Source organism: Telluribacter roseus, assembly GCF_017355915.2.
Taxonomy (GTDB): domain Bacteria; phylum Bacteroidota; class Bacteroidia; order Cytophagales; family Spirosomataceae; genus Telluribacter.
Genome location: NZ_JAFEUV020000011.1, coordinates 57672 through 173014, shown reverse-complemented (window position 1 = coordinate 173014; position 115343 = coordinate 57672). Strand labels below are relative to the sequence as shown.

The following is a 115343-nucleotide window of genomic DNA, read 5'->3' as shown; positions in this document are numbered from 1 at the left end:
CGCTGGCCTGGGTGACTGGCAGGAGAACGTACAGAAACTCCCGCATGGGATCGGTTACCTGGTCAAGGAAGCACAGAACAACCAGGTGAAGTTTGGAATATGGGTAGAGCCCGAGATGGTAAACCCAAAGAGCGAATTGTACGAAAAACATCCGGAGTGGGTTATACGCCAGCCCAACCGGCCCGAACATCTGTACCGCAACCAGCTGGTGCTGGATCTGAGCAATCCGCAGGTACAGGACTTTGTATTCGGAGTACTGGATAATATCATGACCAAAAATCCCAATGTGGCTTTCTTCAAGTGGGATTGTAACGCGGTGATCTATAATGCGCATTCGCAGTACCTCAAAGACAAGCAATCGCACCTGTACGTAGAGTACGTTCGAGGACTATACAAGGTACTTGAACGCTTCCGGGCCAAGTACCCCGACCTCCCCATGATGCTCTGCTCCGGTGGTGGTGGCCGGGTTGACTACGCGGCTCTGAAGTACTTTACCGAGTTCTGGCTGAGTGATAATACCGATCCCCTCGAGCGGATTTTTATACAGTGGGAGTACTCCTACTTCTTCCCCGCCATTACCCACGACAACCACGTTACGGACTGGGGCAAGCAGCCTATCAAGTTCCGGACGGATGTAGCTATGATGGGTAAACTAGGCTTTGATATTGTGGTAAGTGAGCTGAATCAAAAAGATCTGGAATTTTGTCAGAATGCGGTAAGTACCTACAAAACCATCAATGATGTTGTATGGCATGGCGACCTGTACCGATTGGCCAGTCCGCGTGATAATGATTATGCTTCACTCATGTACGTGAATGACAGCCGTGACAGAGCGGTTATGTTCAACTACCTGGTATCAAACCGGTACGGAGCTGGTACCCTTTCACCCATAAAATTGAATGGCCTTGATCCGGATAAGAAGTACCGGGTAAAGGAAATAAACCTGTATCCGGGTACTAAGTCATCCATTACCGGCGACACAAGCTACTCAGGCGACTACCTCATGACCATCGGATTTAATCCGGGGGTAAATGCACGTCGGGCCAGTGTAATTCTGGAAGTAACGGAGGCGAAGTAACCTTGTTGATATACTTACAAAACCCAAAGAGCTACTCCAACCGGAGTAGCTCTTTGGGCTATAGATATATTTGATATTATCTGTTATACTTCGGCATCCACCTTTTGTACCAGTTCTTGTTTTTGGGATAACTCCGGTGCGAGGTTGCATTATTAAAAATAAGAGCTACCATCAGCAGAATCAGAACTCCTGTAAGAACCGGACTAAGTACATACACATATCCCAGGCTTTTGATCTTCTCTGATCCAATGGTGGCGATCAAGGCTGTGGCTCCTCCGGGGGGATGCAGGGTTTTGGTAGCTTGCATGACTACAATGGACAGGGAAACAGCCAGAGCGGAACAGAGCCACGCTTCATGGGGGAATAATTTGTGAATAGTCACTCCTATGATGGCACTGAGTACATGGCCGCCTATCAGATTACGGGGCTGAGCCAGGGGGCTATTGATACTACCATAAATCAGTACCGATGATGCTCCAAATGAACCAATCAGGAAAAGGTTGTCATTAGAGGTAAAGTATAAACTGCTGAGGTAGCCAATAAGCCCTATTCCGGTAAAAGATCCTATAAAAGTCCAGAAATGCTCTCTCGAATCAATCAGTGTTTCTTTGTAAAATACATACCGGGCTACTCGCACTTGCCTCTTTATTTTGTTCCTCATGGTTGCTTTATAGAGTCTGCTAGGACCGCTAGAAAAATTAATCTTTAATAAAAATGGGTTACTTATTTTACCAGGTTCCTTTCAAAATGGTTCAGAAAATAACACGTCATTATTTTTTACTACCCAAAAAACGGAAACTAAATTGAATACCTGCTATTACTATTTATTATGCCCTATGATTATATGTAATGGTATACCTGGATTGGGAAAACGTATACGTAAAACGTGTGCTATAAAATTAACCTTAAGTTAATTAGCTAACTTTGATTAATACAATAAAAATACTATTGAACATAACCATTAAAGTATGTTGCAAAATTAGTAAAAGCCAATTTAACAACAGGCTTGGCTTGATAATTGATTTAAAATCGGTACAGGAAGTTGAATGGAGGGAAGTGCAGGTTTAGTCTGTTGAAAACGTATATACATACACAGTTACTACAGTTACAATCTGGGCTGAAACGTGCAAGCAAGGAAGTAAACTACCTCGTCACCGGAAGTAATGGTGTCATTAGTACAAAGTGTTAACCCGATTACTCACTAAATAATACCCTCCACATGAAAAAGCTTGTTACTTCAAATTGTCCCAAAGCTCCACCTGAACCCTTAATGGGTGTATTCTTCTCTGATAGTAGTGTCGGTAGGCTACGAACTATCTGAATTGCCTGTTTACTACCAAACCTAAATTCATTCAAGTAATTATTTTTTGGATGCAGAGCAGCATTCCATAGTGAATCTCTATGTGTCCGAAATTGAAAATATCCTCTATCTGTTCTTTATGATACATTTTTCAACAAAGAGTGAAAGCTTTCTGGTCATTTCTGTGCATTCAGATGAAATTGGTTTAGCGTATGTTAAAAAAGGGACTATTTACGAAAAAGTAAGTTTTAAGTATTCCCGCAGCTATAATGCAAACAGCTCCGAATATCCGCCCATCAGTCAGGTATGGCCCTCAATTAAAGCGTACTTTGATAAAGTAGATGATGTACTGGCCTTGAATCTTGGAGTGCATCGGACACACCTTCGCGAAATGCTGGAATGCTATGGAATCTCCCTGCCCGAGAAAAGGTATGTCTGCGTTTATTATTGGGCAAATGCCGTACTAGGTAGTACTTCTCTTACCTCATTTCATAATCATATCAATTCCCCGATCATGGCAGACACCTACGGGGATCTTGAGTTCAAAACTGATTTTGTACACCAGGTAGTTATGGTTGCCAAACTGGCACTGTACCTGCAGACGAAGGATGTACGTCCGGGGGCCCGTCTAGTCCGGACCTTCAATGCTATGATGGGAGCCGGTGTCAAGTAAGAAGGCACTGCCTGTCTGCCTAGCACTATGCACAATGCTCACGATAATTTAACATTAGTTACACCTTAGTAAATGAAAAAAGTGCCTCCAGTAGATAAGGATCTCCACATCTGGAAAATAATTGGCTTGTTATTCTTTGGATTAGTACTGTTAGCTGCCTTGTGGGAATGTCAATTACAGGGTGCCAATCCGTGTGATCGTTTGATTACCAAAAAGATTGATGTGAGGAGTGGGTCATTACCCGATAATGAGGTTAAGGTGAATGAAATTAGAAATACAGAAGATTCCTCATTGGAGACAACGCCTTCTTTTAACCAATAAGTAGGTAGTGATTCCCTTGCCCAATGATTTTAGAGCATAACGGCTAGAGAAAATAACAAGTATGAACAAACCCCCTCCCTGGTAGTACCAGGGAGGGGGTTTGTTCATAAAGATCTGACACCAAATGGTTAAACCCTTCGCTCTTTCAGGTATATGTATTGGTAAAGCAAGGCCTAGGGTTGTAACAAACCATCCGCCAGTTTCTGCCATTGATATTTTGAGAAACCAGTAACAGCTCCCAGGCCTACTAGTATATCTCTTGCTTTTTCCAGAATGCCTTCACTCTCGACATTAGGTTTTGTATTGCGGTCATAGATGCCGACTGTGATTAGCTGGCCTTCTCTGGTAACGGTAAAGTTACTGGTTGACTCTTCGGAATAGAAGTGGTGGATTTGATCGTCATCATTCTGCGGATTAGAAGTGGGTCTTACTCTAATCCCCACACTTTCCACCTCGCCCTCTGCGACTATCCTTACTTCTTCAACGCGTACCCAGTCGTAGCCCTCTCCGGATATGGAACCGGGACCAGGTATGTTGATTTTGAAAAAATCACCCTGCGTAACGTGCCGTGTTACTTCATTGCCCTCTTTATCGACTACCTGAAATTTAGCGGTGGCCGCCCCGGCGTAGTCGTTCCAGGCATTAACATTCAGTAGTCTTTGCTTCACTACATCAAAAAAGGCCCGGGCCTCTTCTATGCTCCTGCATTCTACCTTACTGGTTGTGTCGATAATTCTTCCTGTATAATTATCAGGGATAATACCTGATTGATTCTTTTCTTCCATAACCTCGATCAATTATATGTAATAGATATAATGGGGACATTGACTTACAGATTCACAACTTTAATTACCCGTAATAGTTCATTCCTTTTAATAACCGGCGTAAGAAGGTAATGTTGTCAGAAACAGCACTTACATTCGCTTAGTCTTTGGATCTGGATGAGTGTAACGGATGACAGAGGAAAAGTGATCCGGTACTACTGTGTCCTGATCCACTCAATCCTTATCGCTGGCCTGTGCTGATTGATTTTCCATGGTGTCCAGAACTTTCTCGGGATGTACATCTTTGGCTAGTTCTTCCAGTTCCTTGTCGTTGGTATCTTCAATATTCATGTTTTTGGCAATGGCGGTTACAAGCACAATCAGGCGGGTAATCTAGTGTTCCGCCAGCAAGCTCACCTGCAGATCGAGCTCGGCTCTTTTATCGGCTTGTTTGGCCATACGATTCTAGCTTATCAATACAAAGGTCGACAGAAAGATTGCCTCCACTGAGGCAAACATGGCTAGAACCACAAACGACTCTTCAAATGGCTTATGACCAAGCCAGCCTAGATTCCAGATGATCCACAGCCCAAATACCGCCAGATGTATATATACAAACAGCATGTTGCCGGTGAAGGCAGTAATGTTGTCCGCGGTTTCTCTTCAGATGTCTTTTGGGCTTCCTCCTCCTTACGGAGGTTAAGGAGGGCTTCGATATTGCGTTTGACGATGCCCGCCATATGAGGCATATCGTCGGAGTAGGTCGTTGTGGACATAGTGATGTAGTTAGTAAGTAGTTCGTGTACGACACTAGTCTGGTTGTATCAGTCAGATTATGAGGTAGAAGCTATAAACATCGTACCTTCTGCTGAAGAAGAAGCTGTAGAGTCTACTTCTGTTCAATTAACAGAAGTAGAAATTAAGACTGATGGCTACAACCAAGAAAAAAGGTAAATATTAGGTGAGAGCAGGTAATAAAACAATAAAAGTACTTCCTGTACCAGGTGTGCTGGTCACTGAGATAGTACCTCCATGCAGCTCGGCCACCTTTTTGCAGATAGACAGTCCCAGTCCAGTCCCCGGATACTGGCTCCGGCCGTGCAGGCGGGTAAACAGCTCAAAGATCTTTTTCTCATGAGCCTGCTCCATTCCAATACCATTATCCTTTACCCGAATGGCCAGATACTTATCCTCTATATCCAGTCCGGACTGCATGATTTCTTCCGGCGTTGCCTGCTCTGACTCGATCGTGATTTGTGGAGGTCTATCAGGATGGCAAAACTTTAAGGCATTGCTGATCAGGTTCTGGAACAGTTGCCGGAGTTGAATAGGGTTTCCTTGTATTTGGGGCAGTTCAGCTACATGTATATCCGCCTTTTTCTCGTCAATCCTGCTTTCAAGGTCTGACAGGATGTGCTGCACGAGCATAGGCAAGGAGACCGGCTGATGTGGCTCCTTCTGAGTAGAAAACTGGGAGTAGGTTAGCAGCCCATCTATCAGATCCTGCATCCGTATACTGGCCGACTGCATTCTTTGGAGTAAGTCGACTCCGGCCGGTGGTAGTACCTGTGCATACTGCTTCACCACCAGATTTGAGAAAGAACTGATCTTACGCGCTGGTTCCTGTAAATCGTGAGAAGCTACATAGGCAAATTGCTCCAGGTCTTTGTTGGACTGTCTTAGTTCCTCCAGAAGTAGTTCCTGTTTTTGCCGCATGAGTACCTGGTCAGTAGTTTCCATAAAGGTGAGAATGACCAGGCCCCTGCCTGTCTGTGTTAAAGACATGGTGAACCATCGAGTGGTGTTCAGTTTGGGAGAAGGAAAAGACGTTTCGACCCGAAACGGGATGCTCTCCTCTACGGCCTGTTTCATCCTATCGAAGAAGCCTACCTCCCGGGCAGTGGGAAACAGAGACAGGTACATTCTTCCGACCAGCTCCGCATTGGTAAGGAATGTATAGGCTTCGGCCGGCTTATTAGCCAATACAATTTTAAAGTCTTCAATGGTGCCATAGGCATTCCTGACCACTTCCATTGCCAGTATTCCGTTAATGGAGCTATCCAATACCCCCTCTATCAGCTCTTTCTGATGCTGGACATCAAGCAAGGCATTTTGAACGGCTGTTATATCTACATAGGTGACGACAACTCCGTTATTGAGCTTATGCATAGTGAACTTATACCACCGGTCCGTTAAGCGGTTATGCCATCTATCCTTGATGTAAGGCTGACCTGTTTCCAGTACTTGAATGGCCTGCCCAAATAGTTTGCCTTTTTCCCCCACCAGTTGCTTGATGGTACAGCCTATTGCGTTAAATCCAAACAGCTTTTGTAGGGTATCTATCGTGCCCTTATTCCCTTTGGTTATCCGAAAGTCAATCACAAGGCCGGAATCATCCCGAATGGCTTCGGTGACAAGTTTGTAGTTTTCGGTACTGTTGAGGATGCTTTCCAGCAGATGATTCTGCTCTTCCACCTCCAGAGAAGCCTGTTTGTGTTTGGTAATATCCCGGACGAACATCAGTAGCTTATCCTCTAATTTGTTAACGGAAAGATCCGTCCAGAGGTCTTTACCTCCCCTTCTGTTATGCCTTTCCACTCTTAGGGGGATACCGGTTTGAAGTACCTGGGCATACTGCGGAATAAACTCTTTGGCTCCGGCCGACATCTGAGTAAGAGTGCCATACAGATAATCATCTTCCGTAAAGAAGCCATCACAAAGTGCTGCTTTGTTGAATTGAGCAGCTTTCAAATCGATAGTATTCCCTTCATCATCAAACACCGGCTCCCATAGTACAATGATATCCTGGCTGCAATCTATCAGTTGTTGCAGTACCTGCGACTGGAGATTTGGCCTTCTTTCAGTCCGCTGTTTTGCCGTCTGATCGTAGTAGGTAACCAGCACCCCATCCCCAAACCTGGTGAGAGCCAGCTGGAAGGTCTGATCTATCCCAGGAGGCTGCTCTTCTAAAAATGAGGGCGTTCCTGTCTCAGTTACGTCTATCAGATGGCTGAACAGTTCCTCCCCCTTTATGCTAGGGTAGCATCGGGAAAGGTAATCCCCTACCTGAACCCGACCATCCAGAAATGGATGGTTGAAAGAGGTCTGCTTGAGGAAGAGTACTCTAAGATCCTCTACCTGCCCTTGTCGATTTCGTACCGCTTCCATAGCCACCACTCCCGTATGAGGAGTAGTGAGCAGCTGCTCGCCCAGGGCCTGATGAAATTTAGTTTGTGGTTCATCTTGCTTTAGTTGCACCAGCAGGGCCGTAGAAAGAGCAGTTACTTCAAAAGTAAGAACCTTTCCTGAAACAGAGTCAGGCATTCCTTTTAATACACCTGATTGTTTTTGGTTATTTATTACAGCCTGATGGAGGGCTTTCCGCAGCTCTGCTGAGGGGATAACCTGCTCCATTGGAGTGGGTACATAGCCTATCCAGCCAAGAACTGATTTAGCCTGAGTATTTAGCCAGATCACCTCAAAGGTGTTAACATCTTTTTGAATACGATGATGACAGAGCAAAAAGGCATCAGTGGATTGTTCTAAATACTCAAATTCTAGTGTATGCATGAGGTATGGTACCAGAGAACTACAAATTGTAAGGGATTTTCCCTTTCCAGGTCAGTAATTTATGCTTTGAGATGCTTATGATTTCAGCAGTTAATACGAGTTATTTAAGTCAAGGCACATTTTTTATTGACAGATCTATCATTTCACAAACTTATGTCAGTCCAAGTAGGACTGCTGCCGCTGCGGTTAAGAACCAGCACCTTGATTGCTCCGCTCAGACTGACAAAATGAGTCGCACATATTGCATAATTTATAACACTATTCACTTTTCAATATAATAGAATAAAAATAGCTGACAACAATCTCGCCTTAGGATAACTTTAGTACACATGAATCAACATCAGCTATTTATTTTAAAAATACAAATCACGCATGGCAGATAAAAAGAAGGAGGGAATTATTCTTTCCTTAGGCAGCGTAAACGCTGATTTCCAGGTACGGGTAGATCAGAAGCTGGGTGAAACTACTACCCTGCTGGCCCACGACTTCCGACGATTTAGTGGAGGTAAGGCTGCCAATGTAGCCTACCTGGCCCGAAAGCTGGGAGCTCCGGCCCTAGTACTGGCCCGGGTGGGTGACGATGATCTAAGTCTTCAGGCGCTGGGGGCTCTGGAAGATATGGAGATAGACCTGCGGTACGTTGAAAAGGTAAAAGGCGTTACTACCGGCTTCTCTATGATTATGGTTCCTGAGGATGGAAAGAAAAACATTGTACTTTCCACCAATGCCAACGATGCCTGGCAGGATCACGACCGGGAGAAAGTAAAGCAGGCCATTGCCGAAGCACCGGCCGGTTCGGTACTGGTGGTAGACTATGAGGTGCCCCCGTTTATTGTGGAGGAAGCCATACGGGCTGCTCATGACAGAGGATTTACTATCGTACTGGACCCATCTCCCACCGACCGCGTGGATAAAGCCTTGTTCCCGATGATTGATTACCTGGTACCGGATGCCTCCGAGACAGAGAGCCTCACGGGGGTATCGGCCACTTCGGCCGATGATGGAAAAAAGGCAGCCCGGAAACTCCTGAAGGAAGGGGTGCAGCATGCCGTCATCAAACTCGAAGACGGCGGTTGTGTAATAGCCAATACCGAAACTATGCTGTACGTGCCGCCCATTGAGGTAGAGGTAGTAGATACCACTGGCGCCGGCGATGCCTTTGCCGGGGCACTGGCTGTAGCAATTCTGGAAGGGAGTAGCCTTAAGGCTCTGGCCAGCTACGGGGTGGCGGCTTCGCATGCTGCTATCACAACCTATGGCTCCCAGCCTGCCTATCCTGATCGTGAGCGTCTGGAGGAGCTTTTTAATCAAATTTGTAACAACGTACAGGAGTTGCATGAGCAGTAGTAAGGGTACCTTCCGGGAGTGGAGCATCAGTTATGACCACTACGATTCAGTCGATGAGGACCGGCGCGAGGCGCTTTTTGCGCTGGGCAATGGATTTATTGTCAGCCGTGCGGCCGCTCCCGAATCAACAGAAGACCAGGTACATTATCCGGGTACCTATCGGGTCGGCTGTTACAATCGGCTAAGTACACTCATTGAGGGGAAGGAGGTAGAAAACGAGTCACTGGTCAATTTGCCCAACTGGCTGCCTGTGAGCTTCCGGATTGCGGGAGGAAACTGGTTTTCGCTGGAAGAGGCGGATATTCTCGCTTACCGGCAGGAGTTGCACATGGATAAAGCTCTTCTGGAGCGCAAGGTACGCTTTAAGTCCAGGGAGGGCATGATATTCAGTCTGCACGAAAAACGTTTCGTTAGCATGGCACAGGAGCACCTGATGGTACTTCAGCAGGAAATCAGCGCCGAGAATTGGTCCGGTACTATCGAAATCCGGAGTGGCCTGGATGGTGCGGTACAGAACAACAACGTAGCTCGTTACAGGCCTTTCAACAAACGCCACCTGCAGACGATTTCTACGTCCCGTATCGGCACGGAGTGCCTCGGGCTGATAGCACGAACGGTGCAGTCCGGTATCGACATCACGCTGCAGGCCCGGACGAGGTTGCTACGGCAGGGACAGCCTCTTTCCTGCCAGCGAACCGTCGAATCCGATACCGACAGTATCTACGAATCACTGCTTGCAGAGCTGAAGGAAGGAGAAAGTGTAGTAGTGGAGAAGGTGGCGGCACTTTACACCTCACACGACATGGCTATTACTGACTGTCGGGAGGCAGCTCAGAAAGCTCTTTCACAGGCTCAGGACTTTGAAGCACTTTTAGAGGCACACTGTATGGCCTGGAAAAAGCTGTGGCATCACTGTCGGCTTGATCTACAGCCAAAAGATCAGCTTCCTTATTTCCGTCTGCACATGTTTCAGATCCTGCAGAATATCTCGCCCCATACCGCTGACCTGGATGTGGGAGTACCCCCTAGCGGTTGGCAGGGCGAGGAATACCACGGTCAGATCTTCTGGGACGAAATGTTTATTTTCCCTTTTCTGGCTTACCGCTTCCCTACCATTGCCCGTTCGTTGCTGCTGTACCGCTATCGTCGGCTTGATGCCGCCCGCAAGCTAGCCAGCCAAGCGGGGTATAGAGGGGCCATGTATCCCTGGCGGAGTGCCAGTAGTGGCCGGGAGGAAACACCCCTGCTGCAGTACAACCTCTATTCGGGGCACTGGATGGAGGACTTCACCTACCGGCAGCATCATATAGGTGCCATCATTGCCTACAGCATTAGCAATTACGTGGAGGTAACCGGAGATAAGAGTTTCTTTGCCGAATACGGAGCCGAGATGCTCGTGGAAACTGCCCGGTTCTGGGCGAGCCTAGCGCAATACAATCCGAATACTGACCGCTATGAGATCAGGGGCGTAGTGGGACCCGACGAGCACCATACTCACTACCCCGATGCCTGCACCGAAGTAGAGGAAGAGATGGGTATTGACAATAACTCGTACACTAATGTAATGGCTGCCTGGACCCTGATGCGGGCGGGACAAATGTACCACCTGCTTACGGAACAGCAACAACTCGATCTGCGGGAAAAGATAAGACTTAGCACTGATGAACTGGAACAATGGAAAAAAATAAGTAGCAGGATTCGGTTAGTCTTTCTTCCTAATGGTACTCTTGACCAGTTTGAAGGGTTTAGTGATCTGCAGGATTTTGATATGGATGCATTCCGGCAAAAATGGGGGGCTCAACGGATAGACTGGCGACTTGAGGCTGAAGGAGATGATATCAATCGTTACAAGGCGTCCAAACAAGCTGATACATCGTTGCTTCTTTACCTATTTACACCGGTCGAGTTACAGAGAATTATGCAACTTATGGGCTATGACATCTCACTGAATCAATTGAAAGACACCATAGATAATCAAATCAAGCATACCGCTAATGAATCCAGCCTCTCACGTATCATCCATGCGGGAGCGCTGGCCCACTTTGACCCTGATGCTTCCTGGAAATTATTCGAAAAAGCGCAGCAAATTGATCTGTCCCCCCTGGAAGATGACGATAGCTCCGAAGGGATCCACTTGGGTTCAATGGGGGGTACATTGGGCGTACTGCAGCATCATTATGCAGGTATAGAAGTTCAGGAAGATACCCTGTGTTTTAATCCGAGTCTTCCCAGTGCTTTTAAGGAGGTTAGTCTTGACTTGCTGTTCCGGGGAGTAAAGCTGGAATGCAAGATCAACCACATGGAACTGTGCGTAAGGTCTATTGATAAGCAGGCAGAAGTGGTTCAAATCAGGTATGACAGTAGTATTCATAGCTTAAAAGGAGGTAACCTTTTTTGTTTTAGCTTAAAAAAGTCAGCTAAGTATATAAGCTGAAATGGAAGTTTACTGTATAGTTGTCTGGTAGAGATCCTTAGTAAGCAGAAGTAGTAAGGGAACCATTAAGTAGTTGGCCACTGCTACCAGCGCCGGGGATTCAGAATCAGTTATCACAAAAAAAGTTTGGATGTAAGGCTGACTACTGACAACCTCTCTCAGTTAGAATGTTTTTTTCATGAGGGAGTCTTGTACAGCCTAATAGTTGTATATAAACCTACTCGCTTGAAGAACGAAAAGGAGCGAAAGGAACTGGTAAAAATGGTAATCAGCGGATATGAGCGCGAGCTCCCAACTCATCAGTCTAAGCTACTGTGAAAGCATAAGCAAATTAGTATACAAAATATAAATCGGTGAAGTAATCCAGTGGCTACTATATAAGATCCAGAGGAGCATTTGTCTCAGGTCAGACTATAGCACTTTAAAATGTATGATCCACTTTAGTTGGTATACAGAATTCGTAGCTCCATCAAAGCACTTCGTACTCGTGACTTTACAGTACCCAAAGGTACACAGAGCTTTACGGCTACCTCTTCGTGGGTATACCCCTGAACATATACCATATATATTACTTTCTGCCTCTCTGGTCGTAGTTGATCTACCAGTTCCCACAGGTCCTTGTGCCCTGGACAGAGATCTGAGAAGGCTATTGTAGCAGCTTCCCTACCTATTTCTCCCCATAAATCGTGCCTTACATATTGTTTCCGAAGAATATCAATAGCAGTATTACGGGCAATGTTAAGCATCCAGGTGAAGAGGCTTCCCTTTAGGTCATTATAGGTACGGATATTCATCCAGATTTTCAGGAATGCTTCCTGCATGACATCTTCTGCCATCCTCTCATCTTTCAAAATTTGACAGACTATGTTATATAATGAAACTGAATACTGTTCATACAGGTCTTCAAAAGCGTGCTCCTCATTCCTGGCTAATGACACTATTAGCTCCCTCTCAATTGTAGTAGAAAGTTTAGTTCCCATATTTCCCGTATGTAGTGGTGAATAGGTGTCTTTGTCAGTACTTAGTCACCTCTTCCTATAAATAGCATACCTGAGATATATACGCTAACGGAGCTTTGATTATATAATTGATTGAGGTGCTATCTACCTGACCGGGAATATAAGTACTATAACTGAGGAAATCAGTTACCTTTTGGGCTTGTAAGACGCAACTGGCACCTGGCCTGAAACATCTCTGTTATAGCCTCAGTACTATGGCTATTGCGCTTTATGAGATTCTTCTCGTTAGTTTTACCGCCTTTGACTCCCACCGTAGCGCTGTGATATTTTCCTTATAAACAACTCTCGGCATCATAGAAGAATCCGGTACCAGCTTCTTCATAAGAATAAGTGTATTAAACACCAACAAGCAGATATCTATGACCTGCCATGCGGACAGCCTTTGTTCCGATACATGTTCTTCCAAAATTTGCAGGTGAAAATAAGGTGTGGTTTTAAATCTATTTTCCTAACGAAGCTTTGTATACGGAGGAGGGAAAGTTCGTGCAAATCAAAGCCCCTATATAGCTGATGGGAAACTAATCGCCAGTCTTAATGTTTAAAGCCTTCATCAGGCATTGGGATACCAGGTACATGACCAGCGGTCGCGGGAATTACGTGATAGAACTTAAAGGAGTAAAGTTCAGATATTTAGTAGCATTCCATTGATTAGAAATCGGTTAAGTTTTGAAGGCGAAAGGTTTGTGTCGGTTTTATAGGAAACCTCAACATACTATCTATGCTTCCCATGATATATACCCCAGGAATGGTAGCTCAGGGCTCCTCACCTAAGTCCACTCATGTAAATAAGTGGCTGTTACTACATAGTATAATACACACGTGTCGCATTATTTGGGCAAATACATAGAGAATGTGGCTCCTTTCCCTGGTGTACTACTAGCGGTAATACGGCCTCCATGGTTCTCTGCCACCCGCTGACATATGGCCAGTCCCACACCTGTTCCTGGAAACTCACTCTTGCCGTGTAGTCGTTGAAACACCTGAAAAATACGATCCAGATATTTGATATCAAATCCTATGCCCTGATCACTAATGTTAATGAGCCAGAAGTGGGTTGCCGTACTATTTTTAAGTATATCGTTAGGCAATTCGCTACGTTCAAGGAGGGTACAGGAAATTTCGATCTGAGGAGCTTCTCCTGAAGGAGTAAACTTGATGGCATTGGAAAGCAGGTTCTGGAAGAGTTGAACCAGCTGAGACTCATTACCCTGAATAGCAGGCAAATCCGCTACCTCAATAAGAGCCCCTCGCTGCTCAATCTGCCAATCTAAGATTTGTAACGCCTTAGCGATAACCTTATTTAGCGATACCGGACCTAAAGCCTGCTGGCGGGTTTCTATACGCGAATAAATTAGAAGATCCTAAATCAGGGTAGACATTCGCTCACCAGCCTTTACGATACGGCTTAGCAAATCAAAACCCTGAGGCCCTAATTCAGTACTGTATTTTTTTTGTAAGAGGGTACTAAATGATTGGATCTTACGTAGGGGTTCCTGCAAATCATGGCTGGCAACGTATGCGAACTGCTTCAGATTGGCGTTGGAGCGTGTTAGATCCAGGTTAGCGATTTGTAATTCCTGCGTACGGGCCTGCACTCTGTTTTCCAGCTCTTTGGACAACTGGCGATAGCGTTCCTCGCTTTGACGCAAAGCCTCTTCGGCTTGTCGTTGGCTGGTCACATCGCTGTTGATGGCTACTGCGGCCACTACCTTTCCCTCCACGACTACCGGTGATGCGGCGCACCGAACGACCCGCTCTTCCCCGCTGAGGCGGTGCCGTACCCGCACATCCTGCACAACGTGTTCACCGCCCATAGCACGAGCAAACGCCTGACGTTCAACCGGAATAAATTCGCCGGTCTGCCAGTCACGGGTCTGAATCTCTTCGGCCAGTGTACCAATGTGACGGTTGAGTTCCGCTGCAGTAGTGAAGCCAAGCTGGTCAAGGGCCGCCTGATTGACGAGTGTAATGCCCTCTAGTCCGCCAATATAAAGACCATCACTAATACTTTCCAGCACGGCCCGTAGCCTGCTCTCGCTCAAGCGAAGGGCCTCTTCTGCCTGCTTCCGGGCTGTAATGTCAATAAAGGCAGCAACCCCAAGTAGTAGTTGCCCCTGATCGTCATAAACCGGTACGGTATTGACACTAGCATAGCCCCAGGTACCATCTCCTCGTTTTAGTTTCATTTCTACGCCGACCACGGTCTCTCCATGAAGTAGCGTTCGTACCATGGGCATAGCATCCAATGGAAAAGGGTCACCGGTCAATGGGTCAAACAATGCCCAGTTCTTATAGGCTTCTATATCTTTACTGACCCGAAAGGGATGACGAAAGATTTGTTCCACTTGTGGATTGCCGTAAATAAGTTCACCATTTGGGTTGGCAATCAGAATACCAACTGGGACTTCTCGTAAAATTGTATTGAGTTGGATCTGCTCGGCGTGCAGGGCCTGGCGTGCCTTCACTTGCTGGGTCACATCAGTCGCCACAACAAAAACACCAACAATTGGCCCATTTTCCACTCTTCGGTGAGGCTGAAATGTTATATTCACGTAGATGGTCTGTAGCTGATTGTTACGAACTACCTGTGCCGCTACCTCGTTGGAAACAAAGGGAACACCCGTAGTAATTACCTTCTGGAGTTGTTCATTAAATCCCTGTCCAACCAGTTCAGGCAGTGCTTCCAGAAGTGGTTTCCCAATTAGCTGTTCTGGTGCCCGGTCCACCAGTTGGCCATAGAAGGGATTGGCCATACGAAAGATTAAATTTTCTCCTTCAAGAATGGCAATACCTACCTGTGACTGCTCAAAAAGGGACAGTAGCTGTTGCTGACGTTCTTCATTGCGCTGCATGGCCCTCACCTGCTCCGTCACTTCGTTGCAAAAAACAATTACATCCCGGATGGTGCCGTCTGATTCCCTATAAGGTTGGTAGACCAGATTTAAATAGCCTTCGATCGGTCCCTTGTGCCCCTGTACTGAATAGGGCGTTTCAAACAGGTAGAGCGGCTTACCTGTCCTTTTTACTAGATCTATATTAGGCCGGAAATAAGCCTCCACCTCTGGAATTACTTTGAATAATTCTTTTCCAATAAGCTCCTCCTGACTGCGGCCAATGAGTTGGGCATAGGTTTCGTTGACAATGTCCACCCGCATCTCTTCTCCGGTGAGCACGATAATACCAACCGCTGCCTCCTTAACCAGATCTTGAAAACGCTTTTCGCTTACTTCCAGGCTCTTATGGGTTAGTACATCATGAGTTGTTTCAAGACAGGTCACCAGTACTCCTCCGGGTGCCCCTTCATCATTTAGAACCTGACTGACCGAGAAAGTACAAAATACCTTTTCAGCTTGTCCATGTCGGTAAATGGTGAGTGGTATATCCTGAAAACTTACAGGCTCACCACTATGCAGCACTTTTTTCACCACGGGCTCCACAATAGCCCACTCTTGCTCCCAGACTTCCCGAACTGGTTGTCCAAGCACCGGATGCCTTTCCGGATCCAAACCGGGAATAACCGCATCGTTATAAAATAATACGTGATCTTCTCCCCATAGAACCAGCATGGGCAAGTTGGCGCGAAGCAGATTACTGACAGAGACCCGCAGGCTGTAAGGCCACTGGTTTGGCAAGCCCAATGAAGTGCTGACCCAGTCATGCTGACGGGTCAGAGTACCCATCTCCCCCCACCAGCTAAAAAAGGGTATAACTTGGGGCCTGATGCAGGTTCTGGGAATGTATGTGGCAGGGCTGCACCACCCTGAGAAGCGGACTGATTATCGTCCTGATGCTGGTTGGAATGATTATTCATTGGCCAGGGTAAGACACTTTACGTGGATAGTAATATGACGAAAACTAAAACTATGAGTCATTGAAAATACTATACCAACTACAACTTCGATCTAAGTGAGTGTGTACCTAGTCAAGTAAAAATGGACAGAAGGGAAGAAACAAGTTAGTAATCACACCGATTTCTATGATTTATGCAAGCTTTGAGATATAGTTTTCGTCATATTTTTCACATCGTTCGACAGCCGCGTATATTCGATGGATAATTTGGTTTTTTACTGCATAGATTACCAAGATATTTTTTATACCATCGGCAACTTTTTGCTGATAATAGTCGCGTCACTCACCTTTTTTTCTAATGGCCGACATAGCTCGGCTAAAGCCGCCCTGCTAGATGAAAGAGGGATTTGAGCCGTCTACGAGCTTGATGGCTAACCCGAGTTTTACCTCTGCCACGGTGGCCGCTACCACGGTGGCCGCTACCACGGTGGCCGCTGCCACGGTGGACCCGAATGCTGGTACCTGATCTATACCCAGGTAGACGCGGCAATAGACTCTAGCTGTTTTTGATTTATCCTTCTTGTTAAGGCGGAGATAAAATAAAACTGTAAGCAATCGTATTTTACGTATGTTTTGGAACGGATTGGTGAATACGTTCCGGTGCAAACTGCGGATTATAGGTGTTATCAGCGATCATCAAGGTGTATGCCAATAGGCCAAAGAAGGGCAAAAAATAACCAATCTGATGATTTGGATTGGCGTTTCACGCTTACATAAGTTTGAGTAGTGGTATTTATAGGAATTTGAACCCCAAATCTTCTGATCCGTAATTCAGATGCTAATTTGAATTATAAATGAAGAATTGCCTACTTCCGATAATCCTTACTTATCAGAAGTAATAAATTGAATACAGATTGTTGGCCTGGATGAAGAAGTTTATGTTCGAAAGAGCTTTGCGCGGGTACGGCCAGTCTCTTAAAGCTGGCTTTTGAACCGTAACATCTTCCTGATCGCCCCCGTACCAGGCTTACTTTGTACATACATCGATTTTATGTATGGTGTAGGGTTCTGGTACGAGGCTCTTTGAGCAGGTACATTTTGTAAACAAGTTATCGATTTTCAGAATGGGATATAGGTCCGTACAACTCATTTTTATTTCAACAGAAGCACACGTTGTCAGTGTGGAAGTCTGGGTAGCGCACAATCCTTTTTATATACAAAAGAAGATTTAATTATCGTACAGGATTAAGGCTCCAGTAGAAAACTTAGATTTATGAGTGTTTATGGCCGGGTAACGACCAGTACTCAAAACTCTTTCTCCCCAAACTCACTTTCGGTGAAACGGACCTTCTTGTTCAGGGGGTTCAGGTTGTAGCTCAGATTCAACATCAGCACATCCACCTCATAGATGTAGTTGGTGGTAGTGTAAAAGTCACGTCCCCGGGTGGTGATGCGTTGCTCGTTGGCATTCAGCAGCCCCAGATCCATGTGCTGCCACTGGAAGGTAGCCGCCAGCCTGCCATTCATGAACTGCTTCTTCAACGAGAGGTTAGGGCTGTAAAAGCGGGAGTCTTCTCCCTGCGCCGTTGCCCGGGCCGACAGGTAGTTCAGCCCGCTCTGCAGAGTAAGCGTCGGGCTCAGCTTAAAGGTCTGATTCAGGTTGAGGGAGTAGACCAGGCTGCCATTGTTCACCTGAACCTGGTTGTTGAACAGGCTGCCACGGATGGTATAGTCATACACATTGCTGCCTACGTACAGCTTCCACCAGGGAGTAGCCTGTACATCCAGTCCGGCTTCCATACCGATCCGCCGGGCCTGCCCGGCATTGGTGTAGATCCGGCTCAGGATGGTATCGGCGTACACCTGGTTTACCCGGTTGATCGGGTTTTTGATGCCCTGGTGGTAGTAAGTCAGAAAGAGAGACCCCTGCTTGAAGGGATGAATCACGCCCACCTCCTGCAGGTTGATAAATTCGGGCAGCAGGTTAGGGTCTCCCTGTTCCAGAGTCTCCGAGTGCTCCCGCTCCGGTAGCGGGTTAAGCTCAAAGTTGTTGGTGCGCTGGATCCTACGGCTGTACCCGGCTTTCAGCTGCCAGTGGTCATTAAGCTCGTAAAGTACCTGGGCCGAGGGGAACAGGTTACTCAGCCGCAGCAAGAGCGGCTCCTCCTGCCGGATAGTCAGGTGGCGGGTCGAGGACTCGTACCGCAGCCCGGCGGCATAGGTCAGCTTCTCCTTCTTTTTGCCGTACTGCGTGTAGATCGACTGGATCTGATTTTCCAGATCTACATTACCACTGAACTCCGGGTAGGGGGTGAAGCCGGTGTCATCCAGGTTTCTCTCCCGGTACTGGAAGTAGCCGTTGTCGGAATGGTAGCGGTACTGGTAGCCTGCCTCCAGCTTTCCTCCCCGCAGTTTGGTCGCATAGTCCAGCTTGAAGCGGTAGCCGCTCAGAGGCCGATCGGTGGTGGTTTCGGTGTACTGCAGCAGTACCTCCGAGCCCGGTGCTGGCAGGTTGCGGTTACGGGTAAAGCCCGACAGGTCGTCCCGTTCGTAGAGTGTCGAGGCGGTCAGGGTGGATTGGTTATGAAAGGTGTGGATATAGTCCAGGTTGGCAATCGTAAAGCTGCCGTGCCGTTTGACCAGGTTGGAGTTGAAGTAGTTGCTGCGGCTGATCAGTTGCCCCGTTGCCAGATCGGTGGTCCGATTGGTATAGAAGATATCGGCCAGCCGGTATTCAGTGCGGATACTGTGGTAGATACCAGCCTGGAAGGTATGGGTGGGGCTGAGCGTATAGGTAACGGCTGAGCGGAGGGCTCCGTTGTACTTGTCAAAGCTGCGCTCTCCGACCGAAGGGAAATGGGTATAACGGGTACCGATGGTGGTATTGACATCACCTACCCGGCGGCCGGCTACATCCCCCCGCAGGTAGCTACCGCCCAGGGACACATCCCACTTACGGCTCCGGAAAGACAGGGTGGCGTCGGCTCCGTAGCGCTGGGGCTTTTCGGCATTGTTATAATCCTGTACGCTGGGCAGGCCTACCTGCCCATTGACCAGCAGGGTAAGCCCATTGGCGGCTCCGGCTTTAGTGGTGATGTTGATGATGCCGGCTTTTCCGTCGGGATCGTATTTAGCCGAGGGTGAGGTAATGACTTCTATGTTTTCAATGGCATTGGCCGGAATCTGGCCAAGTACCTGGGCGGCATCAGACTGAATAGGTTTGCCGTTGAGGTAGACCACAAATCCGGTGGTACCGCGGAGGCTGATCTGCCCCTGTGCATCTACGGTCACGGAGGGCATATTTCGCAGCACATCAATGCCGGTGCCTCCCGCAGCCGTCTGAAACTGGGCCGCATTGTATACCTGCTTATCAACCTGATGGTAGACCGTGGCTTTCTGTCCACTGACTTTTAGTTCATTCAGCAAGACCTGGCTGGCACTCAGGAAGAGGGTACCTACATCCTGCTGCTGGTTCCGGGAGAGGTGAATGTTGTCTGCTTTGGTGGGCAGGAACCCCATGAACTGCACGACCAGGTAGTACGAGCCGGCCGGAAGTTTCTCCAGTTTGAACCGCCCTTCTCCACTGGTCACTGTACCACTGACCATGCTGCTGTCCTGCGAACGGAATAGGGCTACGGTGGCGTACTCAATTGGTTGCTTCTCCGTCTGATCCATTACCCGACCTACCAACTGGGAGGTTTGAGCCCAACTAGGAGCAACTAAGAAAAAGCAAAGGCATAGTAGTACTGATGTCCTTATGGAGGATTCCAAACCAATACTACGGAGCAGGAACAGTTGCATTAGAAATGTTTATCAGTTAAAGGGCGTAAGATACATTAATCTTTATCTCTCACACACCGAAAACCCAGGTTATTGCTTCCACTGCTTACTTCTCCCTTTCCCCGGCTCCCGGCTTTGTAACGGATGCAGTACTCGTCGCTGCACAGGAAGGACCCTCCCCGCTGCACGTACTTCACTACCCCCGGCTCCTCGGGATCATAGCTGTCAGCCGGTCCGGTAGGATTTTGTTTGACGGAGTTCATGTAGTAGTCGGGGCGGTACAGGTCGCTGCACCACTCCCATACATTCCCATCCATGTCATAGAGGCCATAGGGATTGGCAGGATACGATCCAACAGGTGCGGCACCGGCATGACCATCCTCAACTGTATTTCTGTCAGGAAAGCTCCCCTGATAGATGTTGGCTACCCACTGGCCCTTGGGCTTCAATTCTTCACCCCAGTAGTAGGTATGGTTGCCCCTGCCTCCCTGTGCGGCATACTCCCATTCCGCTTCGGTAGGTAGTCGCTTTCCCGCCCACTTCGCATAGGCCGCGGCATCTTCATGGCTTATGTGTACAACGGGTAGATTCTCCTTTCCCTCAATACTACTCTGCGGCCCTTCGGGATGGCGCCAGTTAGCACCCGGCACGTAGGTCCACCATTGCAACGGATTGGACAGGTTGACCTTTTGTGCCGTAGTGGTAAACACGGCTGAACCAGGTACCAGTTTATCAGCGGGTACACCCGGAAAATCAGCGGGATTAAGAGGACGCTCCGCTACGGTCAGGTAGCCCGTGGCTTCTACGAAGCGGGCAAACTCAGCATTGGTTACCTCATGAGCATCCATCCAGAAGCCATCTACCTGTACCTGGTGCAGGGGACGGGAGTCAGGAAACTCATCGTTCCCCATCGTGAAGCTACCTCCCCCTATCCAGACCATGCCGGTGGTATCACCCGTTACGGCCCTCACCAGCGTTGATGTAGTTTCCTTAGCTGTCTCCCGTGAAGCATTTCCTGTCGTACAGCTAATGCCTGTTCCCAAGATCACAAAAATCAAAAGCCATTGGCTACTCTTATAGTGGCAAAAGCGATACATATTTTTTGAATTATAATTAGAGAATGGATTAGAAATGAGAATCAGGCGTAATCCATTCTCAAAAAAACATTAGTATGGAGGCTAGCAAAGTAGCTTCTAAAAATGCCAGCCTTACTTCTTACCCACGGTCTTGGCACGTCTGTCCCTGATCTCCTGCACTTTCTCCTTGCTCACACCAAAGACTTTTCCGTTGTTGGCATCTTCCATCAGCCTGTCTACGTACCCCTGGCTGAGCTGGTCACTGTCTTTGTACTGCTTCCTGAGCTGCTCCAGCTTGACATGCAGCTCTTTTTTGACCTTGGCATAGGCCGGATCATCATATACATTCTTCATCTCCTTGGGGTCCTTCTTGCGGTCGATTAGCTCCCACTGATCATCCGCATAGTAGTAGTGGATCAGCTTGTAATCCTTGGTCACTACGGCGTAGTGGCGGTTGACCATGTGCTCGGCGGGGTACTCGTAGTAGTGGTAGTACACAGCATCCCTTTTCATCTTGTTGGTCTTGCCCGTCAGCAGCGGCACCATGCTCTCACCCTGCATATCCGCCGGTGCTTTCACCCCGGCCGCATCCAGGAACGTCTGGGCGAAGTCAAGGTTCTGCACCAGCTCATCCGAGCGGGTACCTGGCTTGGTCTTGCCCGGCCACGCCACCAGCAGCGGCGTCTTGAACGACTCGTCGTAGATAAAGCGCTTGTCAAACCAGCCATGCTCGCCCAGGTAGAAGCCCTGGTCGGAGGTGTAGACGATGATGGTGTTCTCCATCAGGTTGTTCGCCTCCAGGTAGTCCAGCAGACGTCCCACATTCTCATCCACCGCCTTGATCGTACCCAGGTAGTCCTGCATGTAGCGCTGGTACTTCCACCTCATCTTGTCCTTTTCGGACATGGTAGGGTACTTCTTCTTGAAGTCCTCGTTGATTTTAGAATAAGCTTTCTTAAAGTTTGCGGCCTGTGAAGGACTTAAACGACTCATCTCCGCTTTATAACGGCGTTTGTCAAATCCAATCTCTGCGATACCCAGTTCATCCATCACCTCAGGAAAAACCTTATTGTCTCCCGCCCAGGCCATATGGTGCAGAATGCTCATCTCGGCCTCCGCGGCGGCATGAGCCCGGCCGGAGTAGTCATCAAACAGCGTCTCCGGCTCGGAGAAGGTCTTATTGGTATACTCTTCCAGATGGCGCTCGGCCATCAGCCACGAGCGGTGGGGAGCCTTGTGCAGGTACATCAGCATAAAGGGTTGGTCCTTCTTGCGCTCTTTCTGCAGCCAGTCCAGCGTCATATCGGTGATAATGTCCGTCACGTAGCCATCGACCTTGATGTTGCCCTCCTTCTTGGTGATGAAGTCAGGGTTGTAGTACGCGCCCTGGCCGGGCAGGATCTTAAACTGGTCAAAGCCTTTGGGGTTGTTGCCAAAGTGCAGCTTGCCAAACATGGCCGTCTGGTAGCCGGCCTGCTGGAGAATCTGCGGGAAGGTGATGTTGGTTGTGTCGAAGGGGAAGTGGTTGTCGACCTTGCCGTTGATGTGCGAGTGCTTACCCGTCAGGATGGTAGCGCGGGAAGGAGCGCAGATCGAGTTGGTGACACTGGCCTGGGTAAAGAGCATCCCTTTCTTGGCAATGCGGTCGATGTTGGGCGTCTGGATCAGGCGGTTGTCATAGGCTGAAATGGCCTGATACGCATGATCATCCGACATGATAAATATAATATTAGGGCGCTTGGGCTGCTCTTTCTTTTTTGATTTAAAAGAGAAGAACAGCGCCGCCGCTACAAAAGGGGCAAGAATAAATATGAGAATCTTTTTCATGATTTATAAATATAAGAGCCCTACGAACTAACTAAAACGTGTGCGTAGAATAGCTTGATAAAATAGTATCATCAATAATTCAGGATGTAAATTAGGGAGTAGATTTACTAACTAACACTTGTCCATCCTTATATTCGAGCGTAGCAGCTTTATAACCAATCCGCATGGCATTTATTAGTAGCGTATCTCCTTTTACAAGGGGTATCACCTCACCATCATATACCTGCCAAACCGGCTCCGCTGGTACCTTCCCACCGGTTTTACCACCCCTCATGATAATAAAGTCCCAGGATTGTACTGTATGCATTTCGGGAGCCTGAGCTGTGCCTGCTTTCACAATCCGGTAACCGATCGAAGCGCCTTTCGTTGGGCAGGCCAGTTTAACTCCACCAGCAGTGGTAGCAACTTCCGGTGTAGCCGTTACTGGTGGTTCATCTTTACCGTTCCACATTTGACTGATCATTTCTCTCTCTGGAATAGCTGCCATATCGCCCACCTGTTTAGTCCAGGTTTGAAAAGCATTCCGCAGCTCTGTTAGCTTTTTAGTGAACTTTGGATCACCAGCCAGATTATTCAGCTCATACGGATCATTTTCTACATCGTATAGCTCCTCAACCGGTTTGGTTTTGAACCAGTTCATCGGAATGGAATCCAGTTTACCCTGATCCCTTAGGGTGATGATCTCCTGCATCATGGGGATGCTCATCCGATACCTGAGAGGCTGGTAGTACGGCTTCTCCGGCATATAGTTGTACAGGTACCGGTAACGCTTATCGCGTACCATACGCACCCGGTCATAATGCGAATCCATCCGGTCGCGGCCAGCAAACACATACTGACGGGCTTTGGCAGCTTTCTGCTTGCCCAGAAAAGCTTGCCCCTGCATATATTTGGGTATGGGTATACCTGCCAGTGACAGTACCGTAGGTGCAAAATCAACTGCACTGATCAGATCATTATTAACCGTACCGGCATTGGCTGCTCCCGGCATGCGGACGATGAGAGGAATATGTGTGCCCCTCTCCAGCACTTCACGTTTAGTCCACGGCAAGCTGCCTCCATGATCGCTGTAGAAAAAGATAATGGTGTTGTCGTACAATCCATCTTCTTTCAGCATCCTGATGAGCTCACCCACCTGACTGTCCATCCGTTCAATGTTGGTTAACATACGGGCGATACCCTGGCGTACGATTTTAGTGTCCTGATAAATTGGTGGCACATTGACTTCATTGACATCCACAAGTAAGCTATCCTTACGACCGAATAACTGGGACTCATGCGTGATCATGAAGTTAAAAACAGCGAAGAAAGGCTTTCCATCGGGGCGGTTTCGGAACGTAGCCGCCGGACTGCTTTCGTCCCATACGGTCACGGGTGCTTCGAACTGATAGTCCTGCTTTTCATTGTTTGTCGCGTAATAACCCGCTTTGCGCAGGTACTCGGGAAAGCATTTGACATACTCCGGAACAACAGCCGAATATATAGGTACCGTCTGAGAGTTAGCCACATTCGTACGCATATGTTGACTACCAATCGAGGTCTGATACATACCTGTAATGATGGCCGAGCGACTGGGTGCACACACACCGGCGGTGGTATAGGCACGGGTATAGCGTATGCCTTCCTTCGCCAGCTGGTCAATGTTTGGTGTTTTGACCAGCTTATCCCCATAAGCACCTATATACGGAGATATATCTTCACAGGTAATCCAGATAATATTAGGCTTCCCGGATGCTTTACCATCGGTAGATTTTTGCCCCATTACCGGCTTGATAACAGCCCATGTAAGAAGGGAAAGTACTATTACAAATATACGTTTCATATAGTAAGGGTTTAGAACCAGCTAATGAATGTTCGGAAGCCTCAAGCATGCTGAAGCCTCTATTGGGATGATTTGCAAACAAAGCAGAAGTACTCGAATTAACAGCAGCTAATGAAAGCTTTTGCCCCAATGCGTAGAACCAGAAGGTAGCATTGGGGCAAGACCAGCCTATTATGGATTTTGCTTCGCTTCTATCGTTTTGTCCACTTCGGAGGGAGCCGGCGTAATGCCATTTTTCTGCTTTTCAAACTCTCTGGTGAGCTCGGCCACCACCTCCGGATAATCTTTGGCTACATCATATTTTTCGCCCGGGTCATTATCGATATGGTACAGCAGTGGAGTAGTATACCTTTTGGGCTCTTCCCGCGAGTAGGATGGATGGGTGATAAAGTGCACTTTCCAGGGACCTTTCCGAAGCGCATATAGCGTTTCGCCGTAGTAATAAGGTAATATCTCCCGAACGTTCTCCTTCTTCCCAAATAGTACATCTGATTGGTCAGTACCATCTAATTCGCGGTCTTTGGGTATGTTCGCACCAGTTATTTTACCAATCGTGGGGAAAAGATCAATGGCACTGGTTAAAGCCTCACTGGTCACATTCGCTTTTACTTTACCGGGCCACCAGGCAATGGCGGGTACACGTAATCCCCCCTCATAAGTTGAAGCTTTCCCTTCGTACAGGAGGCCGGCTGATCCGGCATGATCCTTCATGATCAGCCAGGGGCCGTTGTCACTGGTGAAAACCACCAGCGTGTTCTTATCCAGTTTAAGCTCTTTCAGCGTTTTCAGGATTTGTCCAACGCTCCAGTCCAGCTCCTCTACCACATCGCCATACAGTCCCCGCTTGCTCTTGCCTTCGAACTCGGGAGAGGCATACAAAGGAGTATGAGGGAAATTATTGGCATAGTACATGAAGAACGGCTTGTCCTTATTTTTCTTGATAAAGCTAGTTACTTCTTCGGTGTAACGCTTGGTCAGGTATCGCTGATCAGGCTCCTCTTCTATAACTGTTTCATTTTTGTACAAAGGCAACACCGGGGCATTGGCGCGAGGACCGGGAGGTAAACCAAACGCACCATCCTTATGGGTAGTAAATACTTTGCCCATGTCATTGGAGTAGGGAATGCCAAACCAGTAGTCAAACCCCTGGCGGGTCGGCATGAATTCGGGCAGGTGACCCAGGTGCCACTTACCGACTAGTGCCGTAGCGTAGCCTTTTTCTTTAAGCATTTCGGCTATGGTTATTTCGCTTAGTGGTAAGCCACTGGCCGAATTCTGGCGGAAAACACCGGCTTTCCCGTATATACCGTTCCTGACCGGCTGTCGCCCCGTAAGCATGGCGGCCCGACTTGGTGTACACACCACCGCACCCGCGTAAAACTGGGTAAAGCGCATACCTTCAGCGGCCATCTGGTCCAGATGAGGGGTGCGAATAGTAGGATGACCGTAACAGCTCAGGTCACCGTAGCCCAGATCATCAGCCAGGATAACAATGATGTTGGGTTGCTTTTGAGTCTGGGCCGTACCCTTGGTCCAGACAAGCAGAAGAGCAGCTACCCAAATGGATTTCCAGATGTGGTTTTTATTCATTTTAATAAATATGTTTATAAATGAAGCTTATACTACTAGTTATACTTTCATCAATAAGAAAAGATTAAGAGAAATAGTCTGTATCCATCTTATCTATCATACCCGTAACATCTATGGTTAAAATGATAGTTTAGGATGGAGCAAATCCATCATTAGGAAGGTATTTGTCAGGAATAGAACCTAAAACCAGAAGTGTATTTCTACCATACCGCATCTAACTGAAAGGTAACCTATCCTTTAAGCTTTAACTTTGACTAGATTACCCTGTATAGGCCGAATATCTCAAGCCAAGGCCACACAAAGGCTTAAATTTGGTGCTCTTGCACAGCAAGAGCACCAAAGCTTAGTACAAGCACAAATAGAATTATTAGCACTTCCCTTTTCACTTAACCTATACAAAGATAGGCTTGAAGGGCTCTTCCCTTTGTTAAAAAATCAGTCAAAAAGGTTAAACTCTAAGTCAGGTGACCGGAGGTCTTATCTTTTCTAGCTTGGGAAAGGTACTCGGTGGGGGTAAGGTTGTAAAACTTACGGAAGCAAGTGGAAAAGTACTTAGGATCAGAAAAGCCCACCCGATAAGCGATTTCAGAAATGTTACAATCCGTGTTCCTGAGCAAGTCAGCCGCACGTTTGAGTCGGATAGTTCTTATGAACTCATTCCCTGAAAGGTCGGTAAGGCTTTTGAGTTTTCTATAAAAGGTAGATTGAGACATGCCCATTTCATCAGAAATGGTACCTATTTCCAAATCAGTTTGATCCAGCTTGCTGTCGATTGCTGCAATGACTTTCTCCAGAAACAGTTTATCAGTATTGTTTTGTGTAACGTTCGTGGCATTGGTAAGCGACGAATTCAGGAAAGCCTGCTTCAGCTTCTTGCGCGAATTCAACAGGTTTTGAACCGTTGCTTTAAGCAGATTCACAGGAAAAGGCTTCGGTATATAAGCATCCGCCCCTGTTCGTAGTCCCTCAATTTCATGTTCGGTGGCGTTGAGGGCCGTCAGTAACACAATAGGGATATGTCCCAGCAGAAAATCTGTCTTGGCATATTCACATAGTTCCAGCCCGCTCATACCGGGCATCATAACGTCACTTACTATAAGGTCAGGGAGTTCGGTTTTGGCAATGTCCAGGGCTTTCTGGGCCGAATCGGCAGAAAACAGATAATAATCACTTTCAAAGATTTCTTCCAGAAACGAAAGTACGTCTGGCTCATCATCTACAATAAGAATTTTGGCCGATAGGTTCGTTTTGTCTATCGTTGGTTTTTCCGTGCTGGCATTCCATTCCAATTCCTGAGAGAAGCTCGGTTTGACTGGTTCCTCATTCATCAGATCCAGGTCAGCTTTGGGAAAAGAGAGTAAAAAACAGGTTCCTCTATCGACTTCTGACGTCACCTCAATGGTGCCCCGGTGCAGGCTGGTCAATTCTTTGACGATCTTAAGACCAATTCCTGAACCCACCGTATAGTTATTCCTATTCTCCTGAAAAAATGACTCAAATACATTCTTGATATTCTCTGGTTTTATTCCCTGTCCGGTATCCGTGATTTCAATGAAATAGCGTGTACTGTTAGCAATGTCCTCAGGTTCGTATACCTTTACCTGTACACTTCCCTGCTGCGTAAATTTGACCGCGTTACCAATCAGGTTGACCAGTATCTTTTCCATGATGTCCTTGTCAAAAAGCACAAATGGATACTTTTCCATATTCGTCTCGAACAGCAATTCAATCCCTTTTTTCTCTGTGAGCTTTAAGAAGCTGAACAAGACTTCTTCTGCAAACGATACAATATTTCCTTTCTTGGCAAACACTTTCATATCGGAGTTCTCTATTTTTCTAAAATCCAGCAGCTGATTGACGGTAAGCAACAGTTTTTGGGCATTACGGTGTATAATTTTGAGTAGATTGTTCTCTGAGGCCGTAGGACTTCGTCTGATCATCTCTTCCAGCGGGCTGATGATCAAAGTAAGTGGTGTACGAAGTTCGTGGGTTACCTGAGTAAAGAAGTCAATCTTGAACTTGTACAGTTCCTCCATTTTCTCCCTTTGAAACTTTTGCATTTCGATTTCCTGACGCATCCGGCGCTTGTTGGACTGATATACATACCACTGCCGCCCTACCAGCAACGCCACTGTCATATAAATCAGATACGCCCACCAGGTTTGCCATGGTTTGGGTGGAATCACAACTTGCAGCTGTGCCATGCTACTGCCAACCAGCTGATTGTCTACCTGTCCTCTTACCTTGAAGGTATACGTACCTGCCGGCAGGTCCCGATACGTAGCAAAACGCCTATCGGAGACCAGGTTCCAGGCTTTCTCATACGGCTCAAGCCGGTAAGCATATTCAATCCGGTCTGAATTCTGATAATCCAGGTCGGTATACTCAAAGGTGATAAGGCTTTGGTAGTTAGGTAATTCAATGCTCCTGGTAACCGATAAATCTCCTTCAATTTTGAATCCGTCAACCTCTGAGTCTACCACTGACTTATTCAGAACCAGTACATCTCTCAGGTGAATGGGAGGTAAATGGGGGACTTTTGTGGAATAAAAGTCAGATGAATAGAACGAATAAAAACCTACATTACCCCCAACGAGTATCTCATTATTTTTGGAACGGGTGATGGCGTTGGTAAAAAAATAGCTGGGATCAAACCCTTCCTTTGCATTGAAGATCCGCTCAATTTTGAATGATTCGCTCAATTTGACCATGCCTTGGTTAGTGGCGGTCCAATAGCCATCTTTGGGATCTTCACAAAGACTCATAAAAGTGAGCCGACGTTTGTCAGGACTATTTTGTATCGCCTCTACTTTGGTAAAATCATGGTTGTAACGATATAATCCACTTGAACTAGCCCCCACAATCAGACGCTGGTTACGGTCCATATAAAGGCAGCGGATTCGCTCCGGAACCTTCACATTCATTGCAGCTGGAATAACCTTTACAAACTTATGTGATCTTTTATCAAAACTCCACAAACCACTGGATGAAGTACCTACAAACACAGTAGAGTCGTTTTGAGCTAATGTATACGTTATTCTATTTGAGCCACCAATTGTGAAGTGCTCAAAAGTGCCTTTATGGTAGTTGTATAATGATAAACCGCTGGATGTTGTTAAATAAACTATATCCCGGTCCTGGATGATAGAACCTACCATTCCACCGGGCCAGGTATTGTCCTTTCCCCTGCTCTGGTAATTGTACTTCCAGGTACCTGTAGTGATATGGTAATCATAAAAACCAGTAAGGGTTCCAATGAACAAGTGGGTTTGGTCTTCTGAAAGACGCAGACTGAGAATATAAAAGTGCTCTTTAAGTTCAGCCTGATCTTTAAAGAATGGAAGCTTAGGGATAATCTTTCGAAAAGTGGCCGTTTTTCGATCAAAAAAGAGCAATCCCTCTTCCCCTACCCCCAGCCAGATATTATTAGCCCGATCCGTGGCGAAAGAAGTTACATAGTTGCTGTTGATTCCACTGATCTGTCCTTTGGAATAGTAGAGGTTGAATTTCAACTGATGCTGAAAGTAATACATCAGTCCGCTGTTAAAGGTCCCTATCCAGATCCCACCTAATCTGTCTGCGTATATACATGAAAGTGAATTGGATGCCATATTACTTTCGGGCGTTTTGGCGTACCGCATCACCTCCACTTTCTGGGTACTGGGATCATAAATATCGAGTCCGTTGCGGCCAGTGCAAATCCAGATACGCTGATTTATGTCTTCTACAATCCCATTGATATATTTAGAACTTAGATTAGTTAGATGGTGCCATTTTTTATCCCTCATGCTATAATACCTGGCACCATTGCCCCTTGTACCAACCCATATGTTCTCTTTAGAGTCAATGAAAACAACAGAGATGATGTCAGGATTGGGTGAAATGAAATCAACTACATCATCAAGTGGATTAGTTAGTTTCTCCTTCTCAAAGTTAAACAATCTCAGGCCTTTGTTGGTGTTTACCCAGAGCTGATTGTGTTTATCAAATTTTAGTGTACTAAGTTTGTTCAGGTTGTTCTCCTGGGTAATTTGTCTTACCTGGTATTGCTTTATCAGGTTAAAGCTACTGTCAACCTGTAGTAGATAGTGGGTCATCAACACCCACTGATTTCCTTTTGAGTCGCCCGTTATTGCTAAAATACTGTTTTGCCGGAGTACGGTTTGTTCCAGCTTCCTGAATTGTGAGGTAGTTTTGTCGTAAATGTTGAGTCCCCTGAGCGTGCCTACCCAGATATAGTTGTTGGTGTCTTCGTAGAGACAGGTTATATAGTCACTGGATAAGCTATGGGAGTCGGATGGATTGGCATAAAACACCTTGAATTTTTGACTATCATACCTGTTTAGTCCAAACTCGGTGCCTACCCACATAAACCCCTGCTTGTCCTGTAAAAAACAATTTATCACAGGAAAAGAAAGCCCATCATTAACAGTAAGATTTTTAAAACGGATCTTGTTACTGTACTGTCCCCAACATAAAGAGGTGCACAGTAGTATATACAAGATTGGTTTTAAGATCCACTTCATATATATCAGTATTATAAATACCAGGAAAAACAACAAAGTTAATCCGTACTACATCAGGCAAACTTAACAGCTCCGTACTAATTGAGTAGCTGGTCAAAACAGTATTAAACTTTCTGATTGAGCAAAAGGCAGGTGATGAGGTTTTATGAAGTAGTTTCATAAGAACCATCACTACCTGCCTCTTTGCTTACAGAGTCAATCCTACTCAATATCTACCTACTCATTTTCTATCATATTGGATATTCGTCAACCTTGGGATAGTACTATAATTAGACTTAGGTCTATTCTCTAATACGATGGAAAAATGAAATAGTAAAATATTCGGCTGTTTTACCAGAGTGACTACATGGGAGCCAATACTCCCTACTAGTATCCTGTGCAGTTAGTGTTGCTTAATACCCTGGGTTCTGGTCATTGGGCTCTATATCAGGATTGTTATCAATTTCCTGCTTGGGAATCGGCATCAGCAATACGGAATTAGGTATGTCAATCCCTTTCGCAGCTTTGATGACCTGCTTGGCAGTACCCGTACGTACGAGATCATGCCAGCGTTTGCCCTCCACCAGAAATTCGTATGCCCGCTCTTTCAGAACCAGATCCCGGAATGAGGCCGCCGTTTGACCTTCAAGCGTAAAATCAACCGGAGAAGGACTTGAGGGGGCGTATCCATAAGCCCGCCGGTGCACCATATTGAGTCGCTCAAGCGCCAGAGCCGTTGGCCCCTTATCCGCCTGACTGGCGGCCTCCGCGTAAATCAACAGGGCATCAGCGTAGCGGTAGACGGGATAATCGACACCATGAGCACCAGAAGAGGGTGCTCCGGTTTCTTTGAACTTGCCAAACCGGATGGGTTGATTCGCCCCGTTTTGCACAATCACCCCTTGCTTATTCGGACCAGCGGTATACAAATTGAAGCCTTTCCGCAAGTCAGCTGCCGACCAGTCCCTGAGCAGAGGATAGGTGGGGAAGCCAAAAAAGGTACCAAATCCGCTGGTGGCCCATTGACTGGTTGGCAGGTGATAAAACTGGGGCAGGAACGATCCTCCCGCAACGGTTCGCTGAAATTTGATTGAGAAAACCTCTTCGGATGAGGAAGTAACACCCGCTCCAAAAATCTTTTCAAAGTCGGAGGATTGACTCACATTAACCAGTGAATAAGCCCCCGATTTGATAACCTCCTCGGCCTTATCACGGGCATCCGTCCACTGCTCCCGAACCAGGTATACATCAGCCAGCATAGTTTTAGCGGCTCCCAAAGTAGGTCTGCCTGCGAGCGTCTGAGTCAGCGGAAGACCTGCCTCCGCCTTCTTCAAGTCTTCGATAATTTGTGCATACACCTTATCAACAGGTTCCCGCTTGCCACCCACAGCACTCAAGTCTTCGGTCGGTTCGGTCCGGATGGGCAGGGCCCCGAACATACGGACGAGATTGTAATAGGCGTGTGCCCGGTAAAAGTGCGCTTCTGATAGCAGTTGGTCCTTCTGCTTCTCATCCATAGTAATGGTTGGGATGTATTTAAGCGCCAGGTTAGCGGCATCAATGGTCTTATAAAAACCTGCCCAGAAACCATCGGTAGTACCCATAATGGAGGTAGTAACCTGATATTGGGAAAGAGGTATATATTGGCCCTGTCCGGATGCATAATCTTCCAAAGCGGTTGTAAAAACGCCATAGCGCAGGATGTACATGTTATTAGTATGGTACGTAGCTGATATAGCGTTGACGGCAGAGTTGGCATCAGCAGCCGTCTTATAGAACTGGCTGCGGCTCAGTAAAGCAGTAGGTACTTCCTCGAGTAAATCTTTACAGGAAAGAGTCAGTAAGCTAGTACTGAGTAAACAAATGGTAGCAAATTTTTTCATGAGTAGTCGCTTAATAAAAAGGAGTTATAAACCTATGCGTGTACCAATGGTATATGTGCGGGCAGTCGGATAGCCGGACTGGTCAATGCCCATTGAAATTGAGTTAGAACCACCCAGAGTATTTACTTCCGGATCAAACCAGCTGTACTTTGTATAGGTTAGTAGATTCTGTCCGCTTATGTACAACTGTGCATTGCGGAGCCACTTTATATTCAAGCCAGCAGTGGGCAGATTGTAAGCTAGTTGAACATTTTTCAGGCGAAGAAACGAACCATCTTCAATAAACCGATCAGATTCTCTAAATGCAGTGTTGGCGCTAATTTTAGGGTACTTAGCATTGGGATTGGGGTTGGAAGCAGACCAGTGGTTATTGTAGACATCCTTCAGCTGATTTTCACCGAAGTAGAAGCTGCTTGCCTGGCTTGTCAGATTGGCGTTAAAGATATCTCCCCCCTGCTTACCCAACCAGAACATCGTGAGCGTGAAATTCCTATACGACACATTAGAATTTATGTTGTAAAGGAAGTCAGGATTGGGATCGCCTATGATGGTTTTATCAGCTAGTGTAAGCACTCCATCGCCGTTGATGTCTTTGAAATTGATGGTTCCTTTATCGCTCAGGCCGTTTTCAAGGTACCCATAGAAAACACCGATGGGCTGACCAACCCGTATCAGGTTGACAGGGGTTGAGAGCGGTTGATTGAGCGCTACTCCAAACACGTCACTTCCTCCTGCCAGTTGCATTACCTGGCTTCGGTTCTTTGAAAAGTTTACGTTCAGATCCCATTTTACATCTTTAGTATTGACTAAAGTCGCATTCAACCCAAGCTCAATACCGCTGTTACGAATCTGTCCTATGTTCTGGATCGTGCTGGTGTAACCAGTAGATAGCTGAAGTGGTACCGTAGCCAGCAGGTCCCTTGTATTCTTTATGTAGTAGTCGGCCGAAAGCGAAAAACGGTTGCGTAGGATAGCCACATCCAGACCTGCATTCCATTGGGCGGTCGATTCCCACTTCAGATTAGGATTAGTCAGCTGAGCACCGGGTAATTGACCAATATGGAGCTGATCGTTATAGACAGTATTAACTGGATTCAATGTAAAGAGGGTCTGATAAGGCGAAAGTGCCGTGTTGCCCGTCAGTCCGTACGAAAGGCGCAGTTTCAGATCTGATATCACCCGTAGATTCTGGGCGAAAGGTTCTTCCATGATCTGCCAGCCAAAAGCTGCAGAAGGAAAATACCCCCATTTATTATTGACCCCAAAGCGGGACGAACCATCCGCACGCATACTGGCCGTAAATAGATAGCGGCTTTTGTACGAGTAATTAGCACGAGCCAGGTAAGAGAAAAGTACCCACTTATAGGCAGTACTGGTGGGAACTCCTGGGGTGTTGCCCATGCCAATATTGTCCGTACCCATGCCTTCATAATTAAAACCGGTACTGCTGGCAGCAAAGGAGCGGCCTTTTTCCTCCTGATAGGTAACACCACCCAGTAAGGTCAAATCGTGGTCCTGACCAAGTTTAGGAATATAGGTAGCGGTATTTTCATTGAGGATGTTGGTCCGGCTGCCGTAGTTGATTGTTGCTGACCCATTAGGAGTAGTAGTGATTGTAGAAGGAGAAAATAGATCACCCCGGATCGAACTGTTTTCAACGCCTATTGAAGATCGCAACGTCAGATTTTTAACCGGCTCGTAATTGATCGCCGAACTAGTTAATATATATACTTCATTGTTATTCTGTTTGCGTGAGTCCGTCAGCGCTAATGGATTCTCCAGGCTATTAGGGCTGAAAGCGTACGGTTTTATGAACGTGTAATCACCATTGCTATCATAGGGAGAAAGAGTAGGCGGAGCCCCTAATGCCGCTGAAACGGCACTATTCCCTTTTTGTCCATTGTCATTTAGTAACTGAGTGCGATTGATATTAGATAAAACAGCATTATAGGATAGCCGAACCTTGGCAGCCAGTTTCTGATTCAGGTTGACCCGAAGGTTTTCACGCGAGAAGTCTGATCCACGAATAATGCCCCCCTGGCTAAGATAATTACCTGAAATGGCATACTGAGTATTTTCATTGCCACCCGTTACGGAAACCGTGTGGTTCTGCATCGGTGCTTTCCGGAAAATCAGATCCTGCCAATCCGTTCCCTTTCCAAAAGCGTTGATCTGATCCTGCGTGAAGTAAGCCGGAAAACCATCATTAGCCGCCCGCTCATTAGCCAGAGTGGCAAATTCCTGAGCATCCATCAGATTCAGTTTTTTATTAACCTGCTGGATGGCGTAGTAGCTATCTATAGATACCTGGGTTTTACCCGCTTTACCCTGTCTGGTAGTGATGATGATAACCCCGTTAGCTCCTCGTGAACCGTAGATAGCTGTTGCAGAAGCATCTTTGAGTACCTCCATCGACTCAATATCATTGGAATTAAGTCCGTTGGGTGCTCCCGATAGGGCAAAGCCATCAACCACGTACAAAGGTTCATTACTTCCCTGTAGCGAGTTGCCACCCCGGATGCGTACACTCAATGTGGTACCGGGTTCGCCAGAGTTCTGCATTACCTGGACTCCGGGTGCTCTTCCTTGCAAACCTTGTACGGCGTTCAGAGTCGGATAGGCCGTCAGCTCTCTTGCTGAAACAGAACCTACCGAACCGGTTATGTCGCTTTTTTTGATAGTACCGTACCCTACAACTACCACTTCGTCAAGCACCAGACTTTCCTCCAGTACGATCTTTAAATCAGTAGAATTACCAACATCTACCGTTGCGGTCTTGTATCCAATAAAACTCACTTTGAGTTGAGGATTGGGAGCGGTTGTAGAAATGCTAAACGTGCCATCGACACCAACTGTAGTACCATTAGTAGTACCAACCACTAAAACAGTAGCACCGATAAGGGGCTCACCGTTTTTTGCACTGACGCTTCCCTTGATTTGGACTGTTTGAGCTTGTGCCCAAACAGCGGTTAGTGTAAATATTAGTACACTCAGATAAAGATGTAATGGTTTTGACATGATAAAATGGCATTTTTAGTTAAGTTCAGTCAAAAATTTCTTTACAAAATTATATTGAATGCACTAAGCACAGGTTTTCATATTCATCAAAAAGGTTGAAAATCAAAGCAGCGATAGTGAACTCATTATCGTGAGCAAAACGGAATAGCTACATAGGCTGGGGCTGAATCCATCGTAGCCAGGTCGTGAAGGATTTCCGGGAAAAGAAGCGGGGCAGATAAATTTTGTGTCTCTACGGGGCCATATATGCGCAGTGGTCCTACTGATATTGAATCCCGTGTACCTCCATCCCGTTGGAAAAGTAGCTTAAAACCAACGGGGATGCCCGAAAAGTGGTACTCAAAATATAAGAATAGGTAGAATCCGTTATCTACTCAGACCCGGCCCGGGTGGGGAGTTTGGTTTTGCTGAGCACCAGGCTAAGCTCAAAGGGGTTATTTTCCTGATTCTTTCTGTTATGAGTTGTATTCTTGAAGCTCTACAAAAAGTTCAGGTTGTATAGATGCAACTAAAAGAGGTGAAAGCTACCTAAGCAGCTTTCACCTCTTTTAGTACCGATAGATTTAATACCTATGATGAGGCTTGTAGAGCTTGGGCTATTGTCACCGCAAGAGGTGTTGTGGGACGGCCAATTAATGTGGAAAGCTGATGGCTATCATCAAATAAAGCACCTCCAGAGGCAGCAGCATCCCATCCGGCAATCGCATGAGCAAATCCATCCGGCAAACCCAATGATACCAGGGCTGCGGCATAGTCAGCTTCCGGCATATTTACATAAGGAATAGTCTTACCTGTCTGTTGGGAAATCTCAGCCGCCAGGTCACTTAGCGTCCAGGCATGGTCTCCGGCAAGTTCATAGATTTTACCCTGGTGTCCCTGACTTGTTAAAACAGCAACGGCTGCATCAGCATAATCTGCCCTTGCTGCCGAAGAAATTTTCCCATCACCTGCACTGCCAATTAAGGAACCACCAGCCATTGCGCCTGGAATTGTACCAGTGTAGTTTTCTGTATACCAGCCATTGCGCAGCAATGTAACTGGAATGCCCGCCCCTTTCAGGTCAGCTTCCGTTGTACGATGGTCTTCGGCAAGGCCAAGCGTCGATATATCGGCTTGGAGAACACTTGTATAAACAATCCATTGTACACCTGTCTGCTTTGCAGCTTCTATTACATGGCGGTGCTGGATCACACGTCTGCCAGTTTCACCTCCGGAGGAAATAAGAAGTAATGTATCCACACCTGCTAATGCCCGGGTAAGTGTTTCGGGCTTGTCGTAGTCAGCTTCCCTGGCTTCTACATCAAGAGTGGTAGCCTTTTGGATTGAACGAACAAGAGCAACAATGGTATCGCCAGGAATCATTTCTTTTAGCCTATTTACAACAAGTTGACCCAGTTGACCTGTTGCTCCTGTGATTGCAATTGTCATTTGATTTTTCAAGTACTAATTTTATTCAAGTCCATAATTCTTTCGAACACACCCTGGGGGAATGGTATAATCGGAACGAGGTTATGATGCTTTTGGTAAAGGATTAACTAATAAAGTCGACGATCAAATTTGCCTCTGTGCTACAAGTGGCAAATTGGAGATGGTGCAAATCTATTCAGCTCCACAGACGTATTACCCATTTTTCCACTTAATACTACATCCAATGGCTTTGGTGGTCGGGATAGCAACTGGTTTGTTTTCCAGTAGTGCATTGACGGCATCCTGGACATATTTTTTGGTTGCCTGGCTTCCATCCTCCATATTGTTGTCAATGGCTCCGGTAAATCTGACAATGAAACTATTTCCCTGCCTTTGCACCACATACACCGTAGGGGTATGCCTGGCACCGTAGGTTCTGGCCAATTCCTGATTAGCGTCAACCAGATAGGGGAACGTGTATTTTTTTTCTATGGCCCTTTCTTTCATATCCTCATAGCTATCCCCCCAGGAACGCCCGCTGTCATTGGGATTGATAGCAATTACAGGAAAACCCTTCGAGGCAAACTGTTTGTCCAGATCAAGTACACGCTGCTCATATGCCTGAGCGACGGGGCAGGTATTACAGGTAAAAACAATAATGTAGCCTTTGGCAGATACATTGTCTCGTAAGGCTACTAGTTGCCCCTGCTTGTTCCGGTATTTGAAGGGCATGGCTCTGTCACCGGGCTGGTACCCTTCGGCAGGCGGCAAAAAGCCAAACGTTGCAAAAAGCAGGGCGCTCATGACACCCAACATGATTGTTCTTTTCATAGTGAATGGTTAATGGTTACATGTAGAATACAACTATTTAATGTATGGCCGGAGCTCCGCTTCCAGCTCAGCCAGCGTGAACGGTTTCTCGTAGTCTTTCCTTCCCTTTTTTCTATGTATGAACAGGGTAAAGGGTAACGCGCCAGACCAGCTGGGGGCTACTTTTTCCATCCACTGGCCCGGATCGGTTTCATCCAGAAGCACCACCTGCGGGGTCCTGATACCCGTTTTAGAAAGAAAGGGCTTTACCTTCTTTTCCAGCTGGGATTTGAAATCAAGGCTGACTAGTACGACCTTGACTTTATTCCTGGCATGCCGGGCTTGTAACGTCTCGAAGTAGGGTAGCTCCTCCACGCAGGGCTTGCACCAGGTAGCCCAGAAGTTCACAATCAGGGTAGTGTCATTTCTTGTTGATAGCAGCTGACTGAGCTGGTTAAATTTGATGACCCGGACCTGCTGCGCAAAACAGGCGGGAGCCCATATTACCAGCAAGCAGAGCCACAGTTTTCTGAAAAAAATCATAATTAATAATTAATGTACGTAAGCAGGTATTATGCTGTCCTGAAATCTAGATTTTCCTTGGAATCAATCTATAGCTTTTCGGATAGGGGTGTCTTTCGTACGGCGAGGACCAACCGAATGTGCGTGGTTCTCTTCCACCCCTCAATTTACCACCAGCAAGGCACGGGCTGGCATTTCGTAAAGCTTCTGGGTAGACAGGTAGATGGATTTGGTGATTTGCTCGGTACCATTTGTCACGATTACCGAGAAAGTATCGTCCTGCGTTTCGGCAAAGTTCAGCTTTAACCAATGCCTGGACTTCCGCAATGAAAGTACCTCCCTGTACAGTACTTTTCCTTTATTGTTGAGCAGGGTTACACTCACCTTATCACCCATAGGCTTCTCCACCAGTACATTCATGGTCAGGGTTTGGATGGATCGGTACATACCTACCTGTAGGGTGGGCTTGGGCGAGGTATGGGTAGAGTCAGGTTGGGTTTGAGGTGTGGTACCGCCTTGTACTGGGTTCAGCAGGGGCAGGACACCTAGCAGGGCAATCATTAGGGTTGTAGTTATTTTTTGCATGGCTTTACGGTGGTGTATATAGGTTTGGATTTGATTAATTACTTGCTGGTGTGCGTTTAGCCCTGGACCGGGATAATTAAAATAGTAACAGGCACTTCTTCATAGCACGTGGGTTTTTGATAAACCAAGATTAGAAAATAAAGAAGAGCTCCCAATGCCAGTATCAACAAACAGCGGATACGGGTAAACAAACGACAGTTTTTTACTTACCATAGCTATTCGTTGACCCAAAACAGGCTTTTGTTGACGATGGGAAAGAGGCAAAGCAGAATTGCAATATTTATCCCTTATTTAGCAGCATGAATCTTACGTTTGATAAAGGGCGATTTCAGATGTACCTGGGGTTTGGCGGGCTGTTTCTGCTGCTATTGCTATCTGACCAGCTGATCAATAACCCGCATACATTTGTACCCAGAGCCTGGAATAACCTCTGGCACTGCACCTACGTTACGGTACTTAATTTTATCCTGTTTGAGTATACGCTACCCTTTTTCCGGCTGCACTGGAAGCGGATTCTGGCGGGCTTATTCCTTTTGGGGGTCCACCTGATGCTCTACTCTTTCGGGCTGTACGCCTGGCGGCAACTGGGCATCCTGTTCCATATCTATACCCTGCGAAATCCCTCCCAATCATTTGACGATGCGCTTGAAGACCAGATGGCGTACAGCGCCGGCTCCATATTCTTTTTCGGAATCAGCCAGCATATTTACGGGTACTATAAGCTCCGGCAGGCCGCCCAGCAGTTGCGCATCGAAAAACAGCAGGCCGAGCTCAACTTCCTCAAGTCGCAGACCAATCCACATTTTCTCTTCAATACCCTGAACAACATCTACTCCCTGTCTCGCGACAAGTCGGACCGGGCACCGGAGTCCATCCTGCGCCTGTCCAAAATCCTGCGTTTCATGCTGTACGAAACCAGCGGGGCCTACATTGCCATTGAACAGGAGCTGAAAATCATCAGCGACTACATCGCCCTGGAACAGCTCCGGTACGACGAGTCGCTGCGAGTCAACTTCAGATACGACGTGGAAGACCAGCGGCAAGCCTTGCCGCCCCTGCTGCTGATACCGCTGGTAGAGAATGCATTCAAACACGGTGTATCCGAGACTCCAGACGAGCCATATGTGGACATTTACCTGACGGTGAAGCAGCGGCAACTTGACTTTGTGGTAAAAAATTCATCAGAAGCCGCTCCTGATGAGCGGGGGGTAAAAGAAAACATCGGTCTATCGAACCTGCGCCGCCAGCTGGAAATTCTTTATACCGACTACCGGTTGTCAGTAGTACAGGGTACCGATGACTTTACCGCTACATTACACATCAACCTGTCCAGCCATGTCTAACTCCGGTGCATTATGAGCCACTGGCCGTCAAAGTACTTACGGATTACACCGCTCTGATACCCTACATGACCTGAGGGACACGATTATGGATGCTTTCTGGCTACACTTAAGGTGTACCTGATGTCCCTGTATATCCTCCTGTCTCATCCTGATTTAAGTTAACACCTTGTCATCAGTGTCACTCAGCTTATAAATTGGTTTTTTGATACATCTTGCCTCAGTATATCCTTGACTCTTACCATCAACCTCCAAAATAGTAAAGTATCAAAAATGCAGGAGAATGCATATAAGCGAAATTGGATTCTATTAGTGGGTTTTAAAATATCCTTGTTGCCCTAGAGTTGATAATGCTTAAACCATAATTCAGGTATAGTATAAGCTTATTCTGATGAAACCTTGATATTTTGGGTATGATGACAGTATGTCTAAGCAAGTATAGACTGCTTGGATGTACTATTAGAGTAGAATTATATATTATGATGAGTAGTTGATAAGCTGAATTTATGATTATATAAACGCGATAAGAACGTTATAATAATCTTTCGTATAACTTATACTCCTACTCAAATAAGATAGAATGGGTACTAAGCATCTAAATCAAAACAGGCCAGCCATACAGCCAGCCTGATCCATTGGATTATGAAAAATACATCAGCTCGCACGCCGCTTTTCTTCTTCTGCCCCACCCTGTATTCGTCGTGAAGGCGGTACCGTTTCACGACCAAAACGATAGACGAAAGATATCGTTCCTACCCGCGAATCCTGGCGCTGATTAAACCTCTCAACATAGTTGCTGTACGTAGAGGTGGCTCTTACACGATTGGTATAAAATAGATCGGAGAAGTTGACTCTGAGCGTACCTTTTTTATTCATCATGGTCTTCTGGAATCCAGCCGTTAGCTGACCTAGCGGCCTAACCCGTAGAAATCCGTATAACTCACGGGATTGGTAAGTGGCATTGAGGTCAGCCGACCAGCCCTTGCCCAGTGTAAAGGTACTGTTGCTGCTCAGCGAGAAGGCCGGTAGTCCGGCATTGAGAGAGGTACCCGCCAGATCCCCTGCAAATACATTGTAGTACCCCACCAGGTTGTTGTACATTCGCCACCACCTGGCTGGCTCCACAGGCGCTGTTATAGTAAGACCGTAGTAATCCTGGCGTGTAAGGTTACGGAAGGTCGAAACTACCATTCGGTCTCCATCGGGGGCAGGCTGTACCACACTGATAATAGGCTGGCTGGTCGCGTTATAGCTCAGGGAAGCAGTATACTTCTGCAGGAAAGTATAGGTAGCCTCCATGTTGTAACTTAGCTGGGGTTGTAATGAAGGATTACCTGCTCCGTAGGTAGTAGCATCTATATACGACCGGAACGGATTGAGCTGGTTGTAGGAAGGCCGGTCGATCCGGCGGCTCATCGACATACTTACCTCATGCTTCTCGCTAATAGAATGCTTGAACGATGCGCTGGGGAAAAACTGAAAGTAATGGCGGTCAAATCCTTCCTCCCCTATTGTCTGCAGACCTGTTGCGTTGGTCTGCTCCCCACGCAAACCCACCTGCACCGTTGTTTTCTTGAATTTCCGGTTGAGGTTGATGTACCCGGCAACGATATTCTCATCATAGATGAAGTGGTTGGTTTTGCCGGAGTCAACAAGGGCACGACCTTCTATTATATTGGTAAATAAAACATCATTATCTGAGTGCACCCAGCTCAGCTTTGCTCCCGCTTCCAGCCGTGTCTGTTTTGGGAGCGCTTTTGTATAATCCGCTTTGAATGATTTGATTGTGAGCAGGCCCGTCTGGTCACCGTGCAGTACCAGCGGCGAAGCAGGACCTCCCATAGTAAACCGGGTAGTCAGATTCTGAAAGCGATTACTGCTGTACCGGGCATAATCCAGATCAGAAGTTAGCTCTCCCCCTTTACCCACCGTTTGCTTGAGGTTCATATTCACAGCTACATTGGGAGAGTTGAAGGAGCGAACATTATCGGAAGAGTACACCGCTTCGGGATTTCCCTGATTATTAAAAGTACGGGTATCGTTTGTACCATTTATGTCTATATCATTGGCCAGTCCGCTTACGGTCAATCCCAATAGAGTTGATTTAGTGAGGTTATAATCGATTCCTCCTCTAAAGGTATGTGACTGCATGGGCATCTCCTGGTAGTTATACTGCTTACTACTACCCACATGGCTATTGTTAACGTAGAAGTCACGGTGCAGGTCCAGCACCGAAAATCCCGAGCGATTGGTATAGCTGTAGTTTCCAAACAGATTTACTTTCCTGTGGCGGTTGTTCAGCGACAGGCCGGAAGTAAAGCGTCCAAATTGCCCGCGACCATAGCTAAGGTTTACGCTTCCGTTGGTACCTAGACGCGTATCTTTCTTAGTCTTGATAGCTATAATACCTGCGCTACCCGCCGCTTCATACTTAGCGGGCGGATTGGTAATAAGCTCTATCTTTTCGAGTTGCTCCGCCGGCATCGACCGCAGCATATTTCCCAGTTCAGTTCCGGTCATGGGTATCAGCTTACCATCCAGTAGTACCAGTACCCCTTGCCTGCCCCGCATGCTGATGTTGTCATTCTGGTCAATGGTGATACCCGGTGAGCGAGCCAATACTTCCAGTGAGGTGGCTCCCGCTGCCAGCGGACTACCCTCAATATTCACGACAATGCGGTCAGACTCCCGCTCAAACAGTGGTTTCCGGGTCTGTACGGTCACTTCTTTCAGGTTAGTCCTACCCGAGTTCATCAGCGAAATAGGGGGCAGAGTAATAGTACCGGAAGTACCCGTTTCCGGAGCTCGGGTGGATGGTACTACCACCGGTGCGGAGGTATAGCGCTCATACCCTACCAGGGAAATCTGCACAAAGTAGTTGCCCTGCGGTACCCCCTCAATCCTGAATTCTCCCTGCTGCCCCGTGTACTCACTCTTTACTACCACCGAGTCAATGCCCCGATGTAGAGTTACTGTGGCAAATTCAATAGCGGCACCGGCTTGGTCATGGACTTGTCCCGCAATGGTTTGCAGTAATTGGCTATGCCCGCTCAGTGGCTGTATTAGCAGCATCAGGAGCGGTAGCACCCATTTGTAATGATAAATCGTCCTGGTTAGGTAGTTGTGTTTCATGGCTTTTGGAATTAGAGCAATTAGTAAAAATCTTTTCAAGCAGGTACTGAAGTTGCGCAATCTCCTCCTCCGAGATACCCCGCAGCGCGACGGCCCGGTTATTCAGAATAGTCGGCATTACATCCTCAAGTATTCTGTTCCCTTCGGCAGTCACCCTCATCTGGCTTCTCCGGCGATCCGTCGGGTGGTTCTCCACCGCAACCAGCTTTTGCTGAATAAGCAGATGTATAATTCGGGCTATGGAGGCCTGATCTTTAAATGTACGTTCGGCAATTTCCATTTGGGTCGAATCCGGCTTTTCCTGAATCACATTCAGTACCAGCCATTGATCAATGGTAATGCTGAATCCAGCCCGATCAATATTAGCCTGCGCAAACTGACGATAGCGTTTGATTGCTTTATCTATACTGTAAAAGAGAATCCGGGATAACATAAGGCGAATAGCTTCTAATGGTGGATCGAATATATATGATATATCATATACTTTACTAAAACTATGACAAGTGGCTAAAAATTTGTACGGATGGTAGAGCCGTTACAGCGTTAGGAATATAAAAGAGTACAGTAACAAAAAAGCCCTAAACCATTGCTGGCTTAGGGCTTATCAAAAATCAACTCATCATTAATTACAAATACATGCTATTAATGGTGGCTATGGGTCATACCGTGGCTGTGATATGGTGTCCGTTCTGTCATCAAACCAGCACCGATCTCCATGATACCGATGATCAGGTGAGGTAGATAGACATAATCAGCAAAACCAAACAACCAAGGCGACGCGGCTAGGAATACACCCATCAACACGTCCATAGTCAAGTGAGTTGACATCTTGATATTCTTCATTACGCCCATTTCATAATCAGTCATAACTGATAGTAGTAATAAGGCTGCACCTGATATTATTGCTACCCACTGCGCTTCATCTCCAAGATTGAATCCAAATAACCAAGGCGAAGCGATCAGCAGAATACCTGTCAGGTAGTCGAGTGCCCCGTGGGCTTTTGTGCTTATAAATCGCATAGCTCCTATATTTTATTAAAGTATTACAATAAACTAACTGATTTTAACTATTAAAAAGAGCGTGCCAGAAGAACCTATTTTCCCTGTGCCGCCCCCTCAGATACAGAGAATTAATGTTCTGTTTCCTCTCTTCCCATTTTGCCCTCTTATAGGTGTAGAAAATGCCAAAATAGCCTCAATTTCCCCCCTGTAAGGCCCTTAATTTTCAAAGTACCCCCAGCTATACTACTTATAAACTAAATAGTAGTAACTGATTACCAGTAAGTTGTTTCTACAATTTGTGGAATTACATGTGTAATTAAATTGGGTAAAATGGGGACAGCAACCCAAAACTGAACAGCGAATTACCCATTTATCCATGGTTATCTACGCTATACGTAAAGATGTCACCATTTATAATGAATAATTTCCCCGACTTGCCAAACACTTTAAGATCAGTAGGGTTGAATACTCTGTATTAACTAGTGAATTAATTGTACTAACTAGAATCTACAGGTGTATGGAAAATGAAAACAACATGACCAACAATGGTCATGGAGATCAGGGAAATGGTCAGCAGCAGGATGGGAACGATCAGTCGCTAACCAACCGCCAGGGACATCCGGTTCACAACAACCAGAACATCCGGACAGTAGGTAACCGCGGACCTGCAACCCTGGAGAACTACAACTTTCTTGAAAAAATTACCCACTTTGATCGTGAGCGTATCCCTGAGCGGGTGGTACATGCCCGCGGAGCAGGTGCTCACGGCTACTTTGAGGCGTATGGTACTGTAGGTAATGAGCCCGTTTCAAAATATACACGAGCCAAGCTATTCCAGCAAAAAGGTAAGCGAACCCCGGTTTTTGTCCGCTTCTCCTCAGTAATACACGGAGGGCATTCTCCCGAAACCTTACGTGATCCACGGGGCTTTGCGGTGAAGTTCTATACCGAAGACGGAAACTGGGACCTAGTAGGTAATAACCTGAAGGTATTCTTCATACGCGATGCTATGAAATTCCCGGATCTGGTACATGCTTTCAAGCCAGATCCCGTTACGAACATCCAGAATGGCGAGCGGATCTTTGACTTTATCAGCCATACACCCGAGGCCATGCACATGATCACCTTCCTGTTTTCGCCCTGGGGTATACCGGCCAACTACCGCCAAATGCAGGGATCAGGCGTTAATACCTATAAGTGGGTGAATGAAAATGGTGAAGGCGTACTGGTGAAGTACCACTGGGAGCCAAAGCAGGGCATCAGGAACCTCACGCAGGAAGAAGCTGAGAGGATTCAGGGTAAAAACTTCAACCACGCTACTCAGGATTTATACGAAGCCATTGAACGCGGCGAGTTTCCGGAGTGGGAGCTTCTGGTACAGATCATGAGCGATGATGACCACCCTGAGCTGGACTTCGACCCGCTGGATGATACTAAGCTCTGGCCGGAGGATCAGTTCCCCTGGCTACCGGTAGGCCGTATGGTACTCGATCGTAATCCGGTAGACTACCATAATGAGGTAGAACAGGTTGCTTTTGGTACCGGAGTACTGGTCGATGGACTTGAATTCTCGGATGATAAGATGCTACAGGGACGTACCCTATCCTACTCGGATACCCAGCGCTATCGCGTAGGTGCAAACTACCTGCAGTTACCAATCAATGCACCCAAAAAACGCGTTGCTACCAACCTGCGAGGCGGACAGATGTCGTATAATGTAGACTTAGCTCCCGGACAGAACCCTCACGTAAACTACGAACCATCTTCATTAAGTGGTTTGCAGCAGGCACAAGCCGAAGGTAAAGAACATACACCTTACGTTGAAGGTAAAGTTGTCAGACAATCCATTGACCGTACCAACAACTTTAAGCAGGCCGGTGAGCGATTCCGTCTTTTTGAGGATTGGGAACGTAACGAACTGATCAATAACCTAGTAAATACACTGGGGCCGGCACAAAAGCATATTCAGGACCGGATGATTGAGCTGTTTACCCAGTGTGACGAAGAGTATGGTCGCCGGGTAGCCGAAGGTCTCCGGAATTATAAGAAAGATGACACAGGTGGACCCATTGGTACTGATTCATCCAGTGAAGGTGTAAGGGATGCGGAGGAAAAATCACATCAAGCGAAACCTTACTAAATAGTTAGTCAGTACTATATAACTGAGAGCAGTTCCTGATTCTTCAGGAACTGCTCTTTTTTTTTGTCAAAGTACCCCAACTTCATACACGATTTCTATACTTTTGAAGCCAACCTGTTTAGGTACAGAGGTATAGGTTTAAAAAATTATAAAATTTTTTAGTCAGGGTGATTAAATTTTTCTGTGTATCTGCTTTATTTTTGCAGAATTATAAACAGGGTGGACACCTATTTACGTCCCCTTTAACACCACATTAAACTTTAAAACCCTACTCAGTTGTATGTTGACCTTCCTCCAGTCGAAAGAGATTTTCATTCTGTGCGTCCTGGCTTCTAAGTTTGTCTGGTTGTATTTTTCTAGTAAGTACACCATTAACTTTTTCCTCGAATATACCACCAATCGCATGGTAGGTACCAGCGCCGTGTCAAGAACCCCCCTGCTGCTGGCTTTCCTTTGGATCTGCTTCCTCTTTGCCTGCTAGATCTTCAGTGTACCTCTTATTAAACATGAGTCATCCCGAACTTTGGTTGATGACTTGATAGGAAGAAAATAGAGCTGCTAGTGCTGCTCTTAAACGGTAAAGCGGTGTCAGCGCGAGTTGGCACCGCTTTCCTGTTCGGTGACACCATCGGCGCAGCAGTTCATTCCTAATCATTTCCTTCTCAGGGCTCATTAGTTGTAACAGGAAGGCATACACCAGTGTTACCATCATCATTAGTTTGAGTCGGTTCTGCCAGAACCACAGCCGTGGGGATTGAATGGCTAGTTCTGATTTGGAGAATCTAAAACAAGCTTCTATCTGCCAACGGCGGGCATAAGCCAGCACCACTGACCAAAGCTGGTCTTTGTGCTCACAAGGTTGATTCGTCAGCAGATACCAGGGCTCTTTACCCTTACCCAGCCGTGATACAACCAACCATAAGGGGTGCTCAGGAAAGTCAGCATGTGTGACAGGCAGAGCCAGTGCCGCTGCCATGCGCCGTTGCTGCAGATGCGCGTCCCAGACCTGGCGGCGCACCTGTGCAGTTTTACCCGTAGCGATCTTCCAGGCGTTGCGCTTGCCCTTACTGTCAATGAGCTGGTAGCGCTTAGGCCAGCGGATGACAAACGTAGCCTGATGATCAAACAACTCTGCCAGCCAACGACTACCGGCGTAGCCCCTATCGAAGATATGCCATAGTTGTTTACCAAAGGCAGCAACGGCTTCTTTAAGTAAAGAAGTTTGAAGTAGCAGGCGATCCTGCGCATAATCCCCCCGACGTGTGTACCAGCGGAAGAAAGCTACCATAGGATGGGTTTTTAGACCTGCCACCAAGAGCCCCATCCACCGCGCGGGCGGCCCCGTCAAAGCCCGGCACATGCACCGGACGACCACCAGGTGGATTATAGAAGCCAGGTTTTATACGCTTCAATCGCTTGGCTTTACTACTGCGCACAGCACACAAACCTTCGCTACGGATACTCTCAGGCTTTTCTACCACGCTCTCATCCCATAGTAGCACAACTGTCTGTCCAGCTTGTTGTAGCTGTTGGGCTTGCTGGCGCGCTAGGTCAAGTAAGTACTGCTCAATCAGGCTGTGCGACCACTTCTGGCTGCGAAGTAGGTTGCTTATACGCTTTGTGCCTGCCGGGGCGTGTGATTCGCCTAAGAGCTTTCCTCCTAATTCACTTAGTAGCAAGCCCATGCTGCTGTGGCGGTGACGTAGGATGCAGCCTAAAAGAGCTACAAACGTAGCTACCAATCGACGATCCAGGAGTTGATCTAGTTGAGTGGCTAAGGGCTGAACAAACATATGGAGGCGCTGGTAAAAATAACCAGCCTCTTGCTTGACTTCGTCAGAACGGATACCGACTTTTACTGTGTCCTTGGACATGAGAAAACCTTCCGTTTAGTGCTTCGCATCACTAAGTTCGGAAGTTTTTCATTTTTACGCCACTCCCTTAAAATTCGGGATGACTCATGTTTTGTATGTATTTGAAGAAATGTAGTTGTTGACTATGAGGAGGGATAATAATCGGATCTGACTTTAAGTGGAGGTATAGGTACCTTAGCTACACTACCTCCACCACCGCCATTACAATATATAAAAGTACCCTTTACAGATTCCCCACTGCCTCGTGGATCTGCTTAACTACCTTGGGATGATATACATCGCAGGGGAAACCAAACAGGCAGTTATCCTTTATGATCTGTGCTACGTTTTCGGGTACCAGTTCCTCCCAGCCTGGTTCGTTGCGCTTGATGCGGGCAAGTACCTGGTCGGTCGTCCAGCGCATGTGGTCACGGTTGTAGTTACGGATATCCTCGATCTTGTTGTTCAGCAACAGGTACTGAAACAGGGGACGCAGATGCTCGGGCAGGGTGAAGTTCTCACAGTTGTAGATCGTATCATCTTTGCGTAGGGTCGGGTAGATAAAAAGCTTTACCTTCCGGCTGAACAGTGTAGCAAATGATTCCAGAATTCCACCGGACAGCGACTTGTAGTGCGACTCTTCGAATATATCCTGCAGGCTCGGGATGCCCAGCAGCAGTCCTGACTTCAAGCGGGTCAATTTGGAAATATAAGCCACCAACCGGTAGTACTCATGGAAGTTGGAGATCATCACCATATGCCCCAGCGAGCACAGGATATCCACCCGGTCCAGGAAGTCTTTCTCGTCTATTTCGCGGTCATCGGCTTTGAGGTTGTGCAGTGTCAGCTCCGATACCAGCCGCACCCGATCAGGATCTACATCCGGCTCGGCCTTAAACTGCGCGCTGCCGTTATCGATCATGTCGATATGGACATTGGTAATCGGGCGCAGCCGTCCGCGCATCAGCAGTATGTGTTTTTTGTAGAAGGCCTCCGAAGGCTGAAGTACTCCCCCATCCGACCCAAACAGAGCGGCATCCGTAAAGCCATTCTTGACCAGGTGCAGGCTCATAAGGCGGTTGTCTACCTGCATGAAGTCAGGCCCGCTAAACCGAATCATATCTATTTCGATCCGCTCCGGGCTCAGATCGTCCATCAGCGAGCGAAGGAGCGTCTCAGGCGACTTATAGTAGTAGTAGCAGCCGTACATCAGGTTAACGCCTATAATACCCAACGCCTGCTGCTGGAGTACGTTTTCGTTGTCCAGCATCCGGACGTGAATTACCACATCATTATGCGGCCCCTGTGGACGCAGCTGAAAACGAAGGCCAATCCAGCCATGAGCCTCATTGGTCTTCTGGTAGTTGAGGGCCACTACGGTATTGGCAAAGGCAAAGAAAAGGCTGTCAGCCCCCCGCTTCTCGGCCAGGCGCTTCTCCACCAGGCTATATTCCTTATGGAGCATTTTCATCAGCCTTGACTCGCACACATAGCGCCCGGTTTCTTCGGTACCATATATGGCATCACTGAAAGTCATGTCATAAGCCGACATGGTCTTGGCGACGGTACCCGAGGCCCCCCCGGCTTTGAAGAATATAGCTGCGGTTTCCTGACCAGCTCCGATTTCGGCAAAAGATCCGTATATACGGCGGTCCAGGTTTATCTTTAAAGCTTTTTGTTTTGTACCAAGGTTTTTATCGTACATGGGATAGAGGATGAAGCGTTTTTAAAGAGATTAGTATAGGTAGGTGTACGAAAATAGGTATATTCCTATTCAGGAACGAAATCTGGACCGCAAAAAGTCAGCCGTACCCGATAAATTCAATAAAATTTATATTGTGTGTCAAATTTACACTAAGAATCTGTTCCTGAAAGCAGCATCCTGATTGAACCTATGGAAAATCATCAGTATCTATTTGTGTATGGCACTCTTATGCGCGGATATGAAAACCCGTTTGCTACGCTGCTTCAGCAGTACGCTACCTGGGTGGGTGAAGGTACTATGACGGGCCTGTTGTACCGGATCAGCTGGTATCCGGGCGCAATTTTTCTGGATGACCCTAAGTACCGGGTGTTTGGAGAAGTATACCAGATAGTAGAACCGGACGCGCTGCTCAGAGAGCTCGATGCCTACGAGGATGTAAGCCCCATCGAGTCGGAGAGCCTTTACCTGCGCAGATTGGTGCCGGTACAGCTTACCACGGGGCAGATGCTGGAGTGCTGGACGTACCTCTTCAATAAATCCGTAGCCGGACTGGAGCAGATTATCGGGGGGAATTTCAGAAGCTAGATCTGCCGGCGGGCCGCTTGTACGTGTTCGCCAATGATCCGTAGTCCATCCAGCGTCAGCCGCCGGTCGATGTCTACAAATTCATCACGCAGGGTGTCGATAATAGACGAAAGACCTCCCGTAGCCACCGCGATACAGTCACCGTCCAATTCTTTACGGATACGCTGGATCATCGACTTCACCAGCCCCTCGTAGCCTAGTAGTATACCCGCCTGTATGGCGTGGGTGGTGTTTTTGCCAATGGCCGAAGCCGGTAAGACCAGGGGTACTTCGGGTAGCTGAGCGGTATTGGCAAACAGAGCCTTAACGGCCGTCTTCAGACCGGGTACAATGGCTACACCCAGTATCTCGCCCTCTGCCGAAACCGTCGTAAAGGTCAGCGCGGTCCCAAAGTCCACCACGATGCAGTTGCGCCGGTACCGGGTGTAGGCAGCTACCGCATTGGCAATAAGGTCGGCACCTATTTCGTAAGGATGATCGATGCTGATGTTGATAGCCGGAAATACATCCGGCCCCACCAGCACGGGTTCCTTGCCCAGCAGTCCCCGGAGCATGGTCTGCAGGGTGGGTGTGAGGGGAGGTACTACGCTGCTGAGTACGATGATTTCAATAGCATCGGTGTCAACGCCGGCTTCCAGCAGATGCAGCCGAAGGGTTGATTCGTAGTAGGATGCTGGCTCCTGTACCAGTGATCTGGTACGCCACACATACTTCCATTCGCTGGCATCATACAATCCAAAAACAGTATCGGTATTACCGGCATCGACGGCTAAAAGCATTTCATACGTAGTTAAACCTGCAGCAAATAAAAGGCTTTATGGCAAAATATCTGCTTTTTAGGGTCTATTAGCAACAAAAAGAGCCCCACCGTCACCAAGGCGGGGAGTTCCTTCGGCAGAGCTGTAGGTACTACCGGTTTTTCCAGAGTAGGGTAATACTCATGATCACGGTCGTTGCCATAAATACAAGCAGGCCTAACATACCTGCACTATGTAATAGAAGGGTACTGGTAAAGGTACCTGATGATACCAGCAGAGTACAACCCGAAGCCAGGCAGGGGACTGCCAGCCAGTGCGGCAGTATCTGGTAAAGCCTGATGCTAACAGCCGTACTCACAAGAAATACGCCGAGTGGGGTGGCAAACAGGTGTGTAATGACATGACCTATTTCGTCCATACCACGGATCAGTTCGGGACTGGCATTACGACCAGCCATCAACGCCACGGCTGCCTCACAGGCCTGACCTATCACGAATATGGCTACGGCCATGGACGCAGATGTCATCATTAATCCGGGCAACCACCCATTGCTTTTATCCGCCCTGCGCACCAGATTGGCCAGACTTACAGCAAAGACCAGAAAGAACAGAAAGGCCAGTACTCCTACATATACACCCTCTACAATGTTGACTTCATTTTTACGATAAAAATCGGCCAGGATCTGGTTATCAAATTCGGCGGGTGGACCGGTAGCCAGAAATCCTCGGTACTGGAATACCAGAAAAAAGAGTAGCCCACATAGGTACCCAATGCGGTCAAGTACCTTGTTGGGGGCGGCGGTAAGAAATGAGGATTGGTCTTCTGCTGTTGCAGGATAATCGGGTGCGGTCTGAAGCATGTTTATGGCTGTTAGATGTAAAATGGTTAATAAATAGAATGGATGATTTATAAGAGAAAAAGTTGCGTAAGACCAAGCTTAAGCCTGCCACTAGATGCGGTGGTAAGTACCGGGTATTTCGCCCTTCTGCTCCTTGCAGCCTTCGTTATACTGGGTGATCACGAGGTTCCCTTTGTCCATCTCGAAGTAGTAGTCGCCCGAGGCTTTCATGGAACTTGATCGAATGCCGCACAACATGGCCAGCAACGTACCCGATTGTTTGGACAGGACGAGGCGGTTCCCATCGGCGGAGTACTTGCCAAACATATGGATACCGTAGCCGATGGAAAGGGAGAATGTACGGTTATGATACAGCTCCCACACAAAGCCCGGATACTTACTCCACCTTCCGATGAGACCGGCTCTTTCGGGGGCGGATGACTGGAAGGATATAAGAATGACTGCACAGGCAATCATCAGATTTCGACAAAGATTTTTCATGGCTGCTAGTGTTTGCTTATTGTCTTATTGACTCTGCAAAACTACACTACCCACCCTTCCTCTGTCTACCACTGTCGTAACCAATGATGCCACTGACGTAACAGCTATAATTTTATAGGTAGTTGATCCCTAGCATTTTACCCATATAGTACCTGTGTTACCACCGATGTTACATACGAGTAGCCGGGCCAATACAAGAACAGCGCCTCTCATACGGAGGCGCTGTTCTTGTATTAGCTATTCTATGTACTTCATGTAGTACTCCTACCATGTTTTGGCGGGACGGCTGGCGTACTCGTTGGGGAGCCTACCAAACTGCTCCCGGAAGCATCTGGAGAAATAGGACAGATTGTTGAAGCCTACCTGATAAGCCACTTCCGCAACGTTGCCCGCCCGCGCGTCCAATAGCTGGGCGGCCCGTTTTAGCCGGATCATCCTGATAAAATCGCTGGGCGATTGCCCGGTCAGAGCCTTCAGCTTTCGGTGCAGATGTACCCGGCTCATTCCCACTTCACGGCTAAACTCATCGACACTGAAATCCGAATCTCCCATTCGATCCTCTACGATCTGCATTACTTGTTGTAAAAATTTCTCTTCGGCGGAAGGTACTACTATTCCGGTAGGCTCCAGCCGGATTTCCCGGCTAAAGTGCTCCCGCAGCTTTTTCCGGCTCTCAATCAGATTGTGGATCCGTACATGCAGTTCGCGGGCATCAAAGGGTTTGGTCAGGTAGTCATCCGCGCCGGTCTCCAGTCCTTTCACTTTCTCTTCGGTTGAGGCCAGCGCGGTCAGCAGTATCACCGGTATGTGGCTGGTAGGAAGATGGGCCTTCAGTTGCTTACATAGTTCATTTCCATCCATCACGGGCATCATCCGGTCGCTGATGACCAGGTCGGGAATAGTTTCCTGGGCCAGCGTCAATCCTTCGGCTCCGTTCATACTTTCAAGTACCTGGTAGGTAGGCTCTAGTTGGGCTTTGATGTAAGCGCGCAGGTCGTCGTTATCTTCTACCACAAGTACGATTGGCTGATCGTCAGGCTTGCCTGGTTCGGAATGATCGGGTACCTGATGCGTAGCCACTACTGCGGTGGGTACATGAGGGAGTAACAGCAGGTCGATGGGTACCTCCTGAACAGCTTTGGTAGTTAAGGGAGTACGTGAAGAGGGCGGAATCAGAGGAAGTAGTACCTGGAAGCATGCTCCCTGCCCCGCCTCGCTGCTAACGGTAATGCGCCCCTGGTGAAGCTCAACCAGTTCCCTGACGAGAGCTAGACCAATACCCGTTCCCTGCGCATCGGAATACAGTTGCTCGCCCTGATAAAACCGGTCAAATACCCGGTCTAGTTGGTCGGGCTGGATACCCGGTCCGCTATCTTTCACCATGATGCGAACATCGGCGGCATCGGGTTGTGTGGTAGACTCTACGACATCCGCTTTCAATAGCACCTTCCCCTCCGCTGGAGTAAACTTGAACGCATTGGAAAGCAGATTGTACAGTATCTTTTCCAGCTTGTCCTCATCCTGCTGACACAGTACGGGTTCATCCGGCAGTTGTAGCTCAAAGTGCACCCGCTGGTACTCTGCCAGTGAAGTAAACGAAGCGTATACTACGCTCAGTACCTGCCGCAGGTCAACATCCTGCCGGTGTAGTACCATGTGCCCCGACTCCAGTTTGGACAAATCGAGCAACTGATTGATCAGTTGCAACAGCCTCCGGGCATTGCGCGACATGACGTTCAGCTCATGTACCCCCACCGATACGTGTTCCTGGGAAGTACTTAGCTGTGCACCCGAAAGCTTGTCGAGCAGGTTGTTCAGGATGAGTGTGAGCGGCGTCCGGAACTCATGGGAAATATTGGCATAGAAGCGGGTTTTGACCTGATCCAGCTCCCTGAGTTTTTCGGCCTGTCGGGCTAGTTCCTGAGTTTGATGGCTCAGAAGAGTATTCTTATCAGCTACCTCACGGGTACGCAGCTGTACCACCCGTTCCAGCTGGGCTTTTTCGGCTTCGATCCTGGACGACCTCCACCGCAGCAATCCCCAAACCAGCCCAACACTACCTGCCAGGTACAGGATGTACATCAGGAGGGTACGATACCAGGGAGGACGAATGGTAAAGGTATAGACGGCCTCATCGCCAACCTGCCCCTGCGCATTGCGAGCCCGTACGCGGAAGGTATAGGTACCCTCGGGAATACGGGTGTAGTCTTTGAAGTAGTCTGGACTCCAGGCCGACCAGCCCTGATCGTACCCATCCAGCCGGTACTGGAATCGGTTCTCGCCCGTGCCATTGAAGCTGGGAGCAGCAAACTCGAATCGGAGTGAATTGTGCTCGTACGGCAATTTTACCTCAGAAGCAGTTGGGTATACCACCGAATCTGACGGTAGTATTACTCTCTGCAGTAGGGTACGGTAGGAGCCCACTTTCTGCTTTTCCTCCCTGTAAGCATACCGTACCAGCCCGTCCACGCCAGTGAACCATAGTGCGTTATCATTGTCCCGGAACAGGAAGTGCTTCAGCGGCTCGGTACCGCCACTAATATCCATCTGATTTACCCTGTATCCTCCTTGCGGCTTCCTGAGTACCTGCATGAGCTGCCAGCTCCGCTCACCCGGATACTTAGCCCACAGCCACAGATCCTTGTCACTACTCTTTTCCTGCGCAGGATGTACCAAGTAGGAAGAAAGGCCAAACGGGCTGCCGAAGTTTTCGAGTACTTCAAATTTACCCAAGGTTCCATTCCATTTGTAGAGCCTGAAGTCAGGCTCTCCCACCTGAGCCAGCACATCCTGTTTTACGATGTACAGCCTGACCTTTCCGGCCGGTAGGCCCTTATCTGCACCAAACCGCTCGATGGTAGTATGTCTGACAAAATCATCCGGCAAGGTGCCTCGCTCCTTCTTAGGGAACTGCACCCGTACCACGCCCCGGTTTTCAACCAGCCACAGATCACCGGTAGGTGATTCTACCAATTGTGAAACGTCCCCCTCTACCCCCTGCACCTTGCCTAGTTGCTTCCACGACTGCCCTCGCTTTCTGAATGCATACAATCCCATGGAGGCTTTGAAAAAAACGGAGGTATCCAGGGTACTGGGTTGTACATCACGGCTGTAGTTTTCCCACGGACTACCCGTTGCAGGAAGGGGGACTACCTTTCCGTTATGTAACTCACCAAGTCCCTCATCACTAGCTATGAGTAAGGATGTACCCATAGATCTGAGACTCCAGACACTGCCGTTAAAGCCAGGTACCCTCCGAAAATGCGCCGAGGTTTCCAGCGGCTTTTTAGCTTCAAGTATAAATAAGCCATCGGTAGTACCTACGTATACCTGTCCCTGGTGGGTAGCCATTGCGTATCCCTCCCGATGTATACCATTCTGCTCATTGAAGAGGGTCAGGCCCGAGCCCAGCCTGATCCGGCTGATTCCTTTTTCCATACTGACCCACAAGCCGCCCTGGCTGTCCGGTGCCAGGTAGTAAACGGTATTGGTAGGTAGTCTGCTTTCTTTGGTAATGATGGACTGGACTCGTGCCTCCTGGTCTATGAGGACGATTCCTCCCTTCAAGGTGGCCAGGGCAATATTGCCATTGGGTAGTAGAACGGCGTGGAAAGCAATGTTATTAACCAGGTACTCCTGCAATTGACTTGGGACCGGCTTAACCTGCTGGCCATTAAAATAGAATAATCCTCCGGTGGCCATACCTATCAGCCAGTTTTGGCTACGCAAAGGGAGCAGGAATGTAATCCGATTCTGAGCCAGTTGCTCGTCAAGGCTGTACGGCTTCAACTCATCGTTCTCTATGACATAAAGCCCCCTCTGATACACCTGCACGACCAGCTTGTGGTCCAGCCACTGAATGGCTCCGTACGCGGTTTCGGCCTTCCAGACCCTAAAACCATTCTGGTGCCAGCGCATCAGGTACTTGTTGGACTTGTAGTACACGCCTTCGGGAGTAACTACTGCGTTCCACACTTCACCTACGGGACCTACCCCTTTGGGTAGATGCGCGAGCAACGATACAAAGCGGGTCTGGCCGGTAGCATCGGTTTCCAGGTACCCGAGGTTATCCGTAGCACTTACGTACACGCGGCCGGAACGATCAATCGAAAGACCCCAAACCAGACTCTGACCGGGCATTTTGATTAATTGCCAGGTAGTACCATTGTACCTGAGTATACCACCGTGGCTTCCTATCAGCATGGCCCCATGAGCGTCCTGCAGGATAGCGGTGTGCTCATATGATGGTACCAGGTGAAGGTAGTTGCGAGGGCTGTAGTTCTGAATAAAGGGCAGGCCCTGAAAGGGGTCGGGTTTGTGGGGCTGAGCAGACGCCAAAGTAGGTCCGAACAGCACGACAAATAGTAAAAGTTTTAGTAGGTGAATGTGTACCGGGACCTCAAAACAGCGCATAGGGTGACCTATTATAGGCTACAATCATACAAAAAAGACAGAAAGTCTGATTCCCTACCGATCCAAGTTTTGATCATGAGTAGTACAGGTAGGTTCAAAAAAAAGCTCTGCCTCTGCCGGATGGATATCCATGTGCAGAACACAGAGCTAGTGCAATATTAAATTAATTGATCTAAGCCTTCTCCTGACTGGGTAGTACCACAATAAAGGTAGCTCCCTGACCAATGGAGCTCTTCACGGTAATACCGCCCCCGTGCAGCTCAGCTACCTTTTTGCTGATGGCCAATCCTAATCCGCTACCCACAAACTGGCTCCTGCCGTGTAGCCGGACAAATAGCTCAAACACCCGGTCGCGGTAGGTATCATCAAAGCCAATGCCGTTGTCTTTGACACGGATGGCATACCATCTTCTGTCCATGCATTTCACGGTAGCGTTGATTTCTTCTTCGGTCGCCGGTCCGGCTTCAATGGATATTTCTGGTAGGGTATCATCCTTACAGAACTTCAAGGCATTACTTAACAGATTCTGAAACAGCTGTCTGAGTTGTACAGCACTACCAGTCACAACGGGTAGTTTACTGATATGTACAATTGCCCCTTTCTGTTCGATGACTCCTTCCAGATCCTGCATAACGTTATTGATGACCTGATCAAGTACTACGGTTTTATGCGCTTCTTTCTGGGACGAATAGCGCGAATACGAGAGCAGTCCCTCTATCAGATCCTGCATACGACTACCCGCCGAACGCATCCGGTTGATGATATCTACCCCCTGCTTTGGCAGTAGTGACCCGTACTGGCGTTCCAGGATATCCCCAAACGATTGGATTTTACGGGCTGGCTCCTGCAGGTCATGGGAGGCTACGTAGGCAAACTGTTCGAGGTACAGGTTTGAGTGGCGGAGTTCTTCCAGCAATTTCTCCTGACGCTGACGCAACTGTACCCGATCCGTAATATTGACAAAGGAAAGAATGACCATGTTATGATTCACCAGAGTCAGTGACACATCATACCAGAACTGTTTACCATCAGCGCCCGGAAAGGCCAGTTCGGACCGGAAGGGACTGTCATTAAGCACAGCATTATGATAGATATCAAAGAAACCCGTCTCTGCAATATCCGGAAAGAGAGAAATCAGGGAGCTTCCGGCCAGCCTATCGCAGGGTAAGCCTATAATACGCGACGCTCCGGCATTGGCAAGTAGTACCCGGAAGTCCTCTACCTGGCCTCTTGCATCCCGGATCGGTTCCATGGCAAATATCCCATTGATAGACCCGTCCAGTACTCCCTGTACAAGTTCGGTCTGGCTTTGGGCATTGACCAGTGAGGTGTGGATGGCCGTTACATCCACGTAATTGATTACGATGCCGTTTTCGAGACGATGCGCTGATACCTTAAACCATTTATCAATTTGCGGATAATACCGCTGTTCGTATACAATCGGTTTGCCTGATTCGGCCACCTCTACAAAATCCATAAACAACTCAAGCTTTCCCTGACTCAGATTCATAAACGAAGAGCCCACTACATCACAACCGAACATTTGTTCCAGGTACTTCTGGGCTGTTTTATTGGCTTTTGTAATCATAAAATCTACGATCACACCTGCCTGATCCCGCATAGACTCTGCCACCAGTATGGCATTCTCCGAACTGTTCAGGACATTTTCCAGCAGACTGTTGTGCGACTGGATACGAAGGGTTGCCCGCTTGCGTTCGGTGATATCTTTGAATATGGAAAGGGCGCCATCGTTGAGCCGGGTCACGGACAGGTCGAACCAGAGGTTAAGCTCCCCTTTTCGGAAAGGCTGCTCCAGCCGGAAGGGTTCTCCCGTTTCCAGTACCTGGGAGTACAACGGTATAAAATGCCTGGACTCTGGTGACAGCTGAGTGAGGGTATATTTATTAAAATCGTCGGCCGAAAATAAACCAGCGTTGACCACAGCCTGATTGTACTGTACCGCTTTGAAGTCAACCACCTGCCCATCTGCCCCTCTGACCGGCTCCCATAGCATGATAAAGTCATGGCTGCTGTTCATGATCTGCTGCAGCAACTGGGCCTGCTGCTGCGTCTGCCGGATTGCCTTTTGCTTTTCGGTGATGCTGTAGTAGCTCATAATGATCCCATCACCGCACTTCGACACCGCTACATGAAAACTTTGATCATAGGCCGGATAGTACTGTTCAGCAGCATAGGGTACACCGGTTTCGATCACTTCAACGTACTTGCTAAAATGGCCGGTTGTTTTGGTGTTAGGGTACCAGTCTGTTACGAGCCAATCCACCTGAGGGACTACGCCCAAAGCCCTGTTATTTTTAGCGGCTTCATTCTGATAAGTCAGACGGAGATTGTCGATCTTTCCGGCTTCATTCCTTACCGCTTCGAATATGATAATACAGGTAAGGTTGGTTTCCTGAATATGCTGGCCGATGGCCTGGGTGATCTGCGCTTCTCTGGATTCGGTGGAAGAGCACTTATCCAGACGTACCACCAAAGCTTCCCCGTAGGGGTTTACTTCGTAATTAAGCCAGCTCTTGCTGTGATTCGTAAATGATTGCTCCAGAACACCCGACTTTCGGGTCCTCGAAAGATGTGCATCAGCCAGAGTCTCCCTGAGGCAGGAAGCCGATACAACCTGCTCAATGGGTACCGGTGTCATGACCTGGGTGGGCCAGGTAAGTAGGGTACGCGCCTGTTGATTGACAGCACAAATCTCAAATTCGGCCTCTCCGCCCCTTTCTTTGCGGGTACAGACTAGTAACCCATCCGAAGAGCCTTCAATGAGTTGATTATAAAAATCCTGTATTTTGTTAGAAGCAACTAACATGGTAATCTTAGATAAAATAGTCCCCTCTGTACCACAAGTAACTTGGGCCAGATCATTGATTTCTGCTATTCTTAATCAGTTCGAGGAGAGTTATATTACACCTGCACAAGCTTTAAAGCCTGCCATATCAATGTAAATAGAATGGCAAAATAAACAATTGCTCGTCTATTTTGCCACGAATGATTCTATTTTATCACCTTAGATCTACTTTATGAGCTTATATCTTCTGCTACTTAACTACCTATTTACCAGCCCAAAGTTGCTATAACTCCTGGTTACACATATTACTTACTACCTATTAACTCCTCTGTTAAGCGATTACTTAAGCATCCGATAGGTTACAAAAGCAATCTGACGGCCATCAGGCGACCAGCTGGGTACATTGATGGTTCCCTGTCCACCAAAGAATACATCGGTAAGATCCTTGATCTGGCGCGTTTCCAGATTCATCAGCCGTAGCTTTACATCCTTCCCAAACGGGTGCTGTCCCTTCTGATCTTCCAGGTAGCTGATGTAGGCCAGCCATTTTCCATCAGGTGAAGGGTGCCCAAACCAGTTGTCAAAGGAGTCGTTTGTCAGTTGTTCCTGCTGACTGCCGTCGGGACGCATCCGGTACAGGTGCATTCGGCCGCTTCGGTTGGAGTTAAAATAGATCCACTGTCCATCGTACGAATATTCAGGTCCATCATCCAGACCAGGAGCATCAGTAAGTCTTTTTTCTTCTCCACCATTCGCACTTATGCTGTATACATCCCAGGCCCCGTCTCGCTCGGCACAGTACACCAGTGTTTTACCATCGGGCGACACGCCGTGCCAGTAAGAAGGTGCTTTTTCGGTAATGAGCTTGGGGGTACCTCCCTCAGCCGGTAAGGTATAGATCCGCGACTTGGCGCCCTTCGTCACTTGTGGATCATTATGGCTCACGATGAGCATTTTTCCGTCAAAGGTAAGCCCATGATCATTATTGAGCCGATCAGCAATGCCGGTAGGTATGATTCCCTGCTTTTGCCCCTTAGTCGTAACTTTTTCAAGTTTCCCGTCGGCATTGATTATAAAGAACTTTCCGTCCCTAGACCAGTTAGGCGCTTCGAAATGGCGTGGCTCCTTCAAGACCACCGTGCGCTTCCCCGACTTTACATCCAGAACTTCAAGGGTACTTTCTACATCCTTCTGGACCTGGCCCAGTGCCAGACCAACTGTGACAGCAAAAACTCCAGTTAGGATTGTAGTTTTCATAGGTATTGCAGCTTTCATAGGTATAATGGGATTTTATCTACAAAAGCACCTACACCCCTCAGATATACTACTTGGGAAGAGAGAATCATAAGGCAGGCTAGGTATCAATGAATTAGGATTATGCTCCAGAACGTTCCAAATCTTGTACTAGTAAACTTGATCCAAATAGTATAATGTACTTACATGATTATAAACACATCTACATAGTAGAGGTACGGTTTAATAGTATCAAAGGGAATGAATAAAGTATATAGGCAGTACTTACGAACTGACCTACAGAAGTAGGATATTTCTGAGCATCATCAAGAAATGTACAGTGGCAGGTATAGCAAAAAAGGTCATTACAAACAACTTTAACAAATAATACGATCTTAGAAAACAATTCGCAGGGTTTTGCTATTGTATTATTTCTGGATGACTTTTAGGCAACCTAGTGCATCACCGGCGCCTGGCAATTCCCATAATAAACCAGTAGTAGTCAATCAGGTAGCTACTCAGGTATTGGATCGTAGGCTTACAATGATGCATAACTGGTACCTAAACTTGAGTACCTAAAGGATTACTACCTATACCGCTTAAGTAGTAATTCATAAAAACCTAAGCGTTTATAGGCAAAAGTCGTAAATTGCCTACCAATGTGACCTTGCGTCAATTTGTAAGTAGTACTAGTGAACGTATATTTTAATACTATTAAACGTATGTTAAAACTTTCAGCCAGAGACAGTGGCATTTTGGCAAAGGATCAAGTCTTGTTTTCTGAATCTATATCAGTGGCTGTACACACTTTAATCTGTAAGTAATCAATTTTAACCATAGTAAGTCTTCACCAATTTTAACAAATCATGGAAATTATTAGCCAAGCATTGGATTTCTTCCTTCATCTGGACAAGCATCTAGGACAGATCATTCAGGACTACGGAACCCTCACCTACGTCATCCTCTTCCTGATCATTTTTGTGGAAACGGGTGTAGTATTCATGCCATTTCTGCCAGGTGACTCTTTGTTATTTGCAGCAGGTATGCTGGCTGCCCAATACCCCGACGATCTCAATGTATGGGCTATAATAGTTCTGTTACTGATTGCGGCCATTCTTGGCGATACCTGTAACTACCTGATTGGTAAATATTTTGGAGTGCAGGCGCTCAGGGTAAAGATATTGGGCAAAAATTTCGTGAAGCCAGAGCACATCGACAAAACCCAGGGCTTTTATGAGAAGTATGGTGCTGTCACTATCGTAATTGCCCGTTTCGTTCCGATCGTACGTACCCTGGCACCTTTCGTAGGTGGAGTAGGTAGAATGAACTACCGCATCTTCCTTACTTATAACGTAGTTGGTGCGCTACTTTGGGTAATCGGACTTACGCTGGCTGGATACTTCCTGGGAAGCATTCCGTTTATAAGAGACAACTTTGAGAAAGTGGTTCTGGGTATCATTTTTGTTTCTATCCTACCTATCATCTGGCAGTTTGCCAAGAGCAAATTTCAACCGGCCGAAACCGCTATAAGCAAGTAATATTGACCATTGTTAAATAAGAGCCCCCGGATGCACAGGCATCCGGGGGCTCTTATTTTGATAAGGGCTATATGTAGTATAGTTAAACCTTCACCTGTTTCTGATAGCTAGGAGATGTAGCTGACTTACTGGTAGTGGACTGAGTAGTTTACTCACCGACTAGGTGACTTAGAGGTCAGTACGATACAGAACCGTAGCTCTTAGGACCTTGACCTAATTACTACTTGACTTTCCATACAAAAGAGCGCTTCAGCCTACGGGCTGAAGCGCTCTTATTGAAAATGTAGGATGTACCTTACAGCCCTAGCTGTGCCACCTGAATGGAGTTCTTGTTGTTGGTATTGCGTACTTCGTAGGCCACTACCAGCTTACCATTGTTTACCAGTCCGGTAGCGTTGGTACCGTTAATTGATTTGGAAACAAACTGGGTCTTAACCGGCTCACCCGTTTTGATGATGCGATACGCAATCACCGAAGCAGGTACGGGTTCGGCATCCTGATTTTGCTCCCATAGCAGCACTGATGAAGTAGGTGTAGGTACCAGGTAGGCGTTTTTGGCGGTTGGATCATCCAGTACAAAAAGGCGATTGCCCTTCTGGTCAACTACCCGAATACCCGGTGCGTCTGTTGCACCCGAGAACCAGGCTACCAGGTTGTTGCCACCACCGGCGCTGGAGGTAGGCCCTGAGTGAGGACAGCCGTTGATCTGCCAGTTATCCGCCGACAGTATAGTTGATTTAGAAAATGACTTTCCGTGGTCAGTGGAAGTCATGTGGGCGATATCACGAATGTTGCCTTCGTTTTCGCGGTAGTACACATGCAGCGCTCCCTTCTGATCTACCAGCAGACTTATGTTGCAGCAGTCGCAGCTGAAAGGGTCCAGTACTTTTTCATCTCCGAATTTACCTCCGGTAGAGCTTACAAAACGCAGGTCGCGCTCGTGCGGCTTGCCGGGTATATCTTTCAGGTAGGCGACTCCTATTTCGCCATTACCCAGTATTGTAGCGTCAAAGAAGCCGCGTATGATTTTAGGTGTTTTGTCCTGGTGCACGGGCACAGGTACCGTCCAGGTACTTCCATCCTTAGAAGTACTATATACGATCTGAAGATCGGTTGGGCGCCCACCGCGGCTTTCGCTCTTGGGCTGATGATCGGCGTGCTGCTGGTGTCCGCCTGAATGCGAAGCGTGGGCATCATGCGAAGAAGCAGAAGCCTGAGCCACCGGAACCATAGGCCCAGGCAGGGCAAAAACGGCAACGGCCGAGCCATCCGGCCGGAACATCAGTTTGGGACGCATCAGGCGTGAGTTACCCAGTCCCTGCGAAGCGAAGATCAGCTTCTTGTCACCAAAGGTCTTTCCCTGATCCCTGGACTCGGCCCAATAGAAGTGAACAGTACCGGCCTGATCCTTCTCGGTCCACGACAGAGCTACGGTATTTTTGGGCGTCTTGACCAGGGTTGGTACCGCATAGGCGCGGGTGGTGTCGCTAAACATGGATTCGGCAGTACCGGCCAGGCTTACCTGGCTGATCGCAACCAGCAGCGACAGATAGCAAAAAATGGTTTTCATGGTAGATTGTTGGGGTTTTAGTATTGAACGTCAGATTTGTACTTTTCATCGCAAAGGAGTGGAGAAAAAACTAAAATTTAGCATCTCCACTCCTTACATTTTTATATTATTTAAAGATCAGAACTTATACGTCAGGCTGCCCGAAAAGTTGCGGGGCTGGATCCGGTCAATGAATGAGGTCCGGTAGGCATCATAGCCGACGGTATCCAGGATGTTGTTGGCATACAGCCTCACGCCCCACTGGCGATTCACCTGGTAGCCAACCTGCGCATTCAGAAGTGTATAGGCTTTGTTAAACCAGGGCTCCTTGCTGGTGTCGAGGCCGTGGGTCGTGTAGCCCACCTGGGTCCAGTCGTTGTAAGGGCGCTCGCCGAGGTAGTATACTCCCGCACCTACATTAAGTCCTTTGGCAATACCTCTTACTAAGGTGTAGTTCAACCAACCGTTAAAGGTATGGCGGGGGGTATTGTTAGGAGCCGAGCCTTCTACGTTTACGTTGGTACGGCGGTATTCGGCATCAATGTGGGAGTACCCAATGATAGCTTCCAGATTTTCCAAAATACGTCCGGTCAGCTCTACCTCTACGCCCTGGCGGCGATCATCCCCACTGGCCCGGTACACGTTACGGCCGTTCACAGTAATGGCGTTGTTATTGATGTCGTACAGCTGCTCGATGATGTTCTTCTGCTCGATCCGGTACAGGGTCAGGTTAAAGCGCAGGCGATTGTCCAGCCAGTCCGATTTAACCCCGGTTTCCCACTGGGTGATGTAGCTGTTGCCAAAGGTATTGCCAGCTTCGTCGATCTGGCTCACGTTTTCGGGGCGGGTACTGTTGGTGTAGGAGGCAAACAGGTTCAGTCCTTTTTTGGCCGTTACCATGATGCCCGCCAGCGGATTCCAGAACTGGGTTCGGGTAAAGGCCGGATTAAGGGGCGAGCTGCTCTGGTTGGTACTGAATCGCAGACCTCCGAATACCTTCATCCATTCCGCCACCGAGATTACATCCTGCACCGTCATCCCCATATTAGTCGTTTTACTGATCGTCTCGCCCGACTTGGTAAAGTTAGGTGTACCGAAGGGTAGCGTATTGGAGATTGTGGTCGGATCAAAGACATTGATGACGCCGGGTATGCTGATGGTGTTATACGCGTACTCGGTCAGGTCCGTCACCTTATAGTCGGCTCCCACCATAAAGGTATGGGTAATAGCCCCCGTCTGGATCTTTTCACCCACGAGGTCAATCTGGATCACCATGTTTTTGTCGAGGCGTGGCTGGTTATGGCTAATTGATCGGGTATAAAGGTTAACATGTACATCGTTCGTGTCTTTACGGCTCGCCAAAGGTGTCAAAGCAGTACGAATGGCATCGGCATCATAGATGGAGCGGTAGATGGCTCCCCGTACGTAGAGCTTATTGTCCAGATCCAGGTAGCGGCGGAAGCTGGCGGTATAGGTACTGTGCCGTACCGAAGAGATATCCGATTTGAAACCCAGCATACGATCCGTAGGCAGGTCATAGATATCGTTGGTCATGTTGGTCAGGTACCTTGCATTGCGGCTGTTGGCCGGACGGCTAGGATCAAAAGCCGGGTTGGGCAGCACCGACAGGTTCACGGTACCGGCGTCGATGGTTTCATTGACATTGTAGTAATCCATCTCCAGCGTAACCATCGTTTTTTCGTCCGGTCTGAATGCCAGCGATGGGTTGATGTAGAAGGATTCTTTATCCATACCCTTGCGGAACTTACCGCCGTTCTGGTAGGCCCCGTTCAGACGAAATGCAATGGTCCTGGCGGGATTCAGTACCCCCTGTACATCAAAGGTAGGACGGAACAGGTTGAAGCTACCGGCTCTAAGCGACGCCGTCCCGGTATTGATGAACTTTGGTGTTTTTGTGACTACGTTCACCAGTCCACCCGGTGCGCCCAGGTCAGTAGCCGAGCCCGACGATTGCCCCAATCCCTGCGTTACTGACGAAGTACCTTTTATCACTTGTATATTCTCTACACCCTGCATGTCCGTAGGGTATCCCATACCCCTGAAGTCGGTCATTACGCGTACGCCATTCTTCAGGGTAGGTATGCCCCGGAAGCCCCGGGCCGATATACTTTCCTTCACACCCCCGTAGGTAGCGTAGGTATATACCCCCGGTACGTTCCGTACCCCTTCTATGACGGAGAGAGCCCCCTGCTGTTCGATCAGTTTGTTAGATATAACCGAGATACTCTGGATCTGGTCGCTGGGCTTCAGGGGCAGGCGGGTAATGGCGTCTAGCTTATCGGGTTGCCGGTCCCGGGCACCAAATACTTCCACACCTTCCAGTTCATTGGCCGAAGTGACTATTCTGAAAGTAAGACTCACGACCTCATCTCCGCTTACCTCTACCTTCTTACTAGTCGTTTCGTAACCAATGCTTGATACGATAATCTTGTACTGCCCGTTGGGTACTCTGGTCATTTTGAAAAAGCCTGACTCATTAGAAGATGCTCCGTAGCGGGTTCCTTCCAGGATGACCGAAGCCATCGGGATCGGACTTCCGGTTTCGTCCAGTACTTTACCCTGTATAGTAGAAAGTTGATTTTGTGCCCAGCTAAGCCGTGCGAGAAGCATTAGTAAACAGATGAGGTAAACTTTATTTATCATTTTCTTATTTAGACTAATTATAAACTTGTGCAAAGATGTTACTACATTTGTGCAGGGTGTTATCGTAATCCGGACAAATTATATCGTAAAAGGAAATTTCTATGAAAGTGGCTGTTCAAGTAAGCGGAACTGAATGCTGGCTGTGTCACCAGAACATCGGGGATCCGCAGAGCGAAGTGAGCGGTCTGGTAGAAACGTGTAATACCGTAAACCTGGCGGATGGTAGTCAGATTGTGGATGAACAAACCCAGGCGGGTCCTTTTCTTATTTGTCAGGTTGATTTTCAATTAAAAGATCAGGTTCGGCTAGAAAAACAGGTCGAGGGCGAGGGCGTTCAGCTCCATTTCTTACTCGAAGGCGGAGGTATGATCGAAGCGAAAGGGCAAACGGACGAACGTCAGTTTTCGCCCAATCAGCACACGATCTGCTACCAGCCCAACTCCCAGCGCACCTTTGATTGCCACACCTCGGCTCAAACACTCAATTACTTCACCATCTGGATTCCGAGGGAGGTATACTTCCACCTGATAGCTCCCGACAGTGCTCTGCATCAGTCCTTTGCTCAGGGTATACAGGCAGGCCAATGTACCTACATGACTCCTCAGAACATGCCCATCACACCGGCCATGCGCAGGGTGATCAGTGAAATACAACACTGTGACCGGTGCGGAGACCTCAAAAAGTTATTCATTGAATCAAAGGTTATTGAGCTGCTGATGCTTCAGATCGAACAGATCAATGCGACAGCGTTGCAAAGAAGTACATCCAAAGGGAGCGACTGGCAAAAGATCGAGGAAGCTAAGCGCATACTGGAGGAAACCTACCAAAGCCCCCCCACCATTACCGAACTGGCCCGAATGATTGGGCTAAACGAGTTCCGACTCAAAAAAGACTTTAAGGAGCAGGTAGGTAATACCATCTACGGATTTGTACTGCAGCAGCGCATGGAACTGGCCCGAAACTGGCTACTCGAACAGGAGAAATCCATTGGTGAAATTGCCCACCTGGTCGGATACCGCAACCACGCCCATTTTACGGCTGCATTCAAGAAATACTTCAAGTACCTACCCAGCGAATTACACTAACGTACACGCAGGTACGGCTGATGCCCCTATCTATCTACTACCACTCTACTCGAACGGCCCACGTAGGAGTCTGCTATATATTATCATAATATGATAAATCCTTTGCACCCACTACGGGTAGTTTACTACAGTAGACTTATTCATCGCCTTTTCATGCATAAAGAAAGATGTATCGTAGTATATTTGTCATTGAGAGCGGTATATCGTTAATCTAACGAAGGGTATACCGCCCCGGCTCTGCCTGACCTGTGCCTTGTGCTGCCGGTAGTGGATCAGGCGATCCCCCTCTGACTGTGAAGCCCTAACCAGGGACAATACTTCTTATTACCAGCTACTGAAGGCTCGGTAACTCTACCAGGACATCAGCTACTACTGGGGCTGATAGAATCCGTGAAGAGTACTTCGGCTTTCTCTGTTTAAGCTATTGTACACGATAAGAATAATGACAAATTGCAATAAATCAGGTATCAACAGACAACTATAAAATCTATTTACCCGAAATACTAGTTTATGGAAGGTAAGTTCTCAGGCACGCATGATCCTTATTGTTGACGACAAACAGGAAAATTTATTTTCGCTCAAAACGCTTCTACAACTCAATCTATACGAAGTGGATACCGCAACTTCGGGTGAGGAGGCACTACTTAAGATTCTAAAAAAGGAGTATGCGTTGATCATTCTGGATGTGCAAATGCCCGGCATGGACGGCTTTGAGGTAGCCGAAACCATCACCGGGTACAGCAAAACCAGGGACATCCCTATTATATTCTTATCTGCTGTCAATATAGATAAGCGCTTCATCACCAAAGGTTACGAATCGGGTGGCGTAGATTATATCACCAAGCCTTTTGATCCGGATCTGCTGCTGCTCAAAGTTAAGACCTTTTATAAACTCTATGAGCAGACCCGTGAGCTGCAGTCGGTACAGAAAGCGCTGAAGGAAGAAATAGAAACCCGGAAAAAGGCGCAGGAAGCCGTAGAGCAGATGAATCTGCTGCTCGAAGAAAAGGTACGGGACCGCACCTTAGAGTTACTGCAGCTGAACAAGGATCTGGAAATCCGAAATGTGGAACTGGCTCAGTTTGCTTCACTGGCCTCACACGACCTCCAGGAGCCTCTCCGAAAAATCATCACGTTTGGGCACATCATTGACGAGAAGTACCTGAGTCATATAGATGAGGCGGCCGAACTTATGAAGAAGATTAATGCGTCGTCCGAGCGGATGCGTAACCTGATCAACGATCTGCTCAACTATTCAAAGCTATCAGCCGAAACATTTTTTTCGGAGGTAAACCTGAATGCTATCATTCATGAAACCATACAGGCACTCGAACTTTCCATCGAAGAAAAGCAGGCCCGGATACATTGTGATGAAATACCCAGGGTAGAAGCTATACCCGGTCAGATGCGCCAGTTGTTCCAGAACCTGATCAGTAACGCCCTGAAGTTTTCGAAGAGCGAGTTGCCTCCGGTTGTCAGGATCTGGGCTGAGTTCATCACTGAGAAGTCCCTGACCGCCTCGGCTACCACCGATACGGGTGAGTACCTGCGGATATTCGTTCAAGACAATGGGATTGGCTTTAACGAGATGTACCTCGATAAAATTTTCAGCATTTTTCAGCGCCTGCACTCCCGGACCGAGTACGAAGGAACCGGTATCGGCCTGGCCATTGTCAAAAAAATCATTGAAAAACATAACGGGCTGATCAGTGCCAGAAGCAAAGATGGCGGAGGCACTACGTTTATCATCGTGCTGCCCGTACGTCAAACCGAATTATTTGTTCCCGCTGAATAACCTAATACCATAACCCCTCATGAATCCATTCAAACGTAACCTGCTGGTTGGGTACGGCATTTCACTTATACTACTGACCATTAGTTCGGTTGCTTCCTACATAAGCATCCGTAATCTGCTGTATAGCTCTGACCTGGTCACGCAGACCAACACGATCATCAAGGAGCTCGATGCCATTGTACTAGCCGCCAAGGACGGTGAGGCCGGACAACGCGGCTACCTGCTCACCCACGATAAGCGCTACCTGGACCCCTACAATGAGTCGCGTGAAAGAGCGCTGCAATCCTACCGAAGGGTGGAAGCTCTCGTAGGAGATAATGAAGATCAGCAGCGTAGTGCGGCTTCTCTGAGGGCATTGCTTGATAAGCGCTTTAATATCCTGCAGGATGTAATATTCAGGTATGAAAGTACGGGGCAGTTACCCCTGGCCGACCTCGAAAGCGGTAGAACCACCATGGTCCAGCTACGTGCGGTGATTGATGAAATGGCCAGCCGTGAAAGAGATTTACTGGCCAGCCGCACCGACGAGCTTAAGCAGTTCTCTACTACCACTCCCATATTCATTGTCATTGCTTCGCTGCTGGCCATTCTGGTTACGGCGGTTTCGTTCTTCCGGGTAAACTCCGACTTTGAAAAAAGGCTGCAACTTCAGAAAGAACTCCAGGATAAAGACGAAGAAATATCCAAAAGACTAACCATCATAGAGGAGATCGCCGAACAGATATCATCCGGAAACTATAAAGTAAAAGTAACGGACGAGGGCGAAGACGCACTGGGAGGCATTGCCAGTTCGCTGAATAAGATGGCTGCATCGCTGGATTACTCTTTCACGCAGCTCTCCGAAAAAGAATGGCTGCAGTCGGGTATAGCGGCGCTCAACGAACGTATCATTGCCGAACAGGACATACGTACCCTGGCTCAGAATTCGCTGGACTTCATTACTGAATATTCCAATAGTCAGGTAGGAGCCTTTTATATCATCAACAGCGAGGGTAATCTGGAACGCACGAGTGGCTACGCGCTAATGCTGGAAAACAGAAAGCCCCTGCAGTTTGGCGAGGGAATGGCCGGACAGTGTGCCCAATCAGCAAGAATGATGGAAGTGACGGATCTGGCTCCCGACGATTATACGCTAAGTCTGGTATCCGGAGAAATAAAGCCTAAGTCAGTCATTGCCGTTCCGATTGTCTACAACAATGTCATCAAAGGAGTAGTAGAACTCGCGTCCCTGCAGGGCTACTCCACCACCAAGAAAACATTCCTGGATGCCGTTTCCTTCAACCTCGGCATCGCCATCAACGCTGCCCAGAACCGCGAACGCGTACAGGAACTCCTGGAAGAAACCCAGGCCCAGGCCGAAGAACTACAGGCCCAGCACAGCGAACTTGAAAATATCAACGCCGAACTGGAGGCACAGGCCGAAAAGCTGCAGGCATCCGAAGAGGAGCTGAAGGTACAGCAGGAAGAGCTCCAGCAGGCCAACCAGGAACTTGAAGAAAGAAGCCGTCAGCTGGAAGAAAAGAACGAGCTTATCCTGGAGCGTAACTTTGATATTCAGGCCAAGGCCGAGGAACTGGCCCAAAGTACTAAGTACAAATCGGAGTTCCTGGCCAATATGTCGCACGAGCTGCGTACTCCGCTCAACTCTATCCTGCTGCTATCACGTCTGCTGAGCGAAAACCACGAAAGCAACCTGACCACGGAGCAAATTGAATACGCCAATGTGATCCAGACTTCGGGTAAAGGACTACTTACTCTGATCGATGAGATTCTGGATTTGTCCAAGATTGAGGCAGGTAAGATGGATCTGGAATATACAGACGTAAAGCTACAGGATGTTGTCGATGAGCTGGAATCACTGTTTACACCCATAGCCCGTGACAAGGGTATCGAGTTCTCGGCTACCTTGGGGGATCAGGTACCTGCCACCCTTGAAATAGACCGCCTGCGACTGGATCAGATCCTGCGCAACCTGATCTCCAATGCCCTCAAGTTTACCAAGAAGGGCTCTGTCCAACTACATGTTGTCAAAGAAGGCCAGTCGGTACTATTCAAAGTAAAGGATACCGGTATTGGTATTCCCAACGACAAGCTCCAGACCATATTTGAGGCCTTCAAGCAAGCCGATGGCTCCACGCGTCGGCAGTTTGGAGGTACTGGTCTTGGTTTGTCCATAAGCCGTGAGCTGGCCAAGCTGCTGGGTGGGGAGATCCAGGTCAGCAGTGAAGTAGATAAGGGCAGTGAGTTTACGCTGTTGGTGCCCTTACGCCGGGGACAACCCATAGCTAAACCCGAAACACCAGCGGTACGTACGGAGACTACACTAACCAACCATAAAGGAGAGGCAACGGCAGCAAAGCCTGCAAAAAGCCATGATGAATATATCAGTAGTATCATACCTTCACCCATCCCCGACGATCGCACTACCATTACACGTGGCGATAAGGTGATCCTGATCATTGAAGATGATACCGCCTTTGCCCGTTCACTACTCGACTACACCCGCAGCAAAGGCTATAAGGGCATTGTTTCGGTGCGGGGGGATGAGGGGATCGAACTGGCCCGTCAGTACCTGCCCATCGGTATTCTGCTGGATGTGCAGCTCCCCGTCAAGAGTGGCTGGGATGTGATGGATGAGCTGAAATCTGACCTATCAACGCGTCCGATCCCGGTGCATATGATGTCATCACTGCAGGTGAAAAGTAAGAGCATATCTAAAGGCGCCATGGACTTCATAGACAAGCCCGTCACCTTCGAAAAGCTGAGTGTGATGTTCTCGAAGATTGAGGAAGCCCTCAGCCGGCACCCCAAAAAGGTGATGATCGTGGAGGAAAATGCCAAGCATGCCCAGGCGCTCGCCTACTTCCTGCAGACATTCAACGTAGCATCCGAAATCCATACCTCGGTTACGAAGGGGATTAGTGCACTGAATGAGGAAGAAGTAGATTGTGTGATTCTGGATATGGGCGAAAACCCACAGCCTTCCTACGAGATTCTGGAAGAGGTAAAAAGAACGCCCGGTCTGGAAAATCTGCCAATCATTATCTTTACTGGTCGTAGCTTATCCCATATCGAGGAGAAAAAGATCAAGCAGTATGCTGATTCGATAGTAATCAAAACGGCCCATTCCTACCAGCGCATCCTGGATGAGGTATCCCTGTTTCTCCACCTGGTTGAGGAGAACAATAAGGAAACCAAGCCCAGCCGATACAAGAAAATGGGTGAGTTCGGGGAAGTACTCAAAGGAAAAACCGTCCTGGTAGTGGATGATGATGTCCGCAATATCTTCTCTTTGTCCAAGTCGCTGGAGACCTACGACATGAACGTAGTATCGGCGACCGACGGCAAGGACGCGCTCAAACAACTGGAAGAGCACGATGAGGTAGACCTGGTACTGATGGATATGATGATGCCCGAAATGGATGGCTACGAGTCGACGCGTCGCATACGGGAAAACTATAAGTACAAGAACCTACCGATCATAGCCATTACGGCCAAGGCCATGGCCGGTGACCGCGAAAAATGCATCGCGGCCGGTGCCTCTGACTACATCACCAAACCAGTGGATGTAGACCAGCTGATATCATTGCTGCGTGTATGGTTGTACCAATAATAAAATGATGACCCCATGAACCGATCCGGCAAAACCATACTCATCATCGATGATGATAGCAGGAATATATTTGCACTTACGGCTGTACTCAAAGCCAAAGGCTACGTAACTGCTTCGGCAGGTAGTATGAAGGAAGCCTTTGAGCTGCTGGGTTGGCACGAAAATATTGGCGTTATCTTAATAGACATGATGATGCCAGACATGGATGGGTACGAAGCCATCCCCCTGCTGAAAGCAGACCAACGCTATAAGCATATCCCGGTTGTTGCGGTGACGGCTCAGGCCATGACCGGCGACCGGGAGAAATGCCTGGCTGCAGGGGCTGATGCTTACCAGTCAAAACCCGTCGACGTAGACCAGTTGATGGAAATTTTGGCGGCCTATCTTTAACACCTATGCCTTTACATGATTAGAGAGGAGGAATTAGATCTACTACTTAATGAACTTTATCAGAGATATGGGTATGATTTTACCAATTACGCAAGAGCTTCATTAAAAAGAAGGGTGAACCGGCTACTGACCATAGACCGTTTTACGAGCTTCGCTGAGCTTTTCTATAGGGTAAAGCATGATCCGGATTACCTCACCCATCTGGTGGAGGAGCTTACCGTGAACGTGACGGAGATGTTCCGGGATCCGGCTCTTTTTAAAGCCATTCGCGAACAGGTACTTCCCGTACTGGCTACCCATCCTTTCATACGGATCTGGCACGCCGGGTGTTCCACCGGTGAAGAGGTGTACTCAATGGCTATCCTGTTGGAAGAAGCGAATCTGTTGCACAAGTCATTGCTCTACGCTACGGATCTTAATCCCTCGGTGATTGAGAACATCAAAAAAGGGCTTTTCCCCCTGAGCCAGATGAAGCAGTACTCTGAAAACTATATCCTGTCCGGAGGGAAAAAAGAATTTTCGTCGTACTACATGACCCGGTACGAATGGGCTAAATTTGACGACCGGTTCAAGTCCAAAATGATCGTTGCCACGCATAACCTGGTGTCGGACCGCTCGTTCAATGAGTTTCAGCTGATATTCTGCCGCAACGTACTCATCTACTTTGATAAAGAACTACAGGACAAAGTACTGACCCTGTTTGATAATAGTCTGGAACGACTCGGCTTTATAGTACTGGGTTCCAAAGAAAACCTTCGCTTTTCTGGCATAGCCGATAGCTATGCCCAGATGGAGAATAAAGAGAAAATATGGCGCAAAATGCGATAACCCCTTACCAATACGTAGTACTTGGAGGATCGGCCGGGAGCCTGGAGGTTATTCTCAACCTGGTAGAAAGGCTGCCCGAACATCTCAATGCCGTAATTATTATCGTAATCCACCGGAAGAATGATAAGGATTCTATTCTGCAGGAGCTTATAGCCAACCGTACCCGGCTTTCGGTCCGAGAAGTCGAAGACAAAGATCCGATCCAGTTCAATACCATCTATCTGGCACCGCCAGACTACCATCTGCTGATTGAAAATAAGGAGCTTTTCTCCCTCGACAGCTCCGAAAAGATACATTATAGCCGCCCCAGCATTGATGTGACTTTTGAATCAGTGGCTGAAGTATTTGGTAAAAGTGTGATAGGCGTACTACTATCAGGAGCCAACGCGGACGGAGCCGCCGGATTGGCCCAGATCAAGAGGTCAGGAGGCTATACAATAGCACAGAATCCCGCTACGGCTGAGGTGGCTTACATGCCTCAACAAGCCATCAATCTGACCGAAGTGAACGATATTGTCAATGCCGATGAACTTGCGGATGTATTAAAGCAGCTGCTCATCCCCCACATTTCCTGAGTACGTACGACTACTGGTACCCTTATCTATGCTAAGGCAGGAAGTTTCTACTCCAGGCGAAGAAGAAAACCTATATCCTCCAGATCGGTAAGTACCTGTACATAGCCTCTGCTTTCAATCTTGATATCATAGTTCAGATTGATCCGCAACATTAGCAGCACCAGGTAGTCATTCAGTTCAAGTTTGGAATCCGGTCGGGTTGAATTTTTGAGACTCACAAGCACCTCCAGTGGTGAATTCCCAGAAATAAACTTTCCTTTTGTGGTCATGTATTTCATGGGTTCGAAAAGTTTGTTCTAAAAGCCTAACGATCAGAAAAGAACAAAGTTGTAACTGTATCTGATAATTGGGCTATTAAAACTAACTGCCATTTATCTACTTTTCTACGGAACCCCTTCTACAGGCATTCATTCACTTCAATCAGATGAATACGCCTACTATTTTACTGCAACACTTTACAGGGAGTGCAGAACAGCAGGCGTGTTTTATTGGGAGCTACTGATCAGGTAGGTACCTGATTATTGGACCAACCGTACATTCAGCGCATTAAGTCCCTTAGGACCTCTCTCCACCTCAAAATTCACTTTATCGTTTTCCTTGATGGAATCCTGCAATTCATTCTTATGTACGAAGATACTCTCCTGTGAAGCGTGATCTTTGATAAACCCATATCCCTTGGTTACGTTGAAGAAAGTAACCGTACCTTTGCGTACCAGTTCTGCCGGATCTACATCCTCCTGCCGACTTACTCCGATCCTGATTTCCTCCTGCTTTACTTCTTTCTTTCTTCTTGGATCGGGGGGAGTTGATGTTAAATTGCCAAAGTCATCTACATAGACAAACATGTCCTCGATACTTTGTCCTTTGCTCGCGGTTGCTTTGCGCTCTTCTTTCTTCTGTTCCTTATTCTGCCTTTTTTTCAGCTTCTTCTGCTCTTTTTCTTTTTTACCGAAGGTCTCCTGCGATCTACCCATATTTTACGTATCTCTTGGTTTTTGGTTGTTGAATAATTTTTGATACTCTGTACTTTACTCGAAACTGTTGTAGTAGCTATGTTAAGTAAACAAATAAAAAAGCCTTACAGGAGGTAAGGCTTTCCATTGCTAACTTCTTATATCGTAAGACTAAGCAAGCTGAACGTTGACTGCATTTAGTCCTTTCTTTCCTTCTTTAAGATCGAAAGTAACATCGTCATTTTCTCTGATCTCATCTACTAGTCCAGATACGTGTACGAAGTACTCCTGACCTGATTTTTCGTCCTTAATAAACCCGAAGCCTTTCTGGTCGTTAAAGAACTTTACTGTTCCGTTATTCATGTTGTTGTTTGTTATATTCTTTGATACTACATCTAAGGTAATACATAGGTTCATAATATTTATACAAATTCGGATAAAAAAGTTACAATGTGCTCTCAGGTGCTCTAAACGCACTATACTATACGATAATTTTTTTTAGCATCGGGTAGTTTAGTGGCTACACGTATCCGAAGAGAGCACCACTTGCCATTACGCTATACCCTGCTCCATGATATCATAGCACAACATATGGCATATAGTCATGTGAGCGTCCTCTACCCGGCCGTAATGCTCCGAGTCCACCACTACCACCTGCTGAGCGATCTCGGCCAGTTTACCCTTTTTGCCTCCAACCAGGGCTACGGTTGTCAATCCGTTGGAGTTGGCCCAGTCGATGGCCTTTACCAGATTAGGTGAGTTACCACTCACGCTCATGGTAATGACCAGATCCTGCGGCTGTGCGTAGTTCTGAAGCTGGGCCACGTACACATCCTCGTACGAGTAATCATTGCCAAGCGCGGTAATCCAGGCGGTATTATCGTTGAGCGACATACAGCGGAAGCGTTTTTGCAGCGTATCCGAGGCTCCTTTTCCCAGATCGGTGATAAAGTGCGAAGCATTGGCCGCGCTGCCCCCATTCCCGAACACAAATATTTGCCGGTTCTGCGCCCAGGCTTCCTTCAGCAGATCGGCGATCTGACCTACTTTTTCCAGTGGTATGGATTCGAGCGTGGCCTTTTGTTGTTCCAGGTAGGTAGCGTAGTAGTTGGTTTTCATGGAATAGATTAATAATTGGTTAGTAAAAGTGCTCCCGTGGGTACTACATCCTCACCCAGTTGGGAAAGGGCTATCACAGGTACCGGATGTAACGTAGAAACCACATAGGTGGGCAATATCTGCCGTACCGCCCGAAGCAGTGGGTCACCGATGAGTGACACGCCTCCGCCCAGAATGATGATGTCAGGATGAAACAGGTGAACCACGTGCGACAGGCCAAAGGCCAGATTGTCGGCGTACTGCAGCAATAATTCTTCGGCAGCCGGGTCCTCGTGTTGCAGAGCCTCTGCCAGGTACCTGGCCTCGTGGGTGGTAGCTTCTCCTATGGCTTTTTTGAGGTAGGAAGACTCCGGTAGCGAAGGCAGTACTTCCCTGATAGTATTGTTCAGTGCCCAGCCCGAACATACCGACTCCAGACTATCTCCCTGCTTGTTCATGCGTACGTGCCCCACCTCAGCCTCCCCCGGAAAGGCGCTGTGGAACAGCCGACCCTGATTGACCATGCCTCCGCCTACCCCACTGCCCAGGGTGATGTAAAATACGTGGCTGTACCCTTTGCCTGCCCCACAAAGGGCTTCTCCCAGGGCCGCCACGTTGGCATCGTTCTCTACGGTTACTGGAGCGCCGGTGAGCTTTTCCAGCCAACCCTTCAGGTTAAAGCCTGACCAGCCTTCGATCTGGTGGGAGGTAGCGATCTGCCCCGTTTCGTGGTTGACCGGCCCGCCAAATCCGACCCCAATCGCCGTGGGGCGCTGGGGAAGCGCCTGGAGTATTTGTTCAATATTTTTCTGTATTCCGGCGGCTCCCTGACTCTTATCCACCACAAATCTATGTCGCTCCTCTATTGTTCCATCTGCCCTACCGCTTACAACTTGTATTTTGGTTCCGCCAATTTCGATGCCAATATTCATTGGGTACACGTGGGATAAGTTGAGGAATGTACTGACACTAAAAGTACTGAACTCTCCTTTTTACCTGTACGTATTCCACATATGTATAGCAATGGCATAAGATTTTAGGTAGTAAGTGAAAGACCTGAAAATGCTCATACATGGAGCAACCCATTCTAATGCAGAGGGGGTCAGGCAATTAACAAAAGTCTTACTAACACTGAAAATTATGAAAAAGCAAAATTGGATAAAGGGACTAGCATCCATTTTTTTCCTGGCTTCCCTGTCAGTAGCATGTAGTTCCGAAACCGAAAGAAAAGGTGATAAAGTAACGGATGCCTACGAAGATGTGGTAGAGGCCCATCAGGAAGGCGATACCAGTGAAATAAGAGAAGAACAAGCCAAGCTGGATTCAGCCCGTCAGGAATATCGCGAAATGGCCAACGATCCTAAAAAGGACAATAATAATAACAATAGGAACAAAAATCAGTAGAGCCATTTCAGGACATAACAATACTAACAAGAGCGGGTCAGTAGTATATACTCTGACCCGCTCTTGGTTGGTACCCTTTCTCTGTAACACTTCCATCCATCAGGTACCTGCCCCACTCAGAACAACTCATCAACTACCAGCGTCACGTAGTACATAGCGCCTATCGTAGGCCCGGCTATCATCTGGTAGTAGGGTCGGTTGAGGATGTTATTTCCCCCCACTTTTACTTTACCACGCCAGCGGGGCACCATCAGGCTCACCTGAGCGTCCAGGTTGTGATAGGCAGGTACTATACCCGTGCCCAGCGACGACTGCCACAGAAAAGCATCCTGCCAGTGCCACACCACCTGGAATCCAACGTTACGAGCCACCTGCGGATTCCCCACGCTCAGGTTGCTGATCCAGCCTGGAGTATTGAATGATTCCTCCAGTCCGTCGTTGTACTGCTTGCGGTACAACCGGGCGTAGCTCAGGTTACTATTGAGTGTGTACTGCCGATATATCTTGTACGTCAATCCTACCGACGACCCCAGGTTAAACACGGTACTGGTAGAGTTGGTCCAGAGCCGGTAGCGGTCCTGCTTCCTGCGGTCGTAGAGGTGATACGGAATGGAATCGGCGGCGGCAGTCTGGTAGGCCTGGCCCAACTGATTGACCTCCACCTGCGCTATAAAATTAGTATAGGCATTGAAGTAGAAGTCCGCGTCGATGTACAGCCTGTTATCGAGAGCCAACCCTTTATACCCAATCTCAAACGAGTTGATGCGCTCCGGCTTCACGTAATCGTAGGATGATTTTCTGATCAGGTCGGCGTTTTTTTCAATGGCTGCATTCAGTGAAGTACCATTCTGATTGACATCCCGGTTTACCGCCGCCTGAAAAGCATCCAGTGAGCTGCGGATGTAGCTATTCTCGAAAATGCCCTGCGACATAATAGGCAAGCCGCCTACCCGCTTGACTCCGCCACTATTGACGTTGGAAAATGCTTCAAACAGGGAAGGGAACCGGTAGCCATTCTGGTAGGAGGCCCGTAAGTAATTTTGTTCATTTAGAGCATATACGGCCGATAGGCGCGGATTCCAGATGCCCCGGAAGTACTCCCCCTTGTCATACCTGAGGGCGGCACTGATCTGCAGCTTTTCCTGGAACAGCTTCCGGGCTAGCTGCACAAATGCACCGCCCTTGCGGTACAGCAGATTCTTCCCCTCTTCTACGGGATTGATGAAGTAGTTGCCATCCGGGAAAACGGAGTAGAGCCGGTAGTCATAGCCCACGAGCAGGTGAAACAGCCTGACCCGCGAACTGAGGTCGTACTGTCCTTCGGTATGAAAAAGACTGGCCCGGGTGCGCAGGGCAGCCCCCCTATCCCAGTTGTTGATGGTGATGATCTGTTTCATAACACTATCGTACCGGGCGGTACCGGGCTGGTACCTGCCCTGATCGGCAAAGTCCCGAGCCAGTTGGTGGCTTTCCGCCACGGGCAGTCCTTCGCTGGTTTTCTGGAGGTAGTGGGTACGGTAGTCGCCAAACCAGCGGTCGTCGCTCTTGAAGTGCCGGTCCAGGTTTTCGGCCAGCGAGCGGATGTTGTAGGAGTTGCCGGATACCTCACGGGTGAAGTACACTTTGCCTGTAAATTCATTGCTTTTCAGCTGTACCCCATGCTGCTGCACCGTATAGTCATTCAGCCGGAAGCGGTTGGTGCGGTGGTACACGTTGTCCAGCCGGCCTATCCGGTAGCTATACTGCGCTTCCCACTCACTACTGATCTTGTAGTGCAGGGCTATATCTCCTTTGAGGTTCCGTAGGGTATAGTCGGTAATATCCTTTTCGTAGTAGCCCGTACGCGCCACTACATGGTTCTTTCCGTTCAGGGAGAGAGTCCGTCGGTTGGGACTCTCGTTGCCGTAGGAGTTGACAGGGTCCAGGGCCGGATTATCCGCCCCCAGCAGGTTGACGGTAGCATTGGCCGTAGGGTTCAGGTCTGTCTGCTGATGAGCCAACCAGTCGTACCCTGAAAGCCAGGACATATTGACCTTGAAGGCAAAGCGATCCTGGAAGGCCCGGGCATAGCGGAGGGCCGTCTCCGTCAGCAGATGCTCACGGGTATGAGAGTTCTTGATGTGATTGACACCCGTGCGCTGGTACACGCTCAGTCCTTGATCTCTGAAAGGGCTACGGGTAAAGAAGTGGACCAGGCCGTTGAGGGAGTTCATACCGTACAGGGCGGAGGCCGTACCGGGTATTACCTCTACCCGCTCTATATCCAGCTCGGTGGGTCCTACGGCATTGGCAATGGAGGCCCCGATGACCGGCGCCTGGGTATCTACCCCATCCACCAGTTGCAGAAATCGCACATTGGTGGGATTGGTGAAGCCACGGGTATTAGGTACCTTGAATCCCAGACTGGCGGTGGTCATCTGTACCCCTTTTACATTTTCCAGGGCATCAAAGAAGGTAGCGGCGGGTGTACTCTGAATGGCCCTGCGGTCGAGTTGCTCAACGGTAATGGGTGACTCCAGGCGCTTCTCCTCCATCCGCGACGCCGTGACCACCACTTCTCCCATCATCACCGTCTGGGGAGTCAGCCTGATGGCCAGCGGGGACAGGGAAACTACTTCAACCTCCCGGGATTCGTAACCTACCGAGCTGATCTGTAGTACACACGGGAGCCGGAGGTTCCTGAATGTGAAAGTACCGTCCTGCGCCGCACTCGTGCCCAACCGGCTACCCTTGACGTACACGGTGGCAAAAGAGATGGCTTTCCCGCTCTCTTTATCCTGGATGGTTCCTTCCAGCCGCCCCACAGTCTGAGCAGATACCGTGGTAACCAAACACAGGTACAGGAAAATGGCAGGAAGAATAGACGGTAGTTTTTTGTGCATACGAACCACGGGTTAGAAACTGTGACCTCGTTATTGATATACCTTATATGTAGCCATAACGCCTAGCCACACCAGCCTTACAATACGAAAGGTAGCTACTTACGGAACCCGTTATATATCTCGATATATAACGCTATAAACATACTAATAATCATCTGATTATAGGAGAGGTACCTCCTGAAAAATTTAAGATCTCAATGATGCAGACCGACCAGTACCCTTGATATAGGTACTTGTCGGCAGAGTTAGCCCTGAAGATGGCGTGTCTCGTTCGCCAGAAATTCCTGAAACCTAACCACCAGCGCCTTGTAGGCTTCTATGTAGTGTTCGCCTTCGGGGGTCACTACGGCGCCGCCCCCCCTGCTGCCGCCGGTCTGTGTAAGTACCAGGGGCTTTTCGACCTGCGAATTCATGGATAGTACCAGATTCCAGGCTTTTTTGTAGGACATACCCATGGCAGAGGCAGCTTTGGAAATGGAGCCGTGTTCTTTAATCTTCTCCATCAGTTCAATACGCCCCGGACCCAAAAAACGATCCTTTTCGCTTTCCAGCCATAAGTGTCCACGTACCCGGAATCGCTGCGTTTCTTTAGGTATATCCTCCATACATAATCTGAATTAGCACCCAAATTAAGGCAATAAAGCTTCACCTGCTAGTACGAGTATGGTAGTAAATTCTTTTTAGCCATGAGAAGTTTGTTCACTTGGTAGGGTCACCAGTTGGCATCTAAAAAAAGGAAGGGATCAAGCCGCTCGTGTCGTTGGCCTGCATCCCTTCTCTTTTTGGGTCTAACGGTGTGAATTATATCAGATCAGCCACGGACTTTGCTGCTTTTGACTTCTCAATCTTGTTTTTCTTGCGCCTGCCCCACCAGATCATAAAACCCGACACAGGCAGACTGGCCGCAATCAGGCTGGCAAAGAAGGCTATGACCTTGCCGGCAATGCCTCCAATGGCTCCCACGTGAATATCATAGTTCATTCGCATGATCTTATCAGCCACCGTGGCCTCTGCGAACCGGCCGTACTGGTGGGTAACAGGTAGCTCTTTAAGCGTATACTGGTCATAATACTGGTAATCGGTCTGCCAGTAGGTATCCGGATCAGGGTTTATAGCTATCTCAATGGACGAGGCGGCACCCGACGGAACGTGTACTTCCAGCTTGGCCGGGGAGGTACTCAGGCCGGGATACATCCGCATCCAGATCCGGTCCATAGCGGGTACGTTCGAGGCTGTCGACACGTAGGTAGTATCTGAAGCAGGTTCGTAGAAATCTATTTTCTGCTTCCCGCCGGAGGTTACCCAATACACGGAGTTGGAGAACCACTGAAAGCCCATCACCAAGCCCGTCACCGCTATGAATATGGCTACCCAGGTCATATAAAAACCCAGCACATTGTGCGCATCGTAATTTACCCGCCGCCACTTTGCATTCCACTTGATAGAGAACCGCTGCTTGCGGGCGGCCTTGTTCCTGGGCCACCACAGTACCAGACCCGTTATCATCAGGATTACAAAAATAAGTGTAGCTGTAGCCAGAATGGGTTGACCTATGTTAGGAGGTAACCACAGGTAGTAGTGCCCCATGATTACGATCCGGAAAAAATCCTGGCTCATATCTTTGACTTGCAGCACTTTGCCACTGTACGGATCTACGTACACGATGTAGTAGTACTCCGGCTCCATGGCAAAATAAACTACTTCGGAGGACCGTCCCTGACGGTAGCTCACGCTATGGGCATGCTTGCCGGGCAATTCCCGATCGGCAATCTGCCGGAGTACTGATGGGGCCAGTTTGGGAGCTTCCGCCTGCTCCACATAGCGATACCGCTGGGTCAGGTCTTCGATTTCGCGCTGAAAGGCCAGCATACAACCTGTTACCCCCAGGAACAGCACCAGTAGCCCGGACGTGAATCCGAGCCAAAGGTGCATCGTGCCAATTGCTTTTTTGATGTTCATGGTTAGAATCTATATCCTACGCTGATACGTACATTACGCGGAGCCTCAGCCTGCCAGTAGTAGCCATCCGAACTGCCATCGTAGTTGAAGTCATAGGGACCACCCGAGTAGAGGTAGGTGTTGAGGAGATTATTCACGTTCACCGCTACGGTTACCTTCCTGAACTGGTAGGACACCGCACCATCCAGTCTGAAATAGTTGGGAAGGGCACTATCGCTACCATCCGCGATAAACCAGGGGTGCCGGTTCACCTGCCACTGATACCCCAGGGAAACACCAAGTCCTTGCAGGGTACCTTTGCCGTGTCGGTAGTTGAGCCAGGCGTTGGTCACGTGCTCGGCAAAGCCCGGTACTTTGTTTCCTACCTTGGCCGGATCGGTATCTTTGGTAATCTCTGAGTTCGTATAAGCGTAGTTTAAGACCGCATTCAGGCCCGTTACGATTTCACCGGTGATATCCAGCTCTACCCCCTGCGTACGAGTCTGGCCCAGTTGCAGCGAGAGCGTTTGGGTAGGATCGCTGGGATCGCCCACCAGCTGATTGTTCTTGGTGATCTGGTAGATCGAGAGGGTCGAGTTCCAGCGCCCGCCAAACCAGTCTTTCTTCACGCCCAGTTCTGTATTATTACCCGTTATCGGTTTCACCTTCTGGTCATTGGCTAGGCGCCCGGTCTGGGGAATGAAAGCCTGATCGTACAGGGCATATACGGAGGTATATTTATTAAGGGAAGCACTCAGACCTACGCGGGGTGTAAACTTCTGGTTGTTGATCAGGGTGGTGTACTGGTTGGTTTCGGCTATAGTATAGCGGCCGGCCAGGGTCAGGCGAAGCTGATTGCTGAAGAAGCCAAGTTCATCCTGTACGTACAGGGCACCGTACTTCTGAGCCAGGATATTACCGGCGGCCCGTTCGGCCAGGGGCTTGGAGCGATCAATGACCGGCACTGAGCTTTCGGGGAATCCATATACCGGATTATAGATATTGAAAGGTACGTTCGCGTCCAGCTGGAAGTACTGGTTCCAGTCGGCCAGGTACTTCTTACTGCCCAGGTCCAGCCCGCCCAGGATGCGGTGCGACACCTTACCCGTCTGAATATTTCCATTGACAAACAGCTGACCAAATTGGCTCCTGTTGGAGGCATCCCAGCTACTGAGCGTACGCTGCATATCACCATTGGCGGCTACACTAGCTACCCAGAGCGAACTACCTACCTGGCTGTAGTCGAAGTAGGCGGTCTGGGCGGTCAGTTTCCAGTTTGGATTAAAGGTGTGCTCAAAGGTCAGGAAGGAACTGTTGTCCCGCATGGTAGAGGGTTCCAGATTGGGATCGGCAATGGTAAAATGGCGGGGACGATCGGCGTACGATCGGGCCGAAAATACGTAGGCCGATCCAATAGCGGACATTTTGGAGTACTGGTGGGTGTACTCCGCTGTGATCGTTGTTTTATCCGAAATCCGGTATTTCAGTACCGGAGCGATGGAGTACCGGTTGTTGTACTCAAAGTCACGCCACGAGTCTTTTTTCTGTCCCATGACATTGAGGCGGTACAGGAGCTTGCCATCGCCGGTAAGCTGACCATCCAGATCGGCCGTAGCGCGTAGCGTGTTAAAACTACCTACCGTCAGGTTTACCTCCTGGCGGGTCAGCCCGGTAGGTTTCTTGGTCACTACATTATAGAAACCGCTGGGATCGCCGTTAGCCAGCATAAATCCGGCAGGTCCTTTTACGAATTCGATCCGATCGACAAATGACATATCTTCCGAAAGTGGCCCCCAGCTAGACTCGATGTTCATACCGTTGCGGAATGGAGCCACGCGGGCACCCCGCATGTTCATCCGGGTGTAATTGCCCCAGTGCTCCTGGATAGTAACGCCACTTACGTTGCGGGCTACTCCTTCCAGCAGATCAAATACCCGCTGGTCTTTCAGGAGATCACTGGTAATAACCTGGATGTTCTGGGGAATTTCGAGGAGTGGCGCCCCAATACGCAGCGCCTCCGAAGGAGTATTTACTTTGTAGGTTTTGTTACTGGCTGATACCACCAGTTCTTTTAGCTGAGCCGCGTTCTCCTGTAGCACAAAATCCAGGTTTACCTCTTCATCCTGAGCGACTGATACTTGCTTTTCCTGCGTTACCAGCCCTACCGAACTTACCCGTACGGTGTAAGTACCAGGCTTAACCCGGCGTATCAGGTAGGCACCCTCTGCGTCTGTGGTGGTCCCCAGACTAGTACCTTTTACCAGTAGCGAAACGTGCTCAGCCGGGTTACCATCCTGTGTGTTAACCTTGCCTTTGATAGTACCTCCTGGCTGGGCTATAACCTCACCATAATGGCTAAGAAGAAGGAATAGTAGAAATATAATTGCTCTCATTATTTATTTAGATTAAATATAAATAGTGAGACAAACTAAGGCAACTACTTTTTGATTTGCAAGACAGCAGGAGGTTTATTTTTAATTATTCTAAATAAGCTTTACTAAATACAACGATTTCTTGAAAATGGACTCGTTTAGAATAGTCAAATACCTGAAAGACTATCACACCACTTGAAAAGAGGCGAATCATCTTGAACGGAGAATGTAGGAAAGATATACTCCAATAAAAAAAGTCCGGGAGCCTGATAGCGGACTACCAGGCTCCCGGACTATATAATGAGTACCCTATGATTACTTCTTCTGCTGAGACAGGAAGGTGATTAGTGAAGCAAACTCCTCGTAAGAGAGTGAGTTAGCCAGGCCGCTAGGCATCATAGAAGTTTCCATCTCTTCGCGCTTAACAATATCAGCCACCTTGATGCGGTATACCTGCCCCGTGATATCCCGCAGTACCAGCCGATCGGCCGATTCTTCGGTCACAAAGCCCATGTAGCTCTTATTGCCTTTGGCTGTGATCATCACCGACGCAAAGCCCTGTGAGATGGAGGCATTGGGCTTCAGGATAGACTCTGCAATCTGCTCGCGATTCATGATAGAGCCGATCTGCCCCATGAATGGGCCTTTCATGGTTTCGCCTTTAGCGATGCTATGGCAGGCTACGCAGCCCTGCGTTGTAAACAGCTTTTTACCAAGGGCTGGGTCCCCCTGAAGTTTGTCCATGGCCAGCATGACATCCTCAATGGATGATTCGCCAACCTGACCCTTCTTGTTCTTGATCTTTTCCAGATCAACCGTTACCTCTTCCTTGGCTGCCACAACCGGCTCTTCTGTACCCAGTTCCGGAATGTCCAGTCGCATACGGCTGTTCAGATCCTTGAAGAACTGCTTATCGGATGCTGCTTTTACTTCCTTCACCAACAGATTTTTGATAGCTGGCGACGATTCCCACTCAATGGCCTTATAGTAAGGACCGTGGGTATCGGGGCGGGTACTCCACCACCATGATCCATCATAAGGAGCTTCCTGCTTGTACAGACGAGCCAGGGTAGTGATGATCTGTTTTTTCAGTTCAGCCTCTTTGGCAGTATCATACGCCTTCAATAAGCCATTTACGGCTTTAGGATCGTGCATGTAACGCAGTGCCCACAGTGCCAGGGTGGAGTTTTTGGTTCCGATGGCCTGCACCGCTTCATCCACCGCATTGAGGTTAACCAGTGCTTTTACAGCCAGGTGAGGCAGGATGATAGCGGAGTTGGGCGTAGCGTGCGGACCTTCTGCCCCCAGAGCCGGAGCTACGAATGACGCAGGTACAGGAGTACTCAGGAGTGCCTGAACGGCCTCTTTACGATCCAGTCGGCCCAATCCGATGATAGCTGCACTACGTACACGGGGCGAGGCATCATTCAGAGCATTCATGAAAGGCTCAACCGGTACGTTAGCCGCAATAGCTTTACGGTCTGAAAGGGCCCGGAGGGCATATTCGCGCATAGCTGGCTCCTCGGTAAGTTTCACCAGATTAGCCACACTACCGGCGCCGGCAGCCTGGGTATAGGTATACATACCGGCAATACGCACAGGCAGGGACTGGCTCTTATCAGCAGCTACTTTCCAGGCTGCTTCGGAAGCCTGCTTCGCCGGACGCGTAAGCAACTCCTGCTGAGCCGCCAGGCGAGCCACACTGCTACCAGACTTCAGAATGTTTGCAAGTTGCTTAACAGAGGCTTTATTGAGGTCAGCGAATGGCTGGTACTTCCAGTTTTGAGGTACGGCTCTTACTACAAAACCTTTGGAGGGGCTACCCGAGTAACCGGCTCCGTCCCAGGCCGACAGGTACATCCGGCCGGAGGCATCGATATCAACGTCGGTGATCTGAGCGAGTTTGATAAATTCTTCTTCCTGTTGCGTATAGCTGGGGCCATCGGGCTTCACGCGGTGAATATACAGCTGGCTGCGTCCCCAGTCGGCCATCAGGGGTACCTGGTTGTACTTGGCGGGCCAGGTAGGTTCATCGATAAACAAGGCACCTGCCCCCGAACCACCTCCAAGGTCAACCAGAGCGGGGATAATTTCGTCGGTGAAGTGCTTAAAAAGCACCGGATAGCCATACTCACCCGACTGAATCTGGTGGGTGAACCGGATGTTCCAGCCGCCACCATCGTTGGTATTACCCCGGGTAAAAATATTCATATAGGGGTCGATGGCTACATCGTAAATATTACGCATGCCATGGGTATATACCTCCATTTCGGTACCATCAGGACGTACCCGTACGATCCCCCCTCCTAGTTGGGTAAGCTTTTTGCCGGAACGATCTACGGCATCGTGGAAACCAAAGTCACCTACAGCAATGTAGATCCATCCGTCAATTCCCATCCGGATTCCGTTGGTAGAATGGTCGGTACCGCGGCTTTGCAGGAATTTCGGAGAGCTGATATTCTGGATCAGAGGCTTGGAGGGACCGTCGGCTAGGCCGTCCCCATTCTTATCTTCAAATACCACCAGGTCCATGCCCGATGCGATGCCGGTTTCGGCCGAAAAGGTAGTGTGCAGGACAAACACCTGATCACCCCGGGCGATAATACCACGGGGGTTATCTACCCGGGCAAAGGTGGTGTGCTTGTCCATCTTACCATCGTTGTTGCTATCTACGAGCTTAACGATACTTCCTTTACCGGGCTTTTTGCCGAGTGAGCCAATCATATCAACCCCTACGAACACCTCACCGGTCGGAGCAACCGCCAGACAGGCCGGGCTTGGAGTAATGTCAGCTCCTACAAAATGGGTGATGGAAAGTTCGGCGGGCCATTTGGCCGCGTTGGGCAGGGAATCTGCTTTGGAGAATACCTCCTGAGGGGGTGTGACTTCGTCTGTTTTGCTTCTTCCGTCGAACAGTAGGTACACCAGGAAGGAGAACAGCAGACTTAGAGAAATTCTGAACATAGGTGAATAACATTAAGACTGGTAAAGAGTAGATATAAGTATAATGGTGAAATGTGATTAAACTTATAAAAGTCAAAAGTACTCTAAAACTACCAGCCTCCCCCTTATTTAACCAAATATTGTTCTAAAATTTATATAAACTGGCATTCATTGCATCGGTTGCCTTGACAGAAGGCAAGTTTAAGTATTAGTAAAGTACTACTAAAAGAGGGAACGTCTTTGCTTCCGGCAGCAGCCTGGAAGCAAAGACGTTCCCTCATACTATCTAAAAATTACAAGTACTACCTATTCCAGCGTTGGATCAAAGGTACCACCCCAATCTTTGTTTTGTTCCAGATTCTTGTTTCGATCCAGCACGTCGCGGTGGATCGGGAAGAAATAGTACTTCTCCGGTACTACGTTCACCTTCACCCCCGAGCGAGGTACCTGCAGGAGGGTGTATCTGAAGTTAGACTCGACCAGTTCGTTCTTATCCGCTTTGGCTCTGGCTTCACTCAAAGGCATATCCTGACCGTTGGGCTGAATGGCTACCGCCTCAACACCATGCTTAGTAGTACCATCCAGACGGTTCAGCATGCGCAGGCGACGAAGATCCCAGAACCGGTGTCCTTCGAAAGCAAACTCGATGTTCCGCTCCGCCAGGATCGCTTCCCGCATCTGTTCGCGGGTAGTAGCCGTGATACCATAGTTGCCGTTAGTACCAGGTTCAATACCAGCCCGCTGGCGGATCTGCTTCAGAATATCCATTGCCTCATCCAGCTTGCCGGTTTCGTTGGCCGTTTCGGCGTAGTTCATCATCACCTCCGCAAAGCGCATCAGTACGTAGTCCACATCATACTGAAGTACTTCGGCCTGAGCCAGTCTCAGAAGGCTGTTTTTCAGGACGAAAAAGCCAGTGTACCGGTCCAGGTTGGTAGAGTTTACACCCGCTCTGGGATTAATCCCGAAATCATCCAGCTCATGGGCGATACCAAGGGAGGTATACTGACGCTTCCCGGCTTTGCCCGATACTTCGTATACCTTGGCATTCCAGACTATTGATTTGTTAAAACGTGGGTCGCGATTCTTCCAGAAGTTCTGCAGAAACTCCTCATCCGACATATGGTAGGCACTGGTAGGATCATTGTACAGCTTGCCATCCTTCATCGGATACTCCTTCACAAACTCCCAGGTGGGGGTAGCCGAAGCAGGTCCGCGGCTCTCGGAGCCCGGGCGTACTCCATTATCCCAGTTGGCGGTCTTATTGGGGTACGAATTGAGCACGGTAAATACCGATTCAGGTCCTCTTTCCACCAGGGCTATATCCTCGTAGTTAGCGGCCAGAGCATATCCCTGTGCCTTCAGATCCTCATACGCCTGCTTGTTTACCTGGTAGGCCTCCGACCAGTAGGGATTGTTCCAGGGATTGGAAGGGTTGAACTGTGGGGACGCCTTATGCAGAAGTACCTTGGCTTTGAAGGCCAGCGCAAAATTACCGTCTATCTTTCCGAATTCAGGTGACGTTTTGGCGATACGCTTAGGCAGCTTGGCAATGGCCTCATCCAGATCCTTGATCATCAGATCAAAACACTCCTTCGTAGAATTACGCGCCACAAACAAGTCATCCGTATAGCGATCCTGCGGTACCGTGATGTACGGTACACCGCCGTGGTGGCGCACCATATCAAAGTAGGTATAGGCCCGCATAAACAGCGCCTGACCCGTCACGTTATTTTTAACGGCATCGGGCAGGGTACCCTTATTTACATCCACGATCGCCTGGTTGATCAGTCGGATCCGGTTGTAGTTCCAGGATTTGAACTGATCATTGGAAATGGTAACGCGATCCAGGTAAAACTGAATACCGGCCAGCTGCTGGCTGAATGAGTCGGAACCGGTATTCCAGTTGCCAAACATGGGGTACAGGTTGGCCATATAGGCGTTGGCCAGGTTGGCGTCGTTCCATACCAGCTGCGGGTTATAGTTATTGATATCTTCAATGTCCAGCACATCGTTACAGGATGACATCAACCCGGCAACCGCGATCATTATACTTAATATCTTCTTCTTCATACTATTCTATTTCTTAAAATCTAAAATCTACACCCAATGTGAAGGTCTTCATAACCGGGAAAGAATCATAGTTCCGCTGCTCAGGGTCGTGGAACTCTGTCATCTTGGAGAAAGTAAACAGGTTGGTTCCGTTGAAGAATACCTGGGCACTACCCAATTTCAGGGACGAAATCCACTCCTTCGGCAGGTTGTACGCCACGTTGAGGGTTCTGAGACGCAGGTAGGCACCGTTTACGATCCAGAAAGAAGAAGCATTCGTTCCGGACTCAGCCCAGTTCTGACCAACCGGACGTGGGTACCTGGCGTTTGGATTTTCGGGAGTCCATACATCAGAAGCCCAGATTGGATAGTAAGGTCTTACGGCACCACCGTGCTGACGCATACCCGGACCTTCCTGGTTGCTGATGATGCGGTCGTAGGCACCTACTCCCTGCAGTACTGAGTTAACCGAGAAGCCGCGGTACGATAGATTCAGGCCGATACCATAGTTGATACGTGGTGCTCCCTTGTTAGACAGGAGCTGAATATCATTTCCGTCGATTTTGCCATCCGGACCTGGTGAGTACCCATCGCCCCGTACATCTTCGAAGTAAAGACCTCCCAGGTACGGGTTACGACCATACTGCTTAAGTCCGCTTTCCAGCAGGGCATCCAGCTGCTCCTGGGTACGTACCATTCCCAGCGCCTTAAGACCAAAAATACGGTCGGCCGGATAGCCGATTCTATTTTCAAAGAAGCGGTTTCCACCCGGCTGAAACGCCGGGCCCTGATCCAGTACATCCCAACGGTCAATGGCATACCCCATATTGGCGGAGATAGAGTAGTTAAGCTTGTTGCTGAGTGCCTTATCACGCCATTCCACAAATAGCTCACCACCTCTCCATGAGCGGGCGGCGTAGTTTTCGGGAGCCAGGCTCTGGCCGTAGTTGTCAGGCAGCGTCACCACCCGGGATCCCAGGATATTCACCTCTTTCTTGAGGAACACATCCAGGGTACCATAGAGGCGATTTTTCAATAAACCAAAGTCAAGACCGGTATTGTAAGTCGTAGAGGTAGCCCAGGTCAGGAAAGGGTTGGGAGTGGCTCCCGGTGCGATACTCTGGTACAGGCGGTCTCCAAAAATATAACTACCGGCATTAGAGTATACGTAGCTATACGAGAAGGGACGGATACGGTTGTTGTTTACATCCAGATCGTTACCCGTGGTACCGTACGAAGCACGAAGCTTAAGTTCGTCGAAGAGCGTATTGGAGTTCTTCATGAAAGCTTCTTCGGAAAGTCGCCAGGCGGCCGACACCGACGGGAAGAAGCCCCAGCGTTTGCCCTGAGGGAAAAGCGTATTACCGTCGTAACGGAACGAAAATTCGGCGATGTAGCGGCTGTCAAAGTTGTAGTTGAAACGTCCGATCATCGACTGACGGGCGCCTATCCTTTCTGTCGCAAAACCGTTTCTTCTGGTTATATCCGTTGAGTACACAAACGACTGATCGTAAGAAGTCAGCGGGTCTTCCAGTACTGAAGTGGTTTCATAGGCACCTTCCTCCGCCTGCTCGTACACCAGCAGTCCGTCTACCGAATGCTTATTGAAGGTACGGGTGTAGTTGGCAAACCAGTTGAACTGATAGCTCCACTTGTTGTGCAGTTCGTAACTCATGAAGGGCTGGTTACGGCTAAAGTTAAAGATATTGGTCTTGTTCGGATCGGGTGCAGCCGGTATAAATCGGTTTCCGTTAGGATCGGCCTGGTTGAATACGTAGTTCTTCTGGAAGGTCAGGTACTTCTTCCGCATATAGTCCGCGGCGATGTAGTTCCCAATGATCTTGGTAGTCAAGCCCGGGATGAATTTGTCCAGCTTGATATCCAGCGACAGGATTGAGTTGACGTTGCGGCGGCGGGTTTTGATATAGCGGTCACCCACAACCTGATCAATCACACTCCAGGCCTGCCAGCTACCCATTGGGGTTTGTACGGGATAGTTGGTAACGTGGTTGGCCGGAGTACCGTCGGCTTCGGTATAGAAGGGATAGGTCTTGGGCCAGTTGAACGTTACGCGGTACAGATCAGATACATCAAAATCATCATCACCGGCAAAGGGCCAGTAAAAGCGGTCGTGGTTCTGCTGATTGGCCGCCAGGTTCAGGTTGACCTTGATGGCGTCCGTAATCTCGGCGGTTACGTTCGTCCGCATGTTGAACTTGTTGTGCTCAAGACTCTTGTAGGAGCCTTCCTCCCCCCGGTAGCTTAGGAGCGAGTAGTAGGTCAATTTTTTATCTCCCCCCGATACGCTCAGCGAGTGACGGTGGCTGTAAGGATTTTGCCAGATAAAATCATTTACGTTGTACCGCTTGTCTTTGAAGTAGTCAAATTCGCGCTGACTATTGGGTATAGGTGTATTGTTGAACTGAGCTACCCGGTTTTGGTAGATGAGTTCATCTTCCGCGGTAGTCAGGTCAGAGAGGAGCGTTTGAGTAGGTCGTCCGGTGGTGTAGTTAGACTGTACGTTGAAAGTAGGCTTTTGCTTTACCCCCCCTTTAGTCGTCACCAGTACTACCCCGTTACCAGCCCGCGAACCATAGATAGAGGCCGTGGCGGCATCCTTGAGGAAGCTGATCTGATCTACCTCGGCGGCTTCCAGCGCGTCAAACGATTCTTTGTCCCGCACGATGCCATCAATCACAAAAAGCGGATCACCAAAGCTACCCCGCATACGAATGGACGAAGTAGCACCCGCCAGACCCGACGTGTTGGTTACGTTCACACCCGGAGCACGACCGGCCAGGGTGTTCGACAGGTTGGCTGCCGCCTGGTTATTCAGCTCCGTGGCATCCACGGCCGTAATGGCACCGGTCAGGTTTACTTTTTTCTGGGTACCGTAACCCACTACTACCACTTCTTCGAGAGCTTTCACATCAGGGCTCAGAGTCACTTCGATGGCGGTCTGGTTACCTACCGTCACTTCTTTGGGCGTAAAGCCCACAAAACTAAACACCAGTACGGTATTGGCATCGGGTACCGTAAGCTCCCAACCTCCGTTGATATCAGAAACGGTTCCCCGGCTGGTTCCTTTGATCAGAATGCTTACGCCCGGCAGTCCGTCCCCTTTGTCATCCAGTACTTTACCGGTAACGCGGAGTTCAGTGGCTTTTTTGCTTACTACAACGGATGAAGCTTTGGGGCTATATTTATTGCTCTGATTATTCCCGGCCGCCTCCACGTGCGTGATGGCCACCGCCAGAAAAACAGGAATGAGTGTTTTAGGTAGATTGGACGGATGCCCTGCAACAGGCGAAAATCCGATGGAGTCCCGGACGGAGTCCCGAACGGAGTCCCGGATCTCACCTACCGATCGTCTGAGAAGCTGCCATGCTTTGGGGGCAGTTTCACTTGTAAGAGGTAAATTCATTAGGTAATTAAGGGTATAGGTTATTACATTGAGTCAGTTTTTCAGCTTACAATTTCCTGTCACGCCTGATCAGACCATTTTCGATCATACGTAAAGCTTCTTTTACAATTCCACTGTCGGCTTTTCCTCACAAGGTCTACTTAGGGGGCTCTTATTTTTCTTTGCATGAATGACTACTTTATTGGGTTAGGAATGTGATTGCATTTTCATTTCTTAGTACTTACTGGCCTTCTCTTTCATCTACCGGTTCAAAAAACAGCAGTGTGTTCGTACACATATACATAAGGATCTTCTCCTTCTTCGAACCAGCATCGACAACAGGATCATGATTAGTGGGACAGTGTGCTTAACTTTTGTAACCGGAGTACTTAATTATGGATATTAAGTAAACAAAAGTGACGTGTACGTACCCGAAACATAATCAAAATGTAACAACTCGCAAGAGAAACTTAGTAAACGTCACACGCTTCTCCTGAATAGCTGCTATTTACTTCATGTGTAAGGGAGTACTTATTTTAAAAATTTGTAGCTAACTCCGTATAGGAATTTAAAATAGGACAGTAAACAAAGAGCATTTACTATAAAAGTGATAATAACCCGGCATCTAACCCAGATTATAATAAAAAAATACGATTACCACCGTATACCGTTGAACCCTTGCTACTTATCCTTAATAAATTTTCCGGCGAAGAAAGTACCTGAAGGCGTTACAACCAGGCTCTCCTGCCCCTTTCCTATGGCTGACTCTCTACAAAAAGTCTTACTGTCGCCACTTATGTTATATCTTGTCTATCCTTTGCTACCAGTACTGTACTTGTAGCCTAACGACCCTATCTATATGCTTACCAACAGTGAACCTTTGCGCCAGGTAGTAATGAGTTTGTACCCACTGAAAGAACAGGAGGTGGAAGAGTTTCTGGCCATCTGGAAACCTCAGGAAGTAAAACGAAAAGTACTCCTTACCGCTAAGGGGGATACCGAGAAGTACCTCTACTTTGTATTGGATGGCCTCCAGCGGGTATACTATGCCGACGACTTGGATCGGGAAGCTACGCTCGTCTTTAACTATACCCATCAGTTCGGTGGGGTCATCGACTCTTTCCTGTTTCAGCAGCCCTCAAGGTACTACTACGAAACCCTTACCCCTTCTTTGTTACTTAAGGCAAGTTTTCAGGATCTGGATCGCCTTATGCTCCAGTACCCTTCTATTGAAAGGATGATACGCATCGGTGTTAGCGGGGCTTTATCGGGCGTTCTGGAAAGACTGGTAGAGCTGCAGTCGTTCTCATCGGAGGAGCGGTTTAAGACCTTACTAAAACGAAGCCCGCACATCCTGCAGCTCGTACCTCATAAGTACCTGGCCAGTTATCTAAGTGTTGATCCGACCAATTTCAGTAAGTTGTTGAACAAAGTGCGGATCTGAAATCATGGTAAATACCAAGAATTAGATTCCGGAAAGGGCGCAATTTTGGGATATAAATCAAACCAATTAGTAGCCATGAAAAAACAACAACTTGTAAACGGACTCAGTAAAGCCCTGCTCAGCCTATCGGCCCTGTCCATCTTCTCAGTCTGCCTGATGGCCTTTTCTGATCCCCAGTCCGTCATGGATCTGGTGGGCGTGAAGCTCACTAACACCGATGCCTACAGCTCCATCCGGGGCGTTTACGGTGGGGTAAGTCTTACTATCGTAGTACTACTGGTGTACCTGCTGCTGCGGGACGTTACCCGGGGGCTGATCTTTATCTCCATTCTCTGGGGCTCCTATGCCGTTTCGAGAGTAACCACCATCTTGGTGGAGGGCAGCCTGGGCGATTTTGGACAGCAGTGGCTGGTAATCGAATCGGTGCTTTGCGCGTGTTCCCTGCTACTGCTCTTCCTAAAGACCCGACTGACCACTCACCCGCAGGCCGTAAGCCGATGAAAAGGCATCTTACTGCAGAATGGCTGGGCGGCTTGCAGCAGCAGGTAGAGGAACACCTGGATAAGGCCACGCGGGTATACCAGAACCTGCCGGAAGTTCAACTCCTGCAACCAGACCCCGGCGGGGGCTGGTCAGCAGCCCAGTGCCTGGAGCACCTCAATAGCTACGGCAGGTACTACCTACCGGCAGTACAGGGGGCCATAGACACATGCCCTACCCGGTACAGACACTCCACCCCCTACTTCCGGAGCGGCTACCTGGGTAGCTACTTTACTAGCCTTATGAAGGCAGAAAATAAACGGAAGTACAAAGCCATGAAAGGGCACGTACCACCGTCTGATCTGAACGGGGCCCAGGTGGTAGCCAGCTTCATCGACCAGCAGGAGCATTGGCTGCAGCTACTCCGCGAAGCCGAACACCTGAATCTTAACCAAATCAAAGTACCTATCTCCATTTCAAAATTCGTCAGGCTAAACCTGGGTGACACGTTCGCCTTTGTCAAAGCCCACGACGAAAGGCACATCCAGCAGGCCGATCGGGTGCTGGAGGGGATTGAGATTGCATGAATAGATGTATATCAAGTGGCTATTAAATGTGGTACAGATACTACATCTACTTTTATGGAAAAATAAAAAGCCCGCATATTATAACGGGCTTTTGTTATTTTGAGGTGTTAGCTCTAATTGGTTTCATCCTGATTACTTGCAGAAGTTATCATCTTAGCTATAATCCTATCTCCATCACAAGTGATGCTGTAGTCATAGCCATCGCTGAAACGTTTGACTGTACCACATTGGCAACAGCTAGTACTATAATTCCCACCTTCGCGTCTTCTTCCTCCTTTTCCATCATGAACATAGTAGTAGGATTGGCAGTCTTGACATTCCTCAGTATTTTCAATCTTTACACCACTACGTGGAAGTAGAGAAGTATTAGATTTAACTGGATCAGTTGGAGGAGTAGGTCCTGGCGGATCTCGATGAACTGTTTTACCTGTAGTATCAGTTGTCGTCCCACCAATACCGCCAATTCCATCAATAATGGTAACTAATCCAAAACCTCCGGCAACCAATAAAATTAAAAGTAGAGCGGGTACTAGCCATTTTGGCCTAGAAGGCTTTGGTTTAGGTACTTCAAAAAGATCACTCCTACATTCAGGACAAATAAATTCATTAGCTCCTTCAACAGTGATAACATCGCCTGATTTAGCTTTAAGGCAATCATCATCTATATTAGTACATTTTCCGTGTCGCTTTACCATTAGTGTGAGTATTTCTGATAGTGTCTATTATTCAATTCTCTTTTTCCAGATCATTTATCAGCCTTTTTGCAGCATCTTTAAAAAGATTGTAGTCGTTGGGATTACCTGCTTCTTCTCTGAGTTTAACTACCATCTTCTCAATTTTAGCCACAAGTTCAACTCTTTTGGACTTATGTCTGTAGTTAGTTACACTTTCCTGACGAACAACTTGGGAAAGCTTTTCAATTTCAGAAGGTATTAGGCTTTTCCACGCATTATGAAGCATCTTGTCCATATAGAATAGAGGTTCCTCATCTCCAAATCGGTCAACTTCCACTAATGCTAACTTTTTATACCCATTTTCATTCTCCTTCTCTTTTACAAGATCCATCGCATGGGCCATCAAAAGATCGGTTATCGATTGAACACGCTTTTGATCTAGCTTTTCATTGGCTTCCTGTAGAGTTGGAGCAAACAGATCAGGCAATTCATCATCCTGAATATGGACCAGCATACGTGCCTTAACAGAGTCAGATTTTTGCAAACGCAGACGGTACTTCTCCCGTAGTCGCTCCGTGTGGGTCAGGTACCGTAGGGGGAATAAACTGGTTACCGTCATCAGCGTTATTTGATGTTCGCTAGAATCAGCTTCAAGAAACTTCAATTCACTCTGCTGATTTTTATTAAACTCGAACGCTTCTTTTAATTCATCTATAAATGTAGGATAGTTTACAGATGAGTTCTTAGGTAGAATAACAAACAGGGTTCTTTTCGCGGCTCCCGCCGAGAAACCATCACCTGCTTTATTAATCTCATTTTGATTGAATAGAGCGTAGCATCCAGCAAACCTCATAAGCTGACTAGTCAAGCTGCGAAGGGCCCTGGTATTATTCTCGTATTTGTAACGCAGTTTTTCCAGTACGTTCATACCTAATAGCCTATCCTGAGTACCTAAATCTGCTTCGAAAGCAACTGCGTTCTCCTGACATACTTTTTCTAAAGTATTAACAAAGGTACTTTTGGATATGAGACTATTAAAGTTTACAAAGCTCTGGCGGTTTACACCAAGAATATTTGACAATGTCTCCCGAACCTTCGCCGTTTGTTGCTCTTGTACCTTATCGTCACGCTCAAATCTTTTTACTATTTCTTTCACCTTCATTGATTCATAGAAGGGTACCAACTGTTGCTTAAAGACTTCTATATACTCTGATTCATCATCCAGTGTCCACTCCTGATCATTACAGCGTGACAGAATGCTTTGGTCAAATATCTCTAAACCACTATTGATCGTTGCGCTTGCTTTGGTAATTTCCTGATTCAACAATTCAAGTTGCTCAACTACCTCATATATAAAATCCTTTCCAAACTTGATTCCTTCTATAGTGGTACGAATGCGGTATTCATCCTGGATAGCTAGTACCTGGGCTTCAAAAATCTGCTCACGCTTTCCGAGCATGTCTGAGAGGAGACCAATCTTGGCCCAATTCTCATCATTAACCCTTACTGCCTCCTTGGCAGTATCCAACAACCTGCTTTGTGCTTCTAGTTTATTGTCCAGTTCTCTTGTTAGATCTGTTCGTAAATAATCTAGTAGTGCACCTAGTTTTAGTTTAAGGTCATAGATCGACAACTTTCCACTTCGCCACTCTCCAAAGAACTCACCTTCAATACCCCTTCGAATCTCGATAGCCATATCACGTTTATCCTTCCGCTTCGCAAGGAAAAAACTTATAACACCACCTGACTTCCTAAAATCTTCTTCATACTCTTTTAGTGATAGAGATTTAAAAGCATCTATCCATCTCACTTTTTCACTCTGCCTGGCTAATGATTTGAAGAATTCACACTTTTCACGCCAGTGCGTTTGATACGTCTTCCACTTTCTGCTCGTATCATCTATAAGAACAGCCTCTGATAAGATAAGGTGGTTGAAGGTTAAACGCCATCTATGAAGTATATCGGCCTGGCGCACCTCTTCATTAAAGCTTCTTGGCTTTGGATCATTAACATAACCTGCTACATCCACCCAATTATTAAAACGTAGCTGAAGTGCAGCCTGCTTAGCCAGATTGTAGGTAAGGTACTCCCTAATTTCCTGCTCAGGAATAGCAAGCCTTTTAATCCCAAAGCTTAAAAAGCGTTTACTGCGCTCAGCTGTTCTACTACCAACAGCCATTTCAGGAGTTGGATCGCCGTTTTCTCCTGACTCCAAACGGTGTAACTCGGAAGAGATCTGAGCCAGGCCTATGGTTTTTTGATAAATAAAATCTGCTACAATGGATGGCAGCTCTGTTTCCTTGTTAACCGATATGCCATTTTCATTCTGATTGCTGAACACATAACAACCTGTGAATGGAGTGTCCACATTAAGCTGCCCCTTCTCGCCGGTAACATCATAAGGGCGTAAAGCACCTGCACTAAGTGCATTTAAATCCATGAGGGCCGCATAACCATTTGCATAGTAGAAGTCCAGTTCGGTATTCCAGGTAGTTGCGTCCTCGGGTAGGTATACGTATACCAGAATAGAATAGTTTTTATCATACGCTGGGTAGTTATTACGAATCTGCGTTATTATATCCACTATTGATCCACTTCCCGTGCCTCCTGCTAAACCAGCGCAAACGTGAAAAGTAACATTTGTTTCATTGGTATCCTGCTGTAGCTTTAAAACCTGTTGAGCCAGTGCTGAATTAAAGGTTTTGGCATTACTGGCAAACAAGATACGTCCCATTCGGCGACGTTGCATTCCAGCCGTTTTTTGACCTCGTGAGTCATTTATTAGATCAAGCCAGTACTTTTGGTCACCAATGAAGTTCTTAACTCCAGGATACCTTTCAATTTCAGCAAATTTGCTGGCCAGGTTGTCTGATTTCAGCTCCAGGAAGTTACTTGTACCTAATGCTATTGATTCACCCATCACTTCCCATTCCGACTCCTTACTGTATTCGTCAGTGCTTGAATCGATATACAAATACCCAATATTATTTGGGTCTTCGTTTCTGTATTGTTGGTAGACTAATTTCTTAAACGCTCTAACTACCTTACCGCCCGTGCCTCCTGAAACTATTAGTAGATGATTAGCCATGATGTACCCTTATTAATTGTGAAAAAAGAACATTTTAAAGACTGCTTTTTATATCCTTATATGCAGCAACGCCAATAATACCGAACGGAACCAACTGTACCAGAATAAATGCCAGCACTAAACCTATGCGTGAGATGGTGACTACTCGTGGTGCTTGTACCAGTAGCTCATCTTTTATATGCTTTGCTGCCAGATCAATAGCATTTATAGTTGGATAGGTTTTGCCAGGGTTACTTTTAAAAAAGGATGTTACATCTGAATGAATTACTTCAGTAGGGAGAGAAGGAGTAGCCCAAACGATTTTACTTAGGAATGGGTGCATTTCATCAAAGTTCGTACAAGCCTCATTAGAGTAAATCTGAGCAGCAAGGAGCTGAGAATCATTATGAGTAACCGGGATGATATTTCTCTCTATGGGAGGGAAAGTGGATATATCTTCTTTACCGGATTCTTTAACTTTATGATAGGTCTTCTCAAAAGTTCTTTGGCTCCAATCTTGATCCTCTTTGAGATTCCCCTGCCAGATTATAATCTGTGCTTGTGTGATCTCCCGCATAAAAGCTAACCCCGCAAAAGCCAATACGAAAAAGAAGGTAAATGTACAGGCCAGAGCAGTGAATATTTTATGAGTAGTGGTTAGTTGGAACCGTTTATTCCATAGTTGTACATAATGGAGGCAAATCCAACCACAAAGAAGAGCGAAGCCAAGTGCTGCCGCAAGAGTAAGCCCTAAGTTCCTCGGAGTAAATCTGCCTAGTCCCTCAGAGACAATAGCAATGAGTTCGAGTAGCCAATTCATAGTGTGTTAATATTTTATAGTGAGTCTAGTTGATAGTATAATTGGATACGATTCGGAACAAATTATTGTGTCTACACCGCATTTTAGACTAACGCTTGGCTATAGCGCGGGTAGTTATTTGTACTTTATCCACTGCTATTGTTTCCTGCTGCTTCTGATTGCATTTGAGGGTCTCAATTATCGCTGCAAGAGGCCCCACAACAAACTTATAGCCATCCTCCTCACGCAAATGCACCTTCTGCTTTGAACTAGTCGGGATAGGGCAAAAGGGAACCTCAGAAGCATAAGCCAGTAGATACTCTGTACCAAATGGAGCAGAGCATATAAAGGTAGCCTGGGGAGCTATACGCACAGGTTTATTTTCCTGTCCCGGTTTGATTTCAAAGCTATTCTCCAATAGGGTATGTGTTCCATCAGCCAACCGGTACAGCAACCTCAAATAGCATGGCCGGTTAGCTATGACCTCAATCCTCATTTGCTGTCCCTCCCAATATTCGACTCCTGTACGTCCCCGATCAGTATTGACTTTGATTATCAAGGATGTTTTTGCTACTGGAGTGTATTGTCTGATTGTATCCTGAATAGCTACTTCTTGCTGATATGTTGCTGGTTTTAATCGCAAACCTTGTTGGTCAAGCCACGTAAGAGGTAGTTCGGAGTTCTCCGCCTTCGAAAGCACTTTATTAGTTTTAGTATCTACCAGCTCAGCTACTATTTTTAAATTATTGATATCCTCCTGGTAGTAACCTCTGATACGAAGAGGAGATTCTGTAAGTTGAGCGGCAGATACGGCTTCTATCTTAATTTGTTTCTGCAGGCAACTGCTAAATGTAGCGTAGATACGGTCAGAGAGGCCATCATTAATACCACAATTGTTATAAGAAAAAGCCTCAAGCGTAAGGCTGAGAGTATTTACTGGCACAAACTGCTTAATACTGGCAGTTAGTGAAGTTAAAGCAGATAAAAGATCCTTTGGCTTCTCGACTATTCCTTCATCAGCGGCTTTAGCGTCCTGTTCAGATAAAGTGAAGGCCGAAGGAGGCCATTTATCTACTTTACTGATGCCAGTGATTTTGAAGTTAAGAAATGTTTCAGCAGCTTTACTATATATGAAATGTACCCGAAACTCGGTCAAATTTTGATAATGGAGCTTTGCGCCATGTAAATCAATGCCATTTAATTGTTTAACTAGATAAACATTTACAAATGGCTCACCGTCTTTTGTTTTTTGAATGTCAAAGCGTGCCTCATCAAAGTTTAGACTATTCTTCAAAGGTTTACCGCCCGAGAAAATGCGGCAGTCTTTTATATATTCCTCTACCGAAGTATAGGCTTTGACTGCGGTCCTGAACTCATTAAATATAAGTACATCTTGATTGAAAAACGCATCTTTGACTAAGCCATTTAACTGACCTTGCAAAGCCTCAAATGGCTGGTTAGCTTCGTAATTTGTTAATATCTCAACATTCGCTAAGTACTTGTCATTAATCAATTGTCGAGCTGTTTTAGCAATTTTGATCTTCTCTGCATGAGTGTAAGACTGCGCCCACGTAGTTGATAGCCCTACTAATAGGAGAATGATCAATATGTATGAAGCTAATTTCATGTAATTTCACTTTTCTACTCCACGACCATTTGAGATAAACGTATCTTTAACTTTATGCTGTAGTCCTTTTGGTAAACAAATCGACTCCGTCAGACGACACAAATCACTAATTAACCATCCTGAATTATCAGAATCACGGTTAAACTGTCGCAATTGAATAAGCCAGCCCATTGGAGTATAGATCCATAAAGATGAAATTTCAAGTGTCTGAGGGCGAAGCTGACCTATAGTATGATAGTAAGCAAAGGCATTGAGCGAACTGTCACCATGGTAGGCATCATCGATAAAATACTTAATGCTTAGTCCGGCATTGAGATGCTTATGCAGGGCCATGAAGTTCATTTCATGAGCATTGGGAGGAATAAATCTTGAACTACTTTTCGTGACTGAATCTTTGCCGTATGTAGTCTTATCTGTCATCAAAAAGGGAGCATCTAAACCAATGATCTGCCAAAGCCAGTTACTACCAATACGGTCCTTTTTTAAGTACATTTTATACTCATGCGTCTGATTCTTCCAGATAGCTAGACCACGAACCTCTGCATACATATTCTCATTTGCATCTATCAACTGTTTTGGTTTAAAGGAATCACAAATTTCAAATAGAAATTGATCAATCAAATATTTATATACATTAGTACTACCACCACTACTAGCAAGCCTACTATCTTCCAAATCAAACAGTTGTCGTATTCGCTGCTTTCTCGCTGTATGATCATGAGGCCCATTAATTGAATCGTTATCAGGACCTACCAAATCATTAAAACGCCTGACAAAATCATTTGTATAATGAACCCGAGCCTTCATAAATGGCTCAGCAGCCAGCCGCTGAGACTTGTAGTTACCCTGGACTGTATCTTTTTTTTGTAAAGAATGGCTACCAGTAGAGTCATTTTTGAAAAATAGAGAATCCGTCTCTTGCCCGGAAGCTATGAATGGCATGAGACAGAGCCCAATAAAACAAAATATATAATGAAGCCGTACCATAGGTGCTATTGCACAGATTTCTTGGGAGTAATTTCTGCTACACGAATGTCACCTAGTAGTACTGTCCATTTATTTTCCTCATAGAAAGGATCTTTTCGATTCCGTAGATCCACATCCATATTCTTACTGGTTTTGTCTTCATACATAATCTTCCCATCACGACTCTTTCCCTGGAAGCGTTGAAAATAGGTAGCAGTGGTCACATATCCAGTATTTGTTTTCTCCCAGTCATTGATCAGAGCCAGATCGTAGAATGTTATGGATATATCGAAGTACTTCTTTTCAAGGTTTTTTAGCCTTCTTAGGTATATAGAAAGCGGGTACTCTTTTATCAATGTTTTATTCTTTACTGATCCAACTTGCATAGTAGAGTTAGGCATGAAAAGTCGTAACGCATTCTCAATGGCTAGCTCCCGAGTCTGATCAGACTGCTTGGGATCTGAAATGATGGATAAAAAATTTTGAAACTCAGCAACCTTAAGTTCAACAAGCTCCTGAAAGTCTCTTAGTTGCTTTGGACTCAGCTTATCCTCGTTCACATTACCATTCTGATCAACTGGCAGCGATTCATGCTGATCCTGAGCATATGAAGAAACTGGGCAGAAGCTTATGATGAACATAAGCATTAAAAGCTGGTATAGTGTGTAGCGCATACATTTAACGTTTTAATATGTTGATTGATAAAGTGGTGGATGAAGCCCGCCTTATCGTTACTTGTTTATATTGAAAATGAATTTACCACGTAAACGTCCCTCAATATAAGGGGGTTGCTTAAAGCCCCTCATTTCAAGTCCTCTATCTACTTTATCAATCAATTCGAAAATATCCTGTCCAGGTACATCTATGTGCTTGATTAGCTCACTGGTAAATAATCCATTTTTCTCATCGCCATCTAAAGCCGACTTACCTGGCTCAGTGGCATAGACAATCATGGTGCCAACCGGAGGATTGGTAGGAGCATAAACAGGCTCACCTGCTCCCCTGCGCCATGACCGGTAGGGGTTGTTACGGCAGGCGTCCCAGAATACAAGATTGGATCCATGTGGATTAGTTTCTTCCATACGCGCTACCAACTGGCGTAATGGAAAACACTCAAATTCCACATCGGCTTCAGTCGTTGGATCAGCGTCAACAGGTTGTATGTAATTGACACCATTTACCATAAGTCCATGTCCAGCGTAAAAAAAGAGGCTAATCGTCTTATCGGTCAGGCTGCTTGTGAAAGCATCAACTACTTTCTTAAAATCTTTTCGATTTTGATTTTCATGAAGGGTCACTGTAAAACCGAGATTTTCAAGTCGTTCACGAATGGCTTGCCCATCATTTATTGAATTCTTGAGTGGATACTTTGAATAAGCCTCATTTGCAACTATAAGAGCCAGCCGCTTTTGTATTTGTGCATCGGACGCTATTGTCCCAACAGGAGATGGTACAGGAGTATAGGTAATAAAATAAGAATTGGATATTGTGGTACCACCGGCGTTAGTGGCTACAAATTTTATTTCATTCTTACCTTGAATGAGTGTTAACTCCTGTGATACTTCCTGACCACAGTCTACTCGTTTGAAGCCCCTTGTGGGTCCCCCAATAATCTTACCATTATGAATAAAATAATAGTTATCTACGGGAGCATCAGACTGAACACAAACAACTATGGTATAGTTAGATTGCTCTACTACCGATTGTTCAGCTTGTGGATTCTTCAATATAATAACTGGAGGCTGTACTTTGGGTTTTAACTGCACCCAATCTGACTTAAACTGATGCTCTTTTTTCTGAGCATACGTATAATTAACTGCTAGTAAAAACCATATAATGTATAATATTATTTTCATAGCTAGTATTGTTTAAAATGTGTACTTTAAACCTATTAATGGGGTCTTTTCTATATATTGTAGCATTACACTCTGCTTTGAATTTCGTTTATGTTGGTTATTACGTAGTCCTTTGAGATAAGTATAGACCACATCCACTGCTAGTATAGTTGCAGCCATGCTCATAGTGACTATGTACTCGTGATGATAACGGTTAGCCTTGTTATAGTAGGGCAGTGCATCCCGCTCATAACGTTCTTTCAGATAAAGATTATACTGCTTATTTGATTTACTTTTTTGTACTAGGCTATAACCTAATAAACCACCATAAGCTACTGTGATGAGTGGCCTCAGTCCAATTCTATGATTAGGTTGAACGAAGATATTTCCTACACCGGGTGCCAGTAATGAAACAAATGCATTGGCAGGTCCACCACCTGCTAAACTCGTAGGATTGGATTCAATAACTTTTATAATTGGCCTAATCTCTTCATTAAGTTGTTCCCCATCTAGAGCATAATCCCATAATATAACCTTTTCCTTACCAGAAGTTAAATTCTTCCCAAGATCACCACTAACTGTCTTAACGTTTAGAGGGCCACGGCTTCGGCCTTCAATTTGAAGATATAATGAATCCTCCTTTGATATACTTTCTAGATCATAAACTACTTTTACTTTATTCGCATCTGTTTCAATACGAATATTTGATACAGATGGCTGGCAATATGATGTATTATATATACATGTCCAGACTAAAACTACTAGTAGTTTATATATATGTAACTTCATATTTACTGAATTTGTGTATGTATTTGCTCTTACCCAACCACCTCTGCAACTAATCAATTTATTTATAAGCAATTCTTTTCCTGTTGCCACAGTTGCATTATTTCAGCATCACTCAAAGCTCTCTCATAAATCCTGACATCATCAATACTTCCTTTGAAATACCGGTCCCAAACTTGATGATGACCTAATCTTATAGTACTAGTTCCTGATATTGGAGCATTGATAGGCTTTTCAGAATCCTTGAAGATAGTACCTGAAACCTGGTTTCCATTAAAATAAAGCTTCATTTGGCCTGGGTCGACAGGGCTGTTAGCTCCTCCCTGCCATATAGCTACTATATGAACCCATTGATTCAAAAAGGACGAATAGGGTACTTTTTTCGATCTTAATATATAGTCTCCATCTAATCCAAAATTTAGTTTGAATGAGTTATTATCATTTTCGTCTTTATCAAAATATAGCGAAAAACTTTTTGCAGGATTATCCAGTGTTCTTTCTATACCACGAAATTGACTAATTGCTGCTTTTGACTGATTAGGGTCAGCAACATATACCCATGCTGAGAATGTATAGGAAGTCAGGTTGGATGGTGTATAAGGTATGGTAATGAAATCGTTGATACCATCAAAAGCATAAGCTCTATTTTGCTGTCCACACCTATCATTAGTGGGTGAGGCCCCAAAGGCCTGTCCATTACGACGGTTACCAGAATTATCTACAACAGAGTTATTTAAAGGATAATGTGCCGCCAGTCCTAATGCAATGTTCTCTCCCTGTGTAGTAAGCCTTGATACATCGGTATACACAGTATCAGTAAAACTAATTGCAAAGGCTCTATAGAAGTAAGAAGTATTTGGTTCTAAGTTTTGTTTGATAGGAGTAGTTACTCCAATAGGTGTTGCTGGTATCTGAGTATATAGTTTATCATTCGTTCTCAAAGTTGGATTACTAACACTTGAAGAAAACAAAAAGCCAACATGTGTAGCAGGCGGATTCCCAGCCTCATTAAGTCTAAGATTGATAGCTGCTTCTGTTCTGCTAATAGAAACTACCTCTAAAGCAGTTACACTAGGTAAGCCTTTAGTATGTACTATTTTGATATTACCATATCCAGTACCTGCGCTATTAGTTGCAAATGCACGTATATAGTAAACTTTATTAGGAAGAAGGTTTTCAAGAGAGAAAGTAACAGGTGTATTATCTTTAGAATTCCCCAAATTTCTTACAACTGTAGCTGACTCAATTGTTGGTGTGTTGGTTGTAGCCGAAAAACATATACCATAGGATGAAATAAGGCCGTTACCATTACTATTGACAGCCATACGCACTGTAGCACTTGAGGAAGTAATACTAATTGGATCTTCAGTAACAACGGTAGGAATAACCACATTTTCAACTACCAAATCCTTTGTTACTGTCACTACATCCCCGCAACGATTGGTTACATTAACGTTTACCTTATATGTCCCTGGATTTATATAAGTATGCTTTGTTTCTAAATTAGTAGTTGTTACATGTTTTCCATCACCAAAGTACCAATCAACTTTATCAATAGGAGTATTTTCTGATACTAAGGCAAAATCAACAGCCAGGAGCTTACCTTCTGTATTCAGCTGTACAGAAACCTGATCACACTTCGGGAAGAGTCTTTTAGGTAGATCATAACCATTACATCCCATAAGTAAGATTAAAATCCAATAGACACACGAGTGAGAAAAGTAGTAATAGTTAATGAATGATAAAGGTCTCTTCATATAGTGTGTATATGTGCAAAAGCTAACCTAACAACTGGGTAGGCTAGTAAAATTTATAAACCCCACTAATAGAAAAGGGATGATGTCAAAAAATCTATGGGCAAAACATAAAAAATCAAATCCATAGTGGATTGGTCTTTCTATGATTTAGCGGGGTGTTAAATTTCCAAAATTAGAATAGGACAACCAAAAAAATTTATCCAACGGTACATTGGTTACAACCATTAGCAGGATATATAATCTCAAGTGTTGTTAGTAGTTGCGGGCAATAGTCAAAAATGTGGTCTGAAAAGCATTACAATCCCCCCTACTCCTCCACCTCAAACCACCCGAAGCCGTAGCCGTTGAGCTGGACCTGGGGGTTGGTACCAGGCAGAAGCCGACTTTGGTTGCTATTGAGGTGGACGGTCTTGAGTTTCATGTTGTCTACTTTGAGGCGGGCGGTTTGGGGGGTGTGGCTGAAATTATGAAGGGTCACTACGGACCGCTCCTCGCCCTGGTACAGGAGGGCCAGTATGTGTTTGGAGCCACTATCGAGTACCTTCCACTCGCCTTTGCTGATCTCGGGATGCTGCTTCCAGAGGCGGCCCATGGTGCGGATATGGTTGAGCAGGGAGGTAGAATCCTTGCGCTGATCCGCCACGTTTACGCGGGTATAGCCGTACTCTCCTTTGTCTATAACCGGACGTATGGTTTTACTGGTTTTGGAAAATCCGGCGTTCGGACCATCCGACCACTGCATGGGCGTCCGTACCGACAGGCGTTCTTTCAGGCTCAGGTCATCGCCCATACCGATTTCCTCCCCGTAGCGTAGTACGGGCGTGCCTGGCAGCGCAAACAGTATGCTGTAGGCCATCCGCAGCTGGGCCGGGTTGTTGAGCATGGGAGCCAGCCGGCGACGGATACCCCGCTCATACAGCTGCATGTGCTCCTCAGGCCCCATCTTATCAAAAACGGTCTTCTGCTGTTTTTTGCTGAGCCGGTCCAGATCTATTTCATCGTGATTGCGCAGGAAGTAGGACCACTGAGCCGTAACTGGTAGTGTCTTAGTGGCCTCCAGGGCTTCAACGAGCGTTTTGACCTCCTCGCTGGCAAATGAATAAAACAGGAACTGATTGGCGTAGAAGTTAAACATCGTCTGCATGCCCTCGCCGTTTTCACCAAAGTACATTTTATTGACTTTGGGTTCTACGTTGGTCTCACCCAATAGCAAGGCATCCCCCTTCTGCCACTGGACGTATTGCCGCAGCCACATCAACAGGTCAAACTGCAGATCCGGTTTTTCAATGTTTGTTCGGGGTACCTCTATCAGGAAGGGAACGGCATCAAGACGGAAGCCATCAATGCCTTTATCCAGCCAGAACTTGATGATCTTGCGGTGCTCCGCCTGTACCTCGGGGTTCTGGGCGTTGAGGTCGGGCTGGAAGCGGAAAAACCGGTGGAAGTAATGCTCCCTGGCCAGCGAGTCGTACGTCCAGGTTTCCTTTTGCGGTCCCGGAAATACCATCCCTTTGTCTGCATCGCGGGGGCGTTTCTCTGACCAGACGTACCAGTCGCGGTACTTAGAGTTTTTGTTTTTTCGGGCCTCCTGAAACCACGGATGCTGATCCGAGCTGTGGTTGATGACCAGGTCCATGATTACCCGGAACCCCAGCTTCTTGGCCTGCCGCAAAAACGCATCCATATCCTGCATGGTACCTAACCGGGAATCGATCCCATAGAAGTCCGTGATATCATAACCGTCATCTTCGTTGGGGCTGGGATGGAAAGGCGACAGCCAAATAGTACCTATTCCCAGGTCTTTCAGGTAATCGAGTCGGGTAGTAAGGCCCCTGAAGTCCCCCACACCGTCACCGTCCGAATCCTGAAACACCTTTACATCCAGGTTGTACAGGACATTATTCTTATACCAAAGCTCATTGATAAAATCGGTAGGCCTGGGTGGTTTGGGTTGACTGTTCGCTGTAAGGGAAATAGCACTGCAAACCAGGAAAACTAACAGAAACTGGAGCCGAAGTAGCATAATTGGATATAGAAATTTACCTGTTTAACCGCATCAGCTGCGAAAGGTTTAATAAACGTCAGATCGACCTTTATAAAAAGCAAGGATTAAACATAAAGCAGATGAGCTGGTTACAGTGTAAGTAAACGATGAGTACTTTACCAAACTTGATCCTGTAATTATGAAACAGAAGGGGCTTTATGATTTAGATCGTCGTATGTATCGTCGAACCTTTATGCACTATGCCGGTGCATCGGCGCTGATGCTGCCCGCCTTTTCGATGCTGTCGGGCTGCGGTGGAAGCGACAAACAGTCTACTGAAAAAACAGAAGCCGTAGATGCCTCCGGCGAACGTAAACTGGGTATAGCCCTTGTCGGACTCGGTAAGTACAGCGAAGGTGAACTTGCCCCCGCTCTGGAAGAAACCAAACTATGCCGACTGGCGGGGATCGTAACCGGTACCCCTGAAAAGGCCGAAAAGTGGAAGAAGAAGTATAATATACCCGCAGAGAATATCTACAATTACCAGAACTTCGATCAGATCAGGGATAATCCGGAAATAGACATTGTATACGTAGTACTGCCCAACTCCATGCACGCTGAGTACACGATACGGGCGGCGCAGGCGGGTAAGCACGTGATCTGCGAGAAACCCATGGCCACCTCAGCGGCCGATTGTCAGAAAATGATTGACGCCTGCAATAAGGCCGGAAAAAAACTGGCCATCGGGTACCGGCTGCACTTTGAGCCCCACAACCTCGAAATGATGCGCCTGGGGCAGCAGCTGGAGTATGGTAAGGTGAAACGTATCCTGGCTCAAAACGGTCAGAAAGAAGGCAATGATACCCCCTGGCGCTTCGATAAAGAGCTGGCCGGTGGCGGTCCCCTACCGGATGTAGGTATCTACTGCTTACAGGGCGCCATCTACACCAAAGGACAAATCCCCGTCTCGGTAACTGCCCAGTACCATCCGGTCACGGACAAGGACAAATTCAAAGAAGTAGAGGAGGGCATAGACTTTCAGCTGCAGTTTGAGGATGGCTCAGTGGCCGAGTGCAAAACCAGCTACAACGACCAGTATAACCTGCTTAGGGCGGAAGCCGACAAAGGGTGGTTTGAGCTGCAGCCTGCCTACCAGTACGGGGGCCTGAAAGGCAAGACCAGCCAGGGAGATATGAAAGTTGAAAACATCAATCAGCAGGCCCGGCAGATGGATGCCATGGCGGACAGTTTTATGAACAATACAGAAATTAAAGTAACGGGCGAGATGGGCATGCGCGATGTGCAGCTCATCGAAGCCATATACCAGGCAGCTGATACCGGCAAAAAAGTATCAACTACCCACGTACAAAAGGCACTCAACCATTATAAAACGGCCTAGAAGTATAACTACGGGAGTAGCCCTGCTAGCTATTCCCGTAGCTTTTTCGATACTAGCCGGCTTGCAAAGTACACCTCTAGTTGTTACGGATGTACTCAACTCTATAGTCAGCAGGTACCTTGGGGATAACTACAAAATTACCCTGACCATCTACGGGTGAAGCTTTCTGGCAGTAATGCTCTGTAATAGTATAGATGATCTTCTTGTTTGTGTCATCGCGTCGTACTTCGCGGCGATAACTACTATTACTACCCCGGTTTACGGTAGTCAACCCCAGCAGATCATATCTGGAAAAATCGATACTATCCAGTCGGGTAGCACAGCAGTAGGAGAATACCTGCCGGTATTGCTCTGCTGAAGAGATGTGAATACCATTACGCGCCAGATCACCGGTATTTTGCTCATACGCCAGGTAATCCTTAGCCAGCACCTTTTCAATCAGACCAACTTCTTCATCCGGCCTTTTCTCACAGAATGGATCTTTACAGGCTATCATTCCCAAAAGTGACAGTAGAATTAGTTTTTTCATTGAGAGTTGTTTCGTGTCAGGCAGCATGACCCATTCAGGTTCCACCAGGTGGGTAGCCATGCCATTATTTTATTGTTAACAAATAGTTCTTCTTACATATAGCCGCTACTCCCGGGTACTTGGCTCCACATGAATCATTACCCCGACAAACTGGGGCAGTTCCTTTTGTATGATAGCCTTGACGCGGTGAGCCACATCATGGCCTTTCTCAACGGTCAGGTCCTTGTCCACCCAGATGTGCAGATCGGCGTAGTTCATGATGCCCATTTTTCGGATATGGCACTTCTCCACTTTAATCACCGCCGGGTCCTGCGCAGCCAGATCCTTAACCCGGATACCCAGCTCCGGATCCAGGTTTTCGTCCAGTAGTTCGCCTATTGCCGGGCGTAGTATGATGTACGCGTTGATGACAATGATGACCGCAGCCAGCAGAGCCGCCCAGTCGTCGGCTACCTCGTAGCCTTCTCCACCGACAATACCAATCGTGATACCGACAAAAGCCGCAACGGAGGTGATGGCGTCGCTTCGGTGGTGAAAGGCATCCGCTTTCACCACTTCGCTGTTAATTTCCACTCCGGTTTTCAGTACGTACCGGTACATGACCTCCTTGGCCACGATGACTACGAACAGGATGCCCAGCGTAAAGGGCGCGGGCGGCTGATGAGGGGTCAGAATATTCTCGATGCTTTCGCGGGCAATGATCACAGATGCCATGACAAGCGCCATGGCTATACCCACGGCTATCAGTGCCTCTATCTTACCATGTCCGTAGGGGTGGTCCTTATCGGCGGGCTTGGCAGACCACTTCAGACCCAGCCACAGCATAGCCGATGTAAAGACATCAATCGTGGACTCGATAGCGTCCGCGATCAGAGCAAAAGAGTTTCCGAATATGCCGCCGAGTGCTTTTACAATGGCCAGCCCGGCACTGACCAGCAGTCCCACCAGCGTGGTTTTTAAGCTTTGATCCGAAGGGGTAGCCTGCCTTTCGTTTTGCATTAGTACTATTTGATATTAATTGTATTCGGCACAATCAGCCGAAGGTACCCGTACGCCTCCTGCCTGCTGGTACACGACCCGCGCTCCCAGGTGTCCCGAGTACACCAGGTACCCCGACCCTACCAGCATCAGTACTACTATAGCTACACGGATATAGCGGGTATAATTCCTGAGCAAACCGTAATAGAAGAGTATATCCAGGGCGGTGGCACCGGTAAACAGGTAGGCCGTGTTGTAGGCGGCGATCTGATGCAGCTTCAGGACGGTGGGGTCACATATTTTACGGGCGACCACACCATCGGCCATGTTGCCGGTATAGACGGCGAGCCAGGCCGTTACCCAGCCGAAGTAAAGCAAATATGAGCCTGCTCTTTGCCAGAAAGAAGCAGGCTCATGGTTAGTAAATGCCGCAATCAGTTTGGCCAGAGTAGCCAGTAATAAAACTGCGAGCGGAAAATGCAGTACCAGCGGGTGCCATATTTCGGTCCGCCAGAAGTTAGGTTCATTCATTGGCTTGAAGTAGTCTTACCGCAACAGGCTCCAGACGATTGCCTACTTTTTCTACTTCCACCTCTACCCGGTCTCCTTCTTTCAGCTGGTCAAACTGGATGGGCTGACCATTCTGAGTGAGTTGGGTAGATTCGTTGAAGTACAGCTCGAGGCGTTTATCATCATCTGTCTTTACATAGATTTCAGTTTCTTCGGCTTCTACATCATCTATTACTCCCTGATAGGTACCCGATTCCACTACGTCTGTTTTCTCTTCACACGCGTAGAGAAACGGAACGAACAAAAGTAATGAGAGGACAAGTGACTTTACGTTTTTCATAGTGAACATAGTTTAAACAGTTGGATAAGTGAAAGATAAAGATTGAACAAAATTGCTGGTACAGCCAATCACCGATAAATACTATGCCACCCGCTATTATTTAACGGGTTTTGATAAAATACAAGCCACAGTCCCCTTCACAGGAAGGCAATAGAACCAGTGTATCCCTACTAAGACTAAACTTCTGATAAAACGCCGGACTCAGGTTATTGATAATAAATCCCAGCTGCCACTCGCCCCGCAGGGTGGAGTCCAGGCGGTAGTAGCGGCTGCTCCGGTAGTACTCCAGCTCCTTCCCAGAGGCACTAAAAGTACCATCGGCATTAAAAACCAGTGTCTGAGCGGGGACATCGGGGATGTCTTTCTCTACCGTTACCGAATCCTGGGGCACCAGCCTTTTGAACAACCTCCAGGTACCTATTACCCGGTCATCGGCCACCCCCAGGTTCGGATCTTTGCGGGTACAGGCAAAGATACATCCTCCGGAAATCAGTATAACTACAATGAAAGCTTTCCAATATTTCATATGAATGACCACCTACGATCCGGTAAAGGTGCAAAATAGCGGGTACAATGCCAATATCGCCTTTTGATATATGTGTCAGCAGTTGCCTTGGGACACGTTATTGATGCATAGGCAACAGTATAGTGAAAGTTGCTCCCTCACCGGGTTTTGAATGAGCCACTATTTCTCCATGATGATTGACGACTACCTTTTTACATATAGCCAGTCCGATACCAGTACCAGCATAGCTGGTTCGGTTATGGAGCCTGCTGAATATAGTAAAAATCTGTTCGGCATATTCCTGTTCAAATCCTATACCGTTATCCTGTACCGTAATTTCAACGTACTGCCCGTACGGGTCCAGATTGGGAAAGAGAGATAGCCTGCTTTCCGACATCGGCTCCGCTGATATACGGATATGGGGGGCTACACCCGGGGTAGTAAACTTTAGCGCATTGGAAAGCAGGTTATAAAATAACTGCTTAATCTGGACCCCTATGGCCGGTATTACGGGCAGAGCTGTTTTCTGAATGACCGCTTCTTTTTGCCTGATGACCAGTTCCAGATC

At 47.5% G+C, this 115343-nt stretch carries 82 protein-coding genes (2 of these 82 cut by a window edge); 21 read left to right on the top strand and 61 right to left on the bottom strand.

The genetic code is table 11. From position 1 onward, the window contains the following. Positions 1–1078 carry the end of an alpha-galactosidase gene (locus tag JTN23_RS19225; RefSeq protein ID WP_247236655.1) on the top strand. Its footprint begins 1085 nt before the window's first position, so the window shows 1078 of its 2163 coding nt (coding positions 1086–2163); its start codon lies off the left edge, out of view; the stop codon is at positions 1076–1078. Positions 1079–1154: 76 nt separating this feature from the next. Here the strand turns inward: JTN23_RS19225 and JTN23_RS19220 are convergent, their stop codons facing one another. After that, positions 1155–1739, bottom strand: coding sequence for an HPP family protein (locus JTN23_RS19220; protein ID WP_247236654.1), 585 nt, complete (start codon positions 1737–1739; stop codon positions 1155–1157). 1153 nt (positions 1740–2892) lie between these two features. Here JTN23_RS19220 and JTN23_RS19215 point away from each other — a divergent pair. Continuing rightward, positions 2893–3051, top strand: coding sequence for a hypothetical protein (locus tag JTN23_RS19215; RefSeq protein ID WP_247236653.1), 159 nt, complete (start codon positions 2893–2895; stop codon positions 3049–3051). A 494-nt stretch (positions 3052–3545) separates the two neighbouring features. Here the strand turns inward: JTN23_RS19215 and JTN23_RS19210 are convergent, their stop codons facing one another. From JTN23_RS19210 to JTN23_RS19200, 3 genes are all read right to left on the bottom strand, one after another. Beyond that, positions 3546–4157 carry a hypothetical protein gene (locus tag JTN23_RS19210; RefSeq protein ID WP_247236652.1) on the bottom strand — a complete coding sequence of 204 codons (612 nt, stop codon included), beginning with the start codon at positions 4155–4157 and terminating at the stop codon, positions 3546–3548. 444 nt (positions 4158–4601) lie between these two features. Beyond that, positions 4602–4760, bottom strand: a complete 159-nt coding sequence (locus JTN23_RS19205; RefSeq protein ID WP_247236651.1) for a DUF1003 domain-containing protein — start codon at positions 4758–4760, stop codon at positions 4602–4604. Positions 4761–5093: 333 nt separating this feature from the next. After that, on the bottom strand, positions 5094–7460 hold the full coding sequence (locus JTN23_RS19200; RefSeq protein WP_247236650.1) for a PAS domain-containing sensor histidine kinase: 2367 nt from the start codon (positions 7458–7460) through the stop codon (positions 5094–5096). A gap of 618 nt (positions 7461–8078) precedes the next feature. On the opposite strand from JTN23_RS19200, the gene JTN23_RS19195 reads away from it, so the two are divergent. Further along, positions 8079–9053, top strand: a complete 975-nt coding sequence (locus JTN23_RS19195) for a ribokinase (protein ID WP_247236649.1) — start codon at positions 8079–8081, stop codon at positions 9051–9053. Next, positions 9043–11487, top strand: coding sequence for a glycoside hydrolase family 65 protein (locus JTN23_RS19190; RefSeq protein WP_247236648.1), 2445 nt, complete (start codon positions 9043–9045; stop codon positions 11485–11487). Before JTN23_RS19195 ends, JTN23_RS19190 begins: the two co-directional genes overlap by 11 nt. A 440-nt stretch (positions 11488–11927) precedes the next feature. On the opposite strand, the gene JTN23_RS19185 is transcribed toward JTN23_RS19190, so the two are convergent. The 3 genes from JTN23_RS19185 to JTN23_RS19175 form a co-directional block, all read right to left on the bottom strand. Continuing rightward, positions 11928–12467 (bottom strand): RNA polymerase sigma factor, encoded by a 540-nt coding sequence (locus JTN23_RS19185; RefSeq protein WP_247236647.1) that lies wholly within the window; start codon positions 12465–12467, stop codon positions 11928–11930. 866 nt (positions 12468–13333) lie between these two features. Then, complete coding sequence (locus JTN23_RS19180) at positions 13334–13729, bottom strand: sensor histidine kinase (RefSeq protein WP_247236646.1); 396 nt, start codon at positions 13727–13729, stop codon at positions 13334–13336. A gap of 138 nt (positions 13730–13867) precedes the next feature. After that, positions 13868–16012: a PAS domain-containing sensor histidine kinase gene (locus JTN23_RS19175; protein WP_247236645.1), complete on the bottom strand. Its 2145-nt coding sequence runs from the start codon at positions 16010–16012 to the stop codon at positions 13868–13870. 677 nt (positions 16013–16689) lie between these two features. Between JTN23_RS19175 and JTN23_RS25860 the strand changes: the two genes are divergently transcribed. Next, positions 16690–16821, top strand: coding sequence for a hypothetical protein (locus JTN23_RS25860; protein WP_262918578.1), 132 nt, complete (start codon positions 16690–16692; stop codon positions 16819–16821). 779 nt (positions 16822–17600) lie between these two features. Here the strand turns inward: JTN23_RS25860 and JTN23_RS19170 are convergent. The 12 genes from JTN23_RS19170 to JTN23_RS19115 form a co-directional block, all read right to left on the bottom strand. After that, positions 17601–20096, bottom strand: a complete 2496-nt coding sequence (locus JTN23_RS19170; protein ID WP_262918577.1) for a TonB-dependent receptor — start codon at positions 20094–20096, stop codon at positions 17601–17603. Positions 20097–20131: 35 nt separating this feature from the next. Beyond that, positions 20132–21133, bottom strand: a complete 1002-nt coding sequence (locus tag JTN23_RS19165) for a formylglycine-generating enzyme family protein (protein WP_409049462.1) — start codon at positions 21131–21133, stop codon at positions 20132–20134. Positions 21134–21283: 150 nt separating this feature from the next. Beyond that, positions 21284–22978: a sulfatase family protein gene (locus JTN23_RS19160; RefSeq protein WP_247236643.1), complete on the bottom strand. Its 1695-nt coding sequence runs from the start codon at positions 22976–22978 to the stop codon at positions 21284–21286. A 91-nt stretch (positions 22979–23069) separates the two neighbouring features. After that, a complete protein-coding gene (locus JTN23_RS19155; RefSeq protein WP_247236642.1) occupies positions 23070–24800 on the bottom strand; it encodes a sulfatase family protein in 1731 nt (576 codons plus the stop codon). Between the two features lie 171 nt (positions 24801–24971). Beyond that, positions 24972–26390, bottom strand: coding sequence for a sulfatase family protein (locus JTN23_RS19150; protein WP_247236641.1), 1419 nt, complete (start codon positions 26388–26390; stop codon positions 24972–24974). A 455-nt stretch (positions 26391–26845) separates the two neighbouring features. Beyond that, positions 26846–30916 carry a hybrid sensor histidine kinase/response regulator transcription factor gene (locus JTN23_RS19145; RefSeq protein WP_262918576.1) on the bottom strand — a complete coding sequence of 1357 codons (4071 nt, stop codon included), beginning with the start codon at positions 30914–30916 and terminating at the stop codon, positions 26846–26848. Between the two features lie 392 nt (positions 30917–31308). Further along, positions 31309–32778, bottom strand: a complete 1470-nt coding sequence (locus JTN23_RS19140) for a RagB/SusD family nutrient uptake outer membrane protein (RefSeq protein ID WP_247236639.1) — start codon at positions 32776–32778, stop codon at positions 31309–31311. Between the two features lie 24 nt (positions 32779–32802). Further along, complete coding sequence (locus JTN23_RS19135) at positions 32803–35796, bottom strand: SusC/RagA family TonB-linked outer membrane protein (RefSeq protein ID WP_247236638.1); 2994 nt, start codon at positions 35794–35796, stop codon at positions 32803–32805. Positions 35797–36366: 570 nt separating this feature from the next. Next, positions 36367–37236: an SDR family oxidoreductase gene (locus tag JTN23_RS19130; RefSeq protein ID WP_310586731.1), complete on the bottom strand. Its 870-nt coding sequence runs from the start codon at positions 37234–37236 to the stop codon at positions 36367–36369. A gap of 180 nt (positions 37237–37416) precedes the next feature. Further along, on the bottom strand, positions 37417–38034 hold the full coding sequence (locus tag JTN23_RS19125) for a thioredoxin family protein (RefSeq protein WP_247236637.1): 618 nt from the start codon (positions 38032–38034) through the stop codon (positions 37417–37419). A 33-nt stretch (positions 38035–38067) separates the two neighbouring features. Further along, entirely contained in the window at positions 38068–38556 is a 489-nt protein-coding gene (locus JTN23_RS19120) for a TlpA family protein disulfide reductase (RefSeq protein WP_247236636.1), read from the bottom strand. A 141-nt stretch (positions 38557–38697) separates the two neighbouring features. Beyond that, positions 38698–39120 (bottom strand): hypothetical protein, encoded by a 423-nt coding sequence (locus JTN23_RS19115; RefSeq protein ID WP_247236635.1) that lies wholly within the window; start codon positions 39118–39120, stop codon positions 38698–38700. 299 nt (positions 39121–39419) lie between these two features. On the opposite strand from JTN23_RS19115, the gene JTN23_RS19110 reads away from it, so the two are divergent. Then, positions 39420–40463, top strand: coding sequence for a sensor histidine kinase (locus JTN23_RS19110; protein ID WP_247236634.1), 1044 nt, complete (start codon positions 39420–39422; stop codon positions 40461–40463). 651 nt (positions 40464–41114) lie between these two features. Here JTN23_RS19110 and JTN23_RS19105 read toward each other — a convergent pair. From JTN23_RS19105 to JTN23_RS19095, 3 genes are all read right to left on the bottom strand, one after another. Further along, a complete protein-coding gene (locus tag JTN23_RS19105) occupies positions 41115–43592 on the bottom strand; it encodes an outer membrane beta-barrel protein (protein WP_247236633.1) in 2478 nt (825 codons plus the stop codon). Further along, positions 43501–44025: a MarR family winged helix-turn-helix transcriptional regulator gene (locus JTN23_RS19100; protein WP_247236632.1), complete on the bottom strand. Its 525-nt coding sequence runs from the start codon at positions 44023–44025 to the stop codon at positions 43501–43503. The genes JTN23_RS19105 and JTN23_RS19100 overlap by 92 nt, the downstream gene beginning before the upstream one ends. Before the next feature lie 209 nt (positions 44026–44234). Next, positions 44235–44612: an SPW repeat protein gene (locus JTN23_RS19095; protein WP_247236631.1), complete on the bottom strand. Its 378-nt coding sequence runs from the start codon at positions 44610–44612 to the stop codon at positions 44235–44237. A 499-nt stretch (positions 44613–45111) separates the two neighbouring features. Here JTN23_RS19095 and JTN23_RS19090 point away from each other — a divergent pair, with 499 nt between their 5' ends. After that, on the top strand, positions 45112–46734 hold the full coding sequence (locus JTN23_RS19090) for a catalase (protein WP_409049461.1): 1623 nt from the start codon (positions 45112–45114) through the stop codon (positions 46732–46734). 280 nt (positions 46735–47014) lie between these two features. Next, a complete protein-coding gene (locus JTN23_RS19085; protein ID WP_247236630.1) occupies positions 47015–47215 on the top strand; it encodes a hypothetical protein in 201 nt (66 codons plus the stop codon). Positions 47216–47245: 30 nt separating this feature from the next. Here JTN23_RS19085 and JTN23_RS19080 read toward each other — a convergent pair whose 3' ends face one another. The 3 genes from JTN23_RS19080 to JTN23_RS19070 all read right to left on the bottom strand — a co-directional run bounded on the left by JTN23_RS19080 (position 47246) and on the right by JTN23_RS19070 (position 50292). After that, positions 47246–48022: a transposase gene (locus tag JTN23_RS19080; RefSeq protein ID WP_247236629.1), complete on the bottom strand. Its 777-nt coding sequence runs from the start codon at positions 48020–48022 to the stop codon at positions 47246–47248. Beyond that, on the bottom strand, positions 47943–48608 hold the full coding sequence (locus JTN23_RS19075) for a hypothetical protein (protein ID WP_247236628.1): 666 nt from the start codon (positions 48606–48608) through the stop codon (positions 47943–47945). The genes JTN23_RS19080 and JTN23_RS19075 overlap by 80 nt, the downstream gene beginning before the upstream one ends. A gap of 223 nt (positions 48609–48831) precedes the next feature. Next, positions 48832–50292: a nucleotidyl transferase family protein gene (locus JTN23_RS19070; RefSeq protein WP_247236627.1), complete on the bottom strand. Its 1461-nt coding sequence runs from the start codon at positions 50290–50292 to the stop codon at positions 48832–48834. A gap of 189 nt (positions 50293–50481) precedes the next feature. Between JTN23_RS19070 and JTN23_RS19065 the strand changes: the two genes are divergently transcribed. Further along, positions 50482–50877, top strand: coding sequence for a gamma-glutamylcyclotransferase family protein (locus JTN23_RS19065; RefSeq protein ID WP_247236626.1), 396 nt, complete (start codon positions 50482–50484; stop codon positions 50875–50877). On the opposite strand, the gene JTN23_RS19060 is transcribed toward JTN23_RS19065, so the two are convergent. The 6 genes from JTN23_RS19060 to JTN23_RS19035 all read right to left on the bottom strand — a co-directional run bounded on the left by JTN23_RS19060 (position 50874) and on the right by JTN23_RS19035 (position 61450). Next, positions 50874–51656, bottom strand: a complete 783-nt coding sequence (locus JTN23_RS19060; RefSeq protein ID WP_247236625.1) for a type III pantothenate kinase — start codon at positions 51654–51656, stop codon at positions 50874–50876. The two genes, JTN23_RS19065 and JTN23_RS19060, sit on opposite strands and share 4 nt — an antisense overlap. 130 nt (positions 51657–51786) lie before the next feature. Continuing rightward, positions 51787–52494: a hypothetical protein gene (locus JTN23_RS19055; RefSeq protein ID WP_247236624.1), complete on the bottom strand. Its 708-nt coding sequence runs from the start codon at positions 52492–52494 to the stop codon at positions 51787–51789. A gap of 90 nt (positions 52495–52584) precedes the next feature. Then, a complete protein-coding gene (locus JTN23_RS19050) occupies positions 52585–52974 on the bottom strand; it encodes a hypothetical protein (RefSeq protein ID WP_247236623.1) in 390 nt (129 codons plus the stop codon). A gap of 264 nt (positions 52975–53238) precedes the next feature. Beyond that, positions 53239–57387: an ATP-binding protein gene (locus JTN23_RS19045; protein WP_247236622.1), complete on the bottom strand. Its 4149-nt coding sequence runs from the start codon at positions 57385–57387 to the stop codon at positions 53239–53241. Between the two features lie 172 nt (positions 57388–57559). After that, complete coding sequence (locus JTN23_RS19040) at positions 57560–60214, bottom strand: PAS domain-containing sensor histidine kinase (RefSeq protein ID WP_247236621.1); 2655 nt, start codon at positions 60212–60214, stop codon at positions 57560–57562. A 318-nt stretch (positions 60215–60532) separates the two neighbouring features. Next, positions 60533–61450 (bottom strand): TolB family protein, encoded by a 918-nt coding sequence (locus tag JTN23_RS19035; RefSeq protein ID WP_247236620.1) that lies wholly within the window; start codon positions 61448–61450, stop codon positions 60533–60535. A gap of 842 nt (positions 61451–62292) precedes the next feature. Between JTN23_RS19035 and JTN23_RS19030 the strand changes: the two genes are divergently transcribed. Further along, the gene (locus tag JTN23_RS19030; RefSeq protein ID WP_247236619.1) at positions 62293–62964 is read left to right on the top strand and encodes a DedA family protein; all 672 of its coding nucleotides are present in this window, start codon (positions 62293–62295) and stop codon (positions 62962–62964) included. A gap of 295 nt (positions 62965–63259) precedes the next feature. On the opposite strand, the gene JTN23_RS19025 is transcribed toward JTN23_RS19030, so the two are convergent. Beyond that, complete coding sequence (locus JTN23_RS19025; protein ID WP_247236618.1) at positions 63260–64534, bottom strand: sialidase family protein; 1275 nt, start codon at positions 64532–64534, stop codon at positions 63260–63262. 117 nt (positions 64535–64651) lie between these two features. Continuing rightward, a complete protein-coding gene (locus JTN23_RS19020) occupies positions 64652–67144 on the bottom strand; it encodes a TonB-dependent siderophore receptor (RefSeq protein ID WP_247236617.1) in 2493 nt (830 codons plus the stop codon). Between the two features lie 134 nt (positions 67145–67278). Between JTN23_RS19020 and JTN23_RS19015 the strand changes: the two genes are divergently transcribed. The 6 genes from JTN23_RS19015 (at position 67279) to JTN23_RS18990 (ending at position 75463) form a co-directional block, all read left to right on the top strand. After that, on the top strand, positions 67279–68262 hold the full coding sequence (locus JTN23_RS19015) for a helix-turn-helix transcriptional regulator (RefSeq protein WP_247236616.1): 984 nt from the start codon (positions 67279–67281) through the stop codon (positions 68260–68262). Between the two features lie 535 nt (positions 68263–68797). After that, a complete protein-coding gene (locus tag JTN23_RS19010; RefSeq protein WP_247236615.1) occupies positions 68798–70057 on the top strand; it encodes a sensor histidine kinase in 1260 nt (419 codons plus the stop codon). Positions 70058–70076: 19 nt separating this feature from the next. After that, positions 70077–73670 carry a response regulator gene (locus JTN23_RS19005; RefSeq protein WP_247236614.1) on the top strand — a complete coding sequence of 1198 codons (3594 nt, stop codon included), beginning with the start codon at positions 70077–70079 and terminating at the stop codon, positions 73668–73670. A 15-nt stretch (positions 73671–73685) separates the two neighbouring features. Beyond that, the gene (locus JTN23_RS19000; RefSeq protein WP_247236613.1) at positions 73686–74060 is read left to right on the top strand and encodes a response regulator; all 375 of its coding nucleotides are present in this window, start codon (positions 73686–73688) and stop codon (positions 74058–74060) included. Positions 74061–74075: 15 nt separating this feature from the next. Further along, entirely contained in the window at positions 74076–74888 is an 813-nt protein-coding gene (locus JTN23_RS18995; RefSeq protein WP_247236612.1) for a CheR family methyltransferase, read from the top strand. Beyond that, positions 74870–75463 carry a chemotaxis protein CheB gene (locus JTN23_RS18990; RefSeq protein ID WP_247236611.1) on the top strand — a complete coding sequence of 198 codons (594 nt, stop codon included), beginning with the start codon at positions 74870–74872 and terminating at the stop codon, positions 75461–75463. Before JTN23_RS18995 ends, JTN23_RS18990 begins: the two co-directional genes overlap by 19 nt. A 47-nt stretch (positions 75464–75510) precedes the next feature. On the opposite strand, the gene JTN23_RS18985 is transcribed toward JTN23_RS18990, so the two are convergent. The 5 genes from JTN23_RS18985 to JTN23_RS18965 form a co-directional block, all read right to left on the bottom strand. After that, a complete protein-coding gene (locus tag JTN23_RS18985; RefSeq protein WP_247236610.1) occupies positions 75511–75732 on the bottom strand; it encodes a hypothetical protein in 222 nt (73 codons plus the stop codon). Between the two features lie 249 nt (positions 75733–75981). After that, positions 75982–76437 (bottom strand): cold-shock protein, encoded by a 456-nt coding sequence (locus tag JTN23_RS18980; RefSeq protein WP_247236609.1) that lies wholly within the window; start codon positions 76435–76437, stop codon positions 75982–75984. 150 nt (positions 76438–76587) lie between these two features. Continuing rightward, positions 76588–76779: a cold-shock protein gene (locus tag JTN23_RS18975; protein ID WP_247236608.1), complete on the bottom strand. Its 192-nt coding sequence runs from the start codon at positions 76777–76779 to the stop codon at positions 76588–76590. A gap of 189 nt (positions 76780–76968) precedes the next feature. Further along, entirely contained in the window at positions 76969–77535 is a 567-nt protein-coding gene (locus JTN23_RS18970; protein WP_247236607.1) for a D-sedoheptulose-7-phosphate isomerase, read from the bottom strand. An 8-nt stretch (positions 77536–77543) separates the two neighbouring features. Further along, positions 77544–78446, bottom strand: a complete 903-nt coding sequence (locus JTN23_RS18965; RefSeq protein ID WP_247236606.1) for an ROK family protein — start codon at positions 78444–78446, stop codon at positions 77544–77546. A gap of 208 nt (positions 78447–78654) precedes the next feature. On the opposite strand from JTN23_RS18965, the gene JTN23_RS18960 reads away from it, so the two are divergent. Continuing rightward, positions 78655–78918 carry a hypothetical protein gene (locus JTN23_RS18960; RefSeq protein WP_247236605.1) on the top strand — a complete coding sequence of 88 codons (264 nt, stop codon included), beginning with the start codon at positions 78655–78657 and terminating at the stop codon, positions 78916–78918. A gap of 116 nt (positions 78919–79034) precedes the next feature. On the opposite strand, the gene JTN23_RS18955 is transcribed toward JTN23_RS18960, so the two are convergent. The 7 genes from JTN23_RS18955 to JTN23_RS18925 all read right to left on the bottom strand — a co-directional run bounded on the left by JTN23_RS18955 (position 79035) and on the right by JTN23_RS18925 (position 94529). Next, entirely contained in the window at positions 79035–81800 is a 2766-nt protein-coding gene (locus tag JTN23_RS18955; RefSeq protein ID WP_247236604.1) for a TonB-dependent receptor, read from the bottom strand. Positions 81801–82045: 245 nt separating this feature from the next. After that, the gene (locus JTN23_RS18950; RefSeq protein ID WP_247236603.1) at positions 82046–82405 is read right to left on the bottom strand and encodes a winged helix-turn-helix domain-containing protein; all 360 of its coding nucleotides are present in this window, start codon (positions 82403–82405) and stop codon (positions 82046–82048) included. Positions 82406–82601: 196 nt separating this feature from the next. After that, a complete protein-coding gene (locus tag JTN23_RS18945; protein ID WP_247236602.1) occupies positions 82602–83759 on the bottom strand; it encodes a PepSY-associated TM helix domain-containing protein in 1158 nt (385 codons plus the stop codon). A gap of 2 nt (positions 83760–83761) precedes the next feature. Continuing rightward, positions 83762–86131: a TonB-dependent receptor gene (locus JTN23_RS18940; RefSeq protein WP_247236601.1), complete on the bottom strand. Its 2370-nt coding sequence runs from the start codon at positions 86129–86131 to the stop codon at positions 83762–83764. 294 nt (positions 86132–86425) lie between these two features. Beyond that, positions 86426–89074: a DUF7133 domain-containing protein gene (locus tag JTN23_RS18935; protein WP_247236600.1), complete on the bottom strand. Its 2649-nt coding sequence runs from the start codon at positions 89072–89074 to the stop codon at positions 86426–86428. Between the two features lie 285 nt (positions 89075–89359). Beyond that, complete coding sequence (locus tag JTN23_RS18930) at positions 89360–91126, bottom strand: RagB/SusD family nutrient uptake outer membrane protein (protein ID WP_247236599.1); 1767 nt, start codon at positions 91124–91126, stop codon at positions 89360–89362. Positions 91127–91139: 13 nt separating this feature from the next. Continuing rightward, entirely contained in the window at positions 91140–94529 is a 3390-nt protein-coding gene (locus JTN23_RS18925; RefSeq protein WP_247236598.1) for a SusC/RagA family TonB-linked outer membrane protein, read from the bottom strand. 838 nt (positions 94530–95367) lie between these two features. Here JTN23_RS18925 and JTN23_RS18920 point away from each other — a divergent pair. From JTN23_RS18920 to JTN23_RS18910, 3 genes are all read left to right on the top strand, one after another. Further along, a complete protein-coding gene (locus tag JTN23_RS18920) occupies positions 95368–95952 on the top strand; it encodes a Crp/Fnr family transcriptional regulator (protein WP_247236597.1) in 585 nt (194 codons plus the stop codon). Positions 95953–96027: 75 nt separating this feature from the next. Then, positions 96028–96453 (top strand): DUF4345 domain-containing protein, encoded by a 426-nt coding sequence (locus JTN23_RS18915; RefSeq protein WP_247236596.1) that lies wholly within the window; start codon positions 96028–96030, stop codon positions 96451–96453. After that, complete coding sequence (locus tag JTN23_RS18910) at positions 96450–97019, top strand: DinB family protein (RefSeq protein WP_247236595.1); 570 nt, start codon at positions 96450–96452, stop codon at positions 97017–97019. Before JTN23_RS18915 ends, JTN23_RS18910 begins: the two co-directional genes overlap by 4 nt. Positions 97020–97132: 113 nt before the next feature. On the opposite strand, the gene JTN23_RS18905 is transcribed toward JTN23_RS18910, so the two are convergent. The 10 genes from JTN23_RS18905 to JTN23_RS18860 all read right to left on the bottom strand — a co-directional run bounded on the left by JTN23_RS18905 (position 97133) and on the right by JTN23_RS18860 (position 110553). After that, on the bottom strand, positions 97133–97714 hold the full coding sequence (locus JTN23_RS18905; protein WP_247236594.1) for a hypothetical protein: 582 nt from the start codon (positions 97712–97714) through the stop codon (positions 97133–97135). 31 nt (positions 97715–97745) lie between these two features. Next, a complete protein-coding gene (locus JTN23_RS18900; protein WP_247236593.1) occupies positions 97746–100781 on the bottom strand; it encodes a tubulin-like doman-containing protein in 3036 nt (1011 codons plus the stop codon). Between the two features lie 34 nt (positions 100782–100815). Next, the gene (locus tag JTN23_RS18895; RefSeq protein WP_247236592.1) at positions 100816–101580 is read right to left on the bottom strand and encodes a hypothetical protein; all 765 of its coding nucleotides are present in this window, start codon (positions 101578–101580) and stop codon (positions 100816–100818) included. An 88-nt stretch (positions 101581–101668) separates the two neighbouring features. After that, on the bottom strand, positions 101669–103186 hold the full coding sequence (locus JTN23_RS18890) for a DUF4384 domain-containing protein (RefSeq protein ID WP_247236591.1): 1518 nt from the start codon (positions 103184–103186) through the stop codon (positions 101669–101671). A gap of 6 nt (positions 103187–103192) precedes the next feature. Beyond that, on the bottom strand, positions 103193–104128 hold the full coding sequence (locus tag JTN23_RS18885) for a hypothetical protein (protein ID WP_247236590.1): 936 nt from the start codon (positions 104126–104128) through the stop codon (positions 103193–103195). 50 nt (positions 104129–104178) lie between these two features. Next, positions 104179–104826, bottom strand: a complete 648-nt coding sequence (locus JTN23_RS18880; RefSeq protein WP_247236589.1) for a hypothetical protein — start codon at positions 104824–104826, stop codon at positions 104179–104181. A gap of 57 nt (positions 104827–104883) precedes the next feature. After that, entirely contained in the window at positions 104884–106008 is a 1125-nt protein-coding gene (locus JTN23_RS18875) for a caspase family protein (protein WP_247236588.1), read from the bottom strand. 12 nt (positions 106009–106020) lie between these two features. Continuing rightward, on the bottom strand, positions 106021–106866 hold the full coding sequence (locus JTN23_RS18870; RefSeq protein ID WP_247236587.1) for a hypothetical protein: 846 nt from the start codon (positions 106864–106866) through the stop codon (positions 106021–106023). Continuing rightward, positions 106839–108530 carry a LamG-like jellyroll fold domain-containing protein gene (locus JTN23_RS18865; RefSeq protein WP_247236586.1) on the bottom strand — a complete coding sequence of 564 codons (1692 nt, stop codon included), beginning with the start codon at positions 108528–108530 and terminating at the stop codon, positions 106839–106841. The genes JTN23_RS18870 and JTN23_RS18865 overlap by 28 nt, the downstream gene beginning before the upstream one ends. A gap of 307 nt (positions 108531–108837) precedes the next feature. Beyond that, positions 108838–110553 (bottom strand): alpha-amylase family protein, encoded by a 1716-nt coding sequence (locus JTN23_RS18860; protein WP_247236585.1) that lies wholly within the window; start codon positions 110551–110553, stop codon positions 108838–108840. A 196-nt stretch (positions 110554–110749) separates the two neighbouring features. On the opposite strand from JTN23_RS18860, the gene JTN23_RS18855 reads away from it, so the two are divergent. Further along, the gene (locus JTN23_RS18855) at positions 110750–111913 is read left to right on the top strand and encodes a Gfo/Idh/MocA family protein (protein ID WP_247236584.1); all 1164 of its coding nucleotides are present in this window, start codon (positions 110750–110752) and stop codon (positions 111911–111913) included. 76 nt (positions 111914–111989) lie between these two features. On the opposite strand, the gene JTN23_RS18850 is transcribed toward JTN23_RS18855, so the two are convergent. From JTN23_RS18850 to JTN23_RS18825, 6 genes are all read right to left on the bottom strand, one after another. Continuing rightward, positions 111990–112442: a hypothetical protein gene (locus tag JTN23_RS18850; RefSeq protein ID WP_247236583.1), complete on the bottom strand. Its 453-nt coding sequence runs from the start codon at positions 112440–112442 to the stop codon at positions 111990–111992. A 105-nt stretch (positions 112443–112547) separates the two neighbouring features. Then, the gene (locus JTN23_RS18845; protein WP_247236582.1) at positions 112548–113441 is read right to left on the bottom strand and encodes a cation diffusion facilitator family transporter; all 894 of its coding nucleotides are present in this window, start codon (positions 113439–113441) and stop codon (positions 112548–112550) included. 15 nt (positions 113442–113456) lie between these two features. Next, a complete protein-coding gene (locus JTN23_RS18840; protein ID WP_247236581.1) occupies positions 113457–113951 on the bottom strand; it encodes a DUF2231 domain-containing protein in 495 nt (164 codons plus the stop codon). Beyond that, positions 113944–114270, bottom strand: a complete 327-nt coding sequence (locus JTN23_RS18835) for a hypothetical protein (RefSeq protein ID WP_247236580.1) — start codon at positions 114268–114270, stop codon at positions 113944–113946. Before JTN23_RS18835 ends, JTN23_RS18840 begins: the two co-directional genes overlap by 8 nt. 100 nt (positions 114271–114370) lie before the next feature. After that, the gene (locus tag JTN23_RS18830) at positions 114371–114796 is read right to left on the bottom strand and encodes a hypothetical protein (RefSeq protein WP_247236579.1); all 426 of its coding nucleotides are present in this window, start codon (positions 114794–114796) and stop codon (positions 114371–114373) included. A gap of 97 nt (positions 114797–114893) precedes the next feature. Then, positions 114894–115343, bottom strand: the final stretch of a protein-coding gene (locus JTN23_RS18825; protein ID WP_247236578.1) for a PAS domain-containing sensor histidine kinase. It continues 1443 nt past the right edge of the window; only the last 450 of its 1893 coding nucleotides appear in the window; the start codon falls outside the window, past its right edge; the stop codon is at positions 114894–114896.

Bases quoted from the DNA above. Each gene is read 5' to 3' on its own strand.
- JTN23_RS19010 (WP_247236615.1), top strand. From the start codon at position 68,798: ATGATCCTTATTGTTGACGACAAACAGGAAAATTTATTTTCGCTCAAA.
- JTN23_RS18930 (WP_247236599.1), bottom strand. From the start codon at position 91,126: ATGAAGAAGAAGATATTAAGTATAATGATCGCGGTTGCCGGGTTGATG.
- JTN23_RS19035 (WP_247236620.1), bottom strand. From the start codon at position 61,450: ATGAAAACTACAATCCTAACTGGAGTTTTTGCTGTCACAGTTGGTCTG.
- JTN23_RS18920 (WP_247236597.1), top strand. From the start codon at position 95,368: ATGCTTACCAACAGTGAACCTTTGCGCCAGGTAGTAATGAGTTTGTAC.
- JTN23_RS18875 (WP_247236588.1), bottom strand. From the start codon at position 106,008: ATGAAAATAATATTATACATTATATGGTTTTTACTAGCAGTTAATTAT.
- JTN23_RS19150 (WP_247236641.1), bottom strand. From the start codon at position 26,390: ATGAATAAAAACCACATCTGGAAATCCATTTGGGTAGCTGCTCTTCTG.
- JTN23_RS19190 (WP_247236648.1), top strand. From the start codon at position 9,043: ATGAGCAGTAGTAAGGGTACCTTCCGGGAGTGGAGCATCAGTTATGAC.
- JTN23_RS18880 (WP_247236589.1), bottom strand. From the start codon at position 104,826: ATGCGCTACACACTATACCAGCTTTTAATGCTTATGTTCATCATAAGC.
- JTN23_RS18990 (WP_247236611.1), top strand. From the start codon at position 74,870: ATGGCGCAAAATGCGATAACCCCTTACCAATACGTAGTACTTGGAGGA.
- JTN23_RS19040 (WP_247236621.1), bottom strand. From the start codon at position 60,214: ATGTTAGTTGCTTCTAACAAAATACAGGATTTTTATAATCAACTCATT.
- JTN23_RS19155 (WP_247236642.1), bottom strand. From the start codon at position 24,800: ATGAAACGTATATTTGTAATAGTACTTTCCCTTCTTACATGGGCTGTT.
- JTN23_RS19080 (WP_247236629.1), bottom strand. From the start codon at position 48,022: ATGGTAGCTTTCTTCCGCTGGTACACACGTCGGGGGGATTATGCGCAG.
- JTN23_RS19050 (WP_247236623.1), bottom strand. From the start codon at position 52,974: ATGAAAAATCTTTGTCGAAATCTGATGATTGCCTGTGCAGTCATTCTT.
- JTN23_RS19065 (WP_247236626.1), top strand. From the start codon at position 50,482: ATGGAAAATCATCAGTATCTATTTGTGTATGGCACTCTTATGCGCGGA.
- JTN23_RS19115 (WP_247236635.1), bottom strand. From the start codon at position 39,120: ATGCAAAAAATAACTACAACCCTAATGATTGCCCTGCTAGGTGTCCTG.
- JTN23_RS19030 (WP_247236619.1), top strand. From the start codon at position 62,293: ATGGAAATTATTAGCCAAGCATTGGATTTCTTCCTTCATCTGGACAAG.
- JTN23_RS19195 (WP_247236649.1), top strand. From the start codon at position 8,079: ATGGCAGATAAAAAGAAGGAGGGAATTATTCTTTCCTTAGGCAGCGTA.
- JTN23_RS18885 (WP_247236590.1), bottom strand. From the start codon at position 104,128: ATGCCATTCATAGCTTCCGGGCAAGAGACGGATTCTCTATTTTTCAAA.
- JTN23_RS18865 (WP_247236586.1), bottom strand. From the start codon at position 108,530: ATGAAGAGACCTTTATCATTCATTAACTATTACTACTTTTCTCACTCG.
- JTN23_RS19220 (WP_247236654.1), bottom strand. From the start codon at position 1,739: ATGAGGAACAAAATAAAGAGGCAAGTGCGAGTAGCCCGGTATGTATTT.
- JTN23_RS19060 (WP_247236625.1), bottom strand. From the start codon at position 51,656: ATGCTTTTAGCCGTCGATGCCGGTAATACCGATACTGTTTTTGGATTG.
- JTN23_RS18985 (WP_247236610.1), bottom strand. From the start codon at position 75,732: ATGACCACAAAAGGAAAGTTTATTTCTGGGAATTCACCACTGGAGGTG.
- JTN23_RS19015 (WP_247236616.1), top strand. From the start codon at position 67,279: ATGAAAGTGGCTGTTCAAGTAAGCGGAACTGAATGCTGGCTGTGTCAC.
- JTN23_RS19160 (WP_247236643.1), bottom strand. From the start codon at position 22,978: ATGAAAAAGATTCTCATATTTATTCTTGCCCCTTTTGTAGCGGCGGCG.
- JTN23_RS19055 (WP_247236624.1), bottom strand. From the start codon at position 52,494: ATGCTTCAGACCGCACCCGATTATCCTGCAACAGCAGAAGACCAATCC.
- JTN23_RS18960 (WP_247236605.1), top strand. From the start codon at position 78,655: ATGAAAAAGCAAAATTGGATAAAGGGACTAGCATCCATTTTTTTCCTG.
- JTN23_RS18900 (WP_247236593.1), bottom strand. From the start codon at position 100,781: ATGGCTAATCATCTACTAATAGTTTCAGGAGGCACGGGCGGTAAGGTA.
- JTN23_RS18850 (WP_247236583.1), bottom strand. From the start codon at position 112,442: ATGAAAAAACTAATTCTACTGTCACTTTTGGGAATGATAGCCTGTAAA.
- JTN23_RS19185 (WP_247236647.1), bottom strand. From the start codon at position 12,467: ATGGGAACTAAACTTTCTACTACAATTGAGAGGGAGCTAATAGTGTCA.
- JTN23_RS18970 (WP_247236607.1), bottom strand. From the start codon at position 77,535: ATGAAAACCAACTACTACGCTACCTACCTGGAACAACAAAAGGCCACG.
- JTN23_RS18945 (WP_247236602.1), bottom strand. From the start codon at position 83,759: ATGAACATCAAAAAAGCAATTGGCACGATGCACCTTTGGCTCGGATTC.
- JTN23_RS19215 (WP_247236653.1), top strand. From the start codon at position 2,893: ATGGCAGACACCTACGGGGATCTTGAGTTCAAAACTGATTTTGTACAC.
- JTN23_RS19140 (WP_247236639.1), bottom strand. From the start codon at position 32,778: ATGAAAAAATTTGCTACCATTTGTTTACTCAGTACTAGCTTACTGACT.
- JTN23_RS19005 (WP_247236614.1), top strand. From the start codon at position 70,077: ATGAATCCATTCAAACGTAACCTGCTGGTTGGGTACGGCATTTCACTT.
- JTN23_RS18855 (WP_247236584.1), top strand. From the start codon at position 110,750: ATGTATCGTCGAACCTTTATGCACTATGCCGGTGCATCGGCGCTGATG.
- JTN23_RS18935 (WP_247236600.1), bottom strand. From the start codon at position 89,074: ATGTTCAGAATTTCTCTAAGTCTGCTGTTCTCCTTCCTGGTGTACCTA.
- JTN23_RS18845 (WP_247236582.1), bottom strand. From the start codon at position 113,441: ATGCAAAACGAAAGGCAGGCTACCCCTTCGGATCAAAGCTTAAAAACC.
- JTN23_RS18965 (WP_247236606.1), bottom strand. From the start codon at position 78,446: ATGAATATTGGCATCGAAATTGGCGGAACCAAAATACAAGTTGTAAGC.
- JTN23_RS19075 (WP_247236628.1), bottom strand. From the start codon at position 48,608: ATGTCCAAGGACACAGTAAAAGTCGGTATCCGTTCTGACGAAGTCAAG.
- JTN23_RS18860 (WP_247236585.1), bottom strand. From the start codon at position 110,553: ATGCTACTTCGGCTCCAGTTTCTGTTAGTTTTCCTGGTTTGCAGTGCT.
- JTN23_RS18915 (WP_247236596.1), top strand. From the start codon at position 96,028: ATGAAAAAACAACAACTTGTAAACGGACTCAGTAAAGCCCTGCTCAGC.
- JTN23_RS19095 (WP_247236631.1), bottom strand. From the start codon at position 44,612: ATGCGATTTATAAGCACAAAAGCCCACGGGGCACTCGACTACCTGACA.
- JTN23_RS18890 (WP_247236591.1), bottom strand. From the start codon at position 103,186: ATGAAATTAGCTTCATACATATTGATCATTCTCCTATTAGTAGGGCTA.
- JTN23_RS18925 (WP_247236598.1), bottom strand. From the start codon at position 94,529: ATGAATTTACCTCTTACAAGTGAAACTGCCCCCAAAGCATGGCAGCTT.
- JTN23_RS18895 (WP_247236592.1), bottom strand. From the start codon at position 101,580: ATGAATTGGCTACTCGAACTCATTGCTATTGTCTCTGAGGGACTAGGC.
- JTN23_RS18995 (WP_247236612.1), top strand. From the start codon at position 74,076: ATGATTAGAGAGGAGGAATTAGATCTACTACTTAATGAACTTTATCAG.
- JTN23_RS18910 (WP_247236595.1), top strand. From the start codon at position 96,450: ATGAAAAGGCATCTTACTGCAGAATGGCTGGGCGGCTTGCAGCAGCAG.
- JTN23_RS25860 (WP_262918578.1), top strand. From the start codon at position 16,690: ATGAAAGAGGGATTTGAGCCGTCTACGAGCTTGATGGCTAACCCGAGT.
- JTN23_RS18950 (WP_247236603.1), bottom strand. From the start codon at position 82,405: ATGGAGGATATACCTAAAGAAACGCAGCGATTCCGGGTACGTGGACAC.
- JTN23_RS18840 (WP_247236581.1), bottom strand. From the start codon at position 113,951: ATGAATGAACCTAACTTCTGGCGGACCGAAATATGGCACCCGCTGGTA.
- JTN23_RS18955 (WP_247236604.1), bottom strand. From the start codon at position 81,800: ATGCACAAAAAACTACCGTCTATTCTTCCTGCCATTTTCCTGTACCTG.
- JTN23_RS18830 (WP_247236579.1), bottom strand. From the start codon at position 114,796: ATGAAATATTGGAAAGCTTTCATTGTAGTTATACTGATTTCCGGAGGA.
- JTN23_RS18980 (WP_247236609.1), bottom strand. From the start codon at position 76,437: ATGGGTAGATCGCAGGAGACCTTCGGTAAAAAAGAAAAAGAGCAGAAG.
- JTN23_RS19070 (WP_247236627.1), bottom strand. From the start codon at position 50,292: ATGTACGATAAAAACCTTGGTACAAAACAAAAAGCTTTAAAGATAAAC.
- JTN23_RS18835 (WP_247236580.1), bottom strand. From the start codon at position 114,270: ATGAAAAACGTAAAGTCACTTGTCCTCTCATTACTTTTGTTCGTTCCG.
- JTN23_RS19110 (WP_247236634.1), top strand. From the start codon at position 39,420: ATGAATCTTACGTTTGATAAAGGGCGATTTCAGATGTACCTGGGGTTT.
- JTN23_RS19200 (WP_247236650.1), bottom strand. From the start codon at position 7,460: ATGCCTGACTCTGTTTCAGGAAAGGTTCTTACTTTTGAAGTAACTGCT.
- JTN23_RS19045 (WP_247236622.1), bottom strand. From the start codon at position 57,387: ATGCGCTGTTTTGAGGTCCCGGTACACATTCACCTACTAAAACTTTTA.
- JTN23_RS19145 (WP_262918576.1), bottom strand. From the start codon at position 30,916: ATGAAGTGGATCTTAAAACCAATCTTGTATATACTACTGTGCACCTCT.
- JTN23_RS19205 (WP_247236651.1), bottom strand. From the start codon at position 4,760: ATGCTGTTTGTATATATACATCTGGCGGTATTTGGGCTGTGGATCATC.
- JTN23_RS18905 (WP_247236594.1), bottom strand. From the start codon at position 97,714: ATGGTAAAGCGACACGGAAAATGTACTAATATAGATGATGATTGCCTT.
- JTN23_RS19105 (WP_247236633.1), bottom strand. From the start codon at position 43,592: ATGAAACACAACTACCTAACCAGGACGATTTATCATTACAAATGGGTG.
- JTN23_RS18940 (WP_247236601.1), bottom strand. From the start codon at position 86,131: ATGAGAGCAATTATATTTCTACTATTCCTTCTTCTTAGCCATTATGGT.
- JTN23_RS19120 (WP_247236636.1), bottom strand. From the start codon at position 38,556: ATGATTTTTTTCAGAAAACTGTGGCTCTGCTTGCTGGTAATATGGGCT.
- JTN23_RS19025 (WP_247236618.1), bottom strand. From the start codon at position 64,534: ATGAAAACCATTTTTTGCTATCTGTCGCTGCTGGTTGCGATCAGCCAG.
- JTN23_RS19170 (WP_262918577.1), bottom strand. From the start codon at position 20,096: ATGCAACTGTTCCTGCTCCGTAGTATTGGTTTGGAATCCTCCATAAGG.
- JTN23_RS19210 (WP_247236652.1), bottom strand. From the start codon at position 4,157: ATGGAAGAAAAGAATCAATCAGGTATTATCCCTGATAATTATACAGGA.
- JTN23_RS19000 (WP_247236613.1), top strand. From the start codon at position 73,686: ATGAACCGATCCGGCAAAACCATACTCATCATCGATGATGATAGCAGG.
- JTN23_RS19100 (WP_247236632.1), bottom strand. From the start codon at position 44,025: ATGTTATCCCGGATTCTCTTTTACAGTATAGATAAAGCAATCAAACGC.
- JTN23_RS19090 (WP_409049461.1), top strand. From the start codon at position 45,112: ATGGAAAATGAAAACAACATGACCAACAATGGTCATGGAGATCAGGGA.
- JTN23_RS19085 (WP_247236630.1), top strand. From the start codon at position 47,015: ATGTTGACCTTCCTCCAGTCGAAAGAGATTTTCATTCTGTGCGTCCTG.
- JTN23_RS19125 (WP_247236637.1), bottom strand. From the start codon at position 38,034: ATGAAAAGAACAATCATGTTGGGTGTCATGAGCGCCCTGCTTTTTGCA.
- JTN23_RS19135 (WP_247236638.1), bottom strand. From the start codon at position 35,796: ATGTCAAAACCATTACATCTTTATCTGAGTGTACTAATATTTACACTA.
- JTN23_RS18975 (WP_247236608.1), bottom strand. From the start codon at position 76,779: ATGAATAACGGAACAGTAAAGTTCTTTAACGACCAGAAAGGCTTCGGG.
- JTN23_RS19020 (WP_247236617.1), bottom strand. From the start codon at position 67,144: ATGCTTCTCGCACGGCTTAGCTGGGCACAAAATCAACTTTCTACTATA.